Below are 114,119 nucleotides of genomic sequence, written 5' to 3' on the forward strand. Positions count from 1 at the left end.
CGCAGATCTCGCCGAACAGCGCCAGGACGCCACGATAGCGGAACTGTGTCGCACTGAAGCCTCGCGGCTACAGAAAAACCTCGAAACCTCCGCCTGGGACGGAGAGTGGTACCGGCGCGGCTATTTTGACGGCGGCGAACCGCTGGGGTCGAAAGCCTCGCAGGACTGTCGGATTGATGCCATCGCTCAAAGCTGGTCGGTGCTCTCCGGGGCCGCCGAACCGTCGCGAAGCCAACGCGCCATGCAGTCGCTGGATAAGCTGCTGGTGGATAACGACGCGGGGCTTATCAAACTCCTGACGCCGCCGTTCGACGGTCACGGGCCGAATCCGGGTTACATTCAGGGCTATCTGCCCGGCGTGCGAGAAAACGGCGGGCAGTACACGCACGGTGCCATCTGGGCAGTGATGGCCTTTGCGCGAATGGGGAACACCGAGCGTGCGTGGGAGCTGTGGTCGATGATCAACCCCGTCAACCATGCCCTCACGCCCGATGACGTCGAGCGCTATAAAACCGAGCCGTACGTCATGAGCGCCGACGTGTATAGCGTGGCCCCGCATATCGGACGCGGCGGCTGGAGCTGGTATACCGGCTCTGCGGGCTGGGCGTATCGCCTGCTGACCGAGGAGCTGCTGGGGATTAAGCGCTTCGGCAACGTCCTGACGGTCCATGCGCAGCTCCCGGCGCACTGGCCGTCGCTCAGCATCTCCTATCAGCAGGGGCAAAGTCAGTATCAGATCAGGATTTCACAGGGCAGCGAGGCGTACCAGGTCACGCTGGACGGCGTTGTGCTACCGGATGACCAGATCCCGCTTGTCGATGACGGGAATCATCATCAGGTGGAAATTATCCAGCATTAAAGACCTATACTTAACAGGGTCTATCCATGATTACCGTGTGCAGAGAGGGGCTTATGAAAACCAAAAAAGCGGTGTTTATTGAAGGGCATATCGTCGAAAGCCGACGGCTCGGCGAAACCTGTCACCCTTTCTGCATCCACAGCGTGCTCTTCAGCAATGGTAAATATGCCATTGTGCGCGAGGCGTCAGGCGTGTGCTTTCAACCGGGCGATACCCTCGAGCGCAACAACGCCGAGTGGTTTTTCCACGACGCAAAAGTACATCTGCTGCCTTTTCAGTACATTAAAGAGAACGAATCCCGCAGGCAGTTATCGGAATATGAAACCTGATCCTGTGTGACCCGGCTAAAAACGTCAATTCACGCCGCCTTCTGCGCAGACAGATAAGGGCTGTTTTGACGCGGGCGTTTGGGCTATGCTATGCGGATCTGAAATACCACATCCATTGGCTACGTTTGTAGCTGTATTGAGAACAGGACCACTGGCTGCCATGCAAGAGCAATACCGCCCGGAAGAGATAGAATCGAAAGTCCAGCAACACTGGGACGAGAAGCGTACCTTTGAAGTCACTGAAGACGAGAGCAAAGAGAAGTATTACTGCCTGTCGATGCTTCCCTATCCTTCTGGTCGACTACACATGGGCCACGTGCGTAACTACACCATCGGCGATGTGATTGCTCGCTACCAGCGTATGCTGGGTAAAAACGTTCTGCAGCCGATCGGCTGGGATGCGTTTGGCCTGCCTGCTGAAGGCGCGGCGGTGAAAAACAACACTGCCCCTGCGCCGTGGACGTACGACAACATCGCCTACATGAAAAACCAGCTCAAAATGCTGGGCTTCGGTTATGACTGGAGCCGCGAGCTGGCGACCTGCACCCCAGAATATTATCGCTGGGAGCAGAAATTCTTCACCGAGCTGTACAAAAAAGGCCTGGTGTACAAGAAAACCTCTGCCGTGAACTGGTGCCCGAACGACCAGACCGTTCTCGCGAACGAACAGGTTATCGACGGCTGCTGCTGGCGCTGCGACACCAAAGTTGAGCGTAAAGAGATCCCACAGTGGTTTATCAAAATCACCGCTTACGCCGACGAACTGCTGCGCGACCTGGACAATCTGGACCACTGGCCAGATACCGTTAAGACCATGCAACGCAACTGGATTGGCCGTTCTGAAGGCGTCGAGATCACCTTTGACGTGCAGAACAGCGATCAGAAACTGACCGTCTACACCACCCGTCCTGACACCTTCATGGGTTCCACCTACCTGGCCGTGGCCGCGGGTCATCCGCTGGCACAGCAGGCGGCGGCAACGAACCCTGAACTGGCTGCTTTCATCGACGAATGCCGCAACACCAAAGTGGCCGAAGCCGAAATGGCGACCATGGAAAAACGTGGCGTCGCGACCGGCTTTAACGCTATTCACCCGCTGACCGGTGAAGCGATCCCGGTCTGGGCGGCAAACTTCGTGCTGATGGAATACGGCACCGGCGCTGTGATGGCGGTTCCGGGCCACGATCAGCGCGATTACGAATTTGCGACCAAATACGGCCTGAACATCAAGCCGGTTATCCTGGCGGCAGACGGTTCTGAACCGGATCTCTCCGGGCAAGCGCTGACCGAAAAAGGCACCCTGTTCAACTCCGGCGAATTTAGCGGCCTGAGCTTCGAAGAGGGCTTCAACGCCATCGCTGACAAACTGGCTGCGCTGGGCGTGGGCGAGCGTAAAGTGAACTATCGTCTGCGCGACTGGGGTGTTTCCCGTCAGCGTTACTGGGGCGCACCAATTCCAATGGTGACCCTGGAAGACGGCACTGTGATCCCAACGCCTGAAGATCAGCTCCCGGTGATCCTGCCGGAAGATGTGGTCATGGACGGCATCAGCAGCCCAATCAAAGCCGATCCTGAGTGGGCAAAAACCACCGTTAACGGTCAGCCTGCCCTGCGTGAAACCGACACCTTCGATACCTTTATGGAATCGTCCTGGTACTACGCGCGCTACACTTGTCCGCAGTATCAGGAAGGCATGCTGGATTCCAAAGCCGCCAACTACTGGCTGCCAGTGGATATCTACATCGGCGGTATCGAACACGCGATCATGCACCTGCTCTACTTCCGCTTCTTCCACAAACTGATGCGCGATGCGGGCCTGGTGAACTCTGATGAACCCGCCAAACAGCTGCTGTGTCAGGGTATGGTTCTGGCGGATGCATTCTACTATCTCGGCGAAAACGGCGAGCGTAACTGGGTTTCTCCGGTTGACGCCATCGTTGAGCGCGACGAGAAAGGCCGTATCGTGAAAGCGAAAGACGCGGCAGGCCATGAGCTGGTGTATACCGGCATGAGCAAAATGTCGAAGTCCAAAAACAACGGCATCGACCCGCAGGTAATGGTTGAGCGCTACGGCGCAGACACCGTGCGTCTGTTCATGATGTTTGCGTCTCCAGCGGATATGACCCTGGAATGGCAGGAATCTGGCGTAGAAGGCGCGAACCGCTTCCTGAAACGCGTCTGGAAACTGGTTTACGAGCACACCTCTCAGGGTGAGGCTCCGGCGCTGAACGTGGCGGCCCTGAGCGAAGATCAGCAGGCGCTGCGTCGCGATGTTCACAAAACTATCGCTAAAGTGACCGATGATATTGGTCGTCGTCAGACCTTCAACACCGCAATTGCGGCTATTATGGAACTGATGAACAAGCTGGCGAGAGCCCCGCAGGAAGGCGAGCAGGATCGTGCCTTAATGCGTGAAGCCCTGCTGGCTATCGTTCGCATGCTGAACCCGTTCACCCCTCACGCCAGCTTTACCCTGTGGCAGGAGCTGAAAGGCGAAGGCGATATCGATAACGCACCGTGGCCGGTTGCCGATGAAGCCGCTATGGTTGAAAACACCACGCTGGTGGTGGTTCAGGTTAACGGTAAAGTGCGCGGTAAAATTACTGTTGCCGTCGATGCAACGGAAGAACAGGTTCGTGAACGCGCAGGCCAGGAACACCTGGTGGCGAAGTACCTTGATGGCGTTACCGTGCGTAAAGTGATCTACGTACCGGGTAAACTGCTGAATCTGGTCGTTGGCTAAGCGCGGGAGGAAACGTGCGACAACTGGCAACAATACTCTTATCTCTGGCGGTGCTTGTCACCGCTGGTTGTGGCTGGCATCTGCGCAATACCACGGCAGTGCCCGCTCAGATGAAAACGATGATCTTCGATTCCGGGGATCCGAACGGTCCATTGAGCCGGGCGATTCGTAACCAGCTGCGCCTCAATGGCGTGGAGCTGATCGAAAAAGGAACCTTGCGTCAGGATGTTCCGTCCTTCCGTGTACTGAGCTCTGTCCTGAGCAAAGACACGGCGTCCATCTTCCAGGATGGCCGTACGGCGGAATACCAGATGGTGATGTCGGTGAGTGCTGCCGTGCTGATCCCGGGTAAAGATATTTATCCGATCAGTACCAAAGTCTATCGTTCGTTCTTTGATAACCCACAAACTGCGCTGGCGAAAGATGCCGAGCAGCAAATTATCATCAACGAAATGTACGACAAGGCGGCGGAACAGCTGATCCGTAAACTGCCAAGCATTCAGGTCGCCTCGAAAGAGACCAGCACGGAACACTCTGTTCCGCTGGACACCACGCCGCAAGTTACCGGAACCCTGGGTAACTAATGGTTCGGTTGTATCCTGAACAACTCCGCGCGCAGCTCAATGAAGGGCTGCGCGCGGCGTATCTGCTCCTCGGAAACGATCCCCTTTTACTTCAGGAAAGCCAGGATGCCGTGCGCCAGGTCGCCGCGACTCAGGGCTTCGATGAACATCACGCCTTCCAGATAGACAACAGCACCGACTGGCAGACGATCTTTTCCCTGTGCCAGGCGATGAGCCTGTTTGCCTCTCGCCAGACGATTTTGATCCAGCTGCCGGAGAACGGCCCCAACGCGGCGATTAACGAACAGCTCGCCACGCTGGTCACGCTTCTGCATTCAGATTTACTGCTGATCGTGCGCGGGAACAAACTCACCAAAGCGCAGGAAAACGCCGCCTGGTTTACCCAGCTTGCGACGCATTCCGTGCAGGTGACCTGCCAGACGCCCGAACAGGCGCAGCTGCCAAAGTGGGTCGCGGTACGCGCGAAGCAACATAATCTGCAGCTGGATGACGCCGCCAATCAGCTGCTCTGTTACTGCTACGAAGGGAATTTACTGGCTCTGGCGCAGGCGCTGGATCGCCTGTCTCTACTGTGGCCGGACGGCAAACTGACCTTACCGCGTGTCGAACAGGCGGTGAACGATGCGGCGCACTTTACCCCGTTTCACTGGGTCGATGCGCTGCTGGCAGCGAAGAGCAAACGCGCGCTGCATATTTTGCAGCAGCTTAGGCTCGAAGGCAGCGAACCGGTGATTTTGCTGCGCACCCTGCAGCGCGAACTGTTGCTGCTCAACACCCTGAAACGCCAGTCGGCCAGTACGCCGTTGCGCGCGCTGTTTGATAAACATCGCGTCTGGCAAAACCGCCGCGCCATGACCACCGAAGCCGTCAACCGCTTAAGCACCGAGCAGCTTCGCCAGGCGGTTCATCTCCTGACGCGCGCCGAACTGACGCTCAAGCAGGATTACGGTCAGTCGGTCTGGGCTGAGCTGGAAAGTCTTTCTCTGCTGTTGTGCCATAAGGCACTCGCAGACGTCTTTATTGATGGTTGATATGAGTTCTTTACAGGCGCTGTACGGCGGCACGTTCGACCCGGTTCATTACGGTCATCTCAAGCCAGTTGAAATTCTGGCGAATCTGATTGGCCTGCAGCGCGTGATCATCATGCCGAATAATGTCCCGCCGCACCGCCCGCAGCCGGAAGCGACCAGCGAACAGCGCAAAGCGATGCTGGAACTGGCGATTGCCGACAAGCCGCTGTTTCAGCTCGATGAGCGCGAACTGCGCCGCGATACGCCGTCGTATACCTCGCAAACCTTGCAGGAGTGGCGCGCCGAGCGCGGCCCGACGCAGCCGCTGGGGTTTATCATCGGCCAGGATTCGCTGCTGAATTTCCCCTCCTGGCATCAATACGAAACCATTCTGCAGAACAGTCATCTTATCGTCTGCCGCCGTCCGGGCTACCCGTTGACCATGAAGGAAGAGCAGCACCAGGAGTGGCTCGACACCCATCTGACGAACAACGTGGAAGATCTGCACACCCTGCCCGCCGGTAAAATTTACCTGGCCGAGACGCCGTGGTTTGATATCTCCGCGACCCTGATTCGCGAGCGCCTCCAGGAGGATTTATCCTGTGACGAACTGCTGCCCGCGCCGGTGCTCGACTATATCCATCAGCACGGTTTGTATCAGAAAAGCGCAGATGAATAAGGTGATACGCGAAAATTCAGGTAATTCACCGCCCTGCCATTGACAGCCCTTTTCAGGCTGATATCCTCCGCAGCCTGACTTCCTGCCAGTCGTTACCTTACAGAAATTGTTTTACAAAAATGGCGATGCATTGTCAGGCCGGGGATGGGATGATACCCGCCTTAAAAAGTCCGTCAGGTGACATTTGTCCCGACACAGCCGTCAGTTAAGGTATACTGCCGAGCTATCCATTTAATCGTTGCTCAACTTCACTCACCAGGGGGAAAACTTGCAGGGTAAAGAACTCCAGGATTTTGTTATCGACAAAATTGATGACCTGAAAGGTCAGGACATCATCACTATCGACGTTCATGGTAAATCCAGTATCACCGACTGCATGATCATTTGCACCGGCACTTCCACTCGCCACGTTGCCTCTATCGCTGACCATGTGGTTCAGGAATCACGTAAAGCCGGTCTGATGCCTCTCGGCGTAGAAGGCGAAGCCATTGCTGACTGGGTTGTTGTTGACCTCGGCGATGTGATCGTTCACGTCATGCAGGAAGAGAGCCGTCGTCTGTATGAGCTGGAAAAACTCTGGGGTTAATGCGTGAAGTTGCAACTGGTAGCCGTCGGCACGAAAATGCCGGACTGGGTACAGACGGGTTTTACTGAATATCTGCGTCGTTTTCCCAAAGACATGCCGTTCGAACTGGTGGAGATCCCAGCAGGAAAGCGCGGCAAAAACGCGGATATCAAACGTATTCTCGAAAAAGAGGGTGAGCTCATGCTGGCGGCCGCTGGCAAGAACCGCATTGTCACCCTCGACATCCCAGGCAAACCCTGGGATACGCCGCAGCTGGCGCACGAACTGGAGCGCTGGAAGCAGGATGGCCGCGACGTCAGTCTGTTGATTGGCGGTCCCGAAGGGTTGTCCCCCGCCTGCAAAGCGGCCGCAGAACAAAGTTGGTCCCTCTCCGCGTTGACACTGCCCCACCCGCTGGTTCGGGTACTGGTGGCAGAAAGCCTGTATCGCGCGTGGAGCATTACTACCAACCACCCTTATCACCGTGAGTAATGATTGACCAGGGCAAATTAAGCAGCGGATGAAACTACAGAATTCTTTTCGCGACTATACGGCTGAGTCCGCGCTGTTTGTGCGCCGGGCGCTGGTCGCTTTTACCGGGATTTTGCTGCTGTCTGGCGTACTTGTCGCCAACCTCTACAATCTGCAAATCGTCCGCTTTACCGACTATCAAACGCGCTCTAACGAAAACCGTATCAAGCTGGTGCCCATCGCGCCAAGCCGCGGCATTATCTACGATCGTAACGGCACGCCGCTGGCGTTAAACCGCACCATCTATCAAATCGAGATGATGCCGGAAAAAGTCGATAACGTGCAGGATACGCTGGACGCCCTGAAAGGCGTGGTCGATCTCACCGATGATGACATCGCCGCCTTCAAGAAAGAGCGCGCCCGTTCGCACCGCTTCACCTCCATCGCCGTTAAAACTAACCTCACGGAAGTTCAGGTCGCCCGCTTTGCGGTGAATCAGTACCGCTTCCCCGGCGTTGAGGTCAAAGGCTATAAACGCCGCTTCTACCCTTACGGCTCCGCGCTGACGCACGTCATCGGCTACGTCTCCAAAATTAACGATAAAGATGTCGACAGGCTCGATAAAGACGGCAAGCTGGCGAACTACGCCGCGACGCACGATATCGGCAAACTCGGCATCGAGCGCTTCTATGAAGACGTGCTGCACGGGCAGACGGGCTATGAAGAGGTTGAAGTCAACAACCGTGGCCGCGTTATCCGTCAGCTGAAAGAGGTGCCGCCGCAGGCGGGTCACGATGTTTATCTGACGCTGGATCTCAAGCTCCAGCAGTATATCGAAACCCTGCTGGCGGGCAGCCGTGCTGCAGTGGTGGTGACCGATCCGCGCACCGGTGGGATCCTGGCGCTGGTCTCGATGCCAAGCTACGACCCGAACCTGTTCGTGGATGGTATCTCCAGCAAAGATTACTCTGGCCTGTTGAACGACCCGAACACCCCGCTGGTGAACCGTGCGACTCAGGGCGTTTACCCGCCAGCGTCCACCGTGAAACCTTACGTTGCCGTCTCTGCGCTGAGCGCGGGCGTCATCAATCGCAATACAAGTCTGTTTGACCCAGGCTGGTGGCAGTTGCCGGGCTCGGAAAAACGCTACCGCGACTGGAAAAAATGGGGCCACGGCCACCTGAATGTCACCAAATCCCTGGAAGAGTCGGCGGATACCTTCTTCTATCAGGTCGCCTACGACATGGGGATCGACCGCCTGTCGGAGTGGATGAGCAAATTTGGCTACGGCCACTACACGGGCGTGGATCTGTCGGAAGAGCGTTCCGGCAACATGCCAACCCGCGAGTGGAAGCTCAAACGCTTTAAAAAGCCGTGGTATCAGGGTGATACCATTCCGGTCGGTATCGGCCAGGGCTACTGGACCGCCACGCCAATTCAGATGAACAAAGCCATGATGATCCTCATCAACGACGGCGTGGTGAAAGTGCCACACCTGCTGATGAGTACCGTCGAAGATGGCAAACAGGTGCCGTGGGCACAGCCGCACGAAGCGCCGGTGGGCGATATCCACTCCGGCTTCTGGGAAATTGCCAAAGACGGGATGTACGGCGTTGCCAACCGTCCGAACGGGACCGCGCATAAGTATTTTGCGGGCGCTCCGTACAAAGTGGCGGCCAAATCCGGTACTGCTCAGGTCTTCGGCCTGAAAGCCAACGAAACCTATAACGCACATAAAATTGCCGAGCGTCTGCGCGACCATAAACTCATGACCGCCTTTGCGCCTTATGATAATCCGCAGGTCGCGGTGGCGATTATTCTCGAAAACGGCGGCGCTGGCCCGGCGGTTGGTACTATCATGCGCCAGATCCTCGACCACATTATGCTGGGCGACAACAACACCGAACTGCCGGCTGAAACCCCAGCTGCCGCTGCGGCGGAGGACCAATAATCATGACGGATAATCCAAACAAGAAATCGCTGTGGGATAAAATCCACATCGACCCGGCCATGCTGCTGATCCTGCTGGCATTGCTGACCTACAGCGCCCTCGTTATCTGGAGCGCCAGCGGCCAGGACATCGGCATGATGGAGCGCAAGATCGGCCAGATCGCCATGGGCCTGGTGATCATGGTAGTGATGGCGCAAATCCCGCCGAGAGTGTACGAAGGCTGGGCGCCCTACCTCTATTTCATCTGTATTATTTTGCTGGTCGCGGTGGATGCCTTCGGGGCGATTTCGAAAGGTGCGCAGCGCTGGCTGGATCTCGGCATTGTGCGTTTCCAGCCCTCGGAAATCGCGAAAATCGCCGTCCCGCTGATGGTCGCGCGCTTTATCAACCGCGACGTCTGTCCGCCATCGCTGAAAAATACCGCTATCGCGCTGGTGCTGATCTTCCTGCCGACGCTGCTGGTCGCGGCGCAGCCTGACCTCGGAACGTCGATTCTGGTCGCCCTCTCCGGTCTGTTCGTGCTGTTCCTGTCCGGCTTAAGCTGGCGCTTGATCGGTATTGCGGTGGTGCTGGTGGCCGCCTTTATCCCGATACTGTGGTTCTTCCTGATGCACGACTATCAACGTCAGCGCGTCATGATGTTGCTCGATCCGGAAACCGATCCGCTGGGCGCGGGCTATCATATTATTCAGTCTAAAATTGCGATTGGCTCGGGTGGCCTGCGCGGCAAAGGCTGGCTGCACGGCACGCAGTCGCAGCTGGAGTTCTTGCCGGAACGCCACACGGACTTTATCTTTGCGGTTCTGGCCGAGGAGCTGGGCCTGGTCGGGATCCTGATTTTGCTGGCCCTCTACCTGCTGCTGATTATGCGCGGTCTGTGGATTGCCGCGCGCGCGCAGACCACCTTCGGTCGCGTCATGGCGGGCGGGTTGATGCTGATCTTATTCGTTTATGTCTTCGTAAATATTGGTATGGTGAGTGGAATTCTGCCTGTTGTGGGCGTCCCGCTGCCGCTGGTGAGCTACGGAGGCTCGGCACTGATCGTGTTGATGGCCGGGTTTGGGATAGTGATGTCTATCCACACCCACAGAAAAATGTTGTCCAAAAGCGTATAACAATAAGGGGATCGCCATGCGTAAGCAGTGGCTGGGTATCTGCATCGCAGCAAGTTTACTTGCAGCTTGTTCCAGTGATGATGGTCAGCAACAGGCGACCATCGCGCCGCCGCAGCCTGCGGCCTGTACCGGTCCGGTAGTTGAAATCAGCGGCGCGGACCCTGTCTTCGAACCGCTGAATGCAACCGCGAATCAGGATTATCAGCGCGACGGCAAGAGCTATAAAATCGTTCAGGACCCGTCTCGCTTCAGTCAGGCCGGGTTTGCCGCCATTTATGACGCAGAGCCCGGCAGCAATCTGACCGCCTCTGGTGAAGCCTTCGACCCGGCGCAGATTACCGCCGCGCACCCGACGCTGCCGATCCCAAGCTATGTGCGTGTCACTAACCTCGCCAACGGTCGTATGATTGTGGTGCGCATTAACGATCGTGGCCCTTACGGCAACGACCGCGTGATTTCCCTCTCCCGCGCGGCCGCCGATCGTCTGAATACCTCAAACAACACCAAAGTGCGCATCGACCCGATTATCGTGGCACAAGACGGTACGCTGTCTGGCCCGGGAACCGTGTGTACGACGGTGGCGAAACAAACTTATGCCCTGCCCGCCCGTCCGGATTTGAACAGCGGAATGGGTAGCGCAACCTCGATGCCGCAAGATGCCACGCCACAGAGCAATGTCCGCGCTATCAGCAACGACACGCTGAAAAGCGACGATTCTATGGGCGCGCCGGTAAGCAGCAGCGGTTTCCTGGGCGCACCGACGACGCTGGCCTCTGGCGTGCTGGAAGGCAGCGAGCCGACACCTGCACCGGTGGTGGCTCAGCCCGCGCCGGTCACAGCGCCTGCGACCAACGCCGTCACCCCACCTGCGGCGACCTCTGGTAGCGGCAATTTTGTCGTTCAGGTCGGTGCGGTGAGCGATCAGGCGCGCGCGCAGCAGTATCAGCAGCAGCTGAGCCAGAAGTTTGGCGTGCCGGGGCGCGTTGAGCAAAACGGGGCCGTCTGGCGTATCCAGATGGGACCCTTTGCCAGCAAGTCGCAGGCCGCTTCATTGCAGCAGCGTCTGCAAAATGAAGCTCAGTTACAGTCGTTTATCGCTGTTGCGAAGTAATTAATCGGCGGTATCCGAATTGTCAGCTTGTGTAACCAACGTTCACAAACTCACGCTGAAAGTCGGATGCCTGCCTGTATAGCTTTTGCTATAGTAAGGCACTTTTTTTAATTCCATCACGGATGTCGTAGTTCTGACCATGAAGACCACTCTCTCCGCTCGATTTTTGCAGCGCATGGCGCTGACCACGGCCCTTTGCGCAGCCGCTTTTTCAGCCGCTCACGCCGATGACCTGAACATCAAGACCATGATCCCTGGCGTTCCGCAGATTGACGCGGAATCCTACATCCTGATCGACTACAACTCCGGCAAAGTGCTGGCAGAACAGAACGCTGATTCGCGCCGTGATCCTGCGAGCCTGACCAAAATGATGACCAGCTACGTCATCGGCCAGGCAATGAAAGCGGGTAAATTCAAAGAGACGGATCTCGTCACCGTGGGTAACGATGCCTGGGCAACCGGCAACCCGGTGTTCAAAGGCTCTTCCCTGATGTTCCTGAAACCAGGCATGCAGGTACCGGTTTCTCAGCTGATCCGCGGTATCAACCTGCAGTCCGGTAACGACGCCTGTGTGGCTATGGCCGATTTCGCAGCCGGTAGCCAGGACGCCTTCGTGGGCCTGATGAACAGCTACGTTTCCGCCCTGGGCCTGAAGAACAGCCACTTCCAGACCGTTCACGGCCTGGACGCAGACGGCCAGTACAGCTCCGCGCGCGATATGGCGCTGATTGGCCAGGCGCTGATCCGCGACGTGCCGAACGAATACACCATCTATAAAGAAAAAGAGTTCACCTTCAACGGCATCCGCCAGACCAACCGTAACGGTCTGCTGTGGGATAACAGCCTGAATGTGGACGGCATCAAAACCGGCCATACGGATAAAGCAGGTTACAACCTGGTGGCATCCGCAACCGAAGGTCAGATGCGTCTGATCTCCGCCGTGATGGGCGGTCGTACCTTTAAAGGTCGTGAAACTGAAAGTAAAAAACTGCTAACCTGGGGCTTCCGTTTCTTCGAAACCGTGAATCCGCTGAAAGCCGGTAAAGAGTTCGCGTCAGAGCCGGTGTGGTTTGGCGATAACGATCGCGCGTCCCTGGGCGTGGATAAAGATCTCTACCTGACCATTCCTCGTGGCCGCATGAAAGACCTGAAAGCCAGCTACGTGCTGAACACCAGCGAACTTCACGCGCCATTGCAGAAAAACCAGGTGGTGGGCACTATCAACTTCCAGCTGGACGGCAAAACCATCGACCAACGTCCGCTGGTGGTGCTGGATGAAATTCCTGAAGGCAATTTCTTCGGCAAAATCATTGATTACATTAAATTGATGTTCCATCACTGGTTTGGTTAAAAATTGAGCACTTGAAAGTGTGATTTTGATCCCCATATACTAGGTATCCTGATAACTCCCACCCGCACGTGGGAGTTATTATTTTTTTGATGTAATGCCGGAGCTGACATGAAAACCAAACTTAACGAACTGCTTGAATTCCCTACCCCGTTTACTTACAAAGTAATGGGTCAGGCGTTGCCGGAGCTGGTTGACCAGGTGGTTGAAGTGGTACAGCGCCATGCGCCGGGTGACTACTCTCCGACGGTAAAACCAAGCAGCAAGGGCAACTACCACTCGGTTTCCATCACCATCACGGCCACGCATATTGAGCAGGTCGAGACCCTTTACGAAGAGCTCGGCAATATCGACATCGTCCGTATGGTGCTGTAGTCCCCTCGTGGTTACCCGCTTTGCCGGGTAACCCGCTTCCCCACTGTGATATACTTCTCCCCACCTTTTGTCGCTACCTCCCCCGGAGTTGCTGTTTTGTATCAGGATAAAATTCTTGTCCGCCATCTCGGGCTGCAACCTTATGAGCCTGTCTCTCAGGCTATGCATGATTTCACTGACTCACGCGATGAGACGACCCCCGACGAGATTTGGTTGGTCGAGCACCTGCCGATTTTCACTCAGGGCCAGGCAGGTAAAGCAGAGCATGTGCTGGTTCCCGGCGATATTCCCGTGATCCAGAGCGACCGCGGTGGCCAGGTGACCTATCATGGGCCGGGCCAGCAGGTGATGTATGTCCTGCTGAACCTGAAACGCCGCAAACTTGGTGTTCGCGAACTGGTGACACTGCTGGAAAATACGGTGGTTAACACTCTGGCAGAATACGGCATCGACGCGCATCCGCGTGCAGACGCACCGGGCGTGTATGTCGGAGAGATGAAGATCTGTTCGCTGGGTTTACGTATCCGCAAAGGGTGCTCATTCCACGGTCTGGCGCTTAACATCAATATGGATCTTTCGCCTTTCCTGCGCATCAATCCCTGTGGCTACGCGGGAATGGAAATGACTCAAATGGGTCAGTGGGTAGAAAATGTCACCCCCGATATTATTCGCCCAAGGCTTGTCAGTAATCTTTTAGCGCTGCTAAACAATCCACCACACGAATATATTACCGCTTAATATATTATACATACTGGTCCATTTATTTGATGGACCTTCACCTATTTCCCGCTTTTTGGCTTTACAATAATCCATTGTTTCTATATTTTCGAAGCGCTTGAGCAGGTTTACTTATTTTGCCGCGTTTAATTTCAGTGCGTGAATACCACCTTGCGAATTGACCTTCACTTGATTGAAAATTACTCAGCTAGTTGATTTTCTTAAACAATTGAAATCCACAAAATACTTTACCGATCACAACAAGCACAATATATAAATTCAACTATCATTCATATTGTGAATGAATACGGAGTGAGAGCGTGGATTATAATAATTTACCAGCTAAACGACTGAATGAGCCCGGTGGCCAGGACAAGCCGCAAGTGTTTCGGACTTTACGTAATATTGACCTCAATTTATTGACGATCTTTGAGGCAGTATATGTCCACAAGGGTATCGTTAATGCTGCGAAAATTCTTAATCTCACCCCGTCAGCAATTAGTCAGTCTATTCAGAAATTGCGCGCCATATTTCCTGATCCGCTGTTTATTCGTAAAGGTCAGGGCGTCACGCCAACCGCTTACGCCACGCACCTCCACGAGTACATCAGCCAGGGCCTGGAGTCGATTCTCGGCGCGCTGGATCTCACCGGCAGCTATGACAAACAGCGGACAATTACCATCGGCACCTCGCCTTCCGTTGGCGCAATGGTATTACCAATTATCTATCAGGCCGTGAAGCGTGAAGCGCCTCAGCTCCTGCTGCGCAACATTCCGGTTCTTGACACGGAAACTCAGCTTGCGCAGTTCCAGACCGATCTGATCGTCGACAGCAACGCCATTGGTGCCCGCTCGTTAGCGCACAGCGTGCTGTATGCCGACGGGCTGCTGCTGGTCTGCCGTAAAAACCATCCGGCGCTCAACCATCCAGCCACCGCAGAGAATTTGCGCGAGCATGAGTACGCGCTGTTCATGAACGACGGGCAGAATCTGAATCAGCTCCATCTGCGTATCAACGAGCTCTTCCCGGATCGCCAGATTAGCTTTAGCAGTTACAATATGTTCACGATTGCCGCGCTGATAGGCAGCAGCGATATGCTGACGATTATGCCTTCTCGCCTGTTCGGCCTGCTTCGTCAGTGCTGGCCGCTAGACCAAATCCCCTATGCACCACTGAATGCGGAATCTATTGAGATCTCGCTGCATTACAATAAACTGAGCCTGCGCGACCCGGTTCTGGAGAATGTGATTAATATTATCCGCCAGGCATTTTAACGCTGCCCTTCCTCGCAGGTCCGCGCCCCGCAGGGGGCAAAGGGCACAAAACAACAACTATTTTACAATTTGGCGACCTCACAGGCTGCTTTATCGCCCTTATCAATGATATACTGCCTGTCGTTCGTTCAAAAATAGTTGATAAATACAACATTCCCTTGAATTGAAACGCTTTCCCTCGAATTTCGCAACTGGAACACGCACGCTATGAGTAAACCCATTGTGATGGAACGCGGTGTTAAGTACCGCGACGCCGATAAAATGGCCCTTATCCCGGTTAAAAACGTGGCTACAGAGCGCGAAGCGCTGTTAAGAAAACCGGAATGGATGAAAATCAAACTTCCGGCTGACTCGTCACGCATCCAGGGTATCAAAGCGGCGATGCGTAAGAACGGCCTTCACTCCGTCTGTGAAGAGGCCTCTTGCCCTAACCTTGCGGAATGTTTCAACCACGGTACGGCCACCTTCATGATCCTGGGCGCGATTTGCACCCGTCGCTGTCCGTTCTGCGACGTGGCACACGGTCGCCCGGTGGCGCCAGACGCCAATGAGCCACTGAAGCTGGCTCAGACCATTGCCGACATGGCGCTGCGCTACGTGGTGATTACCTCCGTTGACCGTGACGATCTCCGCGACGGCGGTGCTCAGCACTTTGCTGACTGCATCAGCGCCATTCGTGAGAAAAGCCCAACCATTAAGATTGAAACTCTGGTGCCTGACTTCCGTGGTCGTATGGATCGCGCGCTGGATATTCTCACCGCTACCCCGCCAGACGTCTTTAACCACAACCTGGAAAACGTGCCGCGCGTTTACCGTCAGGTTCGTCCGGGTGCAGACTACAACTGGTCGCTGAAACTGCTGGAACGCTTTAAAGAAGCGCATCCGCACATTCCAACCAAATCAGGTTTGATGGTCGGTCTGGGTGAAACCAATGCCGAAATCATCGAAGTGATGCGCGATCTGCGCCGTCATGGCGTAACCATGTTGACCCTGGGCCAGTATCTGCAGCCGAGCCGTCACCACCTGCCGGTGCAGCGCTACGTCAGCCCGGATGAGTTCGATGAGATGAAAGCCGAAGCGATGGCGATGGGCTTCACCCATGCCGCTTGCGGCCCGTTCGTTCGCTCGTCCTACCATGCCGATATGCAGGCAAAAGGCGAAGAAGTGAAGTAATAATTTATTACACTTCAGGCATAAAAAAACCGGCTATTACGCCGGTTTTTTTCTTTCCAGAGATCTGGAAGGAATAGCCATTACTCTTTGTGCGACAGCTTCTCAGCCGGGACTTCATCATCTGCGGTTTTCTTCGCAGAAGAATCATCGTCATTCATCGCTTTTTTGAAGCCTTTAATGGCGGTACCCAGGTCTCCGCCCAGCGTACGTAACTTCTTGGTACCAAACAGCAGGACGACCAGCGCCGCAACTACCAGCAGTTTAGTAATACTAATCTCACCCATAGATACCTTCTTCACATAAAACAGGCTGCAAACAGCGCCAGAAAACCTGATGTTATTAACGGATATTCGACGCGCGCACACAATAGCAATCTGTAACAAGGTGAATCAAGCTCTGATGAAAAAAACATCACAATAATTGCGGTGGCGCAAAGCGTCGGTTGTTAAGAACCGGCAATTGCCGCCGCGCTTGTGCCACCCGCTCGCGGTCAATTTCAGCCATCAGCAAGACCGGGGTTTCTGCCGCCGCGGCAATAGTCACACCCAGCGGATCAATAACCCGGCTCTGACCTATATTCTTATTACCGCACTCCCCCGCCGCGACGATATAGCAGGTGGTGTCCAGCGCCCGCGCCGCCAGTAGCGTTGCCCAGTGGTGCTCTTTGAGCGGCCCTTTGACCCACGCGGCAGGCAAGACCAGCACTTCCGCTCCCGCCAGGGCCAGATTCAAAGCCATCTCCGGGAAGCGCAAATCGTAGCAGGTCATCAGCCCCAGCCTGAAACCTCCGACGTCAATCAGCGGCGGGATCTGGTGGCCCCGATCGACCAGCCGTGATTCCTGAATACTAAACGCATCATAGAGGTGGAGCTTGGCGTACTGTTCGATGACTTTCCCTTCGCGCAGCACCACCAGCGTATTCGCCGCCCTGCCCGGCGTCGTCGGCACATGGACGGTCAGCACCGTGGTGAGGTCATTTCCCTGGCTTTCTGCCAGCAGCCGCTGCAAAAAACCGCCCTCAAGGGATTGCGCAGACTTTACCGAGAGATCCGGATCCTTGTCATCACGCGCCAGTAGCGCTTCAGGCAGCACTAAAAGCGCCGCTCCCTGACGTGTCGCCTGTGCCATTAAGGCGACGCACTGGCGGGCATTCTCTTCCCAGTCAGCCGTTACCGCGAACTGCCCAACCGCAACATACATATTTTCCCCCAGCATCAGTTAGCGATACACTTAAACCCTTACTCATTCAAATAGCAGGAATTGACTGTGTTACAACTCCTTTTAGCCGTCTTTATTGGCGGCGGCACGGGTAGCGTTGCGCGATGGTTTCTCAGCATGCGTTTTAACCCGATGCATCAGGCCATCCCGATGGGTACGCTTGCCGCAAACCTGATCGGTGCCTTTATCATTGGTATGGGCCTGGCGTGGTTTAACCGCATGACCAATATCGACCCTATGTGGAAGGTTTTGATTACCACCGGTTTTTGCGGCGGATTAACCACCTTTTCCACCTTCTCGGCGGAAGTGGTTTTTCTGTTCCAGGACGGGCGATTTGGCTGGGCGTTAACCAATATCGCCGTCAACATGCTCGGTTCCTTTGCGATGACCGCGCTCGCATTTTGGTTATTTTCTGCCGCCAGCGCGCACTAAGACCCGGCGCATTAATGTTAGCTTAATTTTTCTCTGTCACTCTTGTCGACATATCGACCAGGGGTGATGAAATGAAAGAGAAAGTGATGAGCGCGGGCATGGTGTTACTGAGCGTATTGATCGTCGCCAGCTTTTTGAAAATCTATCTGTTTTAGCTGAAAAAAAGCCAAAAAAAACCCGCTCAATGAGCGGGTTTTGGATTTCTTGCTGAACGGCTCGAATTACAGAGCAGTTACGTTAGCAGCAGAAGGACCTTTGGCACCGTTAGTGATTTCGAACTCAACGCGCTGGCCTTCAGCCAGGGTTTTGAAACCATTAGTCTGGATTGCAGAGAAGTGTACGAACACGTCTTTGCTGCCATCTTCCGGAGTAATGAAACCGAATCCTTTGGACTCATTAAACCACTTAACGTTACCTTTAATCTTAGACATCAAAATTACCTTTACATGAAAAATGGACACAAATGCTGTGTCGGGTATCAGTACAACAATTGTGGGGCGTTTTGTCCAGCGGATCTTTGTTAAAAAGTGACAAAAGTCGCGTTAATTTTATCGGCTGGCTGTTTGTTCTTTCCGATGTAAAAAGTGTGTATTTTTCAGCCAACCCTTTGTCATTTTTCAGTTAAAACTGGAAGCGCATCCAGGCAAAGTAAACGTTTCCGTTATTGTAAGTGCCCGGAATGTAGGTCATCTGGAAGGTTGCCGGACCATAGCCAATCGAGGCCAGGGGTAACAGCACAGGGATCGGGATGTATTTCCAGTTATCACGCGCCGTGAAGCCCGCCGTGTACCCCAGACCGAGGCGGAAATTGTCATCTGCCAGCGGACGCCAGGTTTTCTCCCAGCCGTAGCCGCCAATCGGCTCCCATTTGTTATAGGAGTCTTTAAACGCCATCAGGTACAGGCCGTGCCAGTTGCCCTCTTCATCCCAACGAGACTGACCGAAACCCGCGCCCCACGGGCGTTCGTTATAGCGGTCCGTTTTCTCTTTGTCGTAGGCAAAGCGTGCATGCCAGGTGATCGCCGGGACGTAAAGGTCGTAATGTTCTGGTTCGTTCCAGGTTTGCGCCACGTTATCGGTGAAGGTTGAGAACCAGCCCTTTTCCGTCGCTTTATCGTCCGCCATCGCCGAAGACGATAACGTGAGCTGAGCAAAAATAAACAACAACACCAGATAAATATTATTTCTTAACGTCACGATGAAATTACCATTTATTGTATTCGGGGCGATCTTAACAAATTTTAATTAAATGAAAGCCCAATAACACCGGTTTAAATCCGAATTATTTAATTACAAAATGGGAATATTCCTAACGAATAGTCTGAATGCGCCCCGAAATATTCGAGGCGCATACAAAACCTAACGTTTATGTAACAATTTATACAAAGCGGGAATGACCAGCATAGATAATAAAGGTGCCGTCACCATGCCACCGATCATCGGGGCAGCGATGCGCTGCATCACCTCCGAACCGCTGCCGCCGCCCCACATGATAGGCAACAGCCCCGCCATAATCGTGGCTACCGTCATCACTTTTGGCCGCACGCGCAGCACAGCACCTTCATGAATGGCGCGCATCAGCTGGGTGTTTCCGCCGCCGGGATATTTATCCAGGGCCTGATTGAGATACAGCACCATAATAACGCCAAACTCTGCGGCCACGCCGGCGAGAGCGATAAATCCGACCGCTCCTGCGACAGAAAGATTATACCCCAGCAGCCACAGCAACCAGACGCCGCCAATAAGCGCAAAGGGTAATGTCCCCATTATTAATAAGACATCTGAGATGCGTTTAAACGTCAGCCATAACAGAATAAAGATAATCATTAGCGTTACCGGAAGCACCACTTTCAGTTTTTCCGTCGCACGCTCCAGATATTCAAATTGCCCTGACCACGAGAGCGAAACGCCCTGCGGCAGTACCACCTGTTCGGCAACCCGCTGCTGCATCTCCTCCACCGCAGATTTCAAATCCCGCCCGCGCAAATCGACATAAATCCAGTTCGACAGCCGCGCATTTTCGCTTTTCAACATTGGCGGCCCCTCAGTCACCACGATATCCGCCAGCTCGCCCAGGGCGATCTGTCCTCCGCTGGCGGTGACCACCGGCAGCACACGCAGTTTATCGACGTTGTCGCGCAGATCGCGGGGATAGCGCACGTTGATGGGGTACCGCTCGCGCCCCTGGATCACTTCGCCAATATTGTCGCCGCCGACCAGCGTCGAGACCATACTTTGCAGCTCATCGACCGAGACGCCGTAGCGCGCCGCTTTTTGCCGGTCGATACGAATATCGACATAGCGCCCGCCCGCCAGCCGCTCTGCCAGCGCGGAGGTCACGCCCGGCACCTGCTTCACGATCGATTCAATCTGCGACGCCACCCGTTCGATATCGGCAATATTGTTGCCGTTCACCTTAATGCCCACCGGGCTCTTGATCCCTGTCGCCAGCATATCCAGACGATTACGGATCGGCGGCACCCAGACGTTGGCAATTCCCGGAACCGAGACGGTTTTGTCCAGCTCTTCCACCAGCTTTTCCGGCGTCATGCCCGGCCGCCACTGGTCGCGCGGTTTAAAGTGGATGGTGGTCTCAATCATGGTCAGCGGCGCCGGGTCGGTCGCCGTCTCCGCCCGTCCGGCTTTGCCGAACACGCTGGCGACTTCCGGAACGCTTTTGATCAGTCGATCGGTCTGTTGCAGCAGGCGGCTGGCTTCGCGCGCCGAAATGCCCGGCAGCGTCGACGGCATATACAGCAGATCGCCCTCGTCCAGCGGCGGCATAAACTCGCTGCCCAGCCGACTGAGCGGCCAAAGCGTCACCAGTAAAAGCGCAAACGCCAGGGCTAGCGTGGTTTTGGGAAAGGTCAGCACTTTATCGAGCAGCGGTTCATAGGCCCGAATCAAAAATCGGTTGATTGGGTTGGCTTTTTCGTCCGGAATTTTGCCGCGAATGAAATAGCCCATCAGCACCGGGATCAGCGTAATCCCGAGTCCGGCGGCCATCGCCATTGACCAGGTTTTGGTGAAAGCCAGCGGGGAGAACATCCGCCCTTCCTGCGCTTCGAGGGAGAAGACCGGAATAAACGACAGCGTGATGATCAGCAGGCTGCAAAACAGCGCGGGCCCGACCTCAACCGCCGCCCGTTCGGCCAGATGCCAGTAATCCCCCGAAGACGGCTCCTGGTCCGGATTCTCGTGTCGCCACTGCTCCAGCACCTTGTGCATGTTTTCAATCATCACAATTGCGGCATCCACCATCGCCCCAATCGCAATCGCAATCCCGCCGAGCGACATGATGTTGGCGTTGATGCCCTGATAATGCATCACCACAAACGCGCCCAAAATGCCCAGTGGCAGGGAGACAATCGCCACCAGCGCCGAGCGGAAATGGAAGAGGAATAACGCGCACACCAGCACCACCACCGCAAACTCTTCCAGCAGTTTGTGGGTCAGGGTTTTGACCGACTCTTCGATAAGCGTGGAGCGGTCATACACCGGAACAATCTCGACCCCTTCCGGCAGCGTTTTTTGCAGCGCCCGGAGTTTGTCTTTCACCGCATGAATGGTCTCCAGCGCATTCTGCCCGTAGCGCATCACCACCACGCCACCGGCCACTTCGCCCTCGCCGTTCAGCTCCGCCACCCCGCGACGGATTTCTGGCCCGTAGCTTATCGAGGCGACATCGCTGAGCAGCACCGGTTTGCCCTCGCGCGAGGTCAACACCACGTTGCGGAAATCCTCGAGCGAGCGCAGATAACCGGTGGTTCGCACCATGTATTCCGCCTCGCCCATCTCCAGCAGTGCGCCGCCGCTCTCTTTATTCGCCGCCTGAATCGCACTCACCAGCTGCCCGTGAGTGATATTCAGGGCGCGCATCTTCTCGGGTGAGGCCACAATCTGATACTGGCGCACCATGCCGCCGATGCTGGCGACTTCCGAGACGTTGGGCACGGTTTTGAGCTCAAACTTGAGCGTCCAGTCCTGCAGCGCCCGTAAATCCGCCAGACTGTGTTTGCCGGTGCGATCGATCAGCGCATATTCATAGATCCAGCCCACGCCCGTGGCATCTGGCCCGAGAGAGACTTTCACCCCCGCCGGGAATTGCGACTGCACCTGGCTCAGATATTCAAGCACGCGGGAGCGTGCCCAGTAGAGATCGGTCCCGTCCTCAAACAGCACATAAACATACGCGTCACCGAACATCGAAAAACCACGCACGGTTTTCGCCCCTGGCACGGAGAGCATTGAGGTGGTCAGCGGCCAGGTCACCTGGTCCTCAATCACCTGCGGCGCTTTACCGGGGTAGCTCGCTTTGACGATCACCTGAACGTCAGAGAGATCGGGCAGCGCGTCCAGCGGCGCACGTTGCACGGCCCACCAGCCCCACCCGGCCATGATCGCGGCGGCGAGGATCACCAGCAGCCGGTTGCGCAGCGAGGCGCGAATCACAGCGGCGATCATTTCGTCACCTCCGGCAGCGCGCTGCGCAGGCTGGCTTCCGAGTCGATCAGGAATTGCCCGGAGGTCACCACAGCATCATTCTCTTTCAGGCCGGAGGTGATTTCAGTCCAGCCCCCTGCACTTACGCCTGTCGTGACATTCACCGGACGGAAATAGCCGTCCCCCGTCGCCAGCATCACCCGTTGAGATTCGCCGCTGTTAATCACCGCCTCTTCCGGGACGGCAAGCACCGCGGCACCATGCGTTTGGTTCGCGCGAGAAACATTGAGGAACATACCCGGTTTAAGCTTGTTGTCGGGGTTTTCCAGCACGATGCGCGCCTGCAGCGTGCGCGTGGTGGTCTCCATCTGCGGCAGCAGTTCGCTGACTTTGCCGTGAAAACGCTCGCCCGGCCAGCTTTCGGAGGTCGCGACCATCTCGCTGCCCACCGTCAGGGACTGCGCCTGGGTTTGCGGGTAATCCGCAACCAGCCAGACCGTATCCAGCGCCGCCATCTCAAACAGCGGCGCGGTGGCCGCCACCTGCGCCCCTTCCCGCGCATCCAGTTTGACGACATACCCTGCACGCTCGGCGCGCAGCGTTAAGCGGGTTTGCGGTTTGCCGCTGCGTTCGACGGCGCGAATGGTCTCTTCCGGCATAAACTGCAGCGCCAGCCGCTCCCGCGCCGCGCGCGTGAGCGACGCGTCACCGAGCTGGCGCACGGCCAGATACTCCTGCTGCGCTGTCGTCCACTGCGGAACCCAGATCTCCGCCAGCGGTTCTCCGGCTTTGACCTGCTGCTGCTGGGCGCGCACGTACAGTTTTGCGATCACCCCCGCAGCGGGAGCCGGAGTGATTGTCAGACTGCGCTCATTGATCGTTACCGTGGCGTAGGCGGAGAACGGCTGAGCGAGCTCGCGCTTCTGCGCTTTACCGGTTTTCATCCCCAGATTCTGCTGCTGTTGAGCGCTGATCCCCACGCCCGCTGCCGCTTTCTCTTCATCGGCGTAGCGCGGAACCAGATCCATATCCATAAACGGCGATTTGCCAGGCTTATCGAAACGCTGGCCGGGCATCATGGGATCGTACCAGTAGAGCACTTTACGCTCAGCCGGTTTGGCGACGTCGGGTGCGACGTGCTGGGTTCGCTGCCCAAGGTAATATCCGCCGCCTGCCGCCAGCAGGACGGCCAGCGCGATCGCGCTCAGGGTGAGAGTTTTCATTGCGCGATCTCCTGCGGGATCAGCCATTGGATGGCCGCCCAGGTACGCGCCATTTCGCGCTCGGCCTGGTTGGCAGCCAGTTCAGTGTCAAGCACGCTGCGACGCGCCTCGAGAAGTGACGGGAGTTCCGACTGCCCGGAGCGATACTGCGCGGCCAGCACCTCCAGCCGCTTGTGCTGCAGGGGTAAAATGTCATCGCGCTGGCGCTGCCACAGGGTCTGCGCGGCCTGATATTGCGCCACCAGCGACTGCACCTGCGCGACGTGCTCACGCTGAATCAAGGTCAGTTGATCCACGGCCTGCATTGAGCGCGAGACGTCTGCGGCGTAATCCTTGTCCTGCCTGCGCGACTGGAACAGCGGCAGGTCCACGGTGAACATCACCCCGGCCATGTCGTCATACCCTTCGGCGCGATGGGAGTAGAACACTTCGACGTCAACGTCAGGAATGGCCGCCACCGCCGATTGCGCCGAGCGCGCTTTCGCCGTTTCCGACTCGCGCAGCGCAGCTTCCACTTCCGGATGGCGAGTGATCCCCTCCTCCAGCGTCTTTTCATCGGCAGGTAAACGCTGATAGCGTGGCAGTGGGCCTTGCACCTCCGTGATGGATTGCCCGGTGAGCTGGAACAGACGGCTTTGCGCCAGCTGAACATCCCGTGTCGCGAGGGTCACTTTGTCGCGCATCGCGCTCAGGGTCATTTGCAGCGACAGCACGCTGTCCGGCGCGGCACTTCCCGCGCCGACGCTCGCTTTTTGCGCGCCCTGCTGGCGTTCCGTTTCACTCACCAGTTTTTTCGCGGTGGCGAGCGCCTGCTGTGAAAGCGCCAGATCGAGCCACGCCTGGGCCGTATCGCGCTGGAGCGCGGCGCGAATGGTTTCGGATTTCGCTTCCACGCCGCGGGCCTGCGCCTGCAGCGTCTGCGATTTACGTTCCCGCTTTTCCGCGCTCACGTAGCTTTGCATGATGCCAATCCGCTGCATCGTCATCCCTTCGCGGGTAAAACGCTGGTCGTTACTGCCCTGAACGGGCACGTTTTCGATACCAAACTTGAGCTTAGGGTCGGGAAGCTGCGTGGCGGAATCCGCCATCATATCCAGGGCCTGCGCCTCATTGCGGCTGGCAGAAAGCTCGGCAGAATAGCGCTGGGCCTCGGTCAGGGTTTGCGCGAGCGTCCAGGGCTGCGCCTGAACCGCTGAGCTTAAAAAGCCGAGCAGCACCCCACAGAGCCACAGGCTCAGTGTTTGTGGTTTCATGATGTGCTCCCTTAGCGCAGCGGCGTCAGAGAGATAATCTGGAACCCGTCACCCGCTCGCTCGAGCGTAAAGGTGACGCGATCGCCAGGCTTCACCGAGGCGGTATCCGCGCTTTTGGCCAGCACAAACGGCATGGTCATCGCGGGCCACTGCAGCTCAGGGATCGCCTGATGTTGAAGGATGATTTGCGGTGGGGAGATTTCCTGGACTACGCCCTGGCCCTGCCAGTGCTGCGCAGCGGACGGCTCGGTAGCCTGAACGGAAAGAGAAGAAAGGGAAAGCAGTACGCCCGTAAGCGCAGAGACAAAAAATGCACGCATGATAAAACTCCTGTTAATCGTAAATGAAAAAGAAATTCAACGAATTAACAGCGAGTTATTCCCGGAACCGGCAAAACCGAATGGTTGCCGGCGGCCCCGCAGCGGGAGGGGTCAGGGACCATGCCGAATGCGCGACTTCGCTGCAGGACGGCGTGTTTAAGGTGATGGTCATGGTCGCCGGTATTGCGACCAGCTGCGGCTGAGCCGGATCTTTTTGCACCTGATCCGGCACGCAGTGTTTTTCACACAGCGGAGAGATGTTGCTGAGCTGATGATGCTGCGGCGTGTCCATCATATCCATATGCTGGATCATGGCACTTTCACCGCGCGGACTCAGGGAGCAGTCATGAGACGCCACCGCGACCTGGCTCTGGATCAGCAGCCAGCCAAACGCGAACAAAAACATCAGCAGATGTTTTTTCAGAAAGCGCAGGCGGTAGGTCCAGCTGGCATGCATATTCGCGTCATCGGGTGTGAAAAGGTGGTCGAGTATAGGAACAGGGCCTGTTGAAATTAAAGCTATTTTAAAAAGTTTTACGTTCTTTATCTGTTCGCTGATAAAACCCTCTAAATATCACAACAATTAATTATCAATTTAGTGACATATAATAATCATAGCCACGGTCAATACTGTGATGACACAAATGACGCAGTGGTGGCAAAATATCGTCGATGATAGTTCTAGTAGTGGTTTTATTGATTTTAGTCATCAATGACTGCCCATTTATTCGGCACATTTCCACACTTCTTATTTTTTGATTTTCCGTGCTCTCTGGGGAGCGCACGTACAGGGGAAACCATGCTTACCGTAATCGAACTCCTCATTGGAGTTGTCGTCATCGTTGGCGTCGCGCGCTACATCATCAAAGGCTATTCGGCCACCGGGGTATTATTCGTCGGGGGTTTAACCCTGCTGATTATTAGCGCGCTAATGGGCCATCAGGTGTTACCGGCCAGCGAAACCAGCACCGGATATACCGCCACCGATATTGTGGAATATATTAAAATTCTGCTGATGAGCCGCGGTGGCGATCTCGGCATGATGATTATGATGCTGTGTGGTTTCGCCGCTTATATGACCCATATTGGCGCTAACGATATGGTTGTCAAACTGGCATCCAAACCGCTGCAATATATTAATTCCCCGTACATTCTGATGATTGCCGCCTATTTCGTGGCGTGCCTGATGTCGCTGGCAGTCTCCTCCGCCACCGGTCTTGGCGTACTGCTGATGGCGACGCTGTTCCCGGTGATGGTGAACGTTGGGATCAGCCGCGGCGCTGCGGCGGCGATCTGCGCCTCCCCTGCCGCAATTATTCTCTCCCCGACTTCCGGTGACGTGGTGCTGGCTGCGAAAGCCGCCGAAATGCCGCTCATCGACTTTGCCTTTAAAACCACGCTGCCGATCTCCATCGCCGCCATTATCGGCATGGCGGTCGCGCACTATTTCTGGCAGAAGTATCTCGATAAAAAAGAAAATATCAGCCACGAGATGCTGGATGTCAGTGAAATCACCACTACCGCGCCGTCGTTCTACGCCATTCTGCCGTTCACGCCGATCATCGGGGTGCTGATTTTTGACGGTAAATGGGGCCCGCAGCTGCACATCATTACCATCCTGGTGATCTGCATGCTGCTGGCCGCCGTGCTGGAATTCGTGCGCGGCTTTAACACCCAGAAAGTGTTCTCCGGGTTGGAAGTGGCCTATCGCGGCATGGCAGACGCCTTCGCAGGCGTGGTAATGCTGCTGGTCGCGGCGGGCGTGTTTGCTCAGGGCCTGAGCACCATCGGCTTTATCCAGAGCCTGATCTCCATCGCCACCTCATTCGGCTCCGCGAGCATTATTCTGATGCTGGTGCTGGTGATCCTGACCATGCTGGCGGCGATGACCACCGGCTCCGGTAACGCGCCGTTCTATGCCTTCGTCGAGATGATCCCAAAACTGGCGCACTCGTCCGGCATCAACCCGGCTTACCTGTCGATTCCGATGCTGCAGGCTTCCAACCTGGGCCGTACCATCTCCCCGGTCTCCGGCGTGGTGGTCGCGGTTGCGGGTATGGCAAAAATCTCGCCGTTCGAAGTCGTGAAACGCACCTCCGTTCCGGTGCTGGTCGGCCTGGTGATTGTGATTATTGCGACGGAAATCCTGGTGCCGGGTACGGTGGCGCATTAAGTTTTTTCCCTCTCCCTGTGGGAGAGGGTCAGGGTGAGGGCACCAGACCGCAGAGTCGTTTTGTAGGTCGGGTAAGCGCAGCGCCACCCGACATCAAACATCAAACATCACACCGAAGCGTCCACGGGCGCTTTTTGTGCTTTAATAAGTTCCTGGAATTAATTTCCCTTTAATCATCAGGAATACAAATGTTCAGGAAGGATATCGTTCTCCGGTTCAGTGCAACCGCTTTTGCCCTGTGCGCCTTCTCAGCCCATGCCGCCCCGCTTCAGGCTACGCAATACGCCGATTTTGACCGTTACGTTCTGGCGCTTTCCTGGCAAACCGGGTTTTGCCAGAGCATGCACGATCGTGACCGCAACGAGCCTGACGAGTGCCGGCTGCAAAAAGAGAGCCCGAATAAAACGGATTTCCTGACGGTTCACGGTCTGTGGCCGAGCCTGCCGAAATCCATCGCGTCGCGCGGCGTCGATGACCGCCGCTGGATGCGTTTTGGCTGCGCCACCCGCCCGGTTCCTAACATGCCGGAGGCGAGAGCCAGCCGTAAATGCGCCGCCGCCGAAACTGGCCTCTCCTTCGAAGCCGCCGCGAAGCTCAACGGCGTGATGCCGGGCGCGGGCGGCGGATCCTGTCTGGAACGCTACGAATACGCCAAGCACGGCGTCTGCTTCGGGTTCGATCCTGACGCCTATTTTGGCACCATGGTGCGCATGAATCAGGAAGTGAAAAGCAGCGCGCTGGGCAAATTCCTTGCCGATAACTACGGCAAAACCGTGTCTCGCCGCGATTTCGACGACGCGGTCGCCAAAAGCTGGGGCAAAGATTCGGTGAAAGCGGTCAAACTGACCTGCAACAACAACCCGGCATACCTCACCGAAATGCAGATCTCACTCAACGCCGCCACGATCAACGCGCCGCTGACTGCATCGTCATTCGTCCCGCAGCCTCATCCAGGCAACTGCGGTAAGCAGTTTGTGATCGATAAAGTCGGCTACTGATCTTCTGCCGGGCGATCCCTTTACCTGCGCGCATCCGGCCGCACCAGATCAAAGCGGTGCTCATCGCTAATCGAGTAGTAGGCCGAAGGCCCGCCCGCGCGCAGTACCGGGTTGGCCTTCGCGGTCTGATAGATGCCCTCTTCCAGCAACGACGACGCAATATGAATCCCGACGACTTCGCCCAGCACCAGCCAGCTCTCAATCGCTGTTCCGTCTGCGGCGGTCAGTTGAATGCATTGCGACAGTCGGCACTCAAAGTTCACCGGGCTTTCTGCCACCCGCGGCACCTTAACCAGCCTGCTCTCAGCTTTTGTTAGCCCCGCAAACGCAAACTCATCTTCCCCCTGAGGGAGGCTGGCGGAGGTTTCATTCATCGCCTCAGCCAGCTCGCGCGTGGCAAGATTCCAGACAAATTCTTTGGTCTCGACGATATTTCGCACGCTGTCCTTCCAGCCGCTGCTGGCGAAACCAATAATGGGCGGACGATAATTAAAACAGTTGAAGAAGCTGTAGGGCGCCAGATTGGTATGCCCGGCGGCATCCTGCGAGGCAATCCAGCCAATAGGGCGAGGGCCGATAATGGCATTCAGGGGATCGTGCGGCAAACCATGTCCCTGCGAAGGCTGATAAAAGTACATGACGCTCTCCGGTGTATAGTCAGAACCTCATTATGCCGCGCGAACTCGCCCGGTGCAGCGGCAATCCTGAAATCCATCCTGCATAAACTTCATCTGCGCAATGAATGTGACATTGATCACTTCAAAGTTGCGGGCACAGCCAGTATCATCAGAACAGATAAAACCCTCGCTGCCAGACGGCGAGGGTTTTCTTTTGGATTGGTTTCTGCGGTGCACGCAGCATTAACGACATGGAGTAATAAATGTCCAGACCTACAATTATCATTAATGAACTCGACGCAGAACGTATTGATCGCCTTCTGGAAAAACCGCAGTTCGCTTCCCTGCCGGTGGCCGACGCCCTGAATGCTGAGCTGGACCGGGCACAGATGTGTACTCCGGAAACCATGCCGCATGATGTGGTGACGATGAACAGCCAGGTCAAATTCCGCGATCTCACCTCCGGCGAAGAGCGCACGCGTACCCTGGTTTATCCTGCGCAAATGACTGATAGCAGCACGCAGCTTTCGGTTCTCGCACCAGTCGGTGCCGCGCTGCTCGGCCTGCGCACGGGCGATACCATCCACTGGGAATTACCAGGTGGTGCCTCCGCGCATCTGGAAGTGCTGGAACTGCTCTACCAGCCAGAAGCTGCCGGCGATTACCTGCGTTAATCCCATCTGAATAAGCGCCATCATCGCTTTGCCCAGAGGATGCACCTGCATCCTCTTTCCGTAAAATCACCTTAATTTCTTATAGAGACCATAATTATCTTCATCCAGGCTTAATCCGTTTCATCACCTTAAGGACGGACATGAATGAGATAGTGGTCATCTCCCTGATCTATTTCATTTTTCTGGCGATTATCGTCACGGCCGTGCTGTACCTGGAACGCCACTGGTAGCCCTCCCCCCGCCTGAACTGCGCAAAGAAATGTCAAAAAACGCCACGATATGAAAAAGTGTCTGACAGCTATCAGAAACCTCGATTATTTTGTGTTTGAATGATTTCAGCGTTTATAAAGGAGGAGAAACGGATATGTACCAGACAATCATTATGCCCGTTGATGTTTTTGAAATGGAACTGAGCGACAAGGCCGTTCGCCACGCCGAGTTTCTGGCGCAACAGGACGGCATCATTCATCTGCTACACGTTTTACCCGGCTCTGCCAGCCTGAGCCTGCATCGCTTCGCCGCCGACGTGCGCCGCTTTGAAGAGCACCTCCAGCATGAAGCCGAAACGCGGTTACAAACCATGGTCGGCCATTTCACCATCGATCCGTCGCGGATCAAAACCCACGTCCGCTTCGGTAGCGTGCGCGATGCGGTGAACGAAATGGCGAACGAACTGAAAGCCGATGTGGTCGTTATCGGTTCACGCAATCCGTCTATCAGCACCCATCTGCTGGGCTCAAACGCCTCGAGCGTGATTCGCCACACCCACATTCCAGTGATGGTCGTCAGATAACGCCCAAAAGAAAAACCCCGCTCGCGCGGGGTTTTGTCTGGTGCAGGTGCAGTCTTACTTTCTTTTATTATGCTGTTTTGGTGCGAATCAGATAATCAAACGAGCTGAGTGACGCTTTCGCCCCTTCGCCGGTGGCGATGATAATCTGTTTGTACGGCACCGTGGTGCAGTCGCCCGCCGCAAAGATCCCCTTCACGCTGGTTTCGCATTTGGCGTCGATAATGATTTCGCCCATGCGGTTACGCTCAATCGCGCCTTCCAGCCAGGTGGTGTTTGGCAGCAGACCAATCTGGACGAAAATCCCTGACAGCGGCACGCTGTGGACATCGCCGCTCACGCGGTCGCGGTATTCCAGGCCGGTGACTTTGCTGCCGTCGCCTTTCACTTCGGTGGTCTGGGCGTTCAGTACGATATCGACGTTTTTCAGGCTGCGTACTTTATCCTGCAATACCTGATCCGCTTTCATTTCAGGTGCGAATTCCAGCAGGGTCACGTGCTCCACAATCCCCGCCAGATCGATGGCCGCTTCAACGCCGGAGTTACCGCCGCCGATCACCGCCACGCGTTTGCCTTTAAACAGCGGGCCGTCGCAGTGTGGGCAGTAGGTCACGCCTTTGGTGCGATACTGATCTTCGCCCGGAACGTTCATGTTGCGCCATTTCGCGCCGGTGGCAATGATTACGCTGCGCGCTTTCAGCACCGCACCGGAAGCGGTTTCAATCTGGTGTAAGCCGCCTTCCTGCGCCGCCGGAACCAGTTTGCTGGCGCTCTGGCTGTCAATCACATCCACTTCATAATCGCTAACGTGCGCTTTCAGGGCACCCGCCAGTTTTTGACCTTCGGTTTTCGGCACGGAGATGTAGTTTTCGATATCCACGGTGTCGAGCACCTGGCCACCAAAACGCTCGCCCATCAGGCCGGTACGAATGCCTTTGCGTGCGGAGTAAACCGCCGCCGCCGCGCCCGCCGGGCCGGAGCCGACAATCAGCACGTCGTAAACATCGCGTTTGTTCAACTCTTCCGCCGCACGTTTCTCCGCGCCGGTATCAATTTTGGCAACGATTTCGGTCAGCGTCATACGCCCCTGGCCGAACTCCTGACCATTCATGAAGACTGCCGGAACGCCCATCACGTTGCGATCGGTGATTTCGTTCTGGAACACGCCGCCGTCGATGGCCGTGTGTTTGATGCGCGGGTTCAGCACCGACATCAGGTTGAGGGCCTGCACCACGTCCGGGCAGTTGTGGCACGAGAGCGAGTAATAGGTTTCGAACTCAAAGTCGCCGTCGATATTACCGATCTGCTCCAGCAGCGACTGCGCCTCTTTCGACGGGTGACCGCCGGTCCAGAGCAGCGCCAGTACCAGAGAGGTAAATTCGTGGCCCAGCGGAGAGCCCGCAAAGCGCGGCCCCTGGTCAGAGCCTGGGTTGGTAATCAGGAACGACGGCTTGCGCACCGCCAGCGTATTGTCTTCTTTAAAGGTCACTTTCGGTGACAGTTCAGCGATTTCCGCCAGCAGTTCCTTGATTTCTGCCGATTTAGCGCTGTCGTCCAGCGTGGCAATCAACTCAACAGGTTTGGTCAGTTTCTCAAGGTAGGCCTTGAGCTGGGTTTTCATGTTGGTGTCGAGCATCATTAATCTCCTGCTTAAAAAACATCATCATGCAAGCTGCCTTGCGGGCGGCCTGAATGCGGCTTGCATCATGGGGTTTGGAATGAAACGGGTGCGTGGTGCACCCGTTAGATATCGTAATTCACAAGTCTTGTAGGCCGGATAAGCGTAGCGCCATCCGGCTTCAAAGCGCCTGAAGGCTTAAATCTTACCAACCAGGTCCAGGGATGGAGCCAGCGTTGCTTCGCCTTCTTTCCACTTAGCCGGGCACACTTCGCCTGGGTGAGAAGCGACGTACTGAGCGGCTTTGATTTTGCGCAGCAGGTCAGATGCATCACGGCCGATACCTTCAGCGGTAACTTCGATAGCCTGGATAATACCCTGCGGGTCAACAACGAAGGTGGCACGGTCAGCCAGGCCTTCATCTTCACGCATGTTGTCGAAGTTACGGGTCAGGGCGCCAGTCGGGTCGCCGATCATCGCGTATTTGATTTTCGCGATGGTTTCAGAGCTGCCATGCCACGCTTTGTGGGTGAAGTGGGTGTCGGTAGAGACAGAGTAAACGTCCACGCCCAGTTTCTGCAGTTCGTCGTAGTGATCTGCCACGTCGCCCAGTTCGGTCGGGCAAACGAAGGTGAAATCTGCCGGATAGAAGAAGAACACGCTCCAGCGACCTTCGGTATCTTTCTCGGTCACTTCGACGAATTCACCGTTTTTGAACGCCTGGTTTTTGAAAGGTTTAATTTTAGTGTTAATCAAAGACATCTGTACTTCCTCCGTGTTTTCGTTGAGATGTAAGGTAACGAACTTTGGCTGAGGGGGCTAATGCGTTTGCCGTATCAAATCAATCAGTCATACCTTACAAGCCTTTCAAGACAACGTTGTGAATGCCCCAAACGTAAAAAGGCCGCCTCAACGGGCGGCCCTGATACCTGAACTCCCGCGGGGTCATTCAGTGCCAGCCGAAGCTGGCGTTGCGTTGCGCTCTACATAACCTGAGACAGGATGTAACAGCGACCTGATTACACCACCCGCGCAGGCAATGAGCAATCCGCCGCGATGGCATTCGTGTCTATGGCTGCGATAGGTTTGGCCTAACAACACACTCTAAATAGATAAAATACAAAATCATAATAAATTAATAATAACGCATTCATAAAGATTATTATTTAAGTAAAAATATTATTTCCCGGCTATATAATGTATTTTTGGACACGCAAAGACACCGTGCAATATTACACACTTCTCAAAACGGGCTTTGAATCACAGTTTGCCTTGTCCGCCCGGCTCCATTATTATTTGTTAGCAACTTTCTTTTTTACATATTTGAGAATTGCTTTACTATCAGAAGTTAATTTCCGTCAAAATGACTATATGGCCGTGAATAGCCATGCAGGGATTGCTTATGTCTATCTACAAATATCCCCTTCAGTGTAATGTTCTTGAAGCCGCAATAGAGAGAGTCGACTGGGCGCTGGATAACTTAGCGAAGGTTTGCGTCTCTTTTTCCGGGGGAAAAGATTCCACCATCATGCTGCATCTGGTCGCGCAGCAGGCGCGCAAGAAGCAGCGGAAAATAAGCGTGTTATTTATCGACTGGGAGGCGCAATTCTCCTGCACGATAACCCATATCGAACGTATGCGGGCCCAGTATCGCGACGTTATCGAGCAGTTTTATTGGGTCGCGCTTCCGCTCACCACGCAAAACTCCCTCTCCCAGTTCCAGCCCGAGTGGCAATGCTGGGAGCCCGGCACCGACTGGGTCCGCCAGCCCCCGGCGGATGCCATTACCGATCCTAAATATTTTGATTTCTACCAGCAGGGAATGACCTTCGAAGCCTTTGTCAGAGCCTTTTCCGACTGGTTCGCGCAAAAGCGCCCCGCCGCGGTGATGATTGGTATTCGCGCTGATGAATCTTATAACCGCTTCCTGAGTATCGCCAGCGCCCGCAAACAGCGGTTCGCGGACGATAAGCCCTGGACCACCATCGCGCCCGGCGGCCACGCCTGGTATCTCTACCCCATTTATGACTGGAAAACCGCCGATATCTGGACCTGGTTTGCCAAAACCGGCAACTGCTATAACCCCCTGTACAATCTGATGCATCAGGCCGGGGTTCCGCTGCGATATATGCGCATCTGCGAGCCCTTTGGCCCGGAGCAGCGCCAGGGTTTGTGGCTCTATCATGTGCTTGAACCCGAGCGCTGGGCGGCAATGTGCGAACGGGTCAGCGGCGTCAGAAGCGGAGGGATCTACGCAGGCCATGACAACCATTTCTACGGTCATCGGAAAATCCTCAAACCCGATCATCTTTGCTGGCAGGAATATGCGATGTTATTACTCGCGAGCATGCCTGAAACCACGGCTGAACATTATCGCAACAAAATTGCCGTTTATTTGCACTGGTATAAAAAGCACGGCAGCGAGAATATTCCCGACACCCAGACGGGCGATATTGGCTCAAAAGATATTCCCTCCTGGCGACGAATTTGTAAGGTGCTTCTTAATAATGATTATTGGTGTCGGGCGTTATCTTTTAGCCCAAATAAACCTAAGCATTACCAACGCTACAGTGAACGAATGAAAAACAAACGCCAGGAGTGGGGAATTTTATGCAACAACGATTAATTCATGACGTGGAAAACTATCTGCAGTCACTTTCTGGCGAAGAGAAAATTGAAGCCATCAACGCTTTTCGCCAGGCCATTCACGAACTCAGCCCGTTTCGCGAACAACCCGTAGACTGCGTACTGTGGATCAAACAGGAAGAGATCAGCGCCAACGATTACAACCCCAATAACGTGGCCCCGCCGGAGAAACGCCTGCTCAGCAAATCGCTGGAGCTGGATGGGTTTACCCAGCCGATCCTCGTCACCGAAAACTGCGATAACCATTACGAAATTGTCGATGGCTTCCACCGGCATGAAATCGGCACCCATCGCGCGGCCCTGAAGCGCCAGTTACAAGGCTATCTGCCGATCACCTGTCTGCGAAAAGAGCGCCAGGAGAAGTTCGATCGGATGGCCTCGACCATCCGCCACAACCGGGCGCGCGGACGCCATCAAATCAACGCCATGTCGGAGATTGTTCGTGAACTGGTATTGCTGGGCTGGGAGGATAAGAAAATCGGCATGGAGCTGGGGATGGACTGCGATGAAGTGCTGCGTCTGAAGCAAATCAACGGCCTGCTGGAACTCTTTGCAGACCGTCGATATTCAGAAGCCTGGACCGTTAAATAATCACAGGGTATTGAGGCGTTCGGCCGCCGCTAACAGCGTCGATTCCTGCTTCGCAAAACAGAGACGAATCAGTTTATGCGGGAAGGGATCGGCGCAAAATACCGACAGCGGAATGGCGGCCACGCCCACTTCTTTGGTCAGCCACTGGCAAAAACTCACATCGTCCAGAGAGGAGATCGCGCTGTAATCCGCCAGCAGGAAGTAGGTCCCTTCGCACGGCAAGATTTCCAGGCGGCTGCTGCTCAACGCATTCACAAACAGATCCCGCCGCGCACGATAAAACTCCGGTAACTCCCGATAATGCTCCGGTTCGGCGCGCAGCATATCCGCCAGCGCCAGCTGCGCCGGGGTGTTCACCGCAAAAGTCAGATACTGATGGACTTTACGCAGCTCGGCGCTGATGGCCGCAGGTGCGACGCAATAGCCCACCTTCCAGCCGGTCATATGATAGGTTTTACCAAACGACGACACCGCAATGGCGCGCTCGCGCAGCTGCGGATGCGCCAGCACGCTGGCGTGCCCTTCTTCGGCAAAACAGATGTGCTCGTACACTTCATCGCTCAGGACATAGATTTCACGTTCGGCAATCGCCTGCCACAGGGCGGCGAAATCCGCTTTGCGCCAGACGGTCGCCGACGGATTATGCGGCGTGTTGAGGATCACCAGACGGGTTTTGTCGCTCAGCAACGCGGCAAACGCCTGCCAGTCAGGGCGGAAATGCGGCGGCTGGAGCGCCACGCGTTTCACCACTCCGCCAGAGAGTTCAATCGCCGGGGCATAGCTGTCATAGCTCGGGTCGAAGCAGATCACCTCATCGCCGGCTCGCACCAGAGCCGTGATCGCCGCATACAGCGCTTCCGTCGCTCCCGCCGTCACGGTCACTTCCGTGTTGGCGTCGGGCTTGTAGCCATACAGTTCAGCGGTTTTATCGGCGATCGCTTCGCGCAGCGGCTGGGTGCCCGTCATCGGCGCATACTGGTTTGCTCCCTGCGCCACATGGTGCGCCAGACGTTCCTGCAAGTATTTTGGGCCGTCAAAATCAGGGAATCCCTGCGAGAGATTAATCGCCTTGTGCTCCTGCGCTAACGCACTCATCTGAGTAAAGATGGTGGTGCCAAGATTGGGAAGTTTGCTTTGCGGAATCAACGCCTTATTGCTCATTGTGTTGTGCCTGCGTGTAATACTTATGTTGCTGACACTATAACACGATGTTAGTCTTTGGCAATCAAGACGCTTAGACGTCTAAACCATATCAATATTCCTGGCCGACAGAGGGTAAAAGGAAAATGACAGACCACCTGCAACTCACACAGCTCGTCGACGCCTGCCGCTGGATTGGCGCGAAAGGCTGGGCCCCCGCGACTGGCGGAAACATGTCTGTGCGTCAGGACGACGCCCTGTGCTGGCTCAGCGAATCCGGGAAAGACAAAGGCAGCCTGACGACGGACGATTTCCTGCAAGTGGAGATCGCCACCAACCGCGCGCCTTCCGGGCGCAAACCCTCGGCGGAAACGGGGCTGCACACCCTGATTTATCGTCTGTTCCCGCAGGCCAACGCGGTGCTGCACGTCCACACCGTCAACGCCACGGTGCTGTCGCGCCTGACGAAAACAACCGAGTTGCGTATCAGCGGCTTTGAGATGCAAAAATCCCTCAGCGGGCAGACCACCCATCTGGACACGCTCACCATCCCGGTGTTCGACAACGACCAGGATATTGACGCCCTCGCCTCGCGAATCGCCCATTACGCACAGGAAACCCCGCTTAATTATGGTTTTCTTCTGCGCGGTCATGGCTTAACCTGCTGGGGACGTGATGTGGCCGAAGCCCGCCGTCACCTTGAAGGCCTTGAATTCTTATTTGAATGCGAAATGCGTTTACGACAACTGGAGAGATTATGATTCGCGCGATAGTGACGGATATTGAAGGGACGACCAGCGATATTCGTTTTGTTCACAATGTGTTGTTCCCCTATGCGCGTGAACGGCTGGCGGCGTTTGTTACCGCCCAGCAGTACGCCGAGCCGGTGAAATCCATTCTGGACAATCTGCGCGATGAGATCGCCAACCCACACGCCAGCATCAGCGAACTGATCGACACCCTGTTTACCTTTATGGACGAAGACCGGAAATCCACCGCCCTGAAAGCCCTGCAAGGGATCATCTGGCAGGACGGTTACGTCAACGGCGATTTCACCGGCCATCTCTACCCGGATGTGTTGCCCTCGCTTGAAAAATGGAAAGCCCAGGGCATTGATCTCTATGTTTATTCCTCCGGCTCCGTCGCCGCGCAGAAACTGTTATTTGGCTACAGCGACGAAGGTGATATTACTCATCTGTTCAGCGGTTATTTTGATACCCACGTGGGCGCGAAGCGCGAAGTGCAATCTTACGCCAACATTGCCGCGCAGACCGGCGTTGCCCCGTCGCAAATCCTGTTCCTCTCGGATATTCACGAGGAGCTGGACGCCGCTGAGCAGGCAGGTTTTCGCACCCTGCAGCTGATTCGCGGTGATGACGATGGCGCGAGCCACCACCACCAGGTCCATCAATTCGACGAGATCAATCCGGAGCACATTCCTTCATGAGCGCATTGACCATTTTTTCCGACACCGAGACAAGCATTCCGCTGTGGCACAGCACGCAGGCGGACGAGATCGCCGAACAGCTCAACGCCCGCGGCGTGCGTTTCGAGCGCTGGGAAGCTGACCGCGATTTGGGACGCGATCCGGCGCCGGAAACGGTGATCGACGCGTATCAGCATGCGATCGATAAACTGGTGGCAGAGAAAGGCTATCAGAGTTGGGATGTGATCAGCCTGCGCGCGGACAATCCGCAGAAAGAGGCGCTGCGCGCGAAGTTCCTCAACGAACATACTCACGGTGAAGATGAGGTGCGTTTCTTCGTCGAGGGTGCCGGGCTGTTTTGCCTGCACATCGAAGACCAGGTTTATCAGGTGCTGTGCGAGAAAAACGATCTCATCTCCGTCCCCGCCGGAACACCGCACTGGTTTGATATGGGTTCTGAGCCGAACTTTACCGCGATCCGCATTTTCGATAACCCCGAGGGATGGGTCGCGCAGTTTACCGGAAGTGAGATTGCGGATGGGTATCCGCGGCTGGCTTAAAAACATTGTCGGGTGGCGGCTACGCCTTACCCGACCTACACGATCGGTGATTTTTGTAGGCCGGTAAAGCGCCAGCGCCACCCGGCTTTTTTACAGCAGCACACTCCCCTCGTCAGTGCGTAACCATCGCGGTTCTTTCAGCGTATCACTGTAAAACGTCACCAAATCCTGCAACAAATCCCCCGTCACTCTTTCCGCATCTGGCGCAAGCGATCCTCCCATCAGCAGCTGCGTGAGCACCTGACAGTAACGCCCAAGCTGATCCGGTTCCGGTTCAAAGACGGGAACATTCAGAGGTAAATCATCGACCGTCAGGCTTTCGCGCAGATATTCCGGAACCGGGTCGAGCAGCGTGGGTTGCAGCAATGCCAGACAGGCAGAAAGACGTCCGCATAGCGCCATCTTTTGCGCGGGCTCGTCGCACTCCACCAGCGCTTCGACAAAACGTTCGCAGTTGTCCGCGAGTTCGGTGAAATCGGTGCTGTTGTTGAAAGGAAGGGTGATTAAATATTGAGTTGGGTTAAGGGTAGTAGCCATAGGGGCAGCCTCCAGTATGTCGTATTTTACCGCCACCGGAGAGGCTAATCTCACGGGTGGCGGAACCGAGCGGAGTTAGCCTTACCGGCCATACTGGACACCGGCGCGTCTTGCGACGCCCCCGCCCGGCCCACCATTGAGATGTAACCGTTCGCACGACATAGTAAACCAATGTCGCCAGTATGAAACCCAGAAGGCTAATTCCGACGCCTGATTTTGCAGGCGAGGCAAAAAGATACCGCTATGACCATGAATTCACAACGGTCTTTTCCTGAAGCGGCCTCGCAAATCCAGAATGAAAAGCGATGAAACCGATAACCTATCCAGTTGTACATCGGTGGCGTATTTCCCATAAGTAGAAAGAATTCACCACTCTTACAAAATGTTACCTTTCGCCCACAGCATGGACATAAACCACATTGTCTGAGCGGACTCTTTATGTAAGATGAAAGTCCTCATTTACCAGGATTTTTAGAGAGTTAAGTGTTGCTGTAATAATAAACATAAAATAAAGGACTGCTTATGAACATCTGTTTTCCGGCACGGAAAAGCCACGGTGAAAACTATACTGATTTAAACGAAATAATGGACAATATCGGGCGAGAACCACACGGCTCGTGGCTGGCAGGGACCAATAATATGTGGCACGGGGGTATTCATATCACACCCGTTACCGCTCCGGATGCAATACTGACCGCTGATAATGTGGATTCAGCCATTCCCCTTCAGTGCATGGCCGACGGGGAAATTGTCGCCTGCCGTATTAATAAGGACTATATCACCAGTACCTATCTCAGCAAGCCGCTGCAGTATTCCACCACCTTTCTGTTAGTCAAATCGACCTGTAAACCCGACCCACAGCAGGAAAACACCTGGCTTGAGTTTTATTCCCTGTACATGGGACTGGCACCGCTTTCAGCGTATCCGAAACACAAGACGCTAAAAGCGCTTAAAACCGTACTCAGACACCCGGCGGGAAGTTATGAAAGCAGCGCATCTGCAGACGGTGTAGCGAATGTCACTCCGGGTCAGGGTCACCTGAATGAAGGCAGTCGGGTCATCATTCTGAAAGAGGCGCAGTTCCGCAATCATGGTGAGGAACAGCCATTCGGACTGGCGAAATGCCTAAATAATAATGGCGAGACTACAGGTGACACTTTCTGGGTAACGCTGCTGCCAGAGTATATGACGCAGGATGGAGAACAATACGCGGCCCTGCCATTATGGATGTCACATGCAATTGCACAGGGCGAATTTGACTGTGTGGTAAAACCTTCAGCCCCGTTGACCATCAGCGCCGGGGATGCAGTCGGCTTTCTGGCAAAAGATATATGTCCGGTGGGCATGGGAAAAACAGATACCAGCTTTTTTTCGCACATTGAAGTACTGAGCACAGATTCACGTATGCCGGATTTTCTCAGCAATCCTGGCAAAGTGACCACGGGTAAAAAGTATATCCGACTGGGACTTCATAAGCCGCTGTATATCCGGAAGGGCGATACGTTCGAGATAATGGCTGCCATCACTGAACGGGATGGTGGGAAAGTGCTGGAGCTCGATAAATGCAACCCGCAGACCATTGACGGAAGGACGTGGTATCAAATCCGGCCTCATACCTGGATGAGTCCGGACGATGTGGATGAACTACACCAGTTCGACCTGACAGAGAGGGAATTCAGTGCATTTGTCGAGCCATCTACCCGTGATATGCAGGCGTCGTTACGTGAGGGATGGGTGCGTGATGCCTTTATCTGGCTTGCTGAAAGAATTAACCCGAGTAAAGGACTGCAGCAAGCGGCGGTGTCCCGTTTCTACAAAGGAATGCTGGATAAGCTGGATACGAACCATGACGGCGAGCTGAGTGGCCGTGAGCTATTTATGGCGATGCATTACCCTGAAATGGGTGTTCGCAGAGTGGTAGCCCGTATGGCGGTGAAACACGATTCTGAATGGTTTGGCGGCAGCAGCCATCACAGGTGGGAAATGTTTTTCCAGAATTACGATGTCCTGCGTATTAATTACACGAAAAAATGGCTGGATGACTGCGAATGGATGAGCCAAGTGCCGCCGTTTGATAAAGGGGAAGCAGTCTGGCATATGCATCCGGTGGTGTTTCTTGATGCGATAAATTACTCTGCATTAACTCTCGCAGAAGCTAGGGTCAGGGCATTTATGCGAATGATTAGAGTATGCGAGGGTACAACTGGCGAAGAAGGCTATGAGAGATTATTTGGTGGCGAATCCTTTATTAAAGATTACCATAGGACATATGAAACACATCCGCAGATCAAGATAACAAGGACAAATAAGAAAACTGGAAAAACATACATTTCCTCGGCAGCAGGTGCCTATCAAGTAATGGGATATACCTGGGATGACCCTTCTACTACATATTGGAGAAAAAATATAAAATTGTCGATTTTTCACCTGAATATCAAGACTTGCTCTGCGTTGTGATCTTAAAAGAAAAAGTACGAAACAATGCACTAAGTATGATCACTGGCGATAAGATCAAAGAGGCAATAGAAAACAGTTGCAGTTATGAGTGGGCCAGTCTCCCACCAGGCCGACACGGCCAGCCAATAAAATCCATTGACGAATGTTTAGGAGTACACAATACATTTCTCAATGAAGAATTGAATGGAAAGACAGACCTATATATTAACAATGGTTTTTTGAAAGGGTTTTAGTATGAAGATTATTTTATCTGCACTTTTGTTCTGTATTTCTGCTTTTGCGTTCGGTGAGGCAGACATGTCTGGTTATTGGTCTGTGAAATGTGGTGGATTTGGTGGAAACATTCAAATAAACACATCTAATGAAGTAAAGATAAATATAAATGATAATAATTTATTTATATCAGCACATCTGGGGCATGACAAAAATGGAGTTACAGGAATATATTATCAAAACATTATAGAATCTGACAATGACTTAATTGATTGGGAGCATATATCAAGAAACAAACCAATCGCCACTATCTCTTTAAAAGACAATATTTTAGATGTTTCCTGGCATGGTTTATTTGATTCAAAGAAAGGTATTTATGTTTGGGAGAATCAACCTGATTTTGTAGTGGCTACGGGAAATCGGCAGGAAATAAAAATGCAAAGATGTAATTTTAGTTAAGCATTGCCGAAATACCTTAACGACAACGGAGAAGCCACAGGGAACGCCTGATGGTCACGCTGTTACCGGTGAATATATGGGCTGTGTCTTGATCAGAAGGTCTGATCAGGACACAACTCAAGGGAGAGGTGGCATCAACATTCAGCGCTGCAACCCGTTCGCATAAACCACCAGCTGATCCAACACAATTCCCCAGCCTTCATGGAAGCCCATCTTCTCGTGCTGCTCACGGATTTCCGCCGTGGGGTGACGCGCAATGGCGGTATACCGCGTCTGCCCCTCGCCCACATCTTCCAGCAGCAAAATGGCCGTCATGAACGGATGTTCGGCGGGTTTCCAGCCTTCCGTGTAACCATCGGTAAAGACCAGCTTCTTGCCGGGATCAATTTCCAGAAAGACCCCTTTGTTGTCCATCCGTTGGCCGTCCACCTCAAAAACCGTGTTAAAGCGCCCACCTACGCGCAGGTCGAGGTCACACTCGGTCACTTTATGCGGAACAGGAATGAAAAACTGTTTGATGTGCTCGGGCGTTGTCCAGCACAGCCACAGCAGGTCGCGCGGCGCATTCACCACGCGTTCCAGTTTTAAGTCAGTGTCAGGATTAAGCGTCACGATTTGATCCTCTTCAGGGAAGGCCCTTAAAGGATAGCCGGACTCAGGCGAATTTCCCTGCTGCCACCTCGTGCGGCCACACCACGCCCGTATCCAGCACCCACCCGCTGATCAGCGCCGCAGGCGTAACGTCAAACGCCGGGTTGTAGACTTTCGCCTCTTCCGGTGCCCACTGCACCGCACCAAAACTCCCGGCCACCCCCGTGACTTCGCTGGCCGCACGCTGCTCAATCGGGATCGCCTCACCGTTCGGACAATTCGGGTCCAGCGTGGTTTGCGGGGCCGCGACGTAAAACGGAATACCGTGGAATTTCGCCAGCACCGCCAGCGAGTAAGTCCCGATTTTGTTCGCCACATCGCCGTTAGCAGCAATGCGATCCGCCCCGACCCACACCGCATCCACCTGCCCTTTCGCCATCAGGCTGGCGGCCATGGAATCGGTGATCAACTGATACGGCACGCCCAGTTCGCCCAGCTCCCAGGCGGTGAGTCTGCCGCCCTGCAACAGGGGACGCGTTTCATCCACCCAGACATTGGCGATTTTCCCCTGCTGATGCGCCACCGCAATCACCCCCAGCGCGGTGCCGACGCCCGCCGTCGCCAGCCCACCGGTGTTGCAGTGAGTCAGCAAACGACTTCCCGGTTTCACCAGTTCGCTCCCCGCGCGGGCGATGGCGTCGCAGAGCTGTTTGTCCTCCTCAATCAGACGCAGGGCTTCCGCGGTCAGCGCCGGGACAAAATCCTCCTGCCACAGCGCCTGCTTCATGCGGTCAAGATTGTTCATCAGATTCACCGCCGTTGGGCGTGACGCGCGCAGAGTTTCAAGGGCCAGCGCCAGTTCGTCGCGGCTCTTCCCTGACTCGGCCAGCAGCGCCAGCAGCAGGCTGGCAGAGAGCCCGATCAGCGGCGCGCCGCGCACCCGGAGGGCGTGAATGTGGCCGACCAGCGCCTCTACCGTTGAGGCATCCAGCCAGCGTTTCTCCTGCGGAAGCGCCTGTTGGTCGAGAATAAATAGCTGATTATCCGCCACCCGCAGGCTGGTCGTCTGTAATGTCTGCATGTCGTTAATTCTCTGTTGCGTTGTTGTATCACATTGTGTCAGGATAAAATTCAGATGTATAGACGTCTAAATGTCTTTATTACCAGAACTGATGAGGAACAGGCAATGTCGCAATACCGTACCTTTACCGCCCAGGATGCCGTGGACTATGCAAAGCAGTTTGGCGGCCTCGATAACCCATCATCGCTGGTGGAGGCGCAGGAAGTGGGCGACGGCAACCTCAATCTGGTGTTTAAAATTTTCGACGCCGAGGGCGTGAGCCGCATCATCGTCAAGCAGGCGCTGCCCTATGTGCGCTGCGTCGGCGAGTCCTGGCCGCTGACGCTGGATCGCGCCCGTCTTGAAGCGCAGACCCTGGTCGAGCACTATCAGCACAGCCCGCAGCACACGGTAAAAATTCACCACTACGACCCGGAACTGGCGGTGATGGTGATGGAAGATCTCTCCAGCCACAAAATCTGGCGCGGCGAACTGATTAGCGGGGCGTATTACCCGCAGGCTTCACGCCAGCTGGGGGAATATCTGGCCCACACCCTGTTCCACACCAGCGACTTTTACCTGCACCCGCACGCCAAAAAAGCGCAGGTGGCGAAATACATTAATCCGGAGATGTGCGAGATCACCGAAGATCTGTTCTTTAACGATCCGTACCAGATCCACGAGCGCAATAACTATCCGGCTGAACTGGAAGCGGACGTTGCCGCCCTGCGCAATGACGACCGCCTGAAAATCGCCGTCGCGTCCCTCAAGCACCGCTTCTTCTCGCAGGCCGAAGCCCTGCTGCACGGCGACATCCACAGTGGCTCGATTTTTGTCGCACAAGACAGCCTGAAGGCCATTGACGCCGAGTTCGGCTATTACGGCCCGATCGGGTTTGATATCGGCACCGCCATCGGCAATCTGCTGCTGAACTTCTGCGGTCTGCCGGGGCATCTGGGGATCCGTGATGCGGCTGCCGCCCGCGAGCAGCGCCTGACGGATATTCAGGAGCTGTGGAACACTTTTGCCGAACGCTTCCAGGCGCTGGCGCGTGAAAAGACCCGCGATGCCGCCCTGAGCGCGCCCGGCTATGCCTCTGAGTTTCTGAAAAAAGTCTGGACCGATGCGATTGGTTTTTGCGGTACGGAGCTGATTCGTCGCAGCGTAGGGCTGTCGCACGTGGCGGATATCGACACCATTGCCGACGAGGCGATGCGCCACGAATGCCTGCGTCACGCCATTACCCTCGGCAGAGCGTTGATTGTGATCGCCGACCGTATCGACAGCGCCGAAGAGCTGGTGGCGCGGGTGCGTCAGTACAGTTGAATTTGTTGCCGGGTGGCGGCTTCGCCTTACCCGGCCTACAAAACCCGTCCGCTACGCTTACCCCAAATACTCAATCACCGACAATCCGCCGTTGTAATCGGTGCTGTAAATGATCCCCTGCGCATCCACGAACACATCGCATGACTGAATCACCTGCGGGCGATTCGGCCGCGTGTCCATCATTTTTGCCGGCGCGGCGGGCACCAGCGCACCGGTTTCCACCGGGCGGTACGGGTTTGAAATGTCGTACGCGCGCACGCCCGCATTCTGATACGTCGCGAAAATCAGCGTCGAGCTGATAAAACTCCCTGGCCGGTTTTCGTGCAGATTATGCGGCCCGAAGTGCGCCCCTTTTGCCACGTAGTCCGTTTCATCCGGCTGCGGGAAGGTCGAAATACTGACCGGGTTCGACGGCTCGCGGATATCAAACAGCCAGATCAGCTTTTCGCCGTCTTCCTGATTATCAAGCACCGCTTCATCGAGCACCACCAGCAGATCCCGGTCCGGGAGCGGCAGCGCGGTGTGGGTTCCGCCGCCAAACGGCGGGCTCCAGTTGCGATGACTAATCAGCTTCGGCTGGGTTCTGTCCTTCACATCCAGCAGGGTTAAACCGCCGTCGCGCCAGCTGCCGTAGGCGGTATCGCCCGCGATAATGGCGTGATGCAGGGCGTGGCGTTTACCTTCCGGCCAGGTCGGCTCTTCGCCATCAGCCTGATTCATCCCCGGTAACCACCAGCGGCCCGCCACTTCCGGTTTGCGCGGATCGGCCAGATCGATGGTCAGGAAAATGTAGTCGGTAAAGCCGTCGATCAGCGCCGAAACATAGGCCCAGCGCCCGCCGACGTACCAGATGCGGTGAATGCCGATCCCGTCGAGAGACAGGAAGCTGATTTCACGCGGTTTGTCCGGCGTGGAGATATCAAAAATCCGCAGCCCCGCGCTCCAGCCTTTGTCCTGCACGTCGCTGACGGTGTGGCCGACCTGTCGGGTGTAATAGACCTTTTCATCGGCAAAACGGGCGTCGGCAAACAGATCGCGGGCGTTAATGACCAGCAGCAGATCGTCGTGGGTCTGCAGATGCACGTTCCAGGTCCCCGGCGGCGCGGGCACGTAGCCCGCCGCTTTCGGGTTTTTCGGGTCGCGCACGTCGACGATGGAAAAGCCCTGCGACACCATATGGCCGATATAAGCAAAGCCGCGATGCACCATCAGCTGCACGCCATCCGGGCGGCCGCCCTGATCGCTGTGGCCGATCAGGCGCATATTGCGGCTGTAGTCAGGGCGAGGTAATTGAGAGGACATATCCGTTCCTTTTGCCGGATGGCGGCTGCGCCTTATCCGGCCTACGTTTTTTTGTAGGCCCGGTAAGCGCAGCGCCACCGGGCAATGTTACTTGCTCTTGGCTTCGAGAGTCGCAAACCACGGCGCGATAAAATCTTCTGTCTGACCCCAGCCCGGAATGATTTTCCCGAGCGATGCCACATTCACTGCACCCGGCTGGGCCGCCAGCAGCGCCTGCGGGATCGCCGCCGCTTTAAAGTCGTAGGTCGCAGGCGTGGTTTCGCCCGCGATCTTATTGGCGATCAGGCGCACGTTAGTCGCACCAATCAGCTTCGGATCGACCGCCACGCTCACTTTCCACGGGCTGCCGGATTCGCGCATCAGCTGCAGATCCTGATTCGAAATATCGATGCTATAGAGTTTGATCTCGGTGCGACCGTTCTCTTTCAGCGCCTTGTAAGCGCCCTGGCTGAAGGCGTCCCAGGTGCCCCAGATCGCATCGATCTGGCCTTTTGGGTATTTCGCCAGCACTGCCCCAACTTTGTTCGCGGTATCGCCCTGCACGTCAGACGACACCGCGCCAATAGACTCCAGCTCTTTGATGCCCGGATACTGCTTTTGCAGCTCCTGATACGCCGCCTGACGACGCTCCATCGGCGGGAAGCCCGCGACCCACAGCTTGATGATATTAGCTTTGCCGTTGAAATCTTTCGCCAGCTGACCGAAGGAGAGGTTGGTCAGTGAGGCGTCATCCTGCTGGGTGACGGTCACGCCCGGAATTTCACCGTTAACGGCGGTATCGAACACCGCCACTTTGATCCCGGCATCGACCGCTTTTTTCACCAGCGCGGTGGAGTACGGGTCGCGGCCCTGAGAGAGGATGATCCCGTCATACTTCTGGCTGATGGCCTGGTTAACGAAATCCTGGAATTTGGCGTCGTCACCGTTGCTTAAAAAGGTGCTGACTTTGAAGCCGAGCTTTTTCCCTTCCTGAATCGCGCCCGAGACAAACTGCGTGGTGTTGTCGTCGGAGCCGAGGTTGCGGATCACCGCAATACGAATCGGGCCTTCATGGTTGGCAATGGCCGCCGGAACCGGTGCAGGCGTCGCGGCGTAGCCTGGCAATGCCGTCAATAATCCCAGCGCCACTAAAGAGAGTGCGATTTTTTTCATTCTGTTATCCCGTTGTGTTGTTAAGTTTTAACGTTTTTGTATGTAGGTAATCGCCAGCGCCACTGCCAGCACCAGCCCTTTTATAATGTCCATGGCGTAATACGGCACCGAAAGCATCACCAGCCCGTTGGAGAGCACACCTAAAATCACCGCCCCGACCAGCGTCCCCAGCGCGTTAGGCTTGCCGGAACCGGCCAGCGAGAAGCCAATCCACGCCGCGGCCACCGCGTCCATCAGATACCCGCCGCCCGCATTCACCTGCGACGATCCAATGCGTGACGCCAGCAAAATCCCGCCTAAACCGGCCAGCAGAGAGGCGATCACATACGCCGCCACTTTGTAGCGCGTGGTGCGAATGCCGGACAGGCGCGCCGCTTCCGGGTTGCCGCCGATGGCGTACATGCGCCGCCCGTGGGTGGTCAGCGACAGTCCCAGCTGCGCCAGTACCGTCACCACCAGCATGATGATCACGATGGTCGGCACCTGGCCGAGCAGGCCGAACGCCGCCGGAATAGTTCCTTCGGCCATGTCGCCGCTCGGCAGCACCATGTTTTCGGTAATGGAGCCACCGTAGCTGTAGGTCATCGCCACGCCCTGAATGACAAACAGACTGGCGAGGGTCGCCAGCATGTCCGGAATGCGCAGAATGACAATCAGGAAAGCGTTAAACAGCCCGACCAGCGTACAGAGCGCGAGGGTGATCAGAATCGACTCGGTCGTCCCAAAGCCATGCCAGACGAAGAGCGAAATCACCAGCGCATTTGCCAGCGACGCCGTTGAACCGACGGAGAGATCGAACCCGCCGACGGTCAGCGAGATCGACACCCCAATCGCAATCACCGTCACAATGGCGATCGATCGCAGGATATTGATGATGTTGAACGGGTCGAGGAAGTTGTCCGACGCGATGCCAAAAATCGCCACCAGCGCGACCACGGTCAGCAACATGCCCCATTTGTAGAGAAAATCGAAAAACTGCTGACGGCCCGACGCCGTCGCATTCACTGAAAGGGCCTTGCTCACGACGCCGTACCTCCGGTTGAATAATAAAGTAATGTCTCTTCGCGGGCCTCAGCCCCGGCGATTTCCGCCACGATCTTCCCGTCCCACAGCACGCAGATGCGGTCGCACAACCCCACCAGCTCAGCGAATTCGCCCGAGGCATAGATCACCCCTTTGCCTTCGCGCGCCAGACCGTCGATCAGCTGGAACAGATCGGTTTTGGCCTTCACGTCCACGCCCTTGGTCGGCTCGTCAAAAATCAGCACGCTGGCGTTACCGCGCAGCCATTTGCCAATCGCCACTTTCTGCTGATTCCCGCCCGACAGACGGCGCAAAACCTGCCCTGGCCCACGCGCCCGCACGCCGACACGGGCAATCACTTCCTCGGCCCAGCGCCACGCCTGACGATGACCAAACAGGCTCCAGCGCGAGAAGCTGTTATCCGCGCTGACGGCCAGATTCATGCTCACCGGCTCGTCGATAAAAATCCCCTCTTTGCGCCGCTCTTCCGGCACCAGCGCCAGCCCGCGCAGCACCGAATCCGCCGGATCGCGCGGTTTCCATGCCTGATGATTTAATTCTCCGCTGTCGACGCGGCTTTTCGAGGCGCCAAACAGCGCCTTGCACAGCTCGGTTTTTCCCGCTCCGGCAAGCCCTGCGATACCCAGAATTTCGCCTTTGCGCAGATGCAGGGAGATATCTTTCAGCAGTGCTTCGTCGTGCAGTCCTTCCACGCGCAGCAGGGTTTCGTCGCTGTGCGGCGGCCTCGCTGGCGGGTAGATATCGCTCAGCTCGTGGCCGAGCATCTTCTCGACGATGGCTTCGCCCGAGAGCGACGCCATTGGGCCGGACTCAATCAGCTTGCCGTCGCGCAGCACCGTCAGGGTGTCGCAGATGGCTTTCAGCTCATGAATGCGATGGGAGATAAACACCACCCCGATGCCCTGCTGTTGCAGGCGCTTGACCACCGCGAACAGGCGCTCGCTTTCGTGGGCGTCCAGCGGCGCGGTAGGTTCATCGAGGATCAGAAAACGGCAGTGGTGCGACAGGGCCCGCGCCAGCAGAATTTGCTGCTTTTCGGCGAGGGTGCAGCTATCGATGGAACGGCGCACGTTGAGGGAAACATCCAGCTGCGCCAGGGCCTGCTGCGCCTGCTCGCGAATGGCGCGCCAGCGGTAGCGATGACCCGGCTGCGCCAGATTATCGAGCATGATGTTTTCGGCGATGCTTAACCCCGGGATCAGCGCCACGTCCACTTCCTGCTGCACCAGGTGAATCCCCAGCTGTTTGGCATCCAGCGGCTCGCGGATGCCCACCGGCTGATTGTTAATACTGATTTCACCCTCGTAGTGGTCATGCGTACCGCAGAGCACCGCCATCAGCGTTGATTTTCCCGCCCCGTTGGCCCCCGTCAGCGCATGGACGGATCCGCCCGTCAGGGTGAAATCCACACGTGACAGCGCCTGAAAGCCGGAAAAGGCCAGGCTGATACCGCGCATCTCAAGGCGACTGGAACCCATCCGCTGTCATTCCTTCTCATTTAATATTTTGATTTATGGAATTTTTCACAGCTGGGGTTGACTGGCAACGAGTGAAAAGGCATAAGATAAAGCGAAATATTATTAGCCATCCGGATGTCCAGACATAACATCGGGTTAGCGCTTCGCAAAAAGGACACCCTCATGAGCAACACTGATATTCGCGTCGTACCCGGCCCGGCAAACTATTTCTCCCACAGCGGCAGCCTCGCGCGCCTGAACGATTTCTTCACCCCGGAGCAGCTTTCCCGTGCGGTATGGATCTACGGCGAACGCGCCATCGACGGCGCCCGTCCGTTCCTGCCGGAGAGTTTCAACGCGCCTGGGGCGAAGCATCTGCTGTTTAAAGGCCACTGCAGCGAGCGCGATGTCACCCATCTGGTGAATGAATCGGGTTCGGACGTCAGCGTGGTGATCGGCGTGGGCGGCGGCGCGGTGCTCGACACGGTCAAAGCGGTGGCGCGTCGGCTGGGTGCGCCATTCGTCGGCATTCCGACGATTGCCGCCACCTGCGCGGCCTGGACGCCGCTCTCCGTGTGGTACAACGACGCCGGTCAGGCGCTGCAGTTTGAGATTTTCGATGACGCCAACTTCCTGGTACTGGTCGAGCCGCAAATTATCCTCAACGCCCCGGCGGAGTATCTGCTGGCAGGGATCGGCGATACGCTGGCGAAATGGTACGAAGCGGTGGTGCTGGCCCCGAAACCGGAAGAGCTGTCGCTGACGGTGCGGCTCGGCATCAACGGCGCGCTGGCGATCCGCGACGTGCTGCTGGAGAGCAGCGAACAAGCGCTGGCGGATCAGGCTCGTGGCGAGCAGACCCAGGCGTTTCGCGATGTGGTCGACGCCATTATTGCCGGCGGCGGGATGGTCGGCGGGCTGGGCGAGCGTTACACCCGCGTGGCAGCGGCGCATGCGGTGCACAACGGGTTAACGGTGCTGCCGCAGACCGACAAATTCCTCCACGGCACCAAAGTCGCCTACGGCATTCTGGTACAGAGCGCCCTGCTCGGTCAGGACGACGTTCTCACGCAGTTAATCGCGGCGTATCAGCGTTTTCATCTGCCGACAACCCTGCGTGAACTGGACGTGGATATCCACAATCGCGCCGAGCTGGATAAGGTGATCGCCCACACGCTGCGCCCGGTGGAGTCGATCCACTTCCTGCCGGTGACCCTTACGCCAGAGACGCTTTACGCTGCGCTGGTGAAGGTGGAAAACTTCAGCCGCTAATCGCCCCGACCGTCTATACCTAATGATGATTCTCACCACTCTCAACGAGGTCATCATGCAGATTGATTTAACGGGTAAGAAGGCGCTGGTTACCGGTGCCAGTCGTGGTTTGGGGCGTGCGATTGCGCTGTCATTAGCCCGGGCCGGGGCTGACGTGGTTATTACGTATGAAAAATCCGCCGACAAAGCTCAGGCCGTCGCCGATGAGATCGCCGCACTTGGCCGTCACAGCGAGGCGATTCAGGCTGACAGCGCCAGCGCACAGGCCATTCAGGATGCCGTGACTCATGCGGCGCGAACCCTGGGTGGGCTGGATATTCTGGTCAACAACGCCGGGATTGCGCGCGGCGGCCCGCTGGAGTCCATGACGCTGGCGGATATCGATGCCCTGATCAACGTCAACATCCGCGGTGTGGTCATCGCCACTCAGGCCGCACTCGTTCATCTCTCTGACGGCGGACGCATCATCAATATCGGCAGCTGTCTCGCCAACCGTGTCGCCCAGCCGGGAATCTCCGTCTACTCCATGACCAAATCGGCGCTTAACTCCCTGACTCGCGGTCTGGCCCGCGATCTGGGTCCGCGCGGAATTACTGTCAATCTGGTCCATCCCGGCCCGACCAACAGCGACATGAATCCGGAAGATGGCGAGCAGGCCGACTCTCAGCGCCAGCTGATTGCCACCGGTCATTACGGCCAGCCGGAAGATATCGCGGCGGCGGTCACCTTCCTGGCAAGCCCAGCCGCCGGGCAGATCTCCGGCACCGGTCTGGACGTGGATGGAGGGTTAAACGCCTGAATCCTGCTTCCACATTTTTTGCACGCCTCTGTCGCCTGACAGAGGCGCTTGCGAGCCGCCTCGACACCCTTCGTTTTGCCCCTTTCGCCGTAAAATCCCGCGCTCTAGAGTGACGTATAAGAAATTCAGAATTTGTCTAATAGTCTTATTATTTCCTTATAAAGAGTGGGGGTGTAAAGTGGAGGAACAGATGAGGGTTGTCTGGTCGAATGTGGCGAAAAAAGAGTTGAGCAAAATCGACGCCAGGTATCGGGAACGAATAAAAGCGAAATTTTCTGATATCAACGATCGCTCCGCGCCCAGGCCCGATATCAGAAAAATGACGACACCCGACAACCACTACCGTATGCGGGTGGGTGATTATCGGATCATCTTCACAATGCGCGGCGAAGAGCAGGATGAGTGCTACATCATCTCCGTGAAACGCAGAACGTCGACCAACTATCTACACGAGGAAATCGTACCTTATGGCCGTTCAAATTATCAAAGATAGCGAAGGGAATCCGCAGTACGCCGTGATCCCCTATAAAGAGTACTTTCGTATGTGTTTGCAGCTATCAGAATTCGACGATGAAACCGATGACGATCTGGAGGATATCGAATGCGAACACGATATCTATGATGATGTCGGGCTTCCCGGTGAGGTTTGCAACGTGATGGACAAAGAAAACGTCAGCCTGCAAGCCGCCTGGCGCATTCTGCGCGGCTTATCCCAGCAGGAAGTGGCCGACAAACTGGGCATCAGCCAGTCCGCCGTTTCACAGCTCGAAGCGCTGGACTCCCGCCCGCAAAAACGTACCCGCGAAAAGCTCGCCGCTATTTACGGCTGCACCCAGGAACAAATCAGCCTTTACTTCCCGAAAGAGGGTTAACAGCACTTCGCCCCGCCTTTGCTGCCGTAACGGGCGTCCTGACGATCGCGGAAAAACGCCTCGTAGGTCATCGGCGTCTGGTCCGGATGCGTGACGCGCATATGTTCGACATAGTTGTCGTAATCCGGCACACCAATCATCATTTTGGCCGCCTGGCCGAGGTATTTCCCTGCTTTGGATAGGGTATCGAACATGGTTGATTCTCGTGTTGTCCCCTCACCCCGACCCTCTCCCAAAGGGAGAGGGGGATAAGAAGCGTAGGTCGGGTAAGCGTTAGCGCCACCCGACATGGTTTTGTTAATGCGCCCCTTTTGCCTGAACCACAATCTCATCCAGGTTTTCCGGCATCGGCTCGTACGGCGTCTCTTTCGCGGTCGGCTTGTCTTCTTTCAGCGCCGCCAGCGCGGTCTTCAGAGAGTACAACGCCAGCACCACAACCACCACCATAAAGAAGATGGTCAGCCCGGCATCCAGACGGTTGTTAAACACCAGCTGCGAGAGCTGCGACTCCGTGTACTGCGCCGGGATTTTGCCGCTGTCGATCATCGCCTGGAACTTATTGGCAATCGCGAGGAAGCCGACTTTATTATCCGGGCTAAACGCTTTCTGCCAGCCCGCGGTGAGCGTACAGATCAGCAGCCACGCCGTTGGCAGCAGTGCCACCCACGCGTAACGCTGGCGTTTCATCTTGAACAGCACCACCGCGCAAAGCATCAGCGCCATGCCGGCCAGCATCTGGTTGGCGATACCGAACAACGGCCACAGGGTGTTAATCCCACCGAGCGGATCCACGACCCCCTGATGAAGGAAATAGCCCCACGCCAGCACGCACAGCGCCGTTGCCAGCAGGTTGGCGGGCAGGGAATCGGTGCGCTTCAGATTCGGGGAGATCACCCCGAGCAAATCCTGGAGCATAAAGCGCGCCGCACGCGTCCCGGCATCGACCGCCGTGAGGATAAACAGCGCTTCGAACAGAATCGCGAAGTGATACCAGAACGACACATCCATCAGCCCGCCGAGCGCGCCGTGAAGGATATACGCCATCCCCACCGCCAGCGTCGGCGCACCGCCCGCGCGAGAGATGATCGATTGTTCCCCCACTTCGTTCGCAATGTGCGTCAGGGTTTCCGGGGTAATCGCGAAGCCCCAGCCGCTCACTACCTGTGCCGCAGAGGCCACTACGTCAACGGTTCCGGCCGGAGCCAGCACCGCCATCGGGCTGTTCATCGCAAAGTACACGCCCGGATCGATGATGCAGGCCGAGACCAGCGCCATAATCGCCACGAAGGACTCCATCAGCATGCCGCCATAGCCAATCAGGCAGGCCTGATTTTCATTGGCCAGCATTTTCGGCGTAGTCCCGGAAGCAATCAGCGCGTGGAAGCCAGACACCGCCCCGCAGGCAATGGTGATAAACAGGAACGGGAACAGGTTGCCGGTCCAGACCGGGCCGGTGCCGTCGATGAATTTGGTCAGAGCTGGCATGGTCAGGGTCGGACGCATGATCAGAATGCCGATCGCCAGACCGACAATGGTGCCGATTTTCAGGAAAGTAGAGAGGTAATCGCGCGGGGCCAGCAGCAGCCAGACCGGCAGCACCGCCGCCACAAAACCGTAGCCCACCAGCATCCAGGTCAGCTGCACGCCGGTAAAGTCAAAGTACGGCGCCCAGGTTGGGCTTTCCGCCACCCAGCCGCCGGAGATAATCGCGAAGACCAGGAAGAACAGGCCAATCACCGACACTTCACCGATACGCCCTGGGCGGATATAACGAATGTAGATCCCCATGAAAATCGCCAGCGGAATGGTGAAGGCCACGGTGTAAGTGCCCCACGGACTGTGGGTCAGGGCTTTCACCACGATCATCGCCAGCACCGCCAGAATGATCACCATGATCATAAAGGTGGCGATCAGCGCGATCACCCCGGCCGTGGCACCCATCTCCTCTTTCACCAGCTCACCGAGCGAGCGCCCGTCGCGGCGGGTGGAGACAAACAGCACCATGAAGTCCTGCACCGCACCGGCCAGCACCACACCCGCGAGGATCCAGATCATCCCAGGCAGATAGCCCATCTGCGCGGCCAGCACCGGCCCGACCAACGGCCCCGCCCCGGCAATCGCGGCGAAGTGGTGACCGAACAGCACTTTTTTATCGGTAGGCACATAGTCCAGCCCGTCGTTATGACGAACCGCAGGCGTCATGCGCGTGCCGTCGACCGCCAGCACTTTGTCGGCAATAAAACGGCCATAGAAACGATACGCGATCAGATAAATGCAGACGGAAGCGACGACAATCCATAGCGCATTGATCTGTTCACCACGATTGAGGGCGATATAGCCCAGAGCGAATGCGCCCACAACGGAGAGCACGGCCCAGATGAGGTATTTCCCTGAGTTGTTCATAGTTGTTTTCCGTTAGCGTGAAACAGTGAGATGTTACATTTTGTTTCTAGATCACGGCTTAAAATTTAACAACTTTGAAACTCAATAATGCGTGGTCAAACCAGATATTTACGCGACATTGTTACGGAGATCACCTTCGCGGGGGGATTGCCCGGTGGCGCTAACGCTTAACGGGCCTACATTCGGGGATTTTGTAGGTCGGGTAAGGCGCAGCCGCCACCCGACAAACAGGCGGGCACAAAACCTACCCCAACACCATCGTGCTTAACCGACAGGTACAACACCGCCGTCCCTGCTCGTCGAACACCACAATCTCCCAGCTCTGGTTCTGCCGCCCCAGGTGCAACGGCTGGCACACGCCGCGCACTTTCCCCTGCGACACGGCGCGATGATGGGTGGCATTCAACTCCGTTCCCACCACGTTTTGCCCGTCGCGGGTCATCAGAAAACCGGCCATCGAACCGAGCGTCTCCGCCAGCGCCGCCGATGCTCCGCCGTGCAGCAGACCAAACGGCTGATGCGTCCGTGCATCCACCGGCATTTCGGCTTCGAGGGTATCGTCACCGATACGGGTGTAAACCATCCCAAGATGCGCCACCATGGTGTTCAGACTGGTGGCGTTCAGCTCTTCAAGGGACAAATGACGTTTCCAGATCATCTACGCCCCCAGGGTTGAGCCGCCGTCGACCACAATATCCTGCAGCGTGATGTGGCTGGCGAGATCCGAGGCGAGGAACAGAATGGTGTTGGCAATTTCATGCGGACGCGCAATCTTGCCGAGCGGAATACCGAGCTTAAACTGCTCGCCAAACCCGCGAATGCGCTGCTGCTCGGCGTCATCGCTCACCCACAGGGTGCGCTGCATGTCCGTATCCGTCGACCCCGGCGAGACAATATTGCAACGCACGCCGCTGCCCGCCAGCTCTAGCCCGACGGTCAGCGCCAGGCTTTTCAGCGCCGCTTTCGATGCACCGTACGCGCTCATGCCGATGCGCGGGGTGTGCGCCGCGTCAGACGCGACGGTGACAATCGCCCCGCCCTGCTGGCGGCGGAACTGGCCCATCGTCTGCTGGAACAGGTTAAACGCCCCGCCGACGTTGACGGCAAAAGTCTGCTGCCAGTCGTCCTGCGAGAGCTGATCCGTCGCGCCCATGCGCAAAATCCCTGCCGCGTTCACCAGCACGTCGAGGCGCTCGACAGTCGCCAGCACGCGCCCGCAGACGTCGCTCACCTGGGTGGCGTCCGCCACGTTCAGCACTTCAGTGGCGAAGGGATATTCCTGCTCCGGGAATGCGAGATCAAAACCAGTCACCCGCGCGCCCGCCTCGGCAAAGGCCTGCGCCGTAGCGTAACCGATGCCCTTTCCGGCCCCGGTCACCCAGACGGTTTTACCCGTGAAATCAAACCCGGCCATCACTTCACCTCGCGGGAGAGCAGCGCCCACCAGGCATCAATGGTCGGATTTTTCGCCAGCATCACAAAGTCGATATCGCCATGCACTTTGCGCCAGCGGGCGGCGAGCGCCATCATGCGCACAGAGTCCAGACCGTAATCGATCAGGTTCTCGTCATCCATCGGCTCGTCGGATTCATCCAGCAGCGGCAGCACCACCGCGCGCAAAGCCTCTTTGCTTGCCGGTACGGACGGCAGCAGTTCGTCGGTCATCACCACGCGACCGGTACGACCCGCCACGTAGTTGAGGGACATCAGGTGCTCTTCGCGGCTGAAATCGGCCAGCGCATCGGCGATGAAGAAGGGTTTGATATCGCGCATAAACGCATCGGTGGCGGTGGTCATGCAGCCGATATGGGCATAAACACCGGTGATCAGCAGCTGATTACGGCCCGTCTCTTTGAGCATCTGCTCCAGCGGCGAGCGGTGGAACGCGCTGTAGCGCCACTTCACCAGCACGGTATCGGCTTCGTCAGGGGCCAGTTCGGCGACAATGCGCTGCTGCTCCGGAGAACGGGTCAGGCCCGGTCCCCACATGTCGTTCAGCAGGGCGCGATCTTCATCGCTCTGCTCTTTCGGCTGGGCGGTGTAATAGACCGGAATGTTGTGCTTTTTGCAGTACTCGCGAAGCGCGGCGATGTTCGCCACTACTTGCTCCATCATCGGGCAGTTGTCGCCCCAGAAGTTGAGGAAGTATTCCTGCATATCGTGGATCAGCAGCGCCGCGCGCTCCGGCTCAAACGCCCAGCTCACTTTGTTGTTTGGCAGTTCGGCCGCCGTTGGCAGCGCATAACCGGTTAATTTTGGAATTGCCATGTTTCACTCCTCAGCCCTGGGCGCGTTCAGCCAGCCACAGGCGCAATTGTTTCTTGTCCACTTTTCCTACCGGCGTCAGCGGCAGCGCATCCACGCTCTCCACGCGATCCGGCAGCTTGAAATCCGCCACGCCCTGCTCGCGCAGAAAACGCCGCACGTCCACCGCCCGCAGCGGAGTTTTCACCACCAGATACGCGCAGCTTTTCTCGCCCAGCAGGCTGTCTTCCATGCTGACGAGCGCCGCATGGATCACCGCCTCGTGGCGCAGGAGCAGGTTTTCGATCTCTTCGGCGGCGATCTTCTCGCCCCCGCGGTTAATCTGATCTTTCTCACGCCCCTGAACGGTGATGTAACCCTGCTCGTCGATGGCGATCAGATCGCCCGAGCAGTAGAAGCCGTCGGCGTCAAAGGCGCTGGCGTTGTGCTCCGGGCTCTTGAAATAGCCGCGGAAGGTGTACGGCCCGCGCGTCATCAGGCGTCCGACTTCGCCGCGCGGCAGCGGATTACCGTGCTCATCCGCGACCCACACTTCGTCGTCCGGACACATCGGACGGCCCTGGGTGTTCATGATTTTTTCTGGCGAATCGTCAAGCGCGGTGTAGTTCACCAGCCCTTCCGCCATGCCAAACACCTGCTGTAGCTGGCAGCCGATCTCCGCCGGGATCCGCGCGGCAAGGGTCGCAGACAAGCGCGCGCCGCCCACCTGTAACAATGCCAGCGACGCGAGCTGGGCGTTGCCCGCCCCTTCGGCAATCGCCTGCAACCACAGGCTGACCGCCGGGGGCACCAGCGAGGTGACGTTGATCTGATGCTTTTCAATCAGGGGAAAACAGAGCGTCGCGCTTGGATCGTTCGCCAGCACCACGCAACCGCCCGCAAGGAACACGCCCAGCGAGCCAGGGGAACTCATCGCGTAGTTATGCGCGGCAGGCAGCGCGTTCAGGTAGCGCGTCTGGCTGTTGATGGCGCAAATCTCGTTGCTGCGGCGAATGCTGTAGTAGTAGTCATTGTGGGTGCGCGGGATCAGCTTCGGCGTGCCGGTGCTGCCGCCGGAGAGCTGGAAAAACGCCACTTCGTCGGCGGGCGTTGGGCTGGCGATAAAGTTATCCGCCGGGCGCGCTATCGCCGCTTCCAGGGCGTGTTCGCCCGTATCACCGCGCAGCAGCACCACGCGCACGGAGCGGTGCTGGTCGACAAAGGTATTGAGGAACTCATCGCCCGCAAACAGGGCGTGCTGCCTGTCGGCAATCAGCAGCGCAGGTTCAATCTGCGTGGCGTAGGCGTTCAGCTCGCTGCGCTGATGGCTGAACAGGGCATTGACGGGCGCCACGCCCACCTGCAGCAGCGCAAAGAAGGTAACGTAAAACTCGGCGACATTGCCGAGCTGCACCAGCGCCGTCTCACCGCGCTTCACGCCCTGCGCCTGCAATGCGGACGCCAGATTGTTGACCGCCTGATGGAACTGGCGATACGTGTACTGGCGCTCGCCGTCGATAATCGCCGTCGCGTCGCGGTCGGCGTGGCGGGTCAAAATGTCGGTCAGGGGCAGATCCTGCCAGTAGCCTTTTTCACGGTAGCGCCGGGCAAAATCTTCGGGCCAGCGGGTAAAGGGAAGGGTCATGATGATTCCTCAGTGCAGGCCAAAAACGTTGAGCATGGTGGAAAGTTTCACCCCGGTTTCGCGCCACTCGCCGACCGGCGAAGAGGCCGGGACAATGCCCGCGCCCGCGAACAGGCGAACCGTTTTTTCATGAATGCGCGCGCAGCGGATCGTCACAACCCACTCGCCGTTGCCTTCGCTGTCGCACCAGCCGACGATGCCGCCGAACAGTTCGCGATCGAACGGCTCGAGTTCAGCAATCAGCTGTTTCGCCGCCTGATGCGGGAAACCGCTCAGGGCAGGCGTTGGGTGCAGCAGGCAGGCCAGCGTCAGGGCATTCTCGTTCTCGCGCGCTTCGCCTTCGACCGGCGTCGCCAGATGCCAGAGCGTCGGCGTGGTCACCAGCTGCGGCGAGGAAGGCATGGTCAGATGGTGGCTGCGCGTTTCGAGCACAGTTTTCATCGCCTGAGTCACCAGGTCGTGCTCGTGGCGATCTTTTTCCGAGGCCAGCAGTTTGTTCCCGGCTTCGCGGTCCAGCATGTCGTCCGGCTGGCGGCGCGCGGAACCGGCCAGCGGCAGGGAGCTAAAATGCGCCCCCTCTTTGCGCAGCAGCAATTCCGGGCTGGCGCCGAGCAACACGCCGCCGTCTTCGAGCGGCACGTGGAAGTTAAAGCTGGCCGGGTTTTGCGCGATCAGACGCTCAAGCAACGCCCCGCTGTCGATCTTCTGATCGGCGGCGATATCAATCAGGCGCGAGAGCACCACTTTATTCACCTGCGGCGTGGCGGTGAGCGCGGCGGCGCGGGCCACCATCTCTTCGAAAATCGGCTGCGATGGGATTTCGGTGCGTCGGGTAACGGTCAGCTCCTGCGCGCCGGGAAGGTAGCGCGCGGATTTCTGTCGCGCCGGGCGCGAGAAGGTTTGCCAGCTTTGCGGAATAAACAGTGACGACGGTTTGCGGGTATCGAACGGGATCGCGCCGACCATAATCGGGTGCGTTATCCCCTGGGCTTTGGCCTGCCGAAAGGCCTGCGCCAGTTTTTGCTGGAAGGCACCAGCCGGATCGTCGCCGCCGACGGCGGATTCAGAAAAGCGGGCAAAACAGCCTGACGTGGTGAAACTGCGATAAGGCGACATAAAGAAAAAGCTGTCTGATTGCAGCGTGGTCGCGGTGTGCTGAACTTCCTCAGCCAATGACGTATCCATATCATCCTCCTTAAACGATAAACGCATTACGAATAGTTATCATTTATATTTTCGATGGCTAACCTAATCGGTGAGCGCGACGGTGTCAACCGCCGACAGCGCATCTTGTGCGACTATCGCTTGCATCCCTTCGGCGCATTCATGAAAATGAGAAGCATTAACTTCAACGAAAACAGGATGCCGCTTTGTGAAACTCCCCGCTGTTTGTCGTAACGCCCTGCTTTTAGCAGGACTTTTTGTTTTAGGACTAACCTCAGCCACCGCCGCCGACTGGCCGCGTCAGGTGAGCGACAGCCAGGGTACCCACACCCTTGAGAGCAAACCGACGCGCATTGTCTCCACCAGCGTGACCCTCACCGGCTCCCTGCTGGCGATTGACGCGCCGGTCATTGCCAGCGGCGCAACCACGCCGAACAACCGCGTGGCGGATGCGCAGGGCTTTATGCGCCAGTGGGGCGATATCGCGAAAACGCGCAAACTGAGCCGCCTGTACATCGGCGAACCGAGCGCCGAAGCCGTGGCCGCGCAAATGCCGGACTTAATCCTGATTAGCGCCACCGGCGGTGATTCTGCGCTGGCGCTGTACGATCAGCTGTCGGCTATCGCCCCGACGCTGGTCATTAATTACGACGACAAAAGCTGGCAGGCATTGCTGACCCAGCTCGGGACCATCACCGGGCAGGAGAAGCAGGCCGCCGCGCGCATCGCCGAATTCGATAAGCAGCTCGCGCAGGTGAAACAGCAGATGAAGCTGCCGCCGCAGCCGGTCAACGCTATCGTTTACACCGCCGCGGCGCACAGCGCGAACCTGTGGACGCCAGAATCCGCGCAGGGCAAATTCCTGCAGCAGCTCGGTTTCCAGCTGGCTGATTTACCTGCCGGGCTGACGACGTCAAAAAGCCAGGGGAAACGCCACGATATTATCCAGCTCGGGGGTGAAAACCTGGCGACGGGTCTGAACGGGCAAGGGTTGTTCCTGTTTGCGGGCGACCAGAAAGATGTCGATGCGATTTACGCGAATCCGCTGCTGGCGCACCTGCCGTCTGTCGAAAACAAACGCGTCTGGGCGCTCGGGACGGAGACATTCCGTCTGGATTATTACAGTGCGATGCTGGTGTTGCAGAGGCTGAGTGCGGTGTTTGGATAACCGCTGCGCCCGGTGGCGGCTACGCCTTACCGGGCCTACGTTTCGTGTCGTTACGGGTTTTGTAGGCCGGGTAAGGCGAAGCCGCCACCCGGCAATGTCCACCGGTTTAAACCGTGGCGGGCTCCTGACGAAACCGGCGCAACTCCGCCAACGTCATCAACAAAATCACCCCGATGATGGCTAATACAAACCCGCTGCTGCTCGCCGACGCCACCGGGGTCATGATCACCCCCAGCCCGCCTAAAATCGCCGCACCAATCGCATCACCCGTCACGTTCTGCGCGGTCCACAGGCCGTTGATCCGCCCAAGCATCCCTTCCGGCGTCTGGGTCTGAATCAGGGTGTATTGCAGCAGAGAACTGATGGCGCTCAGCCAGCCAAACAGCGCCAGACACACCACGCCCAGCGCCCAGAACGGCATCAGGCTGAAGAAGCCGATGGCGATAAAGGACGCCAGCGTGGCCGAAAGCATAATCAGCCCCGGACGCGCACTCTGCGCCAGATTACCGCTGGTCAGCGCGCCAAACGCCGCGCCGAGCGGGATGGCCGCGTACAGCAGACCAATCTGCGAGGCGCTCATTTGCCACTCCAGCGCCAGCGCCGGATAAAGCACGCGCACCGCGCTCGCCATCGTCAGCAGCCCGCCCAGCAGCGCAATGCCGCCGATCAGCGGATTGCTGAACAGAAAACGGATCGCCGCCATCAGGGATTTCAGCGGGTGCTCGCGCGGCTGCGGCGGAGGGGGCAGCAGCGGCAAACGCAGCAAGGTCAGCGTGGTGATAAAGGTCCCCGCCGCCGCCAGGCCGTAGTTCCAGGCCACGTTCCCGGTCGCCAGCAGCAGGCCGCCGACCATCGGGGAAATGACCGACCCCAGACGCACGGTGAGCATGGTGATCGCCCCGGCCTGCATCAGATTCTCACGCCCGACCAGCGCAGGCGTTGCCGCCAGCAGCGCCGTCACGCCCAGCGAGGCAAAGAAACCGTCCCACAAACCGAGCGCATAGATCGCGACAAGTGACGGCTCCGGCAGCATGGCGTTCAGGCACAGCCCGACGAAACCCACGCCGCAGGTGCCGCGCGCCAGCAGGATCAGCTTTTTGCGCTCGTAACGGTCCGCCAGCACGCCGCCGACCATCAGGCCGATAAACATCGCGCTGCCCGTCAGGGTGACCGAAAGACCGACCAGCCAGCTGGAGTTCGTCATGGCCTGGATCTGAACCGGGACGGCAACGCCCAGCAGGCCGAGGGATAAAATGGAGATAAAACGGGCGATAAACACCGCGCGAAACGCCGGGTGGGTCCTGAGCAGGCTGAGGTTGAGCAGCCAGGATTGTTTAGTCATAACAATGCCTTCAAATCTAACTTTCTACCAATTCCATGGCGGCACATGCTAACATAGCCAAATAAGATAGATAACGATAATTACTATCATTATCAAATCATGGATGTTGCTATGTCGTCTTCCCCTTTGACGGTGCGCGCCACTGCCGTGCCCGTATTATTGATACTGCTATTTCTTGCTGTAGCACTCAGCCTGCTGGTCGGCGCGAAACCGCTGCCCGCGTCCACGATCGTCGATGCCCTGTCCGGCACCTGCCAGAGCGCAGACTGCATTATTGTGCTCGACGCCCGACTGCCGCGCACCCTTGCCGGGCTGCTGGCCGGTGCCGCGCTCGGCCTCGCCGGGGCGCTGATGCAAACCCTGACCCGCAACCCCCTCGCCGACCCCGGTATTCTCGGCGTTAACGCCGGGGCCAGTTTCGCCATCGTTCTCGGCGCGGCGCTGTTTGGATTTTCCTCCCCCACGGAACAACTGCTGATGGCCTTCTGCGGCGCGCTGGCCGCGGCGCTGCTGGTGGCGTTCACCGGCAGCCAGGGCGGCGGACAGCTCAGCCCGGTGCGCCTGACCCTGGCGGGCGTGGCGCTCGGCGCGGTGCTCGAAGGCTTATCCTCCGGCATCGCCCTGCTCAACCCGGACGTCTGGGATCAACTGCGTTTCTGGCAGGCGGGAACGCTTGATATCCGCACGCTGCAAACCCTGAAAGTCGTCACTATTCCGGTGCTGATCGCCGCCGCCGTGGCGCTTTTTTCCAGCCGGGCGCTGAACAGCCTGAGCCTCGGAACGGACACCGCCACCGCGCTCGGCAGCCGCGTCGCACGCACGCAGCTGATGGGTTTACTGGCGATCACCGTGCTGTGCGGCAGCGCCACCGCCGTCGTCGGTCCGATTGCGTTTATCGGCCTGATGATGCCGCACATGGCGCGCTGGATTGTCGGGTCCGATCACCGCTGGTCCCTGCCGGTCACCCTACTCGCCACCCCGACCCTGCTATTGTTTGCCGATATCATCGGGCGCGTGCTGGTGCCGGGTGAGCTGCGCGTCTCAGTGGTTAGCGCCTTTATTGGCGCGCCGGTGCTGATCTTCCTGGTACGTCGCCAGCGCGGAGGTGCCCTGTGATGGCCCCGTCCCGACGTTTAGTCTTCTCCTGCCTGCTGCTGGTCGCCGCCAGCCTGCTGATTGCGGTCTGGAGCCTGCGCAGCGGCGCGGTGACCCTCGATTTCAGCCAGGTGTTTAACGCGCTCACCGGCAGCGCGCCGCGCAACATCACTATGGTGGTGACTGAGTGGCGCTTGCCGCGCGTGGTGATGGCGATCCTGGTCGGCGCAGCGCTCGGCGTGAGCGGCGCGATTTTCCAGTCGCTGCTGCGCAACCCCCTCGGCAGCCCGGACGTGATGGGCTTCAACACCGGGGCGTGGAGCGGCGTGCTGGTGGCGATGGTGCTGTTTGGTCAGCATCTCACGGCGATTGCTTTTGCGGCGATGGCGGGCGGGATTTTGACATCGCTTGTCGTCTGGCTGCTCGCCTGGCGCAACGGCATCGAAACCTTCCGCCTGATCATTATCGGCATCGGCATTCGCGCCATGCTGATGGCGTTTAACACCTGGCTTCTGCTGCACGCCTCGTTAGAGACGTCCCTTTCCGCCGGGCTGTGGAATGCGGGTTCGCTCAACGGCCTGACGTGGGCCAAAACCCTGCCCGCCACGCCGATTATCGCTCTGATGATGGTCTGTGCCTGGCTGCTGGTGCGCAGAATGCGCCTGCTGGAGATGGGCGACGACAGCGCCTGCGCACTGGGCGTGAGCGTTGAGCGTTCGCGCCTGACGCTGATGCTGGTCGCGGTGGTGTTAACCGCCGCCTCCACCGCCATCGCCGGGCCGATTTCGTTTATTGCCCTGGTCGCGCCGCACATCGCACGACGCATCAGCGGCACCGCGCGCTGGGGCCTGACCCAGTCGGCCCTGTGCGGCGCGCTGCTGTTGCTGGCCGCCGATCTCTGCGCGCAACAGCTCTTTATGCCTTATCAACTTCCGGTGGGTGTGGTGACCGTCAGCCTTGGCGGGATTTACCTCATCGTCTTGTTAGTCCAGGAGTCCCGCAAGAAATGAATGCCATTACGTCCCGCTTGCGCGGCGAAAAACTGACCCTCGGCTACGGTAAAAAAATCGTGGTCGACGAGCTGACCGTGTCGATTCCCGACGGCCATTTCACGGCGATCATCGGCCCGAACGGCTGCGGAAAATCGACCCTGCTGCGCACCCTGAGCCGTCTGATGACGCCCCAGCACGGCAGCGTGTTTCTCGACGGGGAGCAGATCCAGAGTTACGCCAGCAAAGAGGTGGCGCGCCGGATTGGACTGCTGGCGCAAAACGCCACCACGCCGGGGGATATCACCGTGCAGGAGCTGGTCGCGCGCGGGCGTTACCCGCATCAGCCGCTGTTTACCCGTTGGCGGAAAGAGGACGAAGAGGCCGTGGCCCGCGCGATGCAGGCCACGGGGATCACCGATCTGGCAAGGCAAAGCGTCGATACCCTCTCCGGCGGCCAGCGACAGCGCGCGTGGATTGCGATGGTGCTGGCGCAGGAAACAGCGATCATGCTGCTCGACGAGCCGACGACCTGGCTGGATATCAGCCATCAGATTGATCTGCTGGAATTATTGAGCGATCTGAACCGCACCCAGGGCTATACGCTGGCGGCGGTGCTGCACGATCTGAATCAGGCGTGCCGGTATGCCACACATCTGATCGCGCTGCGCGACGGGAAGATTGTGGCGGAGGGCGCGCCGAAGGAGATCGTGACGCCAGAGCTTATCGAGCGGATCTACGGGATGCGCTGCATGATTATTGACGACCCGGTGGCGGGAACGCCGCTGGTGGTGCCGTTGGGGAAACGTGCGGTTTGATCCCCTCACCCCGCCCCTCTCCCAAAGGGAGAGGGAGTCCGAGTCCCCTCTCCCTGTGGGAGAGGGTTAGGGTGAGGGCAACAGCGCGCACTTACCCCAAAATCCCCTTCAACACCGGCCCAATCTTCTCGAACGCCTGCGGAGAAATGATATCCACATGAGCGCAATCCTGAGAATAGACCTCTAACTCGCCCACCCACGGGGCCCACGCCTGATGCGGGTCCATGGTTCGCGTGCGTTCGGCGACGAACAGCGTCGCTTTGCCGTCAAACCGCGAGCTGTGCGCCGTGGTCAGCAGGCGCACCGCATCGGCGTAGTTCCCTTCGATGGCGGTAAACAGCTCGCCCGACGCCTGCCCCTGCTGGGCCGCCATGAAAGCTTCCCGCTCGCGTTCGATCTCCGCCAGCACTTCCGGGTCCAGCCCGTTGGCCTCTTTTTCCGCCCAGTTTTGTGTCTCCGGCGGCCAGGTATCCAGCAGGCCGAGGAACGCAACCTCTTCACCCTGCTCGCGCAGCCGCGCGGCGATGCCCTGTGCCAAGGTCCCGCCAAGCGAGTAACCAAACAGATAGTACGGCCCCTGCGCCTGCTGCGCGCGCAGGGTGCGCAGATGATGCTCGATCACCGCATCCAGGGTCGCGCCCTGCGCCATCGGGCCTTCCGGGCGAGGAGACTGAATCCCGGTAATCGACCAGCGCGGGCTGAGGTAGCGCGCCAACACGCTGAACTGCCAGGCAAAACCGGACGCCGGATGGAAGCAGAACAGCGTCGGTCCGTTGCTTTGGCGCAGGGGGAGGATCGTTTCGTAGCCGAGACGCTGCGCCTGTTCGTCGCTCATTGAAGAATCCAGCAGCGTGCTCAGCTGATTAACCGTTGAAGCGACCATGATCTGCCCCGGCGTGACTTTGCGGGAGAACGCGCGGCTAAGCTGCGCCGCGAGGCGCATCGCCAGCAGCGAGTGGCCGCCGAGGGCGAAGAAATCGGCTTCAATGTCGTTCACCTCGCAGCCGAGCAGCGCCGAGAACGCCTGCGCCACCGCGATTTCGGTTTCGGTTTCCGGCGCGCGGCCCGAGGCTTTGCTGGTCAGCTCCGGCAGCGGCAGCGCTTTGCGATCCAGCTTGCCGTTGGCGCTCAGCGGCAGCTCGCTGATTTGCAGCAACACCACCGGCACCATGTGTGGCGGAAGCTGCGCTTTCAGGGCGTCGAGCAGCGCATCGCGATCCAGCGGTAAACCGGAGTCCGATACCACGTAGCCCACCAGCTGGCGCGCATCGCCGCCGGTCGCTGCCGCCTGATTGAAGACACAGGCATGGGCCACCGCCTGCGCCACGTCAGGCAAGGCCTGCATCGCGCGGTCGATTTCGCCGAGCTCTATGCGCTGACCGCGAATTTTCAGCTGATCGTCGCTGCGACCGAGATACTCCACCGCGCCGTTGTCCAGCCAGCGGGCGACGTCGCCGGTGCGATACATGCGCTCACCCGGCGCAAAAGGATCGGCGATAAAGCGGCTGGCGGTCAGATCCGGTCGGCCCAGATACCCCTGCGCCAGCTGAATGCCGGTCAGATAAAGATCGCCCGCCACGCCAAACGGCACCGGGCGCATCATTGCGTCCAGAATGCGCAGGCCGGTATTCCACACCGGGAAACCAATCGGCACGCTGTTGCCTTCTACCGCCGCCAACGCATCGCCGAAGGCCGGATACCAGCTCACGTCTACCGCCGCTTCCGTCGGGCCATATAAATTGTGCAGCGGCGCGTGAGTGAGCACTTCCCACTCGCGGCACAGCTCGGTTGGCAGCGCCTCGCCGCTGCAGAACACCTGTTTCAGGCTGGTGCAGCAGTGGGCGTTTTCCGGCGTTAAGGAGGCGACAAACGCCGCCAGCATCGACGGGACAAAGTGCGTAGTGGTGACGCCGTAGCGGGCGAAGAACTGCTGCATCGCCAGCGGATCGCGATGGGCGTCCGGCTCGGCCATCACCAGTTTTGCCCCGGCGATAAACGGCCACCAGAACTCCCACACCGAGACGTCAAAACTGCACGGCGTTTTCTGTGCGACCACGTCGCGCGCATCCAGCGGATAGTGGTTTTGCATCCACAGCAGGCGGTTGACGATGGCGGTTTGCCCGACCATCACCCCTTTCGGGCGCCCGGTCGAGCCGGAGGTAAAGATGATGTAGGCGGTCTGTTCCGGCGTGCTCAGATTCAGCGGTTCGCTGCCCTGCGCAGGCAGCAGTTCGCCGTAGCACAGGGTCGTAAGATCCGGCACCTCGCTAAAGCGCGGGAGCTGATCGTCGGTGGTAATGAGTAAAGAAGGACGCGCATCTTCCAGCATCATATGCAGGCGATCGTCGGGATAGCCCGTATCGAGCGGCAGCCAGGCGGCTCCGGCTTCGACAATCGCGTGCAGCGCCAGGGTCAGGAACACCGAGCGCGGCAGTGCCACCGCCACGCTGTCGCCGGGTTTGACGCCGCGTTCGCGCAGAAGATTTGCCAGAGCGATTACCTGCTCGCGCATCTGGCGATAGGTCAGTTCGGTGTGCGCATCCGCCAGTGCCGGGGCGTCCGGCGTTTTGTGCGCCTGCTCCGCCACCAGCGCGCTCAGGGTAGTCGCTTCGAGCATCACGCCGGTGTCGTTGATCTGCGCCAGCTGGTGATACTCCTCTTCGGAGACGGTTTCCGCCTCGCCGCACGGCAGCGCAGGATTGGCGGCAAACTGCGCCAGCAGCGCGTTCAGGCGCGCCACGTGACGGGTGAGCGTCGCCTCATCGTAGCGCTGTTTGTTCGCCAGAATTTCAATGCTCAACCCGCCCTGCTCACCCGGGAACAGCGCCAGTTCGAGGTCGTTCACCGGGCCGGTCGCCAGAGTGTGTGTAATGGCCTCGACGCCGTCGATATCCAGCTGATAATCAAAAACCTTCACGTTCAGCACCGGGCCAAACAGCGCTTCGTCTCCGGCTGCGCGGCCGCTGTCGCGCACAATCTGCTCGGCGTCGTAACGCTGGTGACGGCGCACCTTTTTCAGCTGATTCGCCAGGCGCAGGGCCAGCTCCGGCAAGGTCTCCTGCGGGCTGATGTTAACCGCCATCGGCAGGACGTTGAGCACCGGGCCGGTGGCGGTGAGCGCCGCCGATCCCATTCGACGCATAAAGATAAAGCCCGCCGCGAAGTCCAGTCGACCGGTTAAGCGGCCCAGCCACAGGGCCACCAGCGCGAGGGCCAGATCCGTGCGCTGAACCTGCGTGCAGGCGGCGGTCAGTTGACTAAACGCGCGGCGATCGGCCACCAGCTTGAGACGTAAAATATCGGTGGTCGCGACGCGGCCTGGCAGCGGCGCGGGTGACAGTGAAACCGGCGGCGGGAGCTGTTTGCGCTGCTCGGCCCAGAACGCGCCGTCGCGCTGATACGCCTCGCTGTCGCGATAGCGCTGATACTCTTCCACCACCTCTGCAAACGGCGTAAACGGCGACGCGGGTGTCGGTTGGTCTTTCGCCCACGCGGCGTAAATTGCGGCGATCTGGCGGGTAATGGCCGGGAAACTAAAGCCATCAACCACTAAATGGTGATAGCGCTGATACCAGTACCAGCGATTGTCTTCGACCTGAATCAGGAGCTGGAAGGCAAGCGACTGACCGCTGTCGACGCGCAGGTTTTGCGCAAGATCGGCCTCCATCAGCGCCACGGCAGCGGCGTGCGGATCGGCGCTGTCGCGCAGATCGACACGCTTCGGCTCGGCGAGCGTCATGGATTCGTCGATCCACTGCCACACCTCGCCGTTGTCTTCGCTAAAACGCGTGCGCAGCGTGTCGGCCTGCATCATGCCTTCGACGATGGCTTTCGCCAGCAGTGGCGCGTTGATTTCGCCTTTCAGTTCAACGTAGTGCGCCACGCTCCAGGCGTTCGGCAGGGTCGAGAGCTGTTCTGCCATCCAGATTCCCGGCTGGGCGGCGACGAGAGGAAGATGTGCGCTCATGCGTTCTCCCCCGCGAAATGTGAAGGGAGAAGCGTCTGCCAGTGTTCGGCGAGCCACTGCTGGCAGGCTTCCTGAGACTGCGGGGGGCACACTTCACGCCAGCCCGCAGGCTGCGCGCACTGGGCGGGCCACAGGCTGTACTGACCGTTTTCGTTTTGCAAAAGGGCGAATAGCCCTTGCGGATTGTCGAAGGGATTACTGAATTCCATACCTAACTCCTGTCGAAAAAAATCGCCTGCCTGGCGTTAGTGAATGAGTGGCTGCCAGAGAGTAATAAGCCCCTGCGTCAGCCCGCCACGCCAGCAAAGCGCATCATGTCCGCCGTCAACCTGACGCCAGAAAATCGACTGCTGTGTGTGTTGTAGTTGGGCGTAAATGGCCTGATTGGCCCGGAAAATCAGCGGCTCGCGCTGGCCCGCTTCAAGAACGATGCGAAGGTGTTCGGCGGATTTTTCACCCGCTTTGAGTTGTTCGATCAGCAGCCCGTCCTGCTGCGCGCCGCGATGCGGCCACCAGTAGGAGCCCGACTGACTGAGCACGCAGCCAAAGCGCTGCGGCCAGTTGAGACCGGCGTACAGAGACGCCAGGCCGCCGAAGCTTTGCCCGGCGACGACCGTGCGATCGGGCTGAGAGCTAAAAGGCGTAACGGCGTGGATCTGCGGGAGTAACTCTTCCTGCACCGCCTGCCAGAAATCGGGATTGCAGGGCAGCTCGCGGCTGCGATGGGCGGTGTCGATCACATCGATGAGTACGTAGACTGCAGGCGGCAACTGCCCCTCGTTGGTGAGCGCCGTCAGCGCGGGCCAGACGGGCATACTTTCGGCCCAGAACTGCCCGTCGAGGAGGATCGCCAGCGGGCGCTCGGCCGGGTTTTCCTCGCCAGTGGTGAAGAGCCACACACGGCGCGAATTCCCCAGCCGCGGGCTGTGCCACTCGATGCAGTTTGGCGGCGAATGTGGCGTATTGGGATGATTCCAGCCCGGCTGCACCGGCGCATTCGGCATCTCAAGTGCAGACACCGGATGGCCGCGTCCGCCGCGCCAGCACTGGCGGTTTAGCGGATCGGCGATCGCTTTCGGCAGCAGTTTGCGCCAGCCCTCGCGCAGGGCCATGCGGTCCGGCGCGTCGGCGGTGAAGACGGTCTCGTCGAAATCCTGAGGATTATCGGAGGGGATAAAACAGTAGCTGCCGCGCCACTCGGGGCTGAACTCCCCCTGCCATTGCCAGATGTCGGTGTCGGGAAGGCGGGTTAAGGATTGTGGTCGGGCATTTTGATGGTGGTCGGTCACGCCGGTGATGTAGATCCACACCCGCTGTACCGGCGATGTGCGCTCTGTCCCTGCCGGATCGCGCCACCAGAATGTAACACGATATTGTTCGCCTTCGCGGACCCATTCCGGACCTGTTTTGGACTGCCACCAGGCTTCACTTCCCGTTGTTAGCGCCGTCACCCGTTTAACCTCATGTTTTTTGCGTCTTTTTTGATACACGGTAAAAATTATTGATAATATTATTGATAACTATTTGCATTTGCAATAGCGTAGTGCCCGCGCTGTGGGAAGCGCGCTCATAAAATAACCATGCCACGCATTGTGTGCGCTCGAGGACAGGGCTGCTTACGCAACGTGCCGGTGATAAGTCATGCCGCCTCCTCTCCCGTTAGGGAATGGAGCCAAGGGGACGCGGCAACGAAAAGCAGGACGTACAATGAATAAGAAGATTCACTCCCTGGCCTTGCTGGTCAATCTGGGGATTTACGGCGTAGCCATGCCAGCGATGGCAGAGGACAAAACCACCAGCAGCGCCGCGCACGAAGACACCATGGTGATCACCGCCGCCGAGCAGAACCTGCAGGCGCCGGGCGTTTCCACCATCACTGCCGATGAAATCCGTAAAAACCCTCCCGCTCGCGACGTGGCCGAAATCATTCGTACCATGCCGGGCGTGAACCTGACCGGGAACTCCACCAGCGGCCAGCGCGGGAACAACCGCCAGATCGACATTCGCGGCATGGGCCCGGAAAACACCCTGATTCTGATCGACGGCAAACCGGTCACCAGCCGCAACTCCATCCGTCTGGGCTGGCGCGGCGAGCGTGATACCCGTGGTGACACCGGCTGGGTGCCGCCAGAGATGATCGAGCGCATCGAAGTCATTCGTGGCCCGGCGGCCGCACGCTACGGTAACGGCGCGGCGGGCGGCGTGGTGAACATCATCACCAAAAAATTCGACAACCAGTGGCATGGTTCGTGGAATACCTATCTGAACGCGCCGGAGCATAAAGACGAAGGCTCCACCAAGCGCACCAACTTCAGCCTGAGCGGGCCGCTGGGCGGCGATTTCAGCTTCCGCATGTTCGGTAATCTGGACAAAACCCAGGCCGACGCATGGGACATCAACCAGGGCCATCAGTCTGAGCGTACCGGGATGTATTCCAGCACCCTGCCTGCGGGTCGTGAGGGGGTGGAAAACAAAGACATCAACGGCGTCGTGCGCTGGGACTTTGCTCCAATGCAGTCTCTGGAGTTTGAAGCGGGCTACAGCCGCCAGAACAACCTCTACGCGGGCGATACGCAGAACACCAACAACGACGACAGCTCCAACGGGCTGGTGAAGAAGAATTACGGCAAAGAGACCAACCGTATCTACCGCCAGAACTGGGCGGTGACCTGGAACGGCGGCTGGGATAACGGCGTGACCACCAGCAACTGGGCGCAGTACGAGCACACCCGCAACTCGCGTCTCGGCGAAGGGCTGGCGGGCGGTCTGGAAGGGCTGTTCAACAGCGACAAGTTTACCGATACGGATCTGTCCGACGTCACGCTGCACAGCGAAGTCAGCCTGCCGTTCGACTTCCTCGTCAATCAGAACCTGACGCTGGGCACCGAGTGGAACCAGCAGCGCATGAAGGATTACGCCTCTAACTCCCAGACCCAACAGGGCGGCGCGATCCCAGGCCTGAGCGACGATCGTAGCCCGTACTCCCAGGCGGAGATCTTCTCCCTGTTTGCTGAAAACAACATGGAGCTGACCGACAGCACTATGCTGACCCCGGCGCTGCGCTTCGATCATCACACTATCGTCGGCAACAACTGGAGCCCGTCCCTGAACCTGTCCCAGGGTCTGGGTGATGACTTCACGCTGAAAATGGGTATCGCCCGGGCGTACAAAGCGCCGAGCCTGTACCAGACCAACCCGAACTATCTGCTCTACAGCAAAGGTCAGGGTTGCTACGCCAGCGGTGACGGCGTCGGCTGTTACATGATGGGTAACGACGACCTGAAAGCCGAAACCAGCATCAACAAAGAGATCGGCCTTGAGTGGAAACGCGACGGCTGGCTGGCGGGCGCGACCTGGTTCCGTAACGACTACCGCGACAAAATCGAAGCTGGCTATGCGCCAATCGGCCAGACCTCTTCCGGCAAAGTCACCACCGATATTTATCAGTGGGAAAACGTGCCGAAAGCCGTGGTAGAAGGGCTGGAAGGGACACTGAACGTGCCGGTGACGGATGCGGTCAACTGGACCAACAACATCACCTACATGCTGCAAAGTAAGAACAAAGAGACCGGCGACCGTCTGTCGATCATCCCGGAGTACACGCTGAACTCAACCCTGAGCTGGCAGGTACAGCAGGATGTTTCTGTGCAGTCGACCTTCACCTGGTACGGCAAGCAGCAGCCGAAGAAATACAACTACAAAGGTCAGCCGGTGACCGGGTCTGAGAAAGACGAAGTCAGCCCGTACAGCATCGTCGGCCTGAGCGCGACCTGGGACGTGACTAAGTACGTTAGCCTGACCGGCGGCGTGGACAACGTCTTCGACAAACGCCAGTGGCGCGCGGGTAATGCCCAGACCACCGGGAACGCCACCACCGGCGCGTACATGTACGGTGCAGGTGCTTACACCTACAACGAACCGGGACGCACCTGGTACATGAGCGTGAACACCCACTTCTGATAGACTGTAAGCCCCCTTCCACCGAAGGGGGCTTTGTTCAATCAGGGGGACCGATGCAAACCACTCACAGCCTGCTGACACTCGGCGGCGTCTCGCTTCACCGCATTGATTTCGATCCCACTACTTTTGACAACGCCGATCTCCTCTGGCTGCCCCATCACGCCGCCCTGAGCCATGCCGCCACTAAACGTAAAGCCGACCATCTGGCCGGACGCATCGCCGCCGCGCATGCGCTACAGGATTTGGCGATCGCGACAGTGCCGGGGATTGGCCCTAACGGCGAACCCCTGTGGCCCGCTGGAGTCGCGGGCAGTATTTCTCACAGCGGCACCCAGGCATTCGCCCTGGCGGTGCGTGGCGATAACGCGCTGGTGGGCATCGACGGCGAGCAGCTTATCGATGAGCAGGAATCCGTTGAGATTCAGGACGGGATCATCTGTGCAGAGGAAAAATCCGTGCTGCTCAGCACGGGATATCCGTTCTCCCTCGCCCTGACGCTGGCTTTCAGCGCCAAAGAGAGCCTGTTCAAAGCCCTCTTCCCGCGCGTGAACGCCTTTATGGGCTTTGACAGCGCCTGGGTAACGGCGATATCAGACAGCACGCTGACTCTCTCTCTAACCCGTCCTCTGGCCGGTTTTCCGCAAAACCACGCATTTATTCTTCACTGGTGTCAAAAAAACAACAGCGTAATAACCCTGCTCTGCGAATAAATCGTCATACAATTTAATTTCTCTGCGGATTAATCTTAGAAAAACGCTCTATTTTATTTTCTCGCTCATTAACGATTTATTTCGTTTATTTTCGTTAATTATCTGTAATCGATTACTTTGAATTATCCAAAAAGCACCCACGATTATTAATGTAGACAAAGTCAAAACCATCGATAAAAAACAACAACTGAATAACAACGCCGATGGAGAAATTTTTTATCCTTTAAATTCATACAAATAAAACAACAGATAACACCAGGTCGGACCTCTTTATTTTAGTTTCATAACTCCATATGATGCTTTCACGGACAGATAGCCCCCGTTAAAAAATGCCGCTTGAGTAAGGAACCCGACGATTTAAAACGGAATAATACTGCGGCTAATGAAATGCATAACCCAAAGACAGGAATACCGGAATGAATAAAGTTCTTATGGCACTCACTATTGCTGGCGCAACGCTGATGTTATCCGGCTGTATTATTGCCCCGCCGAGCAATGAACATCATCACCACAATAAAGATCACATGATCACCCGCGACGGCGTTTCACTGCCGGATTGTGAAACCTTAGCAGACGCCAGCCAGGCCGATAACGGCTCACGCTGCTGGTATCGTTAACAGAGCAGATGATCATGAAAACAAACTATTGGATCTTACTCGCCGTGATTGGCGGCATATTTTCTCAGCCTGTGTTTGCTATCAGCGAAGCCTATCGCGCACAGCTGGAACAATCGGGCTGTACACAGGTTGATGAAGCTAACGGAACGTGCCACGTCGGGCATACCCGGCATCACCATCGGGACGATGAGTCTACGGGTAACATAGCGCGTGAAATCGATTCCAACATCGCGGGCAAATACCAGGGTGAAGCCGTTGATTATATGGAAGATGCAGGATGGCACTCCACCAACGGCGAGCGCACCCGCTGGCGCAAAAACGGTTATACCGCCGAGTTTGACATGACGTCGTCCGGCAAGCTGGAAGGCGTGTCGGTCCGCTAATGATAAAGGAGTGATGACAGCAGACAGGGATGTCTCCCCACTTATCAAAAACAGCGCGCGCAGGATGCGCGCAAAATTAATTTTATTTTTCCTGCATCCAGTTCCGCCTCCTCCCTCGTATATCAGTACGTGAGCAAATCCTGAGCTCCCTACTACGAGGATGTATGATGAAAAAGTTCATTAAGATCGCATTCGTATCCAGCGCCTTACTCTTCACCGCAGGCTCATTTGCCGCCATGGATTCCGGTTCGGTCATGGTCGGCGGCGCGGCGATGTTCCCGCAAAAAAATATCGTCGAAAATGCCATGAACTCAAAAGATCACACCACCCTGGTCGCCGCCGTTAAAGCTGCCGGTCTGGTGGATACGTTGCAGAGCAAAGGGCCTTTCACCGTCTTTGCCCCGACCGATGCGGCGTTCGCCAAACTGCCTGCCGGAACGGTCGATAACCTGGTGAAACCGGAGAACAAAGCGACGCTCACCAGCATCCTGACCTATCACGTGGTGGCCGGGAATTACGATATGAAAGCCCTGGAAGCGAAAATTAAACAGGGCGGCGGCCACGCGGAGCTCAAAACCGTGAACGGCCAGCCCCTGTGGATCATGAGCAATGGCCCGCACAACATTCAGCTTAAAGACGGTAAAGGCAACGTGGCGAACATCAGCACCTACGACGTCCACCAGAAAAACGGCGTGATTGACGTGATCGACACCGTTCTGATGCCTAAGTAATTGTCTATACTTCGGATGGGAAAATAAGCATCCGGAAAACAGATGGATAATGCGCTGGCAGAACAGCACCTTAGATTAATGCAGGCGGTCGCCACGGGCGATCGCCGCGCATTTGAACAGCTCTACCGACTCACGTCACCGCATCTTTTTGCCGTTGCCCTGCGCATGTTGCGCCAGCACGCCTGGGCGGAAGAGGTGCTGCACGACTGCTTCATCACCGTCTGGAGCAAGGCCGACGCTTATGATCCTGCCCTCAGCTCCCCCATGACCTGGCTGACCCATATTGTCCGTAACCGCTGCATTGACTGGCTCCGGGGTGGGCAAGCCCGCGCGGCCAGCCGTGAAGAGGAGTACACCGACTTACTCCAGGTTGCCGACGGCGACGATCGCAATAACTGGCATGATGAAGACCAGGCGGAGCGTTTGCGCCACTGCCTCGGCCATCTTAGCCACGATCAGCGCCAGAGCATTACGCTCGCGTATTATCAGGGGATGTCCCACAGCGATATCGCCGACTGGCTCAAACAGCCGGTTGGCTCGGTCAAAAGCTGGATCCGCCGCGCGATGGAACATCTCCGGGAATGTATAGGCCTATGAACGATAACGAAAAACGCGATGATGCGCTGGCAGCAGAGTACGCCCTCGGTACGCTGCGGGGCAACGCGCGGCTCCGTTTCCAGAAGAGGCTTTTGCATGAACGCGAGTTGGCCGAGCGGGTTGCGCGCTGGGAAACCACGTTCAGTACCCTCGACAGCCATCTGGCCCCGATTCTGCCGCCCGAAAAAGTGTGGAAGAAAATCCTGCTCGACCTCCCGGCGCAAACCCCGGCGCGCCGCACCCGGCCTTATCTCGGCTGGATGGTGGCGGCAGGTTTAGCGGCCATCACGCTGACGACCTGGTATGCCGTGCGTGAACCTGAACTTTCTCCGCTGGTGGTGCTGAACGATGCACAGCAGCAGGGACAATGGCTGGTGAGTGCAGACAGCCAGCGCCAGCAGCTGAGCATCTCCCCGCTGCGCCCTGCCGCGCTGACCACTAATAACAGCCTGCAGCTGTGGCTGATCCCCGCCGGGAAAACGCCGGTGTCGCTGGGCCTGGTCAACAGCCAGGCGCCGACTCAGGTGAGGCTCAACAAACTGACCCTCGCCGCCGACGCCGTGATTGCGATAAGCCTCGAACCGAAAGGCGGATCGCCGACCGGACAACCGACCGGGCCGGTGCTGTTCAGCGGCAAAATCTAGCGCGCCATCGGAAAGATTGCAGGCGAAAAGCGGTGGTTTTCGCCGCCGCTTAATAGCCAATCTGCATGCGTTATATCCTGAGGGCATAAGCAAAGCAGAATTTAGACTTTGAGGATTTTCCCGCCCGGCCTAACGTAGCGATGCCAAAAACAATCACAACACATTTCATTTTCAGGGATCGCTATGACGAAAAAACTGCTGCCGTTACTGGTATTGGCCGTGCTGTCCGCCGCCGCCAACGCCGCTACTCCGCCGAATACGCTGGTTGTCGCTCAGGGGCTGGATGATATCGTGAGCCTCGATCCCGCAGAAGCCAACGAGCTTTCCAGCATCCAGACCGTGCCGAGCCTGTACCAGCGCCTGGTGCAGCCGGACCGCGATAACCCGGCCAAAATCTCTCCGATTCTGGCCGAAAGCTGGGAAGCCAACGCAGCAGCGAAAACCCTGACTATCAAACTCAAGCCGGACGCCAAATTTGCCTCCGGCAATCCGCTGCGCCCGGAAGATGTCATTTTCTCTTACACCCGCGCCATCACCCTCAACAAATCCCCGGCCTTTATTCTCAACGTGCTGGGCTGGGAGCCGGGCAATATCGCCAGCCAGCTGAAAAAAGTGGATGACCACACGCTGGAACTGCGCTGGACCGCTGACGTCAGCCCGGCGGTGGCGCTGAATATTCTCTCCACGCCGATTGCCTCCATCGTCGATGAAAAACTGGTTTCAGCGAATGTGAAAGACAACGACTTCGGTAACGCCTGGCTAAAAATGCACTCGGCGGGCAGCGGCGCGTACAAAATGCGCGTCTATCAGCCGCATCAGGCGATTGTGCTGGAAGCCAACGACAGCGCCCCTGGCGGCGCGCCGAAGCTTAAGAGCATCATTATCAAAAACGTCCCGGACCCGGCCTCTCGTCGCCTGCTGATCCAGCAGGGTGACGCCGACATGGCCCGCGATCTGGGTGCGGACCAAATCAGCGCCCTCGAAGGTAAAGCGGGCGTGAAAGTGCTGAGCATTCCTTCGGCTGAACAGAACTACCTGGTGTTTAACGCCGGAAACAGCGCCAACCCGCTGCTGAACAACCCGGCGTTCTGGGAAGCATCGCGCTGGCTGGTGGATTATGAGGGCATTACCAAAGATCTGCTGAAGGGCCAGTATTTCGTTCATCAGAGCTTCCTGCCGGTCGGTCTGCCGGGCGCGCTGGAAGAGAATCCGTTCAAATTCGATCCGGCCAAAGCGAAAGAGATCCTCGCCAAAGCGGGCATTAAAGACGCGCACTTCACGCTGGACGTGGAGAACAAACCGCCGTTTATCACCATCGCTCAGTCGATGCAGGCGAGCTTCGCCCAGGGCGGCGTGAAGGTCGATCTGCTGCCAGCCGCGGGCAGCCAGGTTTACGCTCGCGTGCGTGCCAAACAACATCAGGCGGCGATTCGCCTGTGGATCCCGGACTACTTTGACGCGCACTCCAACGCCAGCGCCTTTGCGTGGAACGACGGTAAATCCAGCACTGTGGCGGGTCTTAACGGCTGGAAAATCCCGGAGCTGAATAAAGCGACGCTGGCCGCCGTGGCCGAGCCAGACCCGGCCAAACGCCTGGATCTGTACACCAAAATGCAGCAGGAGTTGCAGCACAATTCGCCGTACGTGTTCGTCGACCAGGGCAAAACCCAGATCGTGGTGCGCGATAACGTGAAGGGGTACCAGCAGGGGCTGAACGCCGATATGGTCTGGTACGATAAAGTGACGAAATAATCGCCCTCTTGCCGGGTGGCGCTGCGCTTACCCGGCCTACATTTACGGTTTTGTAGGCCGGGTAAGGCGTAGCCGCCACCCGGCATTGAAGGCCAGCTCAGGAATAACGCTCTCCCCATGCCACATCTATCCACCCACGTGATGCGTGTTTTACAGGGGCTTCTCACCCTGCTGCTCACCCTGTTCGGGCTCCTGCTCGTCACCTTTGCGCTCTCTGCTTTCTCCCCTGTCGATCGCGTCCTGCAGATCGTCGGCGATCACGCCAGCCAGTCGACCTACGATCAGGTCCGCCACCAGCTCGGGCTGGATCAGCCTGTCGCCGTCCAGTTCTGGCACTACCTGCTGAATCTGTTCCACGGCGATCTCGGCACCGCCAGCGCCACCGGGCAACCCGTATTGCAGGATCTGCTGCACGCCTTTCCGGCCACGCTGGAACTCGCCACGCTGGCGCTGATTATCGGCTCCGTACTCGGGGTGATCGCAGGCGTACTCTGCGCACGCTTTGCCGGTTCGCCGCTGGATCTGATCATCCGCACCCTCACCCTGCTGGGTAACTCGGTGCCGATTTTCTGGCTCGGACTGTTAATGCTGGCGCTGTTCTACGCGAAGCTGCAGTGGAGCGCCGGGCCGGGGCGGCTGGATGATATCTGGCAATACACCGTTGAACCGCGCACTGGTTTTGCGCTGATCGACACCTGGCTTTCCGGCGACCGGGAGGCATTTAAAAACGCCGTCAGCCATCTGGTGCTGCCGGTGCTGCTGCTGGCCTACTATTCGCTGGCGAGCATCACCCGTCTGACGCGCTCGGCGTGCCTGAGCGAAATGAACAAAGAGTACATCCTGCTCGCCCGCGCCAAGGGTGCCGGAGAGATGACGATCTTGCTGCGCCACGTGCTGCCGAACATTCGCAGCACGCTACTGACGGTGATCGCCCTGGCCTACACCAGCATGCTCGAAGGGGCGGTGCTGACCGAAACCGTCTTCTCCTGGCCGGGCATTGGCCGCTATCTCACCACCGCGCTGTTTGCAGGCGATACCACCGCCATCATGGGCGGCACGCTGGTGATTGGCGTCTGTTTTGTGCTGATTAATAATCTGACCGACCTGCTTGTGCGGGCCACCGACCCCAGGGTGCGCTGATGCCTTTCTATCTTTTCCTGCGCCGACTGCGCCGCTCTCCCGCTGCGTTCTGCGGGCTTATCGCCATCAGCCTGTTGCTGCTGATCGCCCTGTTTGCCCCGTGGCTCGCCCCGCTCGATCCCAACTGGCAGAACGCCGCGGCACGTTTACAGGCCCCGAACGCCGAACACTGGCTGGGCACCGACAGTTATGGGCGCGACTTACTCTCGCGTCTGATCTACGGCAGCCGCCCCGCCCTTGGGCTGGTGGCATTAGTCACCGTCATTACGCTGCCCGCCGGGCTTGCGATCGGGATTTTATCCGGGTATTACGGCGGCTGGCTGGAGCGCGTGTTGATGCGTTTTACCGACGTGGTGATGTCGATGCCGCGCCTGATCCTCGCCTTTGCCTTTGTCGCCATGCTCGGTCCGGGACTGGTGAACGGCGCGCTGGCCCTGGCGCTCACCACCTGGCCGGCCTATGCGCGCCAGGCCCGAAGTGAAATCCAGCGTCTGCGCCACAGCGATTATCTCGCAGCCGCCGAGATGATGGGCATTCGCGGCGGGCGGCTGTTGCTCGGGCATATTCTGCCGCTCTGTCTGCCGTCAGCCATTGTGCGCCTGGCGCTGGATCTGGCGGGGATTATTCTGGCCGCCGCCGGGCTTGGGTTCCTCGGTCTCGGGGCGCGTCCGCCGATGGCCGAATGGGGCGCGATGATCGCCGACGGCATGCAGGTGATTTTCGATCAGTGGTGGATTGCCGCCATTCCCGGCGGGGCGATTCTGTTCGCCAGCCTGGCCTTTAACCTGCTGGGCGACGGCCTGCGCGACATTCTGGAGCCACAGCATGACTGAACCTCGCGTCATCGTCGATGCGCTGAATATCGACTACCCCGCCGCGCGCGTGGTGAACAACCTGAGCTTTACGCTCGGCAACGAACGGCTGGCGCTGGTGGGCGAATCCGGCTCCGGTAAATCCATGTCCGCCCGTGCGCTAATGGGCCTGGTACGCAAGCCCGGCGCGGTGAGCGCCCGCCAGCTTAATGTGCTGGGCAACGATCTGCTGACGATGAACAACCGCGGCTGGCAACAGCTTCGCGGCAACGGAATTGCGATGGTGCTTCAGGATCCGCGCTATGCACTCAATCCGGTCAACAGCGTTTCCGCGCAGCTCGAGGAGTCGCTTACCCTGCATCAGTCCCTTCCTCGTAAGGAGCGCGTTGAGCGCATCCGCGACATCATCCACGCTGTCGGGCTGGAGCAGAGCGTGCTGACGTGCTATCCCGGCGAACTCTCCGGCGGGATGGGCCAGCGGGTGATGATCGCCATTGCACTGATTAACAATCCGCAGGTGCTGATTGCCGATGAACCCACGTCAGCTCTCGACGCCCGTCTGCGCAACCAAATCCTCGAACTGCTGGTGCAGCAGTGCGAAGAGCGTCAGATGGCGATGTTACTGATTAGCCACGATTTGCCCCTGGTGGCGGAGCATTGCGACCGCGTGCTGGTGATGTATCAGGGCGAAAAAGTTGATGAAATGGCCGCGCGCGATCTGCCGCAGGCCACCCATCCCTACACCCGCACGCTCTGGACCTGTCGCCCGAATGCCAGCACTTACGGGCAGATGTTACCGACGCTGGATCGCAAGGAGTTACAGCATGGCCCTCGTTGAAGTTCGTCAGCTACAGGTGGCATTTGGCGAAAAAACGGCGGTGTCAGCGGCCAGTTTTGCCATCGAGAAAGGGGAAACGTTCAGCCTGATTGGTGAATCCGGCTGCGGGAAATCGACCATTCTGCGCGTGCTGGCCGGGCTGCAGCGTCAGTGGCGCGGCGAGGTAACGCTGCTGGGGGAACAACTTTCCTCCGGGGAGCGATTCACCGGTGCGCTACGGCGCAACGTGCAGATGGTGTTTCAGGATCCGTGGGCGTCCCTGCACCCGAACCATACGATCTCACGCACGCTGAGCGAGCCGCTCAAAATCCACGGCGAAACGCAGATCACGCAGAAAGTGGCCGATGCGTTGCAGCAGGTGGGATTGTCGGCAGACGCGGGCCAGCGCTATCCGCATCAGCTTTCCGGCGGCCAGCGTCAGCGCGTGGCGATAGCCCGCGCGTTGCTGCTGCGTCCGCAGCTGTTGTTGCTCGACGAGCCGACCTCAGCGCTGGATATGTCGGTGCAGGCGGAGATCCTCAACCTGCTCAATCGCCTGAAACAGCAGCACGGGATGACCTATCTGCTGGTGAGCCACGACGCAGACGTGATAGCCCATATGTCGGATCGCGCGGCGTTTATGGCGCACGGGCAGATTCAGCGGGTGTTTGACCGGGAAGCGATGCAACACGGCGAGCACCGGATGGGGTAGGTTTTTTGCAGCATAGGTATCGCTTTTGTAGGCCGGGTAAGGCGCAGCCGCCACCCGGCGGGCCTTTTCTGGAAAGCGCCTCGCAAAACGAAAAGTAACCTCGTGAAACTCAGGGTTAAGACTTTTATTTGCCATTTCTCAGTCGTAAAGTGCGTCCGTTGCGGCACATCCGCAACCGGGCGTAGGAACCCGTTGGCATAAAGCGATTACTTTTGTCGCGACAGCGCATATCCCGTTACTATCACGGTGGCGCTGGCGGAGCAGCCGAAAAGCTGGCCGTTTTCTTTGTGCACGGTATTCCTACCTCCGTCAGCGCTACCCCCCCTGAGCGTAGGAACTCACAGGGTGGTTAATTCATTTATCGCATAAAGAGGATGCCAAATGGCTACTATCCCTACCCTGTCTTACGCGCAATCTGAAGAAAGCGTTATTCAGCAACTCCTTAACGCCCCGCTCCCCCAAAAGGCGGATTTATTCCAGGTGGCCGATCTTTGCGCGACCTTTGTCTGCGTACTGGTCGAGACCGACGACAGCAAAACGCGCGCGGCCCTGTGTGAACGCCTGTTGCAAACGCTCAACCAGCTGCGCGCGCTCTGTGATAAAGACCTTCCGCCGTACCTGATTGAGCAGCTGATAAAAGGTGAGAAGATCAGCTCAAACGTGCCGGACCTGTGGCAGGAAACCGCCACGCTGGTGGACTATGCTCAGGCGCTGGCGCAAGCCGTGCAGGGAGAAACGCTCCCGCCAGGTGTGGCGAAAGAGTTGACGGGACTGCTGCATGATATGGTCTGGTTGCTAGCGGATTTCGTGAAGGAGCCTTATATCACGGCGCACTGAGGCTGCCGTGAGGCCGAAATTCTGCTGAGGATGGCGCAGAATTTCGGCACAAGATCACTTGAGGAGTTTAACCGTCGCCTCGATGTCAATCTCGTCTTCTGTGAAGATCAGCGTCGCCCCCTGGAAGGTGGTGATCGCCAGTTTCTTCATCGAGCGCATTTCGCCCGGTTTGGTCGCGGATTTCGGACGGATATTGCTCAGCAGGGCACCCACTGACAGCACGGCATTTTCTTTATCGATACCGGCATCCGCAGGCACTTCTTCGCTGTACACCAGGAAAGACTTAATCGATGTCAGCTTCAGGCGCTCACCCGCGATATAGATGTATTTGCTTTCCGGCACGACTTTCACCGCATACGCGGACAAGCCTTTGTTGTTGGTCGTCGGTTCAAAAGTGACCGCCGCATCTTTCTTAATCAGCTCAGGATTAGCAACCTTGATCACATGAAAATAGCGGTTATCGCCGTTCTCATCTTTGATAAATCCAAAGCCTTTATCTTTAAACCACGTTGTGATCGTTCCGTTCATCGCCATTACCGCCTGGTTAATCGTTTATCAACTCAAATTTTGCAGCGCGCAGTGTAAATCACAATCCCTGCGCAGACTATGCCTTTGGGTTAAGTCTGGACGATAAATTTGCCAGATGCGAGGTCATCGCCCGGCGGCGCTAACGCTTGCACGGGCCTACAAAGAGACTAACCGTAGGCCGGGTAAGGCGCAGCCGCCACCCGGCATCTCTTTTCTGAAAGCGCCTCGCAAAATGCGAATTAACCTTTAAAAGTAAAAGGTTATAGGGTTTCCAATCCATATAATGGTGACGCATTCCGGGAGAGCTACGGCAGGCGTCATCTATCCTGCCGGGACGCTTAACTTGTAAATCGTACCTTATGGGATACAATAAATGAGTGTTAACCACAGGCTACAATCATGCCGATAGTGAAACACTATATAACGGCTAACGATCGTAATCCTTTTGACGAGTTTCTTCGTAGCATTAAAGACCCTATCGCCAAAGCCATGATTGCGACACGCGTCGCCCGAATGGCAACCGGCAACTACGGAGATTGTAAAGTATGCCGGGATGGCATTTCAGAATTACGTATAACTCAAGGTCCGGGATATCGGGTGTATTTTGGTTATGTCACCGACCCCGCGGATGGCAGCGTAAATCTTGTGTTACTATGCGGAACAAAGAAGAGCCAAAACGCCGATATCAATACCGCTGTGAGCTATCTGAACGACTACAAAATCCGGTAATGAGAGGAAATAATGGCTAAATCCATACTCCATGACGATGCGATGGTACAACTATTAAAAGACGATCCCGCATTCGCTCCCGTTTATCTTCACCAGGCTCTGATCGAAATCGACGAGGAAGGCGGCTATGAGGCATTTATGCTGGCGCTACGACATGTCATCGAAGCCACCGGAGGCATGACTGCCGTCGCGAAACGCGCAGGTGTTTCCCGTGAATCGCTTTACAAATCACTTTCCCCAACCGGAAATCCATCCTTTAAGCGCGTCGCTGCGCTGGCGTCTGCAACGGGCTACCCCATTTCGCGCATCGCCACAGCATCAGCCTGACGACACCACAAATCACGCCGCTCGCGGGAGATGTCTATACTCAACACATCCCCGCAACCGGAGCGCGCCATGCCCCTACCTGACTTCCATGTATCCGACCCTTTCACGCTGGGTATTGAACTCGAACTGCAGGTGGTGAATCCGCCGGGGTACGATCTCAGCCAGGACTCTTCAGCGCTGATTGCCGCGGTCAAAAACGAGATCAAAGCCGGTGAGGTGAAGCACGACATCACCGAGAGCATGCTCGAAATCGCCACTGGCGTGTGTCAGGACATCCACCAGGCGGCAGCGCAGTTTTCGGCGATGCAGCAGGCGATCCTGCGCGCGGCGGCGGATCAGCACATTCAGATCTGCGGCGGCGGTACGCATCCGTTTCAGAAGTGGCAGCGTCAGGAGGTGTGCGACGACGAACGCTACAACCGCACGCTGCAGATGTTCGGCTACCTGATTTTGCAGGCGACGGTCTTCGGCCAGCACGTGCACGTCGGCTGCCGCAACGGAGATGAGGCGATTTATCTTCTGCACGGCCTGTCGCGCTTTGTCCCGCACTTTATCGCCCTCTCCGCCTCGTCGCCCTACATGCAGGGCAGCGATACCCAGTTTGCCTCCTCGCGGCTGAATATTTTCTCGGCGTTCCCGGATAACGGCAAAATGCCGTGGGTGAGCAACTGGCAGGAGTTCGAAGGGCTGTTTCGCCGCCTGAGCTACACCAGCACCATCGACAGCATCAAGGATCTGCACTGGGATATTCGACCGAGCCCGCATTTTGGCACCGTCGAGGTGCGGGTGATGGATACGCCCCTGACCCTCGCGCATGCGATTAACATCGCCGGGCTGATTCAGGCCACCTCGCACTGGCTGCTGACCGAGCGGCCCTACAAGCACCAGCCGCAGGATGCGCTGTTGTACAACTTCAACCGTTTTCAGGCGTGTCGTTATGGGCTGGACGGTCTGCTGACCGACGTCAACACCGGTGAGCAAAAAACCATTGCCGAGGATCTTGCGTGGCTGCTTGAGCGGGTTGCGCCCTCCGCGGAAAAGCTGGGTGCAGAAAGCGCCATTGTGGAAATTGGCCTGATGTTGAAACAGGGCAAAAGCGAGGCGCAGCGCATGCGGGATTTTATCGCCGACGGCGGTTCGCTGACCTCGCTGGTGCAAAAACACTGCGAGCTGTGGACTACTCACCCGTAAGTGAGTGCCCCCACTCGCGCAGACGCTGGAACAACACAAACAGCGCCGGAATAAACACGATGCCGATCACGGTGGCGACCAGCATCCCGCTGAACACCGTGGTCCCGATGATGCGACGGCTCTGCGCCCCCGCACCGGAGGCCAGCATCATCGGCAGGACGCCGATAATAAAGGAGACGGCGGTCATCATTACTGCGCGGAATCGGCGCGAGGCCCCTTCGCGGGCGGCATCGATAATCTCCATTCCCTCGATGCGCCGCGCGCGGGCAAACTCGACGATCAGAATGGCGTTTTTGGCCGCCAGCGCGATGAGCAACACCAGTCCGATCTGCACATACACATCGTTGGCGAAGCCCGCCACCCACAGCCAGACCAGCGCGCCGCCGATGGCAAACAGCACCGAGAGCATCACGCTCGCCGGCAGCGTCCAGCTTTCGTACTGCGCCACGAGGAACAGCCACGCCATCACCACCGCCGCCAGCACGATCCACACCGCCTGGTTGCCCGTCTGCTGCTCCTGATAGGACATGCCGCTCCACGCGTAGTCATATCCGGCAGGCAGATTTTCGCTCAGCAGTTCGCCCATCGCCGCCATCGCCGTGCTGCTGCTTACTCCCGGAGCCGCCGATCCGCTGACCGACACGGACGGGAACTGGTTGTACTGCTGCAAAAACGGCGCGCCGACGGTCGGGGTGATGGTCACCAGATTGCTCAGGCGCACGCGCTCCCCGTTGTTGCTGCGCACGTACAGCTCTGAAATCTGCTCCGCGCGCTCGCGCCACTGCATCTCGTTTTGCATCACCACGTGGTAAACGCGGTTGTTGATGCTGAAATCCCCGGCGCGCGTGCCGCCAAAGGCGGTTTGCAGGCTGCTGAAGATGCGGCTCACGGGCACGTCCAGCCTTGCCGCGCGCTCGCGATCGACCTCAAGCGTCAGCTGTGGCACGTTGCTGCTCCAGGTCGTAAACACGCGGTTAAGCTGCGGATGCTGGTTGGCTTTCGCCAGCACTTCGCGGGTGACGCGCTCCAGCTCCGCCGGGCTTTGCCCCGCCTGTGCCTGAATGCGCAGATCGAAACCGGAGGCGTTGCCGAGGCCCGGTAGCGTCGGCGGCGCGAAGGTCATGATGGTCGCTTCCGGCAGGGCCAAAAGCTGGCGTTGCAGCCCGCCCATCACCTCATCCAGCGGGGGACGCTCGCTCCAGTCTTTCAGCATCACCGAGATAAACCCGCCGTTCGAGGCGCTGGTGCCGTTGAGAATATTAAACCCGGAGACCTGAATCACATCCGCCACCGCCGGATTAGCGGCAATCAGCTCGCGCGCCGTCGTCATCACCGCTTCGGTGCGCTCCAGCGAAGCCGCCTCCGGCAGCTGGACGCTGGCGAAGAAGTAGCCCTGATCTTCCTGCGGCAGGAAGCCTTTCGGCATGGCGGTAAAACTCAGCGCGACCACAGCCGCCGCCCCCACGGTTGCCAGCAATGCCACCAGCGGACGGCGGTTAAAGACGTCGACCAGTTTTGTATAGCCGTTACGCGTGGCGTCCAGCCCACGGTTAAATCCGCGGAAGATCGCCGCCGGGCGACCCACGCGCGGGCGCAGCAACAGGGCGCACAGCGCGGGAGTGAGCGTCAGCGCCACGAGGCTTGAGAGCGTCACGGCGGTGGAAAGTGTGACTGCAAACTGGCGATACAGCTCGCCGACAATTCCCGGCAGCAGCGCCACCGGCACGAACACCGCCAGCAGCACCAGAGTGGTGGCGATCACTGGCCCGGCAATCTGGCGCAGGGCGTTGGCCGTCGCCTCGGTGCGGCTCTGCCCTTCGGCCATCAGGGTTTCGACGCTTTCGACCACGACGATCGCGTCGTCCACCACCATGGTGAGCGCCAGAATGATGGCGAACAGACTCAGGGTATTGGCGGAATAACCCAGCGTGTAGAGCACCGCAAAGGTGCCGATCAACGACACCGGGATCGCCAGCGCCACGATCAGCGTCGCGCGCCAGCTTTGCAGGAACAGCGACACCACCACCACGACGGCAAGCAGCGTCAGGGCCAGCGAGGTGCCGATCTCTTTGATGGTCGCCGCCACGAACTCGGTGGTGTCGAACTTCACTTCCCAGGTCAGGTCCGCCGGGAAGCGGGTGGAGAGCCGCTCAAGCTCACCGCGCACCGCGTCGGCCACACGCAGGGCGTTGGCGGATGGCGTCGGGTAGATCCCTAAATACGCAGAATCGTGACCGTTGAGCTGCGCGCCGGAACTGTAGCTGCGCGAACCCAGCTCGATCGTCGCCACGTCTTTCAGCCGCACCAGTTGGCCCATGTCACCGGCGCGAATAATGATATCGCCGAAAGCTTCGGCCTCGTTGAGACGACCCAGCCCGTTGATCGTGAGCGTTTGCTGTTGTCCGCTGAAGACCGGCGGTGTGCCGACCTGGCCCGCCGCACCCTGCACGTTTTGCTCGCGCAGCGCCTGGGCGACATCGTCCGTGGTCACATTCAGGGCATTCATGCGATCCGGACGCAGCCAGATGCGCATGCTGTAGTCACGTGCGCCAAACAGCTGGACCTGCCCGACGCCCGGCAGACGCGCCAGCGCCTCGCGCATCTGGGTGCTGGCATAGTTGCTGACAAACAGCGGGGAATGCGTGCCCTGCGGTGAGTAAAGACTTACCCCCATCATCAGGTTGGTGGCGCGCTTGCGTACCTGGACGCCATTTTGCTGCGCCTCGGCGGGAAGCTGGGCGACGGCCTGCGCCACGCGGTTTTGCACGTCAATCGCCGCCAGATCCGCGTCGGTGCCAGCGGCAAAGGTGATGTTCAGGCTGTACGCCCCTTCATCGGAGCTGGTGGATTCCATGTAGAGCATGTGGTCCACGCCGTTGAGCTGCGTTTCCAGCGGCGTGGCGATGGCTTCCGCCACGTCACCCGCGCTCGCGCCCGGCCAGCTGGCGCTCACATTCACCACCGGCGGGGTGATCTGCGGGTACTGCTCCACCGGAATCAGCTTCAGGGCGATGGCCCCGAGCATAGTGATCACCAGGGCAATGACCATCGCAAAGCGCGGGCGTTTGATAAACAACGTCAGCATGATGGCTCCTTAATTGAGAATCTGGACAGCCGCACCGGGCTGTAAGCGCGGCGCACCATCGGTGACCACGCGCTCGTTGGCTTTGATGCCGCTTTTTACCGCCAGCATTTGGCCGACCTGACCGCCGAGCGTCAGGGTGCGTTTTTCCGCTTTTCCGTCGTCATTCACCACCCAGGTGAAAAACCCGAAGCCGTTTTGCTGAACCGCCGCGGCCGGGATCACCAGCGCCTCGTGTTCACTCTGCGGACGCAGCCAGAGATTTACATTCCCGCCCGGCAGCAGGCGGTGCTGCGGATTGGCAAACTCGGCGCGCAGCATGACGCTGGCGGTACGGGGATCGATGCGGTTATCCACCGAGACCAGGATGCCGTTTTCCCGCTGTTCCCCGTTCTGAATTTGCGGCAGCCAGGCCTGTTTCAGGGAGGTGATATCCGTATGCAGCCCGGCTTTGGCGGCAAACGCCCGCTCTTCGAGAGCGAAGGCGATACGGATCGGGTCGAGTTGCACCACTTCCACCAGCGTGCCGCTCGCTGGATTCACCACGCTGCCTTCGTGGAAGTTGCTGTGCCCCATGCGGCCCGTGATGGGGGATGTGATGCGGGTAAACCCGAGTGTGACGTTGCGCGCCTCGAGGCGGGCGTTGGCCTGGGCCAGCGCGGCGCGGGCCACGTCGCGTTGCATCTGGGCGTTGTCTACGTCGTTACGGCTGATGGCGTTCCCGGTTTTCAGGCTTTGAAAGCGCGTGAGCTGCTGCTGCGCCTGGCGCAGGGTAGCTTCGGCGCTTTTCACTTCGGCCTCGGCCAGACGCACCGCCGCGCGCGCTTCGGCGTCATCGAGTTCGAACAGCAGGTCGCCCTGTTTGACATATTGCCCGTCGCGGAAATGGATTTTGGCGATGGCCCCTTCCGTGCGCGCCCGCAGTTCTACCGTGTGGATCGCTTCGACGCGGCCTGGGATCTGGCGCTCGGCGGCGTGGGTGGTCTCTTCAATCACGGCGACACGCACCGGAATAGCGGCAGCCATGGCGGTTTGCAGGGTGCAGGAAAGGAGTGCTGCCGCCAGAGCGGTGCGCAGGAAGGTGGATTTCATGGGGGATCCTCGGTGTTTGTGCCCCTCACCCCGGCCCTCTCCCCAGGGGAGAGGGAGGTCAGAGTCCCTTCCCCAAGTGAGAAGGAGGTTAGAGTCCCCTCTCCCCGTGGGAGAGGGTTAGGGTGAGGGCAAAAGTTATGCAGCCTTACGGAACCTGCGGGTCAGTCGCTTCTCAATCTCGACGATGAAGAACATCACGCCAGCCATCGCCAGGGTAATCCCCCAGTAGCGCAGCGGCAGGGCTTCGGTGCCGAACAGCATCTGCATAAACGGCAGGTAGATAATCGCCACCTGCAGCAGGAACAGCACGCCCGTTACCAGCCAGATGCCTTTGTTCGCCAGCAGACCACGGTTCAGGGAGAAGCCGTTGCTGTTGCGGCAGTTAATCATGTAGACCCACTGGGCACACACCAGCATCTGCAGCAGCACGGTGCGGATGAACTCGGCGCTGTGGCCGCGCGGTGCGAGCCAGGCTTCCAGCGCAAAGGCCGCAATCGCAATCATGGTGCCGACGAAGGCCACGCGCCAGACGGCGAAGGCGTCCATCACGTGTTGGCCGGTCTGACGCGGCGGACGCTTCATGATGTTGCGCTCGGCGGCTTCAAAGGCCAGGCCGAAGGAGAGCGTGGCGGAGGTCGCCATGTTCATCCACAGAATCAGCACCGGCGTCAGCGGAATAATGTTCCCCGCCAGCAGCGCAATCACAATCAGCAAACCCTGCGCCAGGTTGGTTGGCATGATGAACAGAATCGTTTTCTTCAGGTTGTCGTAGACGCGACGCCCCTCTTTCACCGAACTCGCGATAGTGGCGAAGTTGTCGTCCGTCAGAACCATATCGGCGGCTTCTTTGGTCACTTCTGTGCCTTTGATGCCCATCGCGATCCCGACATCCGCCTGACGCAGCGCGGGTGCGTCGTTCACGCCGTCGCCGGTCATGCCGACGATCTCGCCCTTCTCCTGCAGCGCTTTCACCAGGCGCAGCTTATGCTCCGGGCTGGTACGGGCAAAGATGTCGAACTCGACTGCCGCCTCTGCCAGCTCGGCGTCGTCCATCTTCTCCAGCTGATAGCCGGTGACGGCCTGGGCGCTGTTGGTGATGCCCAGCATCTGACCGATGCTCATTGCGGTCTGCGGGTGGTCGCCGGTGATCATCTTCACGCGGATCCCGGCCTGCTGACAGGCGTGGATGGCGTCGATGGCCTCCGGACGCGGTGGGTCCATCATCCCGGCGATACCGAGGAAGATCAGCCCGCTGCTCAGGTCGTCGTGGCTCAGACTCTGCTGATCCACTGCCGCAGGTTTGAAGGCGGCGGCGACCATGCGCAGGCCCTGACGCGCATAGCGCTCCATCTCGGCTTCCCAGTACGCGCGGTCAAAGGCGGCGGTACCGTGGCGGGTCTCTTGCTGGTCGCACAGGGCGAAAATCACGTCCGGCGCACCGGTGACCAGGATCTGCTCCTCACTGCCAATCTGATAGTGGGTGCTCATGTACTTGTACTGCGAGTCGAACGGGATCTTGTTAACCAGAGTGGTCATGACCGGCGCGAGATTCGCTTTGGCGGCCAGCACTTTCAGCGCCCCTTCCGTCGGCCCGCCGGTGATGCCCCACAGGCCGCGCTCGTCCTGAATAATCTGGCTGTCGTTGCACAGGTCGATGGTGCGCAGGTAGTGCTCCAGCACCGTACCCTGCTGAATGTGCACCGGCTCGTCGCTGCCTTCCAGATAGATGTGGCCCACTGGCTCGTAGCTGTTGCCTTCCACGCGGTAGCAGCTGTCGGCGGTGATGATCGCTTTGACCGTCATTTCGTTCATGGTCAGGGTGCCGGTTTTATCCGAGCAGACCACGGTCATCGCCCCCAGGGTTTCAACGGTAGGCAGCTTGCGGATAATCGCTTTTTTGCGCGCCATCGCCTGAACGCCCAGCGACAGGATAATCGAGATAATCGCTGGCAGACCTTCCGGCACGGAGGCCACCGCCAGGCTAATCAGGGAGAGCAACAGCTCGCCCATCGGAATGTCGCGGAACACCAGGCTGAAGATAAACAGCGCCGCCATCATCGCCAGAATAATGGCGAAGATCGCTTTACCGAGCTTGTCCATCTGCACCAGCAGCGGCGTGCGGTGCTTTTCAATCCCGGCCATCATCTGGTTGATGTGGCCCAGCTCCGTATCCTGACCGGTGGCAATAACCACGCCCACGCCACCACCGGCGCTCACGGTGGTCCCGGAGAACACCAGGTTAGTGCGATCGCCCAGCGATAAGTCGCCGGATAACGGATTGGTGTGTTTATCCACGACAGTGGATTCACCGGTCAGAATCGCCTCTTCGACGCGTAAATTATGCGCCTCAATCAGACGCATATCCGCCGGAATACGATCCCCGGCGCGCAGGACAATAATATCGCCCGGCACAATATCCGTCGTTGGAATCGTCTCATGGGCACCGTTACGAATGACGCGCGCATCGCTTGAGAGCATATTGCGAATACTCTGCAGTGATTTTTCCGCATTACTTTCCTGAACGTGACCAATTAAGGCATTGATAACGGCCACGCCGAGAATCACCAGCGTATCGACCCAGTGGCCCATCACGGCGGTTAATACCGCGGCGGCGAGCAGAACATAAATCAGCACATCATTAAAATGGGCGAGAAAACGTAACCAGGCCGGTTTGCCTTTTTTCTCAGGAAGGGCGTTGGGGCCATACTGCTGCAAACGGGCCTGCGCTTCGGCACGGTCCAGCCCGTTAGCCTGGCTCTTTTTTTGCGCCAGTACCTGCTCGACGGTCTGCTGGTATGGCCGGTTCTGGGAGTGAGTCATTTTGGTCATGGAGGCATTTCCTTCAATTTCCGGTGGACGGAAGCCTGAATTCCTTTCTGGCTTTAATAAATTCGTTTTTGCTGGTGTTAATTCTTGCGGTGGAAATTTTTCTACCGCAATATAATTAGCGCCGGGTTATTCAAAACAGATATTCAATATTTCGATGAGATGATTTTTACAAAATATTTCTAAACGCAATCTAAACGAGGAGAGAGCATGTTTGGGATTTATCGCGGGCGCCGCCTGGCTTTGTACATAGTTGTTGCCATTGTTATTGCGACGTTAATTGGATATAGCACTTATACATTTGTAAAATTACTTGCCTGATGATGACAGTTATTTACATAACCAGAGAATAATTGAATTCATTCATTGCAGGTTTAATTAAATACGGAATATTCCCGGAATATTTATTGTTTTGTTCTCCGGGAAGTCTATTTCGGGATGATATTGCTTTACGTTGCAGGATGCCGGACAATAACTTTTTTAACTGACAATTAACATTGATATGAAACACCCACTGGAATCGCTGTTGACGGCAGGAGGCATTTTGCTGATGGCGCTGCTCTCCTGCCTGCTGCTGCCCGCGCCGTCGTTTGGACTGGCGCTGGCGCAAAAACTGGTCGCGCTGTTTCACCTCATGGATCTGAACCAGCTCTACACCCTGGTGTTCTGCCTGTGGTTTATCCTGCTCGGCGCCATTGAATTTTTCGTCCTGCGTTTCATCTGGCGCCGCTGGTTCTCACTGGCTGCGTAAGCCCGTGAAATCGCGCATCCCGTGAATGAGTGCTTCGCACCAGGCCGCGTAATCGTGGCCGCTCGACCACGGGTGGAAGCTCACGCGGTACCCTTTCTCGCGTAACACCTGCTCGAACGCTTCGGTGTTGCGATAGATCCCGCCCCCCGGCCCGGAGGTTTCGAACCGACCGGCCTGTAGCCAGAAACGAATCGGATACGGCGGCGAGTGCTGATACTGACGCGTGAGCCAGCCCGGCGCCTCCTCTTTCGGTGCCCACCAGTAGGATCCCGACAAACTCAGCACGTTGCCGAACAGGTGCGGATAGCGCAGCGCCACCCACGACGACGCAATCCCGCCGTAGCTCGACCCCGCCAGCACCGTCTTTTTCCGCTGCAGCGCTATCCCCTGCCCGCGCAGCCACGGCAATAATTCCTGCCCCATAAAATCGGCGTAATCCGGGTTCGGCGGCAGCTCTTTACCGCGACGGGGGTGATCGAGGCTGTCGATAAACACCACGTTGATCGGCGGAAGATGATGACGGGCAATCAGCCCGTCGAGCACGTTGGCAAAATGGTACTCATCCTGATAAACCTGCCCGTCGAACAGGATCAGCGTCCAGCGCGCGGGCTGTGCGCCGCGCGGTTTGTAAATCATCACTTCCCGGGAGTTACCGAGGATCTTGCTGGCAAAGGGCTGACGCGTGAGCGAACCGTGGGTCAGCGGCTGTGCAGCGGCCTGGGCCGTGCAATAGCGCGCCGGGCTGAGATCGAGCAGCGAATAGCGGTTCCAGCGATCGGCCTGTTGATTGCCGTAGGTTTGCGGATTGAGCGGATCGGCCTGGGCGCTCACCAGAATGGCGCGGCGCTGATCGCGCGAGCTGCCTTCCACGCGCGGCACGTCCGGGGCCAGTTTGTACTGCATGAGCGTGTCCGCAGGCACCACGTAGCTGCGGAACCAGACGTCGGTTTTGCCGAGGCGAAACAGGGGATCGTGATCGCCCGCGGGCGAGCCGAGAAGAAAGACGTTATCCCGCGCGCCGCGCCACAAAAAAGTGACGCGCTTGTGGCCAGCATCGACCGGCTCCACCATCGGCGTTCCCTGCCGAATTTGCGTCTGCCAGAACGCATCAGTACTCCCACCGGCAGCAATCGTCTGAGCCAGTTTTTGCAGCGTCGGGCTTTCGGGCTCGAGCATCTGCGTGCGTGCGAGCGGCGAGGTCTCTTTCATCCGCCACGTAAAGCGCCACGGCTTGCCCTCTTCTCCGTGCAACACCAGCGAGGTGCTCTGCTGCACCGGGAGCGCAAACAGCAGCGAGTGCTCGCCGTCGCTGGGGCCCTTATCAATCAGCGTGCGAATCCGGCGGTTTTGTCCGTCCAGCAGCTTCGCATCCGTTACGCCGCTGAGCGTCGCAGAGACGTAGTTTTCATCGAGCGCGGGCAGGACAAAACAGACCTCGCCGCTGGCATCAAATTTCCCGTTCTGTTCACCCTGAATGGAAGGATGCTCGCACGTTGCCGCCAGCGCTGGCAGCGTACTTATCCCTAACAGCAACCCACTCCACGCCCTTTTCATGCCGACTCGTTCCCTTGCGAAATTTGTTAACAACGCTAATGCAAATGGTAATAATTTGCAATATCATCTACGCCGTTATTAGGGTGTTTTTATGGCGATAGCAATTAAGGGATTTCAATAAAAATGTTTAAAAAGAATAAGATAATGCAACTCTGGCTCCTGAGCCTTGCCGCCGTCAGCGTGGCGGCTCAGGCAGAAACAAAAGAAGAAACCGTAGTGGTGACGGCGGGTGCCAGTCAGGAGCCGACCGCGCCGGTGAAGGGGATCGTGGCGACGAAAACCCTTTCCGCAACCAAAACCAGCGCCGAGCTCGTGAAAACGCCGCAGTCGGTTTCGGTGATCACCCGCGATCAGATGGAACAGCTCGATGTCACGTCCGTGTCACAGGCGCTGCGCTACTCCGCCGGGGTGTTTACGGAATACCGCGGGTCGTCGAACCGTAACGATGAAGTGTTCGTCCGCGGCTTTAGCTACGTGCCGAAATTCCTCGACGGACTGAGCTTCGGCGCGACCGCCTCCTCGCAAACCGGCACGGTCGATCCCTGGCTGCTGGAGCGCGTCGAACTGGTGCGCGGCCCGGCCTCGGTGCTGTTTGGTCAGGTGAATCCTGGCGGATTAATCAGCATGACCAGCAAGCGCCCGACCAGCGAGCCGATTCACAACGTGCAGTTCCGCACCGGGAATCACGATTTGGCCGAAGGGGCATTTGATTTCGGCGGGCCGCTGAGCGACGACGGCCGCGTGCTGTATCGCGTGAACGGGATTGCGCGCACCCAGCACAACCAGGTGGAAGATTACAAAGAGACGCGGATGGCGATTGCTCCGGCGATCACCTGGTATCCAAACGATCAGACGCGCTTCACCCTGCTGACCAGCTACCAGAAAGATCCTGACGCGGGCTATCGCAACTTCCTGCCCGCTTACGGCACCGTGACCAGCGCCAACGGGCGTTACATCCCGCGCGACTTTAACGTCAGCGATCCGAATTACAACCAGTCCTGGCGCGAACAGACCATGATCGGCTACGAGCTGGAGCATCAGTTTGCCGATAACCTCACCTTCCGCCAGAACGCCCGTTACGCCTCTATCAAACAGAAATATCGTTATCTGGTGTACGCCAACAGCGCCGCAGACAGCACGGTGCTGACCCGTCGCGCCCAGCACGAAGAGCGCACCACCAACGAGTTTGGCATTGATAACCAGCTGGAATCCCTGTTTGCGACCGGCGAGGTGAACCACACGCTGCTCGGCGGGCTGGATTATAAAACCAGCAAAGACAAGCAGTTGCTGGAGCGCGGGATGGGGACGCAGTATGACCTCGACTGGACGAAGCCGGTGTATGGCATCAACGTCGATGAGAGTACCTTCAGCAAAGCGACGGACGAGCAGCAAAACCTCGACCAGATGGGCGTCTATTTACAGGATCAGCTGAGCTGGAATAACTGGGAGTGGCTGGTGTCCGGGCGCTACGACTGGACCGAAGTGCGTACCACTGATTTCACCGGCAGCGCGCCGACGCAGCAGAACGATAACAAGTTCACCTGGCGTACCGGCCTGCTCTACGCGTTCGATTTCGGTCTGTCGCCGTACGTCAGCTACAGCACCTCTTTCGAGCCAAGCCTGCAAACCAACCGCGCGCCGGGCGTGGCGCCGTTTAAACCGACCACCGGGAAACAGACCGAAATCGGCCTGAAGTATCAGCCGGTGGATTCGACGCTGATGACCCTGGCGCTGTACGATCTGACCCAGAGCAACGTGGCGACCTACAACAGCGCTCAGGGCTGGTTCGAAAACGCGGGCGAAGTGCGCTCCAAAGGGGTGGAGGCGGAGATTCATTCGACGCTGATGGATAGCATCAACCTGATTGGTTCTTATACCTACACCGACGCGGAAACCCAGAGCACCACGGTGGCGGGCACCGAAGGTAAGACCCCGGCGCGTATTCCGGCGCACATGGCGTCGGCCTTCGCCAGCTATACGGTACCGGGCGGCGCGCTGAAAAGCCTGACCGCTGGCGTCGGGATGCGCTACATCGGCACCAGCTATGGCGATGCGAAAAATACCTTTAAGGTGGCGTCGGTGGATCTGTATGACGCGATGATGAGCTATGAGCTGGGCGAACTGAGCAGCAGCCTGAAAGGGGCGAGCGTGCAGTTCAACGTCAATAACGTGGCGGATACCAAGTATGTGGCGTCCTGCGCCAGCGATACGGCGTGTTTCTACGGGATTGGTCGTACGGTGACGGCGACGGTGAATTATCGCTGGTAGTGAGTGATTGCCGGGTGGCGGCTTCGCCTTACCCGGCCTACTGGTTCGGTGCGGTCTTTGTGCCGGGTGGCGGCTTCGCCTTACCCGGCCTACTGGTTCGGTGCGGTTTTTGTGCCGGGTGGCGGCTTCGCCTTACCCGGCCTACAAATTCAAATGCTCCGAATCGTAGGCCCGGTAAGCGCAGCGCCACCGGGCGTTGGCCGCAAAAATCAATGCGTCCGACTATGATTCTCTTTGCGGTACGCTCCCGGCGGCTGATTGAACGTGCGGGTAAAAATCCGCGTAAAGGTCTGCTGGGAATCAAACCCGTAGCGCAGACAAATGTCATACACCCGCTCGTCCGACTCACGCAGATCCTTCGCCGCCAGCAGCAGTTTGCGCTCGCGAATATACCGCCCCAGACTTTCGCCCTTGTACTGCATAAACAACCGCTGCAAATGCCATTTGGAATACCCCGCGTGGCGGGCGATCTCCTCGATGCGCAGCGGCTGATGAAGATTGTCGTCGATCCACTCGACGATGGTGTCGATGACCTGAGCGGAAATAGTCATGCTGTTCTCCCCCTCTGATACCTGTCGGTTAAACATTATTTCCACCACTCACGAAATTGCTGCGTTGCGTCATTCACCCGGACCGGCTCGCCCAGCTCCGGCGTCAACAGACGGTAATTTTTATCGGCACTCGCGCGCGTCAGTTGTATCACCGGGTCGTTCCAGCTGTGTTTCGCCAGCACAAAACGTCCGTAATGGCCCGGCACCACCGCTTTCGCATTGATATCCGCGGCGGCCTGCGCGGTCTCTTCCGGCAACATATGAATGTATTTCCAGTCCTGGTCGTACTGACCGTTCTCCATGATCGCCAGATCCACCCCGCCGAACTGCTCGCCAATCGCTTTGAAGTGCGGCCCATAGCCGGAATCACCGCTGTAGTAGACCTTCTGCTCCGGCGTGACGAACATAAAACTGCCCCATAGGGTCTGATTACGTTTCAGGCCCCGGCCCGAGAAATGGCGCGCGGGTAACACATGCACGGTCAGGTCATCGCTGATGCGCACCGACTGATTCCAGTCGCGTTCGTCGATGATCTCCGGGTTCATCCCCCAGTAGCGCAGGTGCGATCCGACACCGAGCGGCGTCACCACGCGTTTCACTTTCGGCATCAGCGCTTTGATGGTGGCGTAATCGAGGTGATCGTAGTGATCGTGCGAAATGATCAGCAGGTCGATCTCCGGCATCGTTTCCGCGCGCCACGGGTATTCCCCGGCAAAGGCTTTGTTGAGGAATGAAAACGGCGCAGCGTAGTTGCTAAAGACTGGATCGATCAGAATGCGTTTTCCCGCCAGCTGCAAATACCAGGACGAGTGCCCGAGCCAGACCAGCGTGTCCTGCTCCAGCGGAATCGCCGCCAGATCGGTTTTCACCAGCGGCAGGGGCTGAGCGGGACGGGCGTTTTCCGTTTTGCTGACCAGAAACTCCCACATCGCCACCAGCATATTTTTGTCGCCGTTATAGCCCGGTGTCGGCAGCGTATTGTGGAACTGACCGTCGCGATAATGAGGAGAGGCCTCCACTTCACTGAGCTGCGCGCCCTGCGGCGGCTGGCCAAAACCGGCGTTTAAAACAAAGGGCAAACTGGCAGCTGTTGCGATAATCATGACAAACACCACGCTAAGAAAAAGAGGCTTCTTCATATCCTGACCCGAATACGCGCCCCCTTCCGATGGTTTGCGCGGGTTGAACTTGATTATGAGTGAGTAAGCACTCATTATAGATATGATGATAAAGTCGTCAAGACGTTTTCGATCTTTGACATTCCGCGTTGCAGCGTGGCAAAGAGCATGTTTCAATCAGGGTTTTACACATTGACAGGAGGGGAATTTTAGTGGCACGTCCGAAGAGTGAAGATAAAAGACAGGCGTTACTGGAAGCAGCAACCGCTGCATTTGCGCAGTCAGGGATTGCGGCATCGACGGCGTTGATCGCCCGTAACGCGGGCGTCGCGGAAGGGACCCTGTTTCGTTATTTTGCCACCAAAGACGACCTGCTGAACGCCCTCTATCTGCACCTGAAACAGGATCTTTGCCAGACCATGCTGGCGAACCTGGACCGCGCCATTAGCACCCCGAAAGAACATACCCGCAATATCTGGAACAGCTACGTGGACTGGGGCATTCGCAACCCTGTCGCCCACGGCGCGATCCGCCAGCTCGGCGTGAGCGAGAAGATCAACGCCGAAACCGAACAGGCGGTGCATGAGATGTTCCCGGAACTGCACGAGCTGTGCCGCCGATCCGTGCGTCAGGTATTCATGTCCGATGAGTTTCGCACCTTCGGCGATGCGATTTTCTTATCGCTGGCCGAAACGACGATGGAATTCGCCACCCGCGATCCGTCCCGCGCCGCGGATTTTAAATCCCTGGGCTTTGAATCCATGTGGCGCGCGCTCGCCATTGAGGACGTGAATGGACAGTAAATCCCTGCAGGAGCACGCAAAAAGCGTCGCGCTGGAGTTGCCTTTCACCGAACACTGCTGGCCGTTTGGCCCGGAGTACGACGTGTTTAAGGTCAACGGTAAGATGTTCATGATTATGGCGGTCGCCCACGGGCGGGCGCACGTCAGCCTGAAATCCGATCCGGAAAAATCGCTGCTCAATCAGCAGATCTATCGCGGCATCGAACCGGGCTATCACCTGAATAAAAAGCACTGGATCTCCCTCTACGCCGCCGACGATATCACGCCAGAACTGGTGGCGGATCTGGTGCTCGACTCGTGGAATCTGGTGGTGGATAAGCTGCCGAAAAAAGATCAGAAGCGTATCCGCCCGGTCTAATTGTTCGTCTCAGACGAACGGTTTAAGCGCATTAATCGCACTTATCTTTTCCCATTCTCCCTTGTAATCTGCTTCCCTTTCTCGCCTGTGAACGGCGATTTTATTCACCAGGAGTCGTTATGGATATTATTGAAGTTGCCCTGAAGCGTCACTCGACCAAGGCATTCGATCCCGCTAAAAAACTGACCGCAGAGCAGGCCGAAAAAATCAAAACCCTGCTGCAGTTCAGCCCGTCCAGCACCAACTCTCAGCCATGGCATTTCATCGTGGCCAGCACCGAAGAGGGCAAAGCGCGCGTGGCGAAATCCGCGTCAGGCACTTATGTCTTTAACGAACGCAAAATGCTGGATGCGTCCCACGTAGTGGTGTTCTGCGCGAAAACCGCGATGGACGATGCGTGGCTGGAGCGCGTGGTGGATCAGGAAGAGGCCGACGGCCGTTTTGCGACGCCAGAAGCAAAAGCCGCGAACCACAAAGGCCGCTGCTACTTTGCTGACATGCACCGCGTCGATCTGAAAGATGACGATCAGTGGATGGCGAAACAGGTTTACCTGAACGTCGGTAACTTCCTGCTCGGCGTGGGTGCGCTGGGTCTGGATGCTGTGCCAATCGAAGGCTTTGACGCCGCGATCCTCGACGAAGAGTTCGGCCTGAAAGCACAGGGCTTCACCAGCCTGGTGGTGGTGCCGGTGGGACACCACAGCATGGAAGACTTCAACGCGTCCCTGCCAAAATCCCGTCTGCCGTTGAGCACGATTATTACTGAGTGCTAATCGACGCTGGCACGCTGGGTTCCGGCGTGCCAAATCCTCTCCGCATACCGCCCTATCACCGCCAGTGACGCCGCCAGGATCAGGAAGAAAATCACCTTATTCATGCCGTCCCAGAAGTATTCGAAATAGCGGGTATAGAGGTTGATGGCGAGGAACGTCAGGCCAAAACCGCGGAGCATGCCGTCGTCGGTTTTCAGGCTGATGTAGATGCAGACAATGGCGGCGACGGCGAAAAGCAACGCCCACGGCAGCAGCGCGGCGCGGGTGACGCCGTACCAGTTGTCGATATCGTAATTGCCAAAAATCGACATAATCCACAGGGCGACAAACAGGTAGGTCAGCCCCATCGCTTTACTGGTGGTGTACAGGTTGCGTTTGATGAGCATCGCGCGAAGCCACCAGCACAGCGCCAGCAGCGCCCCGCCGAAGAAGATAAAGCGCACCGGGTAGTTCATTCCCAGCCAGTAAGCGCCCCAGCCGGACATATACCCGGTTTCAGCGCCAAACCAGTTGCCGAGCGAGAGCAGGAAAAAGAGCCACACCAGCCCCGAACGCCCAAAGAACCCCACCAGCCCGTAAACAGCGCAGCCCGCGAGGAACAGCGGCGCGATGTGTCCGCTGCCGTTATCCAGCCGCTCGCCCAGTTGCCACAGGGCGAGGGCGGTGAAGAGCACGCCCAGAAAGAGGATCGCTTCGGTGCTGTAATGCCACTGGGTTTCCCGCCGCTGACGGCTGAATCCCCAGAGATAAAAGACCAGGGCCAGCACGGCAGGCAGGCCGATACGGGCAACGGATGAGAAAGAGAAAAAGGCGATGATGCGTTCCATCAGCTCGCTGTCGGCAAACAGGCTGCCGAAGGCGATAATCACGCAGGCCAGCGCGGTCCAGAAGGCGTAACGGCTGAGCCGCTGCCAGTCCATCGCCACGCGTTTTAAGCTGCCCGCCAGCCGCTGGTGCTCGTCGGCACTGAGCGCGCCTTCCTGCTCCCATTCGGCGAGCGCGCGCTTGAGCAGACGCTCCTGTTTGCGAGTCACGTTCATGTTCTGTCCCTGAATGAGTGAAATTTAACTGAGTATAACAGCCTGTTGCGCCAGCCAGCTGAGCGCATGTTCGCCGGCGTCGTCCACCGGGAGATAGACCAGCAGCCGCGAGCCATTGCGTGGGGCGGAGTACCAGTACATCTGCTGGAGCTGGAAATCCCCCAGTTTGGGGTGACTAAAAAGTTTCAGCTGATTTTCCACGCCGCGCACGTCATAGCGCTGATGCCACAGGGCTTCGAACTCTTCGGAGACGGCAAAAAAACGCGCCAGCTGCGCTTCCCACTGCGGGTCGCCGCGGTGCTCGGCCATTGCTGCGCGGAAATAGGAGACAAAAATCGGCAGCACGTCGTCGCGTTTGCCGAGCCGACTACGCCACGCCGGATGGGTCAGGAAGAGGTAGATGCAGTTACGATCTTCGGGCGGGATGGCATTAAAATCCACGCCCATCAGATGGCCGAAACTGTCGTTCCACGCCACGATATCGAAGTTAGGTTTCTGGATGCTGGCCGGTTTCGGCATCAGGGTGTCGAGCAGACGCCGCGTCCCCTCGCTGATCCCCTCGCACGCCACCTGCTGCGGCGCTTCGCCCGGTGGCAGCCCCGCCAGCACAAACAGGTGCCGGGTTTCGGTCGCGGTGCACTGCAGGGCTTTCGCCACGGCGACCATCACCGCGCTGGAAGGGTTCACGTCCCTCCCCTGCTCAAGCCAGGTGTACCAGGTCACGCCGACATCCGCCAGCATTGCCACCTCTTCCCGGCGCAATCCTGGCGTGCGACGGCGACCGCTGCGCGGCAGGCCGAGGCGCTGCGGGTCGAGGCTTTCGCGGCGCGCGCGTAAAAAGGCTCCGAGCTGCTTGCGGTTATCGTCCTGTAAGGAGGAAGTGGGTTCGGTCATCAGCGTCATACGGCCCCCTGCGTGGTAGTGCCAGTACCAGTATAAGCAAGAACTGGTACCCGTTTTTGATATCGGTGATGCTACGTCCATCTGCTGAATGACGCAATGGAGTCACCATGAATACGTCTGTTGTTTCACCGGGTCGCGCAGGCCTGATATTGCTGCTCACGGGCCAGATGCTGCCGCTGATTGATACCTCAATCACCAACGTGGCGCTGAATTCGATCACTCATTCGCTGCACGCCACCGCCACCGAACTGGAGCTGATTGTCGCCCTGTACGGCGTCGCCTTTGCCGTCTGTCTCGCCCTGGGGAGTAAGCTCGGCGATAACCTCGGTCGCCGTCGTATGTTTATGTGGGGCGTGGCCGCGTTTGGTATCGCGTCGCTGCTGTGCGGCATGGCGGGAAGCGTGGAGCAACTGCTGGGCGCTCGCGTGTTGCAGGGTGCGGGCGCGGCGCTGATCGTCCCGCAGATCCTCGCCACGCTGCACGTCACCCTGAAAGGGACGGCGCACGCCAAAGCTATCAGCCTGTTTGGCGGGATCGGCGGGATTGCCTTTATCGTCGGCCAGATGGGCGGCGGCTGGCTGGTATCGGCGGATATCGCCGGGCTAGGCTGGCGAAATGCGTTCTTTATTAACGTCCCGATTTGCCTGCTGGTGCTGGCCCTGAGCCGCCGCTACGTACCGGAAACCCGCCGCGAAACCCCGTCGCGCATTGACTGGCAGGGCACCACGCTGTTGGCGGTGATCCTCTGCTGTCTGCTGTTCCCGATGGCCCTCGGGCCGGAACTCCACTGGCCGCCGGTGTTACAGCTGGCGCTGATCGCGGTGATCCCGCTGATGCTGGGGATGCGCGCCAGCGCAATGCGTAAGCAGCAGCGCGGCGAGCATCCTCTGCTGCCGCCCCGTTTGCTGAAACTGACCAGCATTCGCTTCGGGATGGTGATCGCCCTGCTGTTCTTCAGCGCCTGGTCAGGCTTTATGTTCTGCATGGCGCTGACCATGCAGGCCGGTCTGGGGATGGCGCCGTGGCAGTCGGGGAACAGCTTTATCGCCCTGGGCGTGGCTTATTTTGTCTCCGCGTGGTATGCGCCAAAACTGATCGCCTGCTACAGTATGGGGCGCATTCTGATGACCGGCCTGACGGTGCAGATCGCCGGTCTGCTGCTGTTGATCGCTACCTTCTGGCGCTTCGGCCAGGCGAATACGGCGCTGACGCTCGCTCCGGCGACCATTCTGATCGGTTACGGCCAGGCACTGATCGTCAACAGCTTCTACCGGATCGGGATGCGCGATATCAGCAGCTGCGATGCGGGTGCAGGCAGCGCCATTCTGAGCACGCTGCAACAGGCCACGCTCGGACTTGGCCCGGCGATACTGGGCACGCTGTTCCTGACCTTTGCGCGTCACAACGGCGGGCATTATCCGCAGGCGATGATCGGTTTTCTGAGCATTGAAGTGGTGATGATGCTGACGCTCGGCGGGATTGCCCTGTGGCTGCGCCACCGTCTGGAGGCGGGTCCGCTGCCTGCCGCATCCTGAAAACGCCTGCATAGCGTCGCGGGTTGCATAATAAACACGCAGCCTGCATGATAAAAGGAGGATATTCAGGAGACGTTATGCAGGAATTAATTGCTCAGGTTGAAGAGCTTGGAATCGAAATTAATCACACCACCTCGCTGGTGTTAATCTTTGGCATCATTTTACTCACCGCCGTTATTGTCCATCTGATATTGCACAAAGTGGTGCTGCGTCTGTTTGAAAAACGGTCGCAGGCCAGTTCCCATTTGTGGCTGCAAATCATTACCCAGAATAAATTATTTCACCGTCTGGCCTTTACCCTGCAGGGGATTATCGTCAACGTGCAGGCGGCGCTGTGGCTACAAAAAGGCAGCGAAGCGGCTGAAATATTAACCACCTGCGCCCGACTGTGGGTGATGGTGTATGCCCTTCTCTCCTTCTTCTCGTTATTAGATGTGATCTTTAATCTGTCGCAAAAGCTGGCAACCGCCTCTCAGCTTCCGCTTAAGGGAATATTCCAGGGCGTGAAGTTAGTGAGTGCGATTCTGGTTGGGATCCTGATGATCTCCCTGCTGATTGGGCAGTCACCGGCGATTCTGATCAGCGGCCTGGGCGCGATGGCCGCCGTGTTAATGTTGGTGTTTAAAGATCCTATTCTTGGGCTGGTCGCCGGGATTCAGCTCTCGGCAAACGACATGCTCAAGCTCGGCGACTGGCTGGAGATGCCGAAATACGGCGCGGATGGCGCGGTGACGGACATTGGTTTAACGACCGTCAAAGTGCGTAACTGGGACAATACCATCAGCACCATTCCCACCTGGGCGCTGGTGTCGGATTCGTTTAAAAACTGGAGCGGGATGTCGGCGTCCGGCGGGCGGCGAATTAAGCGCAGCCTGAGCATTGATACCACCAGCATTCATTTCCTCGATGAGCAGGAGCAGCAGCGCTTAATTCAGGCCAAACTGCTCAAGCCTTATATGGCGGCGCGTCACGAGGAAATTCATCTCTGGAATCAGGAAAATGGTGAAGGGGAATCGGTATTAAATCTGCGCAAGATGACCAATATTGGAACGTTTCGCGCGTACCTGAATGAATATCTGCGTAACCACCCGCGTATTCGTAAAGATATGACCCTGATGGTGCGCCAGCTGGCACCGGACGCGAACGGTCTGCCTATTGAGATATATGCGTTTACCAACACCGTTGTCTGGGCAGAATATGAAACCATTCAGGCGGATATTTTCGACCATATTTATGCAGTGGTTGAAGAGTTTGGTCTGCGTATTCACCAGTCGCCCACCGGGAACGATATTCGCTCCCTGGCGGACGCGTTCGCGAAATAACCCTCAGGTACTGGCGCGCGCCACGTAGCGCCAGTCCATCATCACCCTTTCCGTCGGCGCATCCGGGTTATCGATCTTATTCAGCAGCAGATTGACCGCTTTGCGCCCGATATTCCGCGACGGCTGCTCGATGGTGCTCAGCGGCGGGGAGACCATTTCCGAGAGTTCTGTACCGTCGAAACCCACCACCGCGATATCCTGCGGCACCCGCAGCCCGGCCTGTTCGATGGCGCGCAGTGCGCCCGCCGCCAGGGTGTCCGATACCGCAAACACCGCGTCCGGCGGGTTATCCGCCAGCAGTTTTTTCATCGCCGCCATGCCCGCGCCGGAGCTGAGATCGCTCGCGTACTCCACCACCTGATACTCCAGATCGCGCAGATGCAGCACGCTTTTATATCCGCGCTCGCGCAGGCGGGCATATTTGTAGCTGAGATCGTGGTTGATGAGCGCGATGCGCTGACGACCGCCGTCTGCCAGCTGGCTGACCACGTGCTGCGAGGCGTCCACATCGTTAATGCCCACGCAGGAGACCGTCCCGGAATCGGCGTATTCCGCGCATTGTACCCAGGGCGCGCTGCCGATCAGAGCCGAGAGTTCCGGCAGTTTCGAGAAGGCGTCCATGGTGATGATCCCGTCGACGATTTTGCCCGACAGCAGGCTCAGGCCGGAGCGAGAACGTTCCAGATCCGAACCGGAGTTACAGAGAAGGATGCGATAGCCGTTTTTCTCGGCTTCCTCTTCGATGCCCTTCACCACTTCGCCGCAGAACGGGTTAGCAATGTTAGAGACCATCACGAGGATCATGTAGCTGCGTGCGGTGCGGAGCTGGCGCGCCAGCAGATTGGGCTGGTAGTTACTCTCTTTAATCGCCTGCAAGACGCGCTCGCGGTTCTTCGCTTTTACCGAGTCGCTGTTGTTAAGCACACGCGACACGGTCGCCACCGAAACCCCGGCGAGCTGAGCGATTTTCTGAATTGACATAACGACGACACATCCTGCAGTTAGCGTTTTTATCAGGCTAACATAAATTTGCTGCCCGGCGAACCGGGCAACAGGTCAAGCCTCAACGCGCACCCAACGCTGCTGTTGATGGCTTTTGACAATCGCATCAATGATATACATCACATTCGCCCCGTCGTGGAAGGTGGCAAATAAGGGCTTCTCGGGCATGGCGTTTGCCTGCACGGCGCGATAAAACTGCGCCATCATGTTCTTAAAAGCATCGGGCCAGCCTTCGATATGCCCGCCAGGGAAGTGGGCGCTGTCGGCGGCATCTTTGTTCATCAGGCCCGGATCGTCCGTCAGAATCTGATTCGCCTGTGCGCGATGGCCGATCCACAGCTGCTGCGGGACTTCCTGATCCCAGGCCAGCGAACGTTCGCTGCCGTTGATCTCAAAGCTGAGGCGGTTTTTGCGCCCGGCGCTGACCTGCGAGACGCTAAAGCTGCCTTTGCTGCCGTCGTCAAAACGGAACAGGACCGAGCCGAAATCCTCGGTGGTGACGGGTTTGTCCTCGTAAACAGCGGCGGACTCCTGGGTGAAGGTCTGATTACCCGCCACGTTGGCTTTGCGCGTCGGCCAGACGACCGAAAGATCGGCCATCACCTCGACGATCCGCCGCCCGGTGACAAACTGCATCGTGTCGCACCAGTGCGAACCGATATCTGCCACCGCCCGTGACGCCCCGCCCAGCGCGGCATCGACGCGCCAGTTGTAGTCGGTCTCGTGCAGCATCCAGTCCTGCAAATAGCTGCCGTGCGCGGCGAACAGTCGCCCTACGCTCCCGGCGCGCATCATGCTCGCCGCCTGGCGCACCATCGCGAACTGGCGATAGACAAAGCTCACGCCGTGGATGACGCCTGCCCGTTCGGCCATTTCCACCAGCTCTCTTGCCTCTTCCGGCGTCATGCACAGCGGTTTTTCCGAGAAGACATGTTTGCCCGCCGCCAGGATTTGCCGGTTGATCTGCGCGTGGAGATGATTCGGCGTGCAGTTGTGAACCACCTGCAAACCCGGATGGGCGAGCAGTTCTTCGACGTTGCCGTAGGCGTGGGGCACATTTAGCGCCCGCGCCTTTTCCTGCGCCTGGTCGAGGGAGCCGTCGCACAGGGCGACGACTTGAACAAAACCGAGGCGACGCAGCGCCTCGATGTGCGCCGGGCCGATAAACCCGCTCCCGACGATTCCGACGTTAATCATTCTCGCCCCCGGCGGCAAAATCGTCAAAGGCGCGGCCCGAGACCGGAATGATGTGGCGGCGGATAAACTCGCTGCCCTCACTCGCGCCGACGTCGCCGTCCTTCATGCAGCACTCCCACTCCAGCACCGCCCAGCCGTCGTAGTCGTACTGCGTGAGCTTGCTGAAGATCCCTTTGAAGTCGATCTGCCCGTCGCCCAGGGAGCGAAAACGCCCGGCGCGATTGATCCACGGCTGATAGCCGCCGTAGACACCGCTGCGTCCGTTGGGGCGAAACTCGGCGTCCTTGACGTGAAACGCTTTGATTCGGGCGTGATAAATATCGATAAACGACAGGTAATCCATGTGTTGCAGCAGCATATGGCTCGGATCGTAGAGAATGTTGCAGCGCGGGTGGTTGTCGACCAGCGCGAGGAAACGCTCGAAGGTCACGCCGTCGTGCAGGTCTTCGCCCGGATGCAGCTCAAAGCAGAGATCGACTCCGTGCTCGGCGAAACAATCAAGAACGGGACGCCAGCGCCTGGCGAGCTCAGCAAACGCCTCGCGAAAACGCGTCTCGTTATGTGGCGGCCAGGGGTAGAAAAACGGCCACGCCAGCGAACCGGAGAACGTCGCGTGGGCGGTTAATCCGAGCTTGGCCGATGCCGCGGCGGCCTGCTTCACTTTGGCGGTTGCCCAAGCCTGGCGCGCAGTGTCGTTACCGCGAACCTCAGACGGTGCGAAGTGGTCAAACGCCTCGCCGTACACCGGATTCACCGCCACCAGTTGACCTTCCAGATGGGTCGACAATTCGCTAATCACCAGCCCGTGCTCAGCCAGTTTCCCGCTGATTTCGTCGCAATACGTCTGGCTGACAGACGCCTGCTCCAGATCGAAAATCTGCGGGTGATTGCACGGAATTTGCAGCGCTTTGTAGCCTTTGCTCGCCGCCCAGCCCGCGAGCCCGTCGAGGGAGTTAAACGGCGCTTGTGCGCCGATAAACTGCGACAGAAAAATCCCCGGTCCCTTAATCGTCCTCATAACACCTCCAGAAAATTACGCCTTGTCGTCGTCATATTTGAACGAGAACAGGAAAATCAGGGCGATCGCCGCGGCGGCTACCGCCGGGATCCACCAGAATGTCACCCATGCCTGCGGCACGGTCTGCCCCGCCACCAGGCTGTTGTACAACGCGCCAGAAATTTGCGAGCCGAGCAGCATCCCGATGCCGTAGGTGAACATCACGATCATGCTCTGCGCCTGGCCTTTGACCTTTTCGCCCGCCACGCGGTCGGTGTAGATAAAGCCGACGACAAAGAAGAAGTCATAGCACACGCCGTGGAGCAAAATGCCGAGATAGAGCAGGAAGCGCCCCTCTTCGCTGACGCCCAGCGCAAAGAAGGCGTAACGTACAAACCACGCCAGCATGCCGATCAGCAGCATGTACTTCACGCCGAGGCGGCGGAACAGCAGCGGAATGACCAGCATAAAGACGATCTCAGACATCTGCCCGAAGGACATGGCGGTGCTCACATCCTGAATCCCGGCATCCGCCAGATACGACGCGGTGTAGGCGTAATAGGTGCCGAGCGGAACGGAGATCAGCATCGCGCACAGAGAGAAGATAAAGAAGTGGCGCGTTTTGAGAAGCGCAAACGCATCCGCGCAGAACAGATCGCGCACGGCGACAGGCAGCCCTTTGGCCGGAGCTGGCGTGTGCGGCAGCGTCAGACTGTAAATTGCCAGCAGCACCGAGCTCACCGCCGCCACCTGGAAAATGGTCACGCTGGCGGAAACGCCGGTCACACCGATGAAAATCCCAGCGACGATCCAGCCGATGGTGCCAAAGACGCGCACCACCGGGAAGGTTTTATCGACGTTCGCCAGGCTGTGAAATGCGATGTTGTTGGTCAGCGCCAGCGTCGGCATATAGCAGAGCGTGTAGCCAAACAGCAGGCCAATCAGCAGCGCGCCGTTTTGGGCGATCAGCGCCCCCGGCACGAACCACAGAATCGCCGCCCCGGCCAGGTGCATTACCGCCATCACCTTTTGCGAGGGGAAGAAGCGGTCCACCAGCATCCCGAGCACAAACGGCGAGAGGATAGACGCAATGGGACCTGCGGAAAACGCATCGCCAATCAGAAGTGACATGTTGTGCTGAGTCATCACCAGCCCGAGCGTGACCGACCAGCTACCCCAGATAAAAAACTGTAAAAACATCATCAGCGACAGCCGTGGAACCAGCAGCCGGTGCTGCCCTATCGCCTTTCCACTACTTTCAGTTGTTGACACCATGATGAGCCTCACCTTTAAAAAGTAATCGATTACAAATACCGTCAAATAAAAAGTAATCGATTACAAAATAAAGATCCTGTGGATCTAAACAGAAGTGGGAGAAGGGTCACGAACTAAATTGGTAGTCTGGAAGTGTTGCCGGGTGGCGCTGCGCTTACCCGGCCTACAAAACTGAGGCTAATCAGGCCGCTTTGCTACGCGACAACTTAAACGCCGCAAACAGGAACACCACCCATACCGGCAACAACAGCGCAGACAAGCGCATATCATCAATGGTGCACATCAGCACCAGGATCATCCCAAGGAAGGCGATACAGAGGTAGTTACCCGCCGGGTAGAGCAGCGCTTTGAACTGCGTCTCGCGCCCTTTGCGACGCATCGCCGCGCGGAAACGCAGGTGCGCCAGGCAGATCATGATCCAGTTCAGTAGCAGGGTGGCCACCACCAGCGCCATCAGCAGGCCAAAGGCCTCTTTCGGCAGCAGATAGTTGATCAGCACCACCAGCGAGGTGATGCCCCCGGAGAGCAGCAGCGAGTTGACCGGCACGCCGCGACGGCTGACGCGGGTCAGGAACTTCGGCGCGTTGCCCTGGACGGAGAGGCCAAACAGCATACGGCTGTTGGAGTACACACCGCTGTTATAGACCGACAGCGAGGCCACCAGAATGACGAAGTTCAGCGCCGAGGCCACCAGATTGCTGTTCATGTCGTGGAAAATCATCACGAACGGACTGCTGTCGGATTTCACTTCCACCCACGGATAGAGCGCCAGCAGCACCACCAGCGAACCGATATAAAACAGCAAGATACGGTACACCACCTGGTTGACCGCCTTCGGAATGCTTTTGTGCGGATCGCGCGCTTCTGCCGCCGTGATGCCGATCAGCTCCAGCCCGCCAAAGGAGAACATGATCACCGCCAGAGACATAATCAGCCCGTTCCAGCCGGTCGCCAGGAAGCCGCCGTGTTTCCACAGGTTGTCGATGTTCGCGCGCTCGCCGCCGTGGCCAGAGAAGAGCAGCCACAGGCCAAAGCCAATCATGCCGATAATCGCCAGCACTTTGATCAGCGCAAACCAGAACTCGGTTTCGCCGTACAGGCGCACGTTCACCAGGTTCACGGCGTTGATGATAATGAAGAAGGCCGCGGCCCAGATCCACGTCGGAACGTCCGGCAGCCAGTACTGCATGTAGATGCCTGCGGCGGTGAGCTCTGCCATGCCAACCAGCACGAACATCACCCAGTAGTTCCAGCCGGAAAGAAAGCCCGCAAACGGACCCCAGTATTTATAAGCAAAGTGCGCAAAGGAGCCTGATACCGGCTCTTCGACAACCATTTCGCCGAGCTGGCGCATGATCAGAAAGGCGATCACCCCCGCAATGCCGTATCCCAGCAGAACCGCAGGACCTGCCATCTGAATCGCAGGCCCGATGCCGAGGAACAGCCCGGTGCCAATCGCGCCGCCGAGGGCAATTAATTGAATATGTCGATTTTGCAAACCACGTTGCAGCGTCGGTGTCTGTTCCGACGAGGCTTCAGAAACCGCATTGTCTGAAGCGGATGACGCGTCTTTCACGTCTGACCCCTGTGTATTTTTATAGAAGGGGCACCTTTTAACACTTCAGGTCAGCAGGAGCAAGTTGCAGGCCGGATCGCAAAGAGCGGGATGAATTCGAAATCGCGGCTGGGTATGATGTTGAAAACCCCAACCTGACAGAGTGACCTATGACTGTGAAACCGTTCTACCCTATCGGAACCCCAGGCAAGCCATGGACCGCGGCTGAAAAGCAGCAGTGGCGCGAGAGCCAGACGCGTTTCAGAAGCTATGAGACTGACGTACTGGAAGCCATTGATGCGCTCAAACCGCGCTACGACGTGAGCCAGTACGGGGAACTGCACTACGGCGACCGGACATTCCCGCTGATGGCCGTGAAAACCCAAAACTGGGACGACAGCCTGCCCGTCGCGTTGATTACCGGCGGCGTTCACGGGTATGAGACCAGCGGCGTGATGGGCGCGCTGAGTTTCCTCTCTGAGTATCAGAACGAGTACGCGGGGAAAATCAATTTACTGGTGGTGCCGTGCGTCAGTCCGTGGGCCTACGAGCACATTACCCGCTGGACTTATGATGCCGTCGATACCAACCGCCAGTTTTATCCGCAAGGCGAAGGCGAAGAAGCCCGCGCGCTGATGGCGTACACCGCCCCGCTGAAAGGCAAATTCCTCCTGCACGTCGATCTTCACGAAACTACCGACAGCGACGAGAGCGAGTTCCGCCCGGCGAAAGCCGCGCGCGACGGCGAAGCGTTTGAGCCGGGAACCATTCCCGACGGCTACTATCTGGTGAGCGATACGCAGAATTCACGGCTCGATTTCCAGGCAGCCATTATTGCTGCTGTGGAGAAGGTGACGCATATTGCCCCTGCGGATAAGAACGGCAACATGCTGGACTACCCGGTGGTCAGCAACGGTGTGGTGGAGTATGACAACAATGCCTACCACCTGTGCGCCACTCTGACCGGCGCGCCGTTTACCACCACCACGGAAGTCTATCCCGACAGCCCGGACACCACGCCTGAAGCCTGCACGCGAGCACAGGTGGTGACCGTTCATACCGCGATAGAATTTGCGTTAGCCCACGCATAAGAATGGATGGGGCATCCGTGCCCCTGATAACGAGGGTAAAACTCAGAACTCGTAGCCGACGGAGACTTTGAAGGTCCGCGGTTCGCCCTGGAACAGATAGGTTCCGGAATCGTCCACGCTGGCCCAGTAGTTTTCGCCCGTTACGTTGTCGATACCGGCCCGCACGGTCATCTGATTCTGGTTGTGGTTTACCGCGAAGCGATAGCGCATCCCCAGATCCAGCGTGGTGTAGCTGTCGAGCTTTTTGCTGTTCGCCAGATCCGCGTACTGCGAGCCAGAGTGGTTCACGCGCGCCGTCGCCGTCAGGCCGTCGATCGGTTTGATGTCATATTCCGCCCCCAGCACCGCATAGAAGTTCGGCACGCCGATAACTTTATTGCCCTGATTGAGACCGTTGTTGGTTTTGGTCATCTCCGCCTGCAGCCAGGTGGCGCTGGCGTTCAGACGCATCCCCAGCATCGGCTCGCCAAACACGTTCAGCTCGACGCCGCGGTTACGCTGCTCGGCATCCAGACCATAATGTCCGGTCACGCTGTCGAGGATCGCCGACGGCATTTTGATTTCAAACAGCGCCAGCGAGCCGCCCACGCGTCCGAAGTCCGTTTTCACCCCTACTTCGTTCTGCTTCGAGTGAACAATGCCGGTGCTCTGGCCGTAGTTGGTTGCCGTATTCGGCGCCGTTTTCCCCGGCTGTAGCGCTTCCGTGTGGTTGGCGTAGAGCGAAATTTCTTCCCACG

General features: G+C 57.8%; 109 protein-coding genes (2 of these 109 only partly in view). 63 read left to right on the forward strand and 46 right to left on the reverse strand.

The window, feature by feature from the left end; translation table 11 throughout:
• The 16 genes from AC3WS9_RS15650 to lipA form a co-directional block, all read left to right on the forward strand.
• Positions 1 to 859 carry the end of a glycoside hydrolase family 94 protein gene (locus AC3WS9_RS15650; RefSeq protein ID WP_492489207.1) on the forward strand. The gene continues 7,718 nt to the left of window position 1, outside the view, so only the last 859 of its 8,577 coding nucleotides appear in the window; its start codon lies beyond the left edge, outside the window; its stop codon occupies positions 857 to 859.
• 53 nt (positions 860 to 912) lie between these two features.
• A complete protein-coding gene (locus AC3WS9_RS15655) occupies positions 913 to 1,188 on the forward strand; it encodes a hypothetical protein (protein WP_492489209.1) in 276 nt (91 codons plus the stop codon).
• Between the two features lie 160 nt (positions 1,189 to 1,348).
• Positions 1,349 to 3,931 (forward strand): leucine--tRNA ligase, encoded by a 2,583-nt coding sequence (gene leuS, locus AC3WS9_RS15660; RefSeq protein ID WP_285146627.1) that lies wholly within the window; start codon positions 1,349 to 1,351, stop codon positions 3,929 to 3,931.
• 14 nt (positions 3,932 to 3,945) lie between these two features.
• Positions 3,946 to 4,515: an LPS assembly lipoprotein LptE gene (lptE, locus tag AC3WS9_RS15665; RefSeq protein ID WP_282493787.1), complete on the forward strand. Its 570-nt coding sequence runs from the start codon at positions 3,946 to 3,948 to the stop codon at positions 4,513 to 4,515.
• Entirely contained in the window at positions 4,515 to 5,546 is a 1,032-nt protein-coding gene (holA, locus tag AC3WS9_RS15670) for a DNA polymerase III subunit delta (RefSeq protein WP_285146629.1), read from the forward strand. The genes lptE and holA overlap by 1 nt, the downstream gene beginning before the upstream one ends.
• Entirely contained in the window at positions 5,539 to 6,204 is a 666-nt protein-coding gene (gene nadD / locus AC3WS9_RS15675; protein ID WP_492489211.1) for a nicotinate-nucleotide adenylyltransferase, read from the forward strand. The genes holA and nadD overlap by 8 nt, the downstream gene beginning before the upstream one ends.
• A 268-nt stretch (positions 6,205 to 6,472) precedes the next feature.
• Entirely contained in the window at positions 6,473 to 6,790 is a 318-nt protein-coding gene (rsfS, locus tag AC3WS9_RS15680) for a ribosome silencing factor (protein WP_282493790.1), read from the forward strand.
• A 3-nt stretch (positions 6,791 to 6,793) separates the two neighbouring features.
• Entirely contained in the window at positions 6,794 to 7,261 is a 468-nt protein-coding gene (gene rlmH / locus AC3WS9_RS15685; RefSeq protein ID WP_014069327.1) for a 23S rRNA (pseudouridine(1915)-N(3))-methyltransferase RlmH, read from the forward strand.
• 28 nt (positions 7,262 to 7,289) lie between these two features.
• Positions 7,290 to 9,191, forward strand: coding sequence for a peptidoglycan DD-transpeptidase MrdA (gene mrdA / locus AC3WS9_RS15690; protein WP_282493791.1), 1,902 nt, complete (start codon positions 7,290 to 7,292; stop codon positions 9,189 to 9,191).
• A 2-nt stretch (positions 9,192 to 9,193) separates the two neighbouring features.
• Complete coding sequence (mrdB, locus tag AC3WS9_RS15695; protein ID WP_282493792.1) at positions 9,194 to 10,306, forward strand: peptidoglycan glycosyltransferase MrdB; 1,113 nt, start codon at positions 9,194 to 9,196, stop codon at positions 10,304 to 10,306.
• A gap of 16 nt (positions 10,307 to 10,322) precedes the next feature.
• Positions 10,323 to 11,417, forward strand: coding sequence for an endolytic peptidoglycan transglycosylase RlpA (gene rlpA / locus AC3WS9_RS15700; protein WP_285146632.1), 1,095 nt, complete (start codon positions 10,323 to 10,325; stop codon positions 11,415 to 11,417).
• 139 nt (positions 11,418 to 11,556) lie between these two features.
• Complete coding sequence (gene dacA / locus AC3WS9_RS15705) at positions 11,557 to 12,768, forward strand: D-alanyl-D-alanine carboxypeptidase DacA (RefSeq protein ID WP_282493794.1); 1,212 nt, start codon at positions 11,557 to 11,559, stop codon at positions 12,766 to 12,768.
• A gap of 108 nt (positions 12,769 to 12,876) precedes the next feature.
• Positions 12,877 to 13,140, forward strand: coding sequence for a DUF493 family protein YbeD (gene ybeD / locus AC3WS9_RS15710; protein ID WP_003022706.1), 264 nt, complete (start codon positions 12,877 to 12,879; stop codon positions 13,138 to 13,140).
• 96 nt (positions 13,141 to 13,236) lie between these two features.
• Positions 13,237 to 13,878 carry a lipoyl(octanoyl) transferase LipB gene (gene lipB / locus AC3WS9_RS15715; protein ID WP_282493795.1) on the forward strand — a complete coding sequence of 214 codons (642 nt, stop codon included), beginning with the start codon at positions 13,237 to 13,239 and terminating at the stop codon, positions 13,876 to 13,878.
• Between the two features lie 299 nt (positions 13,879 to 14,177).
• On the forward strand, positions 14,178 to 15,131 hold the full coding sequence (locus tag AC3WS9_RS15720; protein WP_282493796.1) for a YbeF family transcriptional regulator: 954 nt from the start codon (positions 14,178 to 14,180) through the stop codon (positions 15,129 to 15,131).
• Between the two features lie 207 nt (positions 15,132 to 15,338).
• Positions 15,339 to 16,304 carry a lipoyl synthase gene (gene lipA / locus AC3WS9_RS15725; RefSeq protein WP_282493797.1) on the forward strand — a complete coding sequence of 322 codons (966 nt, stop codon included), beginning with the start codon at positions 15,339 to 15,341 and terminating at the stop codon, positions 16,302 to 16,304.
• Positions 16,305 to 16,384: 80 nt separating this feature from the next.
• Here the strand turns inward: lipA and tatE are convergent, their stop codons facing one another.
• Together tatE and AC3WS9_RS15735 are read right to left on the reverse strand one after the other, a co-directional pair.
• The gene (tatE, locus tag AC3WS9_RS15730) at positions 16,385 to 16,588 is read right to left on the reverse strand and encodes a twin-arginine translocase subunit TatE (protein ID WP_095281210.1); all 204 of its coding nucleotides are present in this window, start codon (positions 16,586 to 16,588) and stop codon (positions 16,385 to 16,387) included.
• A 127-nt stretch (positions 16,589 to 16,715) separates the two neighbouring features.
• Entirely contained in the window at positions 16,716 to 17,504 is a 789-nt protein-coding gene (locus AC3WS9_RS15735) for a deaminated glutathione amidase (RefSeq protein ID WP_492489216.1), read from the reverse strand.
• A 66-nt stretch (positions 17,505 to 17,570) separates the two neighbouring features.
• Here AC3WS9_RS15735 and crcB point away from each other — a divergent pair, with 66 nt between their 5' ends.
• Complete coding sequence (gene crcB / locus AC3WS9_RS15740) at positions 17,571 to 17,954, forward strand: fluoride efflux transporter CrcB (protein WP_282493799.1); 384 nt, start codon at positions 17,571 to 17,573, stop codon at positions 17,952 to 17,954.
• A 221-nt stretch (positions 17,955 to 18,175) separates the two neighbouring features.
• Here the strand turns inward: crcB and cspE are convergent, their stop codons facing one another.
• The 7 genes from cspE to AC3WS9_RS15775 all read right to left on the reverse strand — a co-directional run bounded on the left by cspE (position 18,176) and on the right by AC3WS9_RS15775 (position 25,650).
• Entirely contained in the window at positions 18,176 to 18,385 is a 210-nt protein-coding gene (cspE, locus tag AC3WS9_RS15745) for a transcription antiterminator/RNA stability regulator CspE (RefSeq protein ID WP_000034826.1), read from the reverse strand.
• A gap of 190 nt (positions 18,386 to 18,575) precedes the next feature.
• Positions 18,576 to 19,151 (reverse strand): lipid IV(A) palmitoyltransferase PagP, encoded by a 576-nt coding sequence (gene pagP, locus AC3WS9_RS15750; protein WP_390888463.1) that lies wholly within the window; start codon positions 19,149 to 19,151, stop codon positions 18,576 to 18,578.
• Between the two features lie 162 nt (positions 19,152 to 19,313).
• The gene (locus tag AC3WS9_RS15755) at positions 19,314 to 22,418 is read right to left on the reverse strand and encodes an efflux RND transporter permease subunit (protein WP_492489220.1); all 3,105 of its coding nucleotides are present in this window, start codon (positions 22,416 to 22,418) and stop codon (positions 19,314 to 19,316) included.
• Positions 22,415 to 23,620 (reverse strand): efflux RND transporter periplasmic adaptor subunit, encoded by a 1,206-nt coding sequence (locus AC3WS9_RS15760; protein WP_492489222.1) that lies wholly within the window; start codon positions 23,618 to 23,620, stop codon positions 22,415 to 22,417. Before AC3WS9_RS15760 ends, AC3WS9_RS15755 begins: the two co-directional genes overlap by 4 nt.
• A complete protein-coding gene (locus tag AC3WS9_RS15765) occupies positions 23,617 to 24,873 on the reverse strand; it encodes a TolC family protein (RefSeq protein ID WP_492489224.1) in 1,257 nt (418 codons plus the stop codon). Before AC3WS9_RS15765 ends, AC3WS9_RS15760 begins: the two co-directional genes overlap by 4 nt.
• 11 nt (positions 24,874 to 24,884) lie before the next feature.
• Complete coding sequence (locus tag AC3WS9_RS15770) at positions 24,885 to 25,193, reverse strand: copper-binding protein (RefSeq protein ID WP_282493803.1); 309 nt, start codon at positions 25,191 to 25,193, stop codon at positions 24,885 to 24,887.
• A 55-nt stretch (positions 25,194 to 25,248) separates the two neighbouring features.
• Entirely contained in the window at positions 25,249 to 25,650 is a 402-nt protein-coding gene (locus AC3WS9_RS15775) for a hypothetical protein (protein WP_282493804.1), read from the reverse strand.
• A gap of 342 nt (positions 25,651 to 25,992) precedes the next feature.
• Between AC3WS9_RS15775 and dcuC the strand changes: the two genes are divergently transcribed.
• Positions 25,993 to 27,366 (forward strand): anaerobic C4-dicarboxylate transporter DcuC, encoded by a 1,374-nt coding sequence (gene dcuC / locus AC3WS9_RS15780; protein WP_282493805.1) that lies wholly within the window; start codon positions 25,993 to 25,995, stop codon positions 27,364 to 27,366.
• A gap of 188 nt (positions 27,367 to 27,554) precedes the next feature.
• The gene (rna, locus tag AC3WS9_RS15785; protein WP_492489226.1) at positions 27,555 to 28,364 is read left to right on the forward strand and encodes a ribonuclease I; all 810 of its coding nucleotides are present in this window, start codon (positions 27,555 to 27,557) and stop codon (positions 28,362 to 28,364) included.
• A gap of 20 nt (positions 28,365 to 28,384) precedes the next feature.
• On the opposite strand, the gene AC3WS9_RS15790 is transcribed toward rna, so the two are convergent.
• Positions 28,385 to 29,002: a flavin reductase family protein gene (locus tag AC3WS9_RS15790; protein WP_285146643.1), complete on the reverse strand. Its 618-nt coding sequence runs from the start codon at positions 29,000 to 29,002 to the stop codon at positions 28,385 to 28,387.
• Positions 29,003 to 29,244: 242 nt separating this feature from the next.
• Here AC3WS9_RS15790 and rnk point away from each other — a divergent pair, with 242 nt between their 5' ends.
• The 3 genes from rnk to uspG all read left to right on the forward strand — a co-directional run bounded on the left by rnk (position 29,245) and on the right by uspG (position 30,448).
• A complete protein-coding gene (gene rnk, locus AC3WS9_RS15795) occupies positions 29,245 to 29,655 on the forward strand; it encodes a nucleoside diphosphate kinase regulator (RefSeq protein WP_282493808.1) in 411 nt (136 codons plus the stop codon).
• 140 nt (positions 29,656 to 29,795) lie between these two features.
• Entirely contained in the window at positions 29,796 to 29,885 is a 90-nt protein-coding gene (yldA, locus tag AC3WS9_RS15800; protein ID WP_276329564.1) for a small membrane protein YldA, read from the forward strand.
• A gap of 134 nt (positions 29,886 to 30,019) precedes the next feature.
• Positions 30,020 to 30,448, forward strand: a complete 429-nt coding sequence (uspG, locus tag AC3WS9_RS15805) for a universal stress protein UspG (RefSeq protein WP_282493809.1) — start codon at positions 30,020 to 30,022, stop codon at positions 30,446 to 30,448.
• A 67-nt stretch (positions 30,449 to 30,515) separates the two neighbouring features.
• On the opposite strand, the gene ahpF is transcribed toward uspG, so the two are convergent.
• Positions 30,516 to 32,081 (reverse strand): alkyl hydroperoxide reductase subunit F, encoded by a 1,566-nt coding sequence (gene ahpF / locus AC3WS9_RS15810; RefSeq protein WP_282493810.1) that lies wholly within the window; start codon positions 32,079 to 32,081, stop codon positions 30,516 to 30,518.
• 180 nt (positions 32,082 to 32,261) lie between these two features.
• The gene (gene ahpC, locus AC3WS9_RS15815; protein WP_100777247.1) at positions 32,262 to 32,825 is read right to left on the reverse strand and encodes an alkyl hydroperoxide reductase subunit C; all 564 of its coding nucleotides are present in this window, start codon (positions 32,823 to 32,825) and stop codon (positions 32,262 to 32,264) included.
• A gap of 640 nt (positions 32,826 to 33,465) precedes the next feature.
• Here ahpC and AC3WS9_RS15820 point away from each other — a divergent pair.
• Positions 33,466 to 34,689 (forward strand): phosphoadenosine phosphosulfate reductase, encoded by a 1,224-nt coding sequence (locus AC3WS9_RS15820; RefSeq protein ID WP_492489230.1) that lies wholly within the window; start codon positions 33,466 to 33,468, stop codon positions 34,687 to 34,689.
• Positions 34,674 to 35,300 carry an IbrB-like domain-containing protein gene (locus tag AC3WS9_RS15825; RefSeq protein ID WP_282493812.1) on the forward strand — a complete coding sequence of 209 codons (627 nt, stop codon included), beginning with the start codon at positions 34,674 to 34,676 and terminating at the stop codon, positions 35,298 to 35,300. Before AC3WS9_RS15820 ends, AC3WS9_RS15825 begins: the two co-directional genes overlap by 16 nt.
• Here the strand turns inward: AC3WS9_RS15825 and AC3WS9_RS15830 are convergent, their stop codons facing one another.
• A complete protein-coding gene (locus tag AC3WS9_RS15830) occupies positions 35,301 to 36,461 on the reverse strand; it encodes a pyridoxal phosphate-dependent aminotransferase (protein WP_492489232.1) in 1,161 nt (386 codons plus the stop codon).
• Positions 36,462 to 36,586: 125 nt separating this feature from the next.
• On the opposite strand from AC3WS9_RS15830, the gene AC3WS9_RS15835 reads away from it, so the two are divergent.
• The 3 genes from AC3WS9_RS15835 to AC3WS9_RS15845 are packed head-to-tail and all read left to right on the forward strand — an operon-like array spanning position 36,587 to position 38,426.
• A complete protein-coding gene (locus AC3WS9_RS15835) occupies positions 36,587 to 37,201 on the forward strand; it encodes a methylthioribulose 1-phosphate dehydratase (RefSeq protein WP_285148720.1) in 615 nt (204 codons plus the stop codon).
• Entirely contained in the window at positions 37,198 to 37,887 is a 690-nt protein-coding gene (gene mtnC / locus AC3WS9_RS15840; protein WP_285146647.1) for an acireductone synthase, read from the forward strand. Before AC3WS9_RS15835 ends, mtnC begins: the two co-directional genes overlap by 4 nt.
• Positions 37,884 to 38,426: a 1,2-dihydroxy-3-keto-5-methylthiopentene dioxygenase gene (locus AC3WS9_RS15845; protein ID WP_492489235.1), complete on the forward strand. Its 543-nt coding sequence runs from the start codon at positions 37,884 to 37,886 to the stop codon at positions 38,424 to 38,426. The genes mtnC and AC3WS9_RS15845 overlap by 4 nt, the downstream gene beginning before the upstream one ends.
• A 90-nt stretch (positions 38,427 to 38,516) precedes the next feature.
• On the opposite strand, the gene AC3WS9_RS15850 is transcribed toward AC3WS9_RS15845, so the two are convergent.
• Positions 38,517 to 38,963 carry a hypothetical protein gene (locus tag AC3WS9_RS15850; protein ID WP_492489237.1) on the reverse strand — a complete coding sequence of 149 codons (447 nt, stop codon included), beginning with the start codon at positions 38,961 to 38,963 and terminating at the stop codon, positions 38,517 to 38,519.
• 522 nt (positions 38,964 to 39,485) lie between these two features.
• Between AC3WS9_RS15850 and AC3WS9_RS15855 the strand changes: the two genes are divergently transcribed.
• Genes AC3WS9_RS15855 through AC3WS9_RS15865 form a run of 3 tightly spaced genes read left to right on the forward strand, consistent with a single transcriptional unit; the run spans position 39,486 to position 42,092 of the window.
• Complete coding sequence (locus AC3WS9_RS15855; protein WP_492489238.1) at positions 39,486 to 41,420, forward strand: hypothetical protein; 1,935 nt, start codon at positions 39,486 to 39,488, stop codon at positions 41,418 to 41,420.
• Complete coding sequence (locus AC3WS9_RS15860) at positions 41,405 to 41,653, forward strand: hypothetical protein (protein ID WP_492489240.1); 249 nt, start codon at positions 41,405 to 41,407, stop codon at positions 41,651 to 41,653. Before AC3WS9_RS15855 ends, AC3WS9_RS15860 begins: the two co-directional genes overlap by 16 nt.
• Before the next feature lies 1 nt (position 41,654).
• Positions 41,655 to 42,092, forward strand: coding sequence for a hypothetical protein (locus tag AC3WS9_RS15865; RefSeq protein WP_492489242.1), 438 nt, complete (start codon positions 41,655 to 41,657; stop codon positions 42,090 to 42,092).
• Positions 42,093 to 42,233: 141 nt separating this feature from the next.
• Here the strand turns inward: AC3WS9_RS15865 and AC3WS9_RS15870 are convergent, their stop codons facing one another.
• Both AC3WS9_RS15870 and mtnA read right to left on the reverse strand, forming a co-directional pair.
• Positions 42,234 to 42,704 carry an SRPBCC family protein gene (locus AC3WS9_RS15870; RefSeq protein ID WP_492489244.1) on the reverse strand — a complete coding sequence of 157 codons (471 nt, stop codon included), beginning with the start codon at positions 42,702 to 42,704 and terminating at the stop codon, positions 42,234 to 42,236.
• 43 nt (positions 42,705 to 42,747) lie between these two features.
• The gene (gene mtnA / locus AC3WS9_RS15875; RefSeq protein WP_285153481.1) at positions 42,748 to 43,764 is read right to left on the reverse strand and encodes an S-methyl-5-thioribose-1-phosphate isomerase; all 1,017 of its coding nucleotides are present in this window, start codon (positions 43,762 to 43,764) and stop codon (positions 42,748 to 42,750) included.
• A gap of 105 nt (positions 43,765 to 43,869) precedes the next feature.
• Here mtnA and mtnK point away from each other — a divergent pair, with 105 nt between their 5' ends.
• Positions 43,870 to 45,069 (forward strand): S-methyl-5-thioribose kinase, encoded by a 1,200-nt coding sequence (gene mtnK, locus AC3WS9_RS15880; protein ID WP_492489246.1) that lies wholly within the window; start codon positions 43,870 to 43,872, stop codon positions 45,067 to 45,069.
• A gap of 57 nt (positions 45,070 to 45,126) precedes the next feature.
• Here mtnK and AC3WS9_RS15885 read toward each other — a convergent pair whose 3' ends face one another.
• The 4 genes from AC3WS9_RS15885 to AC3WS9_RS15900 form a co-directional block, all read right to left on the reverse strand.
• Positions 45,127 to 46,371 (reverse strand): LVIVD repeat-containing protein, encoded by a 1,245-nt coding sequence (locus AC3WS9_RS15885; protein ID WP_492489247.1) that lies wholly within the window; start codon positions 46,369 to 46,371, stop codon positions 45,127 to 45,129.
• Between the two features lie 87 nt (positions 46,372 to 46,458).
• Positions 46,459 to 47,523, reverse strand: coding sequence for a sugar ABC transporter substrate-binding protein (locus AC3WS9_RS15890; protein WP_095281178.1), 1,065 nt, complete (start codon positions 47,521 to 47,523; stop codon positions 46,459 to 46,461).
• Between the two features lie 27 nt (positions 47,524 to 47,550).
• The gene (locus tag AC3WS9_RS15895; RefSeq protein WP_102104200.1) at positions 47,551 to 48,546 is read right to left on the reverse strand and encodes an ABC transporter permease; all 996 of its coding nucleotides are present in this window, start codon (positions 48,544 to 48,546) and stop codon (positions 47,551 to 47,553) included.
• On the reverse strand, positions 48,543 to 50,045 hold the full coding sequence (locus AC3WS9_RS15900; protein WP_492489249.1) for a sugar ABC transporter ATP-binding protein: 1,503 nt from the start codon (positions 50,043 to 50,045) through the stop codon (positions 48,543 to 48,545). Before AC3WS9_RS15900 ends, AC3WS9_RS15895 begins: the two co-directional genes overlap by 4 nt.
• Positions 50,046 to 50,207: 162 nt before the next feature.
• Between AC3WS9_RS15900 and AC3WS9_RS15905 the strand changes: the two genes are divergently transcribed.
• The 4 genes from AC3WS9_RS15905 to AC3WS9_RS15920 all read left to right on the forward strand — a co-directional run bounded on the left by AC3WS9_RS15905 (position 50,208) and on the right by AC3WS9_RS15920 (position 52,967).
• On the forward strand, positions 50,208 to 51,296 hold the full coding sequence (locus AC3WS9_RS15905; protein ID WP_492489251.1) for an oxidoreductase: 1,089 nt from the start codon (positions 50,208 to 50,210) through the stop codon (positions 51,294 to 51,296).
• 55 nt (positions 51,297 to 51,351) lie between these two features.
• Complete coding sequence (locus tag AC3WS9_RS15910) at positions 51,352 to 52,095, forward strand: SDR family NAD(P)-dependent oxidoreductase (protein ID WP_285146658.1); 744 nt, start codon at positions 51,352 to 51,354, stop codon at positions 52,093 to 52,095.
• A 190-nt stretch (positions 52,096 to 52,285) separates the two neighbouring features.
• Positions 52,286 to 52,588, forward strand: a complete 303-nt coding sequence (locus tag AC3WS9_RS15915) for a type II toxin-antitoxin system RelE family toxin (protein ID WP_492489253.1) — start codon at positions 52,286 to 52,288, stop codon at positions 52,586 to 52,588.
• Positions 52,563 to 52,967 (forward strand): helix-turn-helix domain-containing protein, encoded by a 405-nt coding sequence (locus AC3WS9_RS15920; RefSeq protein WP_492489254.1) that lies wholly within the window; start codon positions 52,563 to 52,565, stop codon positions 52,965 to 52,967. The genes AC3WS9_RS15915 and AC3WS9_RS15920 overlap by 26 nt, the downstream gene beginning before the upstream one ends.
• Here AC3WS9_RS15920 and AC3WS9_RS15925 read toward each other — a convergent pair.
• The 7 genes from AC3WS9_RS15925 to entC all read right to left on the reverse strand — a co-directional run bounded on the left by AC3WS9_RS15925 (position 52,964) and on the right by entC (position 60,444).
• The gene (locus tag AC3WS9_RS15925) at positions 52,964 to 53,161 is read right to left on the reverse strand and encodes a YbdD/YjiX family protein (RefSeq protein WP_492489256.1); all 198 of its coding nucleotides are present in this window, start codon (positions 53,159 to 53,161) and stop codon (positions 52,964 to 52,966) included. The two genes, AC3WS9_RS15920 and AC3WS9_RS15925, sit on opposite strands and share 4 nt — an antisense overlap.
• 103 nt (positions 53,162 to 53,264) lie before the next feature.
• Positions 53,265 to 55,370: a pyruvate/proton symporter CstA gene (cstA, locus tag AC3WS9_RS15930; RefSeq protein ID WP_100777264.1), complete on the reverse strand. Its 2,106-nt coding sequence runs from the start codon at positions 55,368 to 55,370 to the stop codon at positions 53,265 to 53,267.
• Between the two features lie 244 nt (positions 55,371 to 55,614).
• Entirely contained in the window at positions 55,615 to 56,028 is a 414-nt protein-coding gene (gene entH, locus AC3WS9_RS15935; protein ID WP_012016530.1) for a proofreading thioesterase EntH, read from the reverse strand.
• Entirely contained in the window at positions 56,029 to 56,784 is a 756-nt protein-coding gene (gene entA / locus AC3WS9_RS15940; RefSeq protein WP_285157602.1) for a 2,3-dihydro-2,3-dihydroxybenzoate dehydrogenase EntA, read from the reverse strand. It abuts the gene before it with no gap.
• Complete coding sequence (locus AC3WS9_RS15945; RefSeq protein WP_282493829.1) at positions 56,784 to 57,638, reverse strand: isochorismatase; 855 nt, start codon at positions 57,636 to 57,638, stop codon at positions 56,784 to 56,786. Before AC3WS9_RS15945 ends, entA begins: the two co-directional genes overlap by 1 nt.
• Positions 57,639 to 57,648: 10 nt before the next feature.
• Entirely contained in the window at positions 57,649 to 59,259 is a 1,611-nt protein-coding gene (entE, locus tag AC3WS9_RS15950; protein ID WP_492489258.1) for a (2,3-dihydroxybenzoyl)adenylate synthase EntE, read from the reverse strand.
• 9 nt (positions 59,260 to 59,268) lie between these two features.
• A complete protein-coding gene (gene entC / locus AC3WS9_RS15955; RefSeq protein WP_285153468.1) occupies positions 59,269 to 60,444 on the reverse strand; it encodes an isochorismate synthase EntC in 1,176 nt (391 codons plus the stop codon).
• 187 nt (positions 60,445 to 60,631) lie between these two features.
• Here entC and fepB point away from each other — a divergent pair, with 187 nt between their 5' ends.
• A complete protein-coding gene (gene fepB / locus AC3WS9_RS15960; RefSeq protein ID WP_492489260.1) occupies positions 60,632 to 61,591 on the forward strand; it encodes a Fe2+-enterobactin ABC transporter substrate-binding protein in 960 nt (319 codons plus the stop codon).
• A 106-nt stretch (positions 61,592 to 61,697) separates the two neighbouring features.
• Here the strand turns inward: fepB and entS are convergent, their stop codons facing one another.
• Positions 61,698 to 62,933 (reverse strand): enterobactin transporter EntS, encoded by a 1,236-nt coding sequence (gene entS / locus AC3WS9_RS15965; RefSeq protein ID WP_285146670.1) that lies wholly within the window; start codon positions 62,931 to 62,933, stop codon positions 61,698 to 61,700.
• Between the two features lie 111 nt (positions 62,934 to 63,044).
• Here entS and fepD point away from each other — a divergent pair, with 111 nt between their 5' ends.
• The 3 genes from fepD to fepC are packed head-to-tail and all read left to right on the forward strand — an operon-like array spanning position 63,045 to position 65,835.
• On the forward strand, positions 63,045 to 64,049 hold the full coding sequence (gene fepD / locus AC3WS9_RS15970) for a Fe(3+)-siderophore ABC transporter permease (RefSeq protein WP_492489262.1): 1,005 nt from the start codon (positions 63,045 to 63,047) through the stop codon (positions 64,047 to 64,049).
• The gene (fepG, locus tag AC3WS9_RS15975; protein ID WP_492489264.1) at positions 64,046 to 65,038 is read left to right on the forward strand and encodes an iron-enterobactin ABC transporter permease; all 993 of its coding nucleotides are present in this window, start codon (positions 64,046 to 64,048) and stop codon (positions 65,036 to 65,038) included. Before fepD ends, fepG begins: the two co-directional genes overlap by 4 nt.
• Positions 65,035 to 65,835 carry an iron-enterobactin ABC transporter ATP-binding protein gene (fepC, locus tag AC3WS9_RS15980; protein WP_492489266.1) on the forward strand — a complete coding sequence of 267 codons (801 nt, stop codon included), beginning with the start codon at positions 65,035 to 65,037 and terminating at the stop codon, positions 65,833 to 65,835. Before fepG ends, fepC begins: the two co-directional genes overlap by 4 nt.
• 91 nt (positions 65,836 to 65,926) lie before the next feature.
• On the opposite strand, the gene entF is transcribed toward fepC, so the two are convergent.
• From entF to fes, 3 genes are read right to left on the reverse strand one after another with little or no spacing between them, the layout of a single operon-like run.
• Entirely contained in the window at positions 65,927 to 69,802 is a 3,876-nt protein-coding gene (gene entF / locus AC3WS9_RS15985) for an enterobactin non-ribosomal peptide synthetase EntF (protein ID WP_492489268.1), read from the reverse strand.
• The gene (locus AC3WS9_RS15990) at positions 69,799 to 70,011 is read right to left on the reverse strand and encodes an MbtH family protein (protein WP_492489270.1); all 213 of its coding nucleotides are present in this window, start codon (positions 70,009 to 70,011) and stop codon (positions 69,799 to 69,801) included. The genes entF and AC3WS9_RS15990 overlap by 4 nt, the downstream gene beginning before the upstream one ends.
• A 36-nt stretch (positions 70,012 to 70,047) precedes the next feature.
• The gene (gene fes, locus AC3WS9_RS15995; protein WP_492489272.1) at positions 70,048 to 71,292 is read right to left on the reverse strand and encodes an enterochelin esterase; all 1,245 of its coding nucleotides are present in this window, start codon (positions 71,290 to 71,292) and stop codon (positions 70,048 to 70,050) included.
• Positions 71,293 to 71,509: 217 nt separating this feature from the next.
• Between fes and AC3WS9_RS16000 the strand changes: the two genes are divergently transcribed.
• From AC3WS9_RS16000 to AC3WS9_RS16060, 13 genes are all read left to right on the forward strand, one after another.
• On the forward strand, positions 71,510 to 73,762 hold the full coding sequence (locus tag AC3WS9_RS16000) for a TonB-dependent siderophore receptor (protein ID WP_492489274.1): 2,253 nt from the start codon (positions 71,510 to 71,512) through the stop codon (positions 73,760 to 73,762).
• Positions 73,763 to 73,815: 53 nt separating this feature from the next.
• Entirely contained in the window at positions 73,816 to 74,472 is a 657-nt protein-coding gene (gene entD, locus AC3WS9_RS16005) for an enterobactin synthase subunit EntD (RefSeq protein WP_492489276.1), read from the forward strand.
• 416 nt (positions 74,473 to 74,888) lie between these two features.
• Positions 74,889 to 75,089 carry a hypothetical protein gene (locus tag AC3WS9_RS16010; RefSeq protein ID WP_282493842.1) on the forward strand — a complete coding sequence of 67 codons (201 nt, stop codon included), beginning with the start codon at positions 74,889 to 74,891 and terminating at the stop codon, positions 75,087 to 75,089.
• 14 nt (positions 75,090 to 75,103) lie between these two features.
• Positions 75,104 to 75,472: a hypothetical protein gene (locus AC3WS9_RS16015; protein ID WP_285146682.1), complete on the forward strand. Its 369-nt coding sequence runs from the start codon at positions 75,104 to 75,106 to the stop codon at positions 75,470 to 75,472.
• Between the two features lie 167 nt (positions 75,473 to 75,639).
• Positions 75,640 to 76,203 carry a fasciclin domain-containing protein gene (locus AC3WS9_RS16020; RefSeq protein ID WP_285146684.1) on the forward strand — a complete coding sequence of 188 codons (564 nt, stop codon included), beginning with the start codon at positions 75,640 to 75,642 and terminating at the stop codon, positions 76,201 to 76,203.
• 42 nt (positions 76,204 to 76,245) lie between these two features.
• Entirely contained in the window at positions 76,246 to 76,800 is a 555-nt protein-coding gene (locus tag AC3WS9_RS16025; RefSeq protein WP_282493845.1) for a sigma-70 family RNA polymerase sigma factor, read from the forward strand.
• Complete coding sequence (locus AC3WS9_RS16030) at positions 76,797 to 77,444, forward strand: anti-sigma factor (RefSeq protein ID WP_285158632.1); 648 nt, start codon at positions 76,797 to 76,799, stop codon at positions 77,442 to 77,444. Before AC3WS9_RS16025 ends, AC3WS9_RS16030 begins: the two co-directional genes overlap by 4 nt.
• A 183-nt stretch (positions 77,445 to 77,627) precedes the next feature.
• Positions 77,628 to 79,196 (forward strand): ABC transporter substrate-binding protein, encoded by a 1,569-nt coding sequence (locus AC3WS9_RS16035; RefSeq protein WP_492489280.1) that lies wholly within the window; start codon positions 77,628 to 77,630, stop codon positions 79,194 to 79,196.
• Between the two features lie 117 nt (positions 79,197 to 79,313).
• Positions 79,314 to 80,336: an ABC transporter permease gene (locus tag AC3WS9_RS16040; protein WP_285158634.1), complete on the forward strand. Its 1,023-nt coding sequence runs from the start codon at positions 79,314 to 79,316 to the stop codon at positions 80,334 to 80,336.
• The gene (locus tag AC3WS9_RS16045; RefSeq protein ID WP_282493849.1) at positions 80,336 to 81,169 is read left to right on the forward strand and encodes an ABC transporter permease; all 834 of its coding nucleotides are present in this window, start codon (positions 80,336 to 80,338) and stop codon (positions 81,167 to 81,169) included. The genes AC3WS9_RS16040 and AC3WS9_RS16045 overlap by 1 nt, the downstream gene beginning before the upstream one ends.
• Positions 81,162 to 81,986: an ABC transporter ATP-binding protein gene (locus tag AC3WS9_RS16050; protein WP_492489283.1), complete on the forward strand. Its 825-nt coding sequence runs from the start codon at positions 81,162 to 81,164 to the stop codon at positions 81,984 to 81,986. The genes AC3WS9_RS16045 and AC3WS9_RS16050 overlap by 8 nt, the downstream gene beginning before the upstream one ends.
• Entirely contained in the window at positions 81,973 to 82,677 is a 705-nt protein-coding gene (locus AC3WS9_RS16055) for an ABC transporter ATP-binding protein (protein ID WP_492489285.1), read from the forward strand. Before AC3WS9_RS16050 ends, AC3WS9_RS16055 begins: the two co-directional genes overlap by 14 nt.
• Positions 82,678 to 83,058: 381 nt before the next feature.
• Complete coding sequence (locus AC3WS9_RS16060) at positions 83,059 to 83,514, forward strand: hypothetical protein (RefSeq protein WP_282493852.1); 456 nt, start codon at positions 83,059 to 83,061, stop codon at positions 83,512 to 83,514.
• A 54-nt stretch (positions 83,515 to 83,568) separates the two neighbouring features.
• On the opposite strand, the gene AC3WS9_RS16065 is transcribed toward AC3WS9_RS16060, so the two are convergent.
• A complete protein-coding gene (locus AC3WS9_RS16065; RefSeq protein ID WP_282493853.1) occupies positions 83,569 to 84,048 on the reverse strand; it encodes a cold-shock protein in 480 nt (159 codons plus the stop codon).
• A gap of 393 nt (positions 84,049 to 84,441) precedes the next feature.
• Here AC3WS9_RS16065 and AC3WS9_RS16070 point away from each other — a divergent pair, with 393 nt between their 5' ends.
• The 3 genes from AC3WS9_RS16070 (at position 84,442) to AC3WS9_RS16080 (ending at position 86,289) form a co-directional block, all read left to right on the forward strand.
• Positions 84,442 to 84,771, forward strand: coding sequence for a type II toxin-antitoxin system RelE/ParE family toxin (locus tag AC3WS9_RS16070; protein WP_492489288.1), 330 nt, complete (start codon positions 84,442 to 84,444; stop codon positions 84,769 to 84,771).
• A gap of 12 nt (positions 84,772 to 84,783) precedes the next feature.
• Positions 84,784 to 85,098: a helix-turn-helix domain-containing transcriptional regulator gene (locus AC3WS9_RS16075; RefSeq protein WP_492489290.1), complete on the forward strand. Its 315-nt coding sequence runs from the start codon at positions 84,784 to 84,786 to the stop codon at positions 85,096 to 85,098.
• A 69-nt stretch (positions 85,099 to 85,167) separates the two neighbouring features.
• A complete protein-coding gene (locus AC3WS9_RS16080; RefSeq protein WP_492489292.1) occupies positions 85,168 to 86,289 on the forward strand; it encodes a YbdK family carboxylate-amine ligase in 1,122 nt (373 codons plus the stop codon).
• Here the strand turns inward: AC3WS9_RS16080 and AC3WS9_RS16085 are convergent.
• The 3 genes from AC3WS9_RS16085 to AC3WS9_RS16095 all read right to left on the reverse strand — a co-directional run bounded on the left by AC3WS9_RS16085 (position 86,276) and on the right by AC3WS9_RS16095 (position 93,292).
• Entirely contained in the window at positions 86,276 to 89,374 is a 3,099-nt protein-coding gene (locus AC3WS9_RS16085; RefSeq protein WP_492489294.1) for an efflux RND transporter permease subunit, read from the reverse strand. The two genes, AC3WS9_RS16080 and AC3WS9_RS16085, sit on opposite strands and share 14 nt — an antisense overlap.
• 9 nt (positions 89,375 to 89,383) lie before the next feature.
• Positions 89,384 to 90,463: an efflux RND transporter periplasmic adaptor subunit gene (locus AC3WS9_RS16090; protein ID WP_492489296.1), complete on the reverse strand. Its 1,080-nt coding sequence runs from the start codon at positions 90,461 to 90,463 to the stop codon at positions 89,384 to 89,386.
• Positions 90,464 to 90,598: 135 nt separating this feature from the next.
• Positions 90,599 to 93,292, reverse strand: coding sequence for a cation-transporting P-type ATPase (locus AC3WS9_RS16095; protein ID WP_492489298.1), 2,694 nt, complete (start codon positions 93,290 to 93,292; stop codon positions 90,599 to 90,601).
• A gap of 499 nt (positions 93,293 to 93,791) precedes the next feature.
• Between AC3WS9_RS16095 and AC3WS9_RS16100 the strand changes: the two genes are divergently transcribed.
• On the forward strand, positions 93,792 to 94,040 hold the full coding sequence (locus AC3WS9_RS16100) for a DUF1158 domain-containing protein (RefSeq protein WP_102104226.1): 249 nt from the start codon (positions 93,792 to 93,794) through the stop codon (positions 94,038 to 94,040).
• Here AC3WS9_RS16100 and AC3WS9_RS16105 read toward each other — a convergent pair.
• On the reverse strand, positions 94,026 to 95,594 hold the full coding sequence (locus AC3WS9_RS16105) for an alpha/beta hydrolase-fold protein (RefSeq protein ID WP_492489300.1): 1,569 nt from the start codon (positions 95,592 to 95,594) through the stop codon (positions 94,026 to 94,028). The genes AC3WS9_RS16100 and AC3WS9_RS16105 overlap by 15 nt on opposite strands.
• 123 nt (positions 95,595 to 95,717) lie before the next feature.
• Between AC3WS9_RS16105 and AC3WS9_RS16110 the strand changes: the two genes are divergently transcribed.
• Positions 95,718 to 97,862 carry a TonB-dependent siderophore receptor gene (locus AC3WS9_RS16110; RefSeq protein ID WP_492489302.1) on the forward strand — a complete coding sequence of 715 codons (2,145 nt, stop codon included), beginning with the start codon at positions 95,718 to 95,720 and terminating at the stop codon, positions 97,860 to 97,862.
• Between the two features lie 209 nt (positions 97,863 to 98,071).
• Here AC3WS9_RS16110 and AC3WS9_RS16115 read toward each other — a convergent pair whose 3' ends face one another.
• On the reverse strand, positions 98,072 to 98,413 hold the full coding sequence (locus tag AC3WS9_RS16115) for a RamA family antibiotic efflux transcriptional regulator (protein WP_095284206.1): 342 nt from the start codon (positions 98,411 to 98,413) through the stop codon (positions 98,072 to 98,074).
• Positions 98,414 to 98,448: 35 nt separating this feature from the next.
• Positions 98,449 to 99,552, reverse strand: coding sequence for an MBL fold metallo-hydrolase (locus AC3WS9_RS16120; RefSeq protein WP_492489304.1), 1,104 nt, complete (start codon positions 99,550 to 99,552; stop codon positions 98,449 to 98,451).
• A 191-nt stretch (positions 99,553 to 99,743) separates the two neighbouring features.
• Here AC3WS9_RS16120 and AC3WS9_RS16125 point away from each other — a divergent pair, with 191 nt between their 5' ends.
• The 3 genes from AC3WS9_RS16125 to nfsB all read left to right on the forward strand — a co-directional run bounded on the left by AC3WS9_RS16125 (position 99,744) and on the right by nfsB (position 101,465).
• A complete protein-coding gene (locus AC3WS9_RS16125; protein WP_282493860.1) occupies positions 99,744 to 100,334 on the forward strand; it encodes a TetR/AcrR family transcriptional regulator in 591 nt (196 codons plus the stop codon).
• On the forward strand, positions 100,324 to 100,692 hold the full coding sequence (locus tag AC3WS9_RS16130) for an MmcQ/YjbR family DNA-binding protein (protein ID WP_324723887.1): 369 nt from the start codon (positions 100,324 to 100,326) through the stop codon (positions 100,690 to 100,692). Before AC3WS9_RS16125 ends, AC3WS9_RS16130 begins: the two co-directional genes overlap by 11 nt.
• Before the next feature lie 119 nt (positions 100,693 to 100,811).
• Complete coding sequence (nfsB, locus tag AC3WS9_RS16135) at positions 100,812 to 101,465, forward strand: oxygen-insensitive NAD(P)H nitroreductase (RefSeq protein ID WP_492489307.1); 654 nt, start codon at positions 100,812 to 100,814, stop codon at positions 101,463 to 101,465.
• On the opposite strand, the gene AC3WS9_RS16140 is transcribed toward nfsB, so the two are convergent.
• Both AC3WS9_RS16140 and AC3WS9_RS16145 read right to left on the reverse strand, forming a co-directional pair.
• Positions 101,462 to 102,505, reverse strand: a complete 1,044-nt coding sequence (locus tag AC3WS9_RS16140; RefSeq protein WP_492489309.1) for a DUF2157 domain-containing protein — start codon at positions 102,503 to 102,505, stop codon at positions 101,462 to 101,464. The genes nfsB and AC3WS9_RS16140 overlap by 4 nt on opposite strands.
• Positions 102,506 to 102,529: 24 nt before the next feature.
• A complete protein-coding gene (locus AC3WS9_RS16145; protein WP_492489311.1) occupies positions 102,530 to 103,408 on the reverse strand; it encodes a helix-turn-helix transcriptional regulator in 879 nt (292 codons plus the stop codon).
• A 107-nt stretch (positions 103,409 to 103,515) separates the two neighbouring features.
• On the opposite strand from AC3WS9_RS16145, the gene AC3WS9_RS16150 reads away from it, so the two are divergent.
• Both AC3WS9_RS16150 and AC3WS9_RS16155 read left to right on the forward strand, forming a co-directional pair.
• Complete coding sequence (locus AC3WS9_RS16150) at positions 103,516 to 104,943, forward strand: MFS transporter (RefSeq protein WP_492489313.1); 1,428 nt, start codon at positions 103,516 to 103,518, stop codon at positions 104,941 to 104,943.
• A gap of 77 nt (positions 104,944 to 105,020) precedes the next feature.
• Positions 105,021 to 106,265 carry a mechanosensitive ion channel family protein gene (locus tag AC3WS9_RS16155; RefSeq protein ID WP_492489315.1) on the forward strand — a complete coding sequence of 415 codons (1,245 nt, stop codon included), beginning with the start codon at positions 105,021 to 105,023 and terminating at the stop codon, positions 106,263 to 106,265.
• 3 nt (positions 106,266 to 106,268) lie between these two features.
• Here AC3WS9_RS16155 and AC3WS9_RS16160 read toward each other — a convergent pair whose 3' ends face one another.
• The 5 genes from AC3WS9_RS16160 to pheP form a co-directional block, all read right to left on the reverse strand.
• Positions 106,269 to 107,246 carry a LacI family DNA-binding transcriptional regulator gene (locus tag AC3WS9_RS16160; protein WP_492489317.1) on the reverse strand — a complete coding sequence of 326 codons (978 nt, stop codon included), beginning with the start codon at positions 107,244 to 107,246 and terminating at the stop codon, positions 106,269 to 106,271.
• Positions 107,247 to 107,321: 75 nt separating this feature from the next.
• Complete coding sequence (locus tag AC3WS9_RS16165) at positions 107,322 to 108,464, reverse strand: Gfo/Idh/MocA family protein (protein ID WP_492489319.1); 1,143 nt, start codon at positions 108,462 to 108,464, stop codon at positions 107,322 to 107,324.
• Positions 108,457 to 109,482: a sugar phosphate isomerase/epimerase family protein gene (locus tag AC3WS9_RS16170; protein WP_492489321.1), complete on the reverse strand. Its 1,026-nt coding sequence runs from the start codon at positions 109,480 to 109,482 to the stop codon at positions 108,457 to 108,459. The genes AC3WS9_RS16165 and AC3WS9_RS16170 overlap by 8 nt, the downstream gene beginning before the upstream one ends.
• A 15-nt stretch (positions 109,483 to 109,497) precedes the next feature.
• A complete protein-coding gene (locus AC3WS9_RS16175) occupies positions 109,498 to 110,736 on the reverse strand; it encodes an MFS transporter (protein WP_285149982.1) in 1,239 nt (412 codons plus the stop codon).
• Positions 110,737 to 110,917: 181 nt separating this feature from the next.
• Positions 110,918 to 112,312, reverse strand: coding sequence for a phenylalanine transporter (gene pheP, locus AC3WS9_RS16180; RefSeq protein ID WP_492489323.1), 1,395 nt, complete (start codon positions 112,310 to 112,312; stop codon positions 110,918 to 110,920).
• Between the two features lie 149 nt (positions 112,313 to 112,461).
• Here pheP and AC3WS9_RS16185 point away from each other — a divergent pair, with 149 nt between their 5' ends.
• Positions 112,462 to 113,382 (forward strand): M14 family metallopeptidase, encoded by a 921-nt coding sequence (locus AC3WS9_RS16185; RefSeq protein ID WP_492489325.1) that lies wholly within the window; start codon positions 112,462 to 112,464, stop codon positions 113,380 to 113,382.
• Positions 113,383 to 113,424: 42 nt separating this feature from the next.
• Here AC3WS9_RS16185 and AC3WS9_RS16190 read toward each other — a convergent pair whose 3' ends face one another.
• Positions 113,425 to 114,119 carry the final stretch of a TonB-dependent receptor gene (locus AC3WS9_RS16190; protein WP_492489327.1) on the reverse strand. It continues 1,492 nt past the right edge of the window, so the window shows 695 of its 2,187 coding nt (coding positions 1,493–2,187); its start codon lies beyond the right edge, outside the window — the gene reads right to left on this strand; it ends in the stop codon at positions 113,425 to 113,427.

Source organism: Lelliottia sp. EB106-05-01-XG201 (assembly GCF_058791735.1).

Bases quoted from the DNA above. Each gene is read 5' to 3' on its own strand.
- tatE (WP_095281210.1), bottom strand. From the start codon at position 16,588: ATGGGTGAGATTAGTATTACTAAACTGCTGGTAGTTGCGGCGCTGGTC.
- AC3WS9_RS16010 (WP_282493842.1), top strand. From the start codon at position 74,889: ATGAATAAAGTTCTTATGGCACTCACTATTGCTGGCGCAACGCTGATG.
- cspE (WP_000034826.1), bottom strand. From the start codon at position 18,385: ATGTCTAAGATTAAAGGTAACGTTAAGTGGTTTAATGAGTCCAAAGGA.
- mrdB (WP_282493792.1), top strand. From the start codon at position 9,194: ATGACGGATAATCCAAACAAGAAATCGCTGTGGGATAAAATCCACATC.
- AC3WS9_RS16160 (WP_492489317.1), bottom strand. From the start codon at position 107,246: ATGTCAATTCAGAAAATCGCTCAGCTCGCCGGGGTTTCGGTGGCGACC.
- AC3WS9_RS16165 (WP_492489319.1), bottom strand. From the start codon at position 108,464: ATGATTAACGTCGGAATCGTCGGGAGCGGGTTTATCGGCCCGGCGCAC.
- AC3WS9_RS16175 (WP_285149982.1), bottom strand. From the start codon at position 110,736: ATGGTGTCAACAACTGAAAGTAGTGGAAAGGCGATAGGGCAGCACCGG.
- AC3WS9_RS16035 (WP_492489280.1), top strand. From the start codon at position 77,628: ATGACGAAAAAACTGCTGCCGTTACTGGTATTGGCCGTGCTGTCCGCC.
- entF (WP_492489268.1), bottom strand. From the start codon at position 69,802: ATGAGCGCACATCTTCCTCTCGTCGCCGCCCAGCCGGGAATCTGGATG.
- AC3WS9_RS16030 (WP_285158632.1), top strand. From the start codon at position 76,797: ATGAACGATAACGAAAAACGCGATGATGCGCTGGCAGCAGAGTACGCC.
- AC3WS9_RS16070 (WP_492489288.1), top strand. From the start codon at position 84,442: ATGCCGATAGTGAAACACTATATAACGGCTAACGATCGTAATCCTTTT.
- AC3WS9_RS16065 (WP_282493853.1), bottom strand. From the start codon at position 84,048: ATGGCGATGAACGGAACGATCACAACGTGGTTTAAAGATAAAGGCTTT.
- AC3WS9_RS15910 (WP_285146658.1), top strand. From the start codon at position 51,352: ATGCAGATTGATTTAACGGGTAAGAAGGCGCTGGTTACCGGTGCCAGT.
- AC3WS9_RS16060 (WP_282493852.1), top strand. From the start codon at position 83,059: ATGGCTACTATCCCTACCCTGTCTTACGCGCAATCTGAAGAAAGCGTT.
- nfsB (WP_492489307.1), top strand. From the start codon at position 100,812: ATGGATATTATTGAAGTTGCCCTGAAGCGTCACTCGACCAAGGCATTC.
- fepC (WP_492489266.1), top strand. From the start codon at position 65,035: ATGAATGCCATTACGTCCCGCTTGCGCGGCGAAAAACTGACCCTCGGC.
- AC3WS9_RS16045 (WP_282493849.1), top strand. From the start codon at position 80,336: ATGCCTTTCTATCTTTTCCTGCGCCGACTGCGCCGCTCTCCCGCTGCG.
- AC3WS9_RS16080 (WP_492489292.1), top strand. From the start codon at position 85,168: ATGCCCCTACCTGACTTCCATGTATCCGACCCTTTCACGCTGGGTATT.
- fepD (WP_492489262.1), top strand. From the start codon at position 63,045: ATGTCGTCTTCCCCTTTGACGGTGCGCGCCACTGCCGTGCCCGTATTA.
- AC3WS9_RS16055 (WP_492489285.1), top strand. From the start codon at position 81,973: ATGGCCCTCGTTGAAGTTCGTCAGCTACAGGTGGCATTTGGCGAAAAA.
- AC3WS9_RS15990 (WP_492489270.1), bottom strand. From the start codon at position 70,011: ATGGAATTCAGTAATCCCTTCGACAATCCGCAAGGGCTATTCGCCCTT.
- AC3WS9_RS15890 (WP_095281178.1), bottom strand. From the start codon at position 47,523: ATGAAAAAAATCGCACTCTCTTTAGTGGCGCTGGGATTATTGACGGCA.
- ahpC (WP_100777247.1), bottom strand. From the start codon at position 32,825: ATGTCTTTGATTAACACTAAAATTAAACCTTTCAAAAACCAGGCGTTC.
- AC3WS9_RS16040 (WP_285158634.1), top strand. From the start codon at position 79,314: ATGCCACATCTATCCACCCACGTGATGCGTGTTTTACAGGGGCTTCTC.
- AC3WS9_RS15905 (WP_492489251.1), top strand. From the start codon at position 50,208: ATGAGCAACACTGATATTCGCGTCGTACCCGGCCCGGCAAACTATTTC.
- AC3WS9_RS15850 (WP_492489237.1), bottom strand. From the start codon at position 38,963: ATGGCTACTACCCTTAACCCAACTCAATATTTAATCACCCTTCCTTTC.
- AC3WS9_RS15855 (WP_492489238.1), top strand. From the start codon at position 39,486: ATGAACATCTGTTTTCCGGCACGGAAAAGCCACGGTGAAAACTATACT.
- AC3WS9_RS15835 (WP_285148720.1), top strand. From the start codon at position 36,587: ATGACAGACCACCTGCAACTCACACAGCTCGTCGACGCCTGCCGCTGG.
- ybeD (WP_003022706.1), top strand. From the start codon at position 12,877: ATGAAAACCAAACTTAACGAACTGCTTGAATTCCCTACCCCGTTTACT.
- AC3WS9_RS16150 (WP_492489313.1), top strand. From the start codon at position 103,516: ATGAATACGTCTGTTGTTTCACCGGGTCGCGCAGGCCTGATATTGCTG.
- AC3WS9_RS16120 (WP_492489304.1), bottom strand. From the start codon at position 99,552: ATGAAGAAGCCTCTTTTTCTTAGCGTGGTGTTTGTCATGATTATCGCA.
- AC3WS9_RS16115 (WP_095284206.1), bottom strand. From the start codon at position 98,413: ATGACTATTTCCGCTCAGGTCATCGACACCATCGTCGAGTGGATCGAC.
- ahpF (WP_282493810.1), bottom strand. From the start codon at position 32,081: ATGCTCGACACCAACATGAAAACCCAGCTCAAGGCCTACCTTGAGAAA.
- AC3WS9_RS15830 (WP_492489232.1), bottom strand. From the start codon at position 36,461: ATGAGCAATAAGGCGTTGATTCCGCAAAGCAAACTTCCCAATCTTGGC.
- entS (WP_285146670.1), bottom strand. From the start codon at position 62,933: ATGACTAAACAATCCTGGCTGCTCAACCTCAGCCTGCTCAGGACCCAC.
- AC3WS9_RS16090 (WP_492489296.1), bottom strand. From the start codon at position 90,463: ATGAAATCCACCTTCCTGCGCACCGCTCTGGCGGCAGCACTCCTTTCC.
- AC3WS9_RS15735 (WP_492489216.1), bottom strand. From the start codon at position 17,504: ATGTATGTTGCGGTTGGGCAGTTCGCGGTAACGGCTGACTGGGAAGAG.
- AC3WS9_RS15820 (WP_492489230.1), top strand. From the start codon at position 33,466: ATGTCTATCTACAAATATCCCCTTCAGTGTAATGTTCTTGAAGCCGCA.
- AC3WS9_RS15770 (WP_282493803.1), bottom strand. From the start codon at position 25,193: ATGCGTGCATTTTTTGTCTCTGCGCTTACGGGCGTACTGCTTTCCCTT.
- entA (WP_285157602.1), bottom strand. From the start codon at position 56,784: ATGGCCGGGTTTGATTTCACGGGTAAAACCGTCTGGGTGACCGGGGCC.
- nadD (WP_492489211.1), top strand. From the start codon at position 5,539: ATGGTTGATATGAGTTCTTTACAGGCGCTGTACGGCGGCACGTTCGAC.
- rna (WP_492489226.1), top strand. From the start codon at position 27,555: ATGTTCAGGAAGGATATCGTTCTCCGGTTCAGTGCAACCGCTTTTGCC.
- AC3WS9_RS16100 (WP_102104226.1), top strand. From the start codon at position 93,792: ATGAAACACCCACTGGAATCGCTGTTGACGGCAGGAGGCATTTTGCTG.
- AC3WS9_RS16085 (WP_492489294.1), bottom strand. From the start codon at position 89,374: ATGCTGACGTTGTTTATCAAACGCCCGCGCTTTGCGATGGTCATTGCC.
- AC3WS9_RS15755 (WP_492489220.1), bottom strand. From the start codon at position 22,418: ATGATCGCCGCTGTGATTCGCGCCTCGCTGCGCAACCGGCTGCTGGTG.
- AC3WS9_RS16095 (WP_492489298.1), bottom strand. From the start codon at position 93,292: ATGACCAAAATGACTCACTCCCAGAACCGGCCATACCAGCAGACCGTC.
- AC3WS9_RS16025 (WP_282493845.1), top strand. From the start codon at position 76,246: ATGGATAATGCGCTGGCAGAACAGCACCTTAGATTAATGCAGGCGGTC.
- entD (WP_492489276.1), top strand. From the start codon at position 73,816: ATGCAAACCACTCACAGCCTGCTGACACTCGGCGGCGTCTCGCTTCAC.
- AC3WS9_RS15765 (WP_492489224.1), bottom strand. From the start codon at position 24,873: ATGAAACCACAAACACTGAGCCTGTGGCTCTGTGGGGTGCTGCTCGGC.
- AC3WS9_RS16050 (WP_492489283.1), top strand. From the start codon at position 81,162: ATGACTGAACCTCGCGTCATCGTCGATGCGCTGAATATCGACTACCCC.
- leuS (WP_285146627.1), top strand. From the start codon at position 1,349: ATGCAAGAGCAATACCGCCCGGAAGAGATAGAATCGAAAGTCCAGCAA.
- cstA (WP_100777264.1), bottom strand. From the start codon at position 55,370: ATGAACAACTCAGGGAAATACCTCATCTGGGCCGTGCTCTCCGTTGTG.
- AC3WS9_RS16140 (WP_492489309.1), bottom strand. From the start codon at position 102,505: ATGAACGTGACTCGCAAACAGGAGCGTCTGCTCAAGCGCGCGCTCGCC.
- dacA (WP_282493794.1), top strand. From the start codon at position 11,557: ATGAAGACCACTCTCTCCGCTCGATTTTTGCAGCGCATGGCGCTGACC.
- AC3WS9_RS15925 (WP_492489256.1), bottom strand. From the start codon at position 53,161: ATGTTCGATACCCTATCCAAAGCAGGGAAATACCTCGGCCAGGCGGCC.
- AC3WS9_RS15885 (WP_492489247.1), bottom strand. From the start codon at position 46,371: ATGTCCTCTCAATTACCTCGCCCTGACTACAGCCGCAATATGCGCCTG.
- AC3WS9_RS15790 (WP_285146643.1), bottom strand. From the start codon at position 29,002: ATGTACTTTTATCAGCCTTCGCAGGGACATGGTTTGCCGCACGATCCC.
- AC3WS9_RS16000 (WP_492489274.1), top strand. From the start codon at position 71,510: ATGAATAAGAAGATTCACTCCCTGGCCTTGCTGGTCAATCTGGGGATT.
- mtnK (WP_492489246.1), top strand. From the start codon at position 43,870: ATGTCGCAATACCGTACCTTTACCGCCCAGGATGCCGTGGACTATGCA.
- AC3WS9_RS16170 (WP_492489321.1), bottom strand. From the start codon at position 109,482: ATGAGGACGATTAAGGGACCGGGGATTTTTCTGTCGCAGTTTATCGGC.
- AC3WS9_RS15900 (WP_492489249.1), bottom strand. From the start codon at position 50,045: ATGGGTTCCAGTCGCCTTGAGATGCGCGGTATCAGCCTGGCCTTTTCC.
- AC3WS9_RS16075 (WP_492489290.1), top strand. From the start codon at position 84,784: ATGGCTAAATCCATACTCCATGACGATGCGATGGTACAACTATTAAAA.
- holA (WP_285146629.1), top strand. From the start codon at position 4,515: ATGGTTCGGTTGTATCCTGAACAACTCCGCGCGCAGCTCAATGAAGGG.
- rlpA (WP_285146632.1), top strand. From the start codon at position 10,323: ATGCGTAAGCAGTGGCTGGGTATCTGCATCGCAGCAAGTTTACTTGCA.
- AC3WS9_RS15825 (WP_282493812.1), top strand. From the start codon at position 34,674: ATGCAACAACGATTAATTCATGACGTGGAAAACTATCTGCAGTCACTT.
- mtnA (WP_285153481.1), bottom strand. From the start codon at position 43,764: ATGCAGACATTACAGACGACCAGCCTGCGGGTGGCGGATAATCAGCTA.
- entH (WP_012016530.1), bottom strand. From the start codon at position 56,028: ATGATCTGGAAACGTCATTTGTCCCTTGAAGAGCTGAACGCCACCAGT.
- AC3WS9_RS15945 (WP_282493829.1), bottom strand. From the start codon at position 57,638: ATGGCAATTCCAAAATTAACCGGTTATGCGCTGCCAACGGCGGCCGAA.
- AC3WS9_RS15920 (WP_492489254.1), top strand. From the start codon at position 52,563: ATGGCCGTTCAAATTATCAAAGATAGCGAAGGGAATCCGCAGTACGCC.
- AC3WS9_RS16155 (WP_492489315.1), top strand. From the start codon at position 105,021: ATGCAGGAATTAATTGCTCAGGTTGAAGAGCTTGGAATCGAAATTAAT.
- AC3WS9_RS16105 (WP_492489300.1), bottom strand. From the start codon at position 95,594: ATGAAAAGGGCGTGGAGTGGGTTGCTGTTAGGGATAAGTACGCTGCCA.
- AC3WS9_RS15760 (WP_492489222.1), bottom strand. From the start codon at position 23,620: ATGAAAACTCTCACCCTGAGCGCGATCGCGCTGGCCGTCCTGCTGGCG.
- AC3WS9_RS16130 (WP_324723887.1), top strand. From the start codon at position 100,324: ATGGACAGTAAATCCCTGCAGGAGCACGCAAAAAGCGTCGCGCTGGAG.
- rnk (WP_282493808.1), top strand. From the start codon at position 29,245: ATGTCCAGACCTACAATTATCATTAATGAACTCGACGCAGAACGTATT.
- uspG (WP_282493809.1), top strand. From the start codon at position 30,020: ATGTACCAGACAATCATTATGCCCGTTGATGTTTTTGAAATGGAACTG.
- AC3WS9_RS15865 (WP_492489242.1), top strand. From the start codon at position 41,655: ATGAAGATTATTTTATCTGCACTTTTGTTCTGTATTTCTGCTTTTGCG.
- dcuC (WP_282493805.1), top strand. From the start codon at position 25,993: ATGCTTACCGTAATCGAACTCCTCATTGGAGTTGTCGTCATCGTTGGC.
- mrdA (WP_282493791.1), top strand. From the start codon at position 7,290: ATGAAACTACAGAATTCTTTTCGCGACTATACGGCTGAGTCCGCGCTG.
- entE (WP_492489258.1), bottom strand. From the start codon at position 59,259: ATGACCCTTCCCTTTACCCGCTGGCCCGAAGATTTTGCCCGGCGCTAC.
- entC (WP_285153468.1), bottom strand. From the start codon at position 60,444: ATGGATACGTCATTGGCTGAGGAAGTTCAGCACACCGCGACCACGCTG.
- AC3WS9_RS16015 (WP_285146682.1), top strand. From the start codon at position 75,104: ATGAAAACAAACTATTGGATCTTACTCGCCGTGATTGGCGGCATATTT.
- yldA (WP_276329564.1), top strand. From the start codon at position 29,796: ATGAATGAGATAGTGGTCATCTCCCTGATCTATTTCATTTTTCTGGCG.
- mtnC (WP_285146647.1), top strand. From the start codon at position 37,198: ATGATTCGCGCGATAGTGACGGATATTGAAGGGACGACCAGCGATATT.
- AC3WS9_RS16020 (WP_285146684.1), top strand. From the start codon at position 75,640: ATGAAAAAGTTCATTAAGATCGCATTCGTATCCAGCGCCTTACTCTTC.
- lipA (WP_282493797.1), top strand. From the start codon at position 15,339: ATGAGTAAACCCATTGTGATGGAACGCGGTGTTAAGTACCGCGACGCC.
- AC3WS9_RS15775 (WP_282493804.1), bottom strand. From the start codon at position 25,650: ATGCATGCCAGCTGGACCTACCGCCTGCGCTTTCTGAAAAAACATCTG.
- AC3WS9_RS16145 (WP_492489311.1), bottom strand. From the start codon at position 103,408: ATGACGCTGATGACCGAACCCACTTCCTCCTTACAGGACGATAACCGC.
- AC3WS9_RS15915 (WP_492489253.1), top strand. From the start codon at position 52,286: ATGAGGGTTGTCTGGTCGAATGTGGCGAAAAAAGAGTTGAGCAAAATC.
- AC3WS9_RS16185 (WP_492489325.1), top strand. From the start codon at position 112,462: ATGACTGTGAAACCGTTCTACCCTATCGGAACCCCAGGCAAGCCATGG.
- AC3WS9_RS16110 (WP_492489302.1), top strand. From the start codon at position 95,718: ATGTTTAAAAAGAATAAGATAATGCAACTCTGGCTCCTGAGCCTTGCC.
- AC3WS9_RS15655 (WP_492489209.1), top strand. From the start codon at position 913: ATGAAAACCAAAAAAGCGGTGTTTATTGAAGGGCATATCGTCGAAAGC.
- AC3WS9_RS15845 (WP_492489235.1), top strand. From the start codon at position 37,884: ATGAGCGCATTGACCATTTTTTCCGACACCGAGACAAGCATTCCGCTG.